The organism is Erythrobacter sp. QSSC1-22B, assembly GCF_001678665.1.
GTDB lineage: Bacteria > Pseudomonadota > Alphaproteobacteria > Sphingomonadales > Sphingomonadaceae > Qipengyuania.
Map to the genome: position 1 here is coordinate 1 of NZ_LZRP01000008.1, position 113,848 is coordinate 113,848.

The 113,848-nt window shown below is 66.1% G+C and carries 100 protein-coding genes and 1 tRNA gene (1 of these 101 cut by a window edge); 46 read left to right on the forward strand and 55 right to left on the reverse strand.

The features are described from left to right. Together A9995_RS12925 and A9995_RS12930 are read right to left on the reverse strand one after the other, a co-directional pair. Positions 1-1,101: N-6 DNA methylase (locus A9995_RS12925; protein WP_145916955.1), on the reverse strand; the 1,101-nt coding region annotated here is incomplete at its 3' end. Positions 1,102-1,801: 700 nt separating this feature from the next. Beyond that, a complete protein-coding gene (locus A9995_RS12930) occupies positions 1,802-3,151 on the reverse strand; it encodes a site-specific integrase (RefSeq protein ID WP_067613688.1) in 1,350 nt (449 codons plus the stop codon). Between the two features lie 326 nt (positions 3,152-3,477). On the opposite strand from A9995_RS12930, the gene A9995_RS12935 reads away from it, so the two are divergent. The 5 genes from A9995_RS12935 (at position 3,478) to A9995_RS12955 (ending at position 9,132) form a co-directional block, all read left to right on the forward strand. Then, positions 3,478-4,029, forward strand: a complete 552-nt coding sequence (locus A9995_RS12935; RefSeq protein ID WP_067613887.1) for a sigma-70 family RNA polymerase sigma factor — start codon at positions 3,478-3,480, stop codon at positions 4,027-4,029. After that, positions 4,022-4,777 (forward strand): anti-sigma factor domain-containing protein, encoded by a 756-nt coding sequence (locus A9995_RS12940; RefSeq protein ID WP_067613691.1) that lies wholly within the window; start codon positions 4,022-4,024, stop codon positions 4,775-4,777. The genes A9995_RS12935 and A9995_RS12940 overlap by 8 nt, the downstream gene beginning before the upstream one ends. A gap of 230 nt (positions 4,778-5,007) precedes the next feature. Next, positions 5,008-6,924, forward strand: coding sequence for a hypothetical protein (locus tag A9995_RS12945; protein ID WP_067613693.1), 1,917 nt, complete (start codon positions 5,008-5,010; stop codon positions 6,922-6,924). 211 nt (positions 6,925-7,135) lie between these two features. After that, positions 7,136-8,236, forward strand: coding sequence for a diacylglycerol kinase family protein (locus A9995_RS12950; protein WP_067613695.1), 1,101 nt, complete (start codon positions 7,136-7,138; stop codon positions 8,234-8,236). Continuing rightward, complete coding sequence (locus tag A9995_RS12955; RefSeq protein WP_369815851.1) at positions 8,233-9,132, forward strand: hypothetical protein; 900 nt, start codon at positions 8,233-8,235, stop codon at positions 9,130-9,132. Before A9995_RS12950 ends, A9995_RS12955 begins: the two co-directional genes overlap by 4 nt. A gap of 24 nt (positions 9,133-9,156) precedes the next feature. Here A9995_RS12955 and A9995_RS12960 read toward each other — a convergent pair whose 3' ends face one another. Continuing rightward, the gene (locus A9995_RS12960) at positions 9,157-9,648 is read right to left on the reverse strand and encodes a DUF2141 domain-containing protein (protein WP_067613699.1); all 492 of its coding nucleotides are present in this window, start codon (positions 9,646-9,648) and stop codon (positions 9,157-9,159) included. Between the two features lie 270 nt (positions 9,649-9,918). Here A9995_RS12960 and rpe point away from each other — a divergent pair, with 270 nt between their 5' ends. From rpe to A9995_RS12995, 7 genes are all read left to right on the forward strand, one after another. Continuing rightward, positions 9,919-10,578, forward strand: coding sequence for a ribulose-phosphate 3-epimerase (rpe, locus tag A9995_RS12965; RefSeq protein WP_067613889.1), 660 nt, complete (start codon positions 9,919-9,921; stop codon positions 10,576-10,578). Continuing rightward, entirely contained in the window at positions 10,578-12,515 is a 1,938-nt protein-coding gene (locus A9995_RS12970) for a heparinase II/III family protein (RefSeq protein ID WP_082992715.1), read from the forward strand. Before rpe ends, A9995_RS12970 begins: the two co-directional genes overlap by 1 nt. Positions 12,516-12,520: 5 nt before the next feature. Next, positions 12,521-14,110, forward strand: coding sequence for a bifunctional phosphoribosylaminoimidazolecarboxamide formyltransferase/IMP cyclohydrolase (gene purH, locus A9995_RS12975; RefSeq protein WP_067613701.1), 1,590 nt, complete (start codon positions 12,521-12,523; stop codon positions 14,108-14,110). A gap of 214 nt (positions 14,111-14,324) precedes the next feature. After that, a complete protein-coding gene (msrA, locus tag A9995_RS12980) occupies positions 14,325-14,999 on the forward strand; it encodes a peptide-methionine (S)-S-oxide reductase MsrA (protein ID WP_082992716.1) in 675 nt (224 codons plus the stop codon). 47 nt (positions 15,000-15,046) lie between these two features. Then, complete coding sequence (locus A9995_RS12985; RefSeq protein ID WP_067613705.1) at positions 15,047-15,514, forward strand: Fur family transcriptional regulator; 468 nt, start codon at positions 15,047-15,049, stop codon at positions 15,512-15,514. A 77-nt stretch (positions 15,515-15,591) separates the two neighbouring features. Continuing rightward, the gene (dxs, locus tag A9995_RS12990; RefSeq protein WP_067613707.1) at positions 15,592-17,514 is read left to right on the forward strand and encodes a 1-deoxy-D-xylulose-5-phosphate synthase; all 1,923 of its coding nucleotides are present in this window, start codon (positions 15,592-15,594) and stop codon (positions 17,512-17,514) included. Between the two features lie 4 nt (positions 17,515-17,518). Beyond that, positions 17,519-18,316 (forward strand): crotonase/enoyl-CoA hydratase family protein, encoded by a 798-nt coding sequence (locus A9995_RS12995; protein WP_067613709.1) that lies wholly within the window; start codon positions 17,519-17,521, stop codon positions 18,314-18,316. Between the two features lie 30 nt (positions 18,317-18,346). Here the strand turns inward: A9995_RS12995 and A9995_RS13000 are convergent, their stop codons facing one another. The 5 genes from A9995_RS13000 to A9995_RS13020 all read right to left on the reverse strand — a co-directional run bounded on the left by A9995_RS13000 (position 18,347) and on the right by A9995_RS13020 (position 24,111). Then, positions 18,347-19,066, reverse strand: a complete 720-nt coding sequence (locus A9995_RS13000) for an NnrU family protein (protein ID WP_067613711.1) — start codon at positions 19,064-19,066, stop codon at positions 18,347-18,349. A 25-nt stretch (positions 19,067-19,091) separates the two neighbouring features. Then, a complete protein-coding gene (locus A9995_RS13005) occupies positions 19,092-19,583 on the reverse strand; it encodes an FKBP-type peptidyl-prolyl cis-trans isomerase (RefSeq protein ID WP_067613713.1) in 492 nt (163 codons plus the stop codon). Positions 19,584-19,596: 13 nt separating this feature from the next. After that, positions 19,597-20,967 carry an amidohydrolase family protein gene (locus A9995_RS13010; protein ID WP_067613715.1) on the reverse strand — a complete coding sequence of 457 codons (1,371 nt, stop codon included), beginning with the start codon at positions 20,965-20,967 and terminating at the stop codon, positions 19,597-19,599. Further along, positions 20,964-22,334 (reverse strand): amidohydrolase, encoded by a 1,371-nt coding sequence (locus tag A9995_RS13015; protein WP_067613717.1) that lies wholly within the window; start codon positions 22,332-22,334, stop codon positions 20,964-20,966. Before A9995_RS13015 ends, A9995_RS13010 begins: the two co-directional genes overlap by 4 nt. An 88-nt stretch (positions 22,335-22,422) precedes the next feature. After that, positions 22,423-24,111 carry a peptide MFS transporter gene (locus A9995_RS13020; RefSeq protein WP_082992717.1) on the reverse strand — a complete coding sequence of 563 codons (1,689 nt, stop codon included), beginning with the start codon at positions 24,109-24,111 and terminating at the stop codon, positions 22,423-22,425. A 199-nt stretch (positions 24,112-24,310) separates the two neighbouring features. Between A9995_RS13020 and A9995_RS13025 the strand changes: the two genes are divergently transcribed. From A9995_RS13025 to A9995_RS13040, 4 genes are all read left to right on the forward strand, one after another. Beyond that, entirely contained in the window at positions 24,311-24,652 is a 342-nt protein-coding gene (locus A9995_RS13025; RefSeq protein WP_067613719.1) for a GntR family transcriptional regulator, read from the forward strand. Positions 24,653-24,823: 171 nt separating this feature from the next. Further along, positions 24,824-25,105: an integration host factor subunit beta gene (locus A9995_RS13030; protein WP_067613721.1), complete on the forward strand. Its 282-nt coding sequence runs from the start codon at positions 24,824-24,826 to the stop codon at positions 25,103-25,105. Positions 25,106-25,181: 76 nt separating this feature from the next. Further along, positions 25,182-25,266 (forward strand) — tRNA-Leu (locus tag A9995_RS13035). Between the two features lie 138 nt (positions 25,267-25,404). Beyond that, positions 25,405-26,040: a PilZ domain-containing protein gene (locus A9995_RS13040; protein WP_067613723.1), complete on the forward strand. Its 636-nt coding sequence runs from the start codon at positions 25,405-25,407 to the stop codon at positions 26,038-26,040. 57 nt (positions 26,041-26,097) lie between these two features. Here A9995_RS13040 and msrB read toward each other — a convergent pair whose 3' ends face one another. The 4 genes from msrB to A9995_RS13060 all read right to left on the reverse strand — a co-directional run bounded on the left by msrB (position 26,098) and on the right by A9995_RS13060 (position 30,365). Further along, positions 26,098-26,610, reverse strand: coding sequence for a peptide-methionine (R)-S-oxide reductase MsrB (gene msrB / locus A9995_RS13045; RefSeq protein ID WP_067613725.1), 513 nt, complete (start codon positions 26,608-26,610; stop codon positions 26,098-26,100). 67 nt (positions 26,611-26,677) lie between these two features. Continuing rightward, the gene (locus A9995_RS13050; protein WP_067613893.1) at positions 26,678-28,000 is read right to left on the reverse strand and encodes a cytochrome P450; all 1,323 of its coding nucleotides are present in this window, start codon (positions 27,998-28,000) and stop codon (positions 26,678-26,680) included. A gap of 113 nt (positions 28,001-28,113) precedes the next feature. Next, a complete protein-coding gene (locus A9995_RS13055) occupies positions 28,114-29,334 on the reverse strand; it encodes an ABC transporter permease (RefSeq protein ID WP_369815852.1) in 1,221 nt (406 codons plus the stop codon). Next, positions 29,331-30,365 (reverse strand): ABC transporter ATP-binding protein, encoded by a 1,035-nt coding sequence (locus tag A9995_RS13060; RefSeq protein ID WP_082992718.1) that lies wholly within the window; start codon positions 30,363-30,365, stop codon positions 29,331-29,333. Before A9995_RS13060 ends, A9995_RS13055 begins: the two co-directional genes overlap by 4 nt. Positions 30,366-30,413: 48 nt before the next feature. On the opposite strand from A9995_RS13060, the gene queG reads away from it, so the two are divergent. Beyond that, a complete protein-coding gene (gene queG / locus A9995_RS13065) occupies positions 30,414-31,472 on the forward strand; it encodes a tRNA epoxyqueuosine(34) reductase QueG (RefSeq protein ID WP_369815854.1) in 1,059 nt (352 codons plus the stop codon). Here the strand turns inward: queG and A9995_RS13070 are convergent. The 10 genes from A9995_RS13070 to A9995_RS13115 all read right to left on the reverse strand — a co-directional run bounded on the left by A9995_RS13070 (position 31,456) and on the right by A9995_RS13115 (position 43,521). After that, the gene (locus A9995_RS13070; RefSeq protein WP_067613729.1) at positions 31,456-32,682 is read right to left on the reverse strand and encodes an NAD(P)/FAD-dependent oxidoreductase; all 1,227 of its coding nucleotides are present in this window, start codon (positions 32,680-32,682) and stop codon (positions 31,456-31,458) included. The two genes, queG and A9995_RS13070, sit on opposite strands and share 17 nt — an antisense overlap. 44 nt (positions 32,683-32,726) lie before the next feature. After that, a complete protein-coding gene (locus A9995_RS13075) occupies positions 32,727-37,430 on the reverse strand; it encodes an NAD-glutamate dehydrogenase domain-containing protein (protein ID WP_067613731.1) in 4,704 nt (1,567 codons plus the stop codon). 194 nt (positions 37,431-37,624) lie between these two features. Further along, positions 37,625-38,608 (reverse strand): LLM class flavin-dependent oxidoreductase, encoded by a 984-nt coding sequence (locus A9995_RS13080; protein WP_067613733.1) that lies wholly within the window; start codon positions 38,606-38,608, stop codon positions 37,625-37,627. Further along, positions 38,605-39,459 carry a tetratricopeptide repeat protein gene (locus A9995_RS13085; RefSeq protein WP_082992719.1) on the reverse strand — a complete coding sequence of 285 codons (855 nt, stop codon included), beginning with the start codon at positions 39,457-39,459 and terminating at the stop codon, positions 38,605-38,607. Before A9995_RS13085 ends, A9995_RS13080 begins: the two co-directional genes overlap by 4 nt. Next, positions 39,456-40,208 carry an alpha/beta fold hydrolase gene (locus A9995_RS13090; protein WP_067613735.1) on the reverse strand — a complete coding sequence of 251 codons (753 nt, stop codon included), beginning with the start codon at positions 40,206-40,208 and terminating at the stop codon, positions 39,456-39,458. The genes A9995_RS13085 and A9995_RS13090 overlap by 4 nt, the downstream gene beginning before the upstream one ends. A gap of 41 nt (positions 40,209-40,249) precedes the next feature. Further along, positions 40,250-41,362, reverse strand: a complete 1,113-nt coding sequence (locus A9995_RS13095) for a M48 family metallopeptidase (protein WP_168157401.1) — start codon at positions 41,360-41,362, stop codon at positions 40,250-40,252. Position 41,363: 1 nt separating this feature from the next. Beyond that, a complete protein-coding gene (locus A9995_RS13100) occupies positions 41,364-42,455 on the reverse strand; it encodes a YjgN family protein (protein ID WP_067613737.1) in 1,092 nt (363 codons plus the stop codon). Between the two features lie 72 nt (positions 42,456-42,527). Then, entirely contained in the window at positions 42,528-42,719 is a 192-nt protein-coding gene (locus A9995_RS13105) for a helix-turn-helix transcriptional regulator (protein ID WP_067613739.1), read from the reverse strand. After that, positions 42,716-43,336, reverse strand: a complete 621-nt coding sequence (locus A9995_RS13110) for a hypothetical protein (protein WP_067613741.1) — start codon at positions 43,334-43,336, stop codon at positions 42,716-42,718. The genes A9995_RS13105 and A9995_RS13110 overlap by 4 nt, the downstream gene beginning before the upstream one ends. Beyond that, a complete protein-coding gene (locus A9995_RS13115; protein WP_067613743.1) occupies positions 43,333-43,521 on the reverse strand; it encodes a hypothetical protein in 189 nt (62 codons plus the stop codon). The genes A9995_RS13110 and A9995_RS13115 overlap by 4 nt, the downstream gene beginning before the upstream one ends. Positions 43,522-43,685: 164 nt before the next feature. Between A9995_RS13115 and A9995_RS13120 the strand changes: the two genes are divergently transcribed. From A9995_RS13120 to A9995_RS13130, 3 genes are all read left to right on the forward strand, one after another. After that, complete coding sequence (locus A9995_RS13120; protein ID WP_067613745.1) at positions 43,686-45,347, forward strand: alkaline phosphatase; 1,662 nt, start codon at positions 43,686-43,688, stop codon at positions 45,345-45,347. A 257-nt stretch (positions 45,348-45,604) separates the two neighbouring features. Next, entirely contained in the window at positions 45,605-47,632 is a 2,028-nt protein-coding gene (gene thrS / locus A9995_RS13125; protein ID WP_067613747.1) for a threonine--tRNA ligase, read from the forward strand. A 15-nt stretch (positions 47,633-47,647) separates the two neighbouring features. After that, complete coding sequence (locus A9995_RS13130) at positions 47,648-48,391, forward strand: sulfite exporter TauE/SafE family protein (protein WP_067613749.1); 744 nt, start codon at positions 47,648-47,650, stop codon at positions 48,389-48,391. Between the two features lie 4 nt (positions 48,392-48,395). Here the strand turns inward: A9995_RS13130 and A9995_RS17545 are convergent, their stop codons facing one another. From A9995_RS17545 to A9995_RS13140, 3 genes are read right to left on the reverse strand one after another with little or no spacing between them, the layout of a single operon-like run. Next, positions 48,396-48,524, reverse strand: coding sequence for a hypothetical protein (locus A9995_RS17545; RefSeq protein ID WP_255360157.1), 129 nt, complete (start codon positions 48,522-48,524; stop codon positions 48,396-48,398). A gap of 44 nt (positions 48,525-48,568) precedes the next feature. Further along, the gene (locus A9995_RS13135; protein ID WP_082992721.1) at positions 48,569-49,570 is read right to left on the reverse strand and encodes an agmatine deiminase family protein; all 1,002 of its coding nucleotides are present in this window, start codon (positions 49,568-49,570) and stop codon (positions 48,569-48,571) included. A 22-nt stretch (positions 49,571-49,592) separates the two neighbouring features. Continuing rightward, the gene (locus tag A9995_RS13140) at positions 49,593-51,311 is read right to left on the reverse strand and encodes a M28 family metallopeptidase (protein ID WP_067613751.1); all 1,719 of its coding nucleotides are present in this window, start codon (positions 51,309-51,311) and stop codon (positions 49,593-49,595) included. Positions 51,312-51,398: 87 nt separating this feature from the next. Here A9995_RS13140 and glnE point away from each other — a divergent pair, with 87 nt between their 5' ends. The 6 genes from glnE to A9995_RS13170 all read left to right on the forward strand — a co-directional run bounded on the left by glnE (position 51,399) and on the right by A9995_RS13170 (position 59,216). Then, positions 51,399-54,086 (forward strand): bifunctional [glutamate--ammonia ligase]-adenylyl-L-tyrosine phosphorylase/[glutamate--ammonia-ligase] adenylyltransferase, encoded by a 2,688-nt coding sequence (gene glnE, locus A9995_RS13145; RefSeq protein ID WP_067613753.1) that lies wholly within the window; start codon positions 51,399-51,401, stop codon positions 54,084-54,086. Further along, a complete protein-coding gene (locus A9995_RS13150; RefSeq protein ID WP_067613754.1) occupies positions 54,083-54,556 on the forward strand; it encodes a peroxiredoxin in 474 nt (157 codons plus the stop codon). Before glnE ends, A9995_RS13150 begins: the two co-directional genes overlap by 4 nt. Beyond that, positions 54,553-55,368: a ferritin-like domain-containing protein gene (locus A9995_RS13155; protein WP_067613756.1), complete on the forward strand. Its 816-nt coding sequence runs from the start codon at positions 54,553-54,555 to the stop codon at positions 55,366-55,368. The genes A9995_RS13150 and A9995_RS13155 overlap by 4 nt, the downstream gene beginning before the upstream one ends. 148 nt (positions 55,369-55,516) lie before the next feature. After that, positions 55,517-56,215, forward strand: coding sequence for a M23 family metallopeptidase (locus A9995_RS13160; RefSeq protein ID WP_067613758.1), 699 nt, complete (start codon positions 55,517-55,519; stop codon positions 56,213-56,215). A gap of 158 nt (positions 56,216-56,373) precedes the next feature. Beyond that, a complete protein-coding gene (locus A9995_RS13165; protein ID WP_067613760.1) occupies positions 56,374-57,912 on the forward strand; it encodes an acyl-CoA synthetase in 1,539 nt (512 codons plus the stop codon). Next, entirely contained in the window at positions 57,909-59,216 is a 1,308-nt protein-coding gene (locus A9995_RS13170) for a cytochrome P450 (protein ID WP_067613762.1), read from the forward strand. Before A9995_RS13165 ends, A9995_RS13170 begins: the two co-directional genes overlap by 4 nt. 174 nt (positions 59,217-59,390) lie before the next feature. On the opposite strand, the gene A9995_RS13175 is transcribed toward A9995_RS13170, so the two are convergent. Beyond that, positions 59,391-60,302, reverse strand: a complete 912-nt coding sequence (locus tag A9995_RS13175) for a UTP--glucose-1-phosphate uridylyltransferase (RefSeq protein WP_067613764.1) — start codon at positions 60,300-60,302, stop codon at positions 59,391-59,393. Positions 60,303-60,427: 125 nt separating this feature from the next. On the opposite strand from A9995_RS13175, the gene murA reads away from it, so the two are divergent. Continuing rightward, positions 60,428-61,711 carry a UDP-N-acetylglucosamine 1-carboxyvinyltransferase gene (murA, locus tag A9995_RS13180; protein WP_067613766.1) on the forward strand — a complete coding sequence of 428 codons (1,284 nt, stop codon included), beginning with the start codon at positions 60,428-60,430 and terminating at the stop codon, positions 61,709-61,711. A gap of 69 nt (positions 61,712-61,780) precedes the next feature. After that, positions 61,781-62,008, forward strand: a complete 228-nt coding sequence (locus A9995_RS13185; protein ID WP_067613768.1) for a hypothetical protein — start codon at positions 61,781-61,783, stop codon at positions 62,006-62,008. Here the strand turns inward: A9995_RS13185 and A9995_RS13190 are convergent. Both A9995_RS13190 and fumC read right to left on the reverse strand, forming a co-directional pair. After that, positions 62,002-62,298 (reverse strand): ribbon-helix-helix domain-containing protein, encoded by a 297-nt coding sequence (locus A9995_RS13190; RefSeq protein ID WP_067613770.1) that lies wholly within the window; start codon positions 62,296-62,298, stop codon positions 62,002-62,004. The two genes, A9995_RS13185 and A9995_RS13190, sit on opposite strands and share 7 nt — an antisense overlap. Positions 62,299-62,311: 13 nt before the next feature. Then, positions 62,312-63,709 (reverse strand): class II fumarate hydratase, encoded by a 1,398-nt coding sequence (gene fumC, locus A9995_RS13195; RefSeq protein ID WP_067613772.1) that lies wholly within the window; start codon positions 63,707-63,709, stop codon positions 62,312-62,314. 155 nt (positions 63,710-63,864) lie between these two features. Between fumC and A9995_RS13200 the strand changes: the two genes are divergently transcribed. Further along, complete coding sequence (locus A9995_RS13200; protein ID WP_067613774.1) at positions 63,865-64,185, forward strand: SMR family transporter; 321 nt, start codon at positions 63,865-63,867, stop codon at positions 64,183-64,185. A 108-nt stretch (positions 64,186-64,293) separates the two neighbouring features. Here the strand turns inward: A9995_RS13200 and A9995_RS16125 are convergent, their stop codons facing one another. The 4 genes from A9995_RS16125 to A9995_RS13215 form a co-directional block, all read right to left on the reverse strand. Next, positions 64,294-64,704, reverse strand: a complete 411-nt coding sequence (locus A9995_RS16125; protein ID WP_082992722.1) for a BLUF domain-containing protein — start codon at positions 64,702-64,704, stop codon at positions 64,294-64,296. A gap of 479 nt (positions 64,705-65,183) precedes the next feature. Beyond that, entirely contained in the window at positions 65,184-65,969 is a 786-nt protein-coding gene (locus A9995_RS13205; RefSeq protein ID WP_067613776.1) for an alpha/beta hydrolase, read from the reverse strand. A 38-nt stretch (positions 65,970-66,007) separates the two neighbouring features. Then, a complete protein-coding gene (phbB, locus tag A9995_RS13210; RefSeq protein WP_067613778.1) occupies positions 66,008-66,730 on the reverse strand; it encodes an acetoacetyl-CoA reductase in 723 nt (240 codons plus the stop codon). 126 nt (positions 66,731-66,856) lie between these two features. Continuing rightward, a complete protein-coding gene (locus tag A9995_RS13215; protein ID WP_067613780.1) occupies positions 66,857-67,618 on the reverse strand; it encodes a hypothetical protein in 762 nt (253 codons plus the stop codon). 368 nt (positions 67,619-67,986) lie between these two features. On the opposite strand from A9995_RS13215, the gene A9995_RS13220 reads away from it, so the two are divergent. The 4 genes from A9995_RS13220 to A9995_RS13235 all read left to right on the forward strand — a co-directional run bounded on the left by A9995_RS13220 (position 67,987) and on the right by A9995_RS13235 (position 72,619). After that, positions 67,987-68,439, forward strand: a complete 453-nt coding sequence (locus A9995_RS13220) for a DUF3576 domain-containing protein (RefSeq protein WP_067613782.1) — start codon at positions 67,987-67,989, stop codon at positions 68,437-68,439. 77 nt (positions 68,440-68,516) lie between these two features. Continuing rightward, a complete protein-coding gene (gene leuS, locus A9995_RS13225; RefSeq protein WP_067613784.1) occupies positions 68,517-71,045 on the forward strand; it encodes a leucine--tRNA ligase in 2,529 nt (842 codons plus the stop codon). After that, a complete protein-coding gene (gene lptE / locus A9995_RS13230; protein ID WP_067613786.1) occupies positions 71,045-71,557 on the forward strand; it encodes an LPS assembly lipoprotein LptE in 513 nt (170 codons plus the stop codon). Before leuS ends, lptE begins: the two co-directional genes overlap by 1 nt. 24 nt (positions 71,558-71,581) lie before the next feature. Continuing rightward, positions 71,582-72,619 (forward strand): DNA polymerase III subunit delta, encoded by a 1,038-nt coding sequence (locus A9995_RS13235; RefSeq protein WP_067613788.1) that lies wholly within the window; start codon positions 71,582-71,584, stop codon positions 72,617-72,619. A gap of 12 nt (positions 72,620-72,631) precedes the next feature. On the opposite strand, the gene A9995_RS13240 is transcribed toward A9995_RS13235, so the two are convergent. Genes A9995_RS13240 through A9995_RS13250 form a run of 3 tightly spaced genes read right to left on the reverse strand, consistent with a single transcriptional unit; the run spans position 72,632 to position 74,492 of the window. Then, entirely contained in the window at positions 72,632-73,186 is a 555-nt protein-coding gene (locus tag A9995_RS13240) for an LptA/OstA family protein (protein ID WP_067613791.1), read from the reverse strand. Further along, positions 73,186-73,863 (reverse strand): LPS export ABC transporter periplasmic protein LptC, encoded by a 678-nt coding sequence (locus A9995_RS13245; protein WP_067613793.1) that lies wholly within the window; start codon positions 73,861-73,863, stop codon positions 73,186-73,188. The genes A9995_RS13240 and A9995_RS13245 overlap by 1 nt, the downstream gene beginning before the upstream one ends. 11 nt (positions 73,864-73,874) lie before the next feature. After that, positions 73,875-74,492, reverse strand: coding sequence for a ribonuclease D (locus A9995_RS13250; protein ID WP_067613795.1), 618 nt, complete (start codon positions 74,490-74,492; stop codon positions 73,875-73,877). Positions 74,493-74,574: 82 nt separating this feature from the next. Here A9995_RS13250 and A9995_RS13255 point away from each other — a divergent pair, with 82 nt between their 5' ends. Then, positions 74,575-75,270, forward strand: coding sequence for a uracil-DNA glycosylase (locus A9995_RS13255; protein WP_067613796.1), 696 nt, complete (start codon positions 74,575-74,577; stop codon positions 75,268-75,270). 1 nt (position 75,271) lies between these two features. On the opposite strand, the gene A9995_RS13260 is transcribed toward A9995_RS13255, so the two are convergent. The 5 genes from A9995_RS13260 to A9995_RS13280 form a co-directional block, all read right to left on the reverse strand. Next, on the reverse strand, positions 75,272-76,525 hold the full coding sequence (locus A9995_RS13260) for a carbohydrate porin (RefSeq protein WP_067613798.1): 1,254 nt from the start codon (positions 76,523-76,525) through the stop codon (positions 75,272-75,274). Positions 76,526-76,651: 126 nt separating this feature from the next. Further along, entirely contained in the window at positions 76,652-78,088 is a 1,437-nt protein-coding gene (locus tag A9995_RS13265) for a glutamate synthase subunit beta (protein ID WP_067613800.1), read from the reverse strand. A gap of 97 nt (positions 78,089-78,185) precedes the next feature. Next, complete coding sequence (gene gltB, locus A9995_RS13270; RefSeq protein ID WP_067613801.1) at positions 78,186-82,841, reverse strand: glutamate synthase large subunit; 4,656 nt, start codon at positions 82,839-82,841, stop codon at positions 78,186-78,188. A 201-nt stretch (positions 82,842-83,042) separates the two neighbouring features. Further along, complete coding sequence (locus A9995_RS13275) at positions 83,043-84,380, reverse strand: hypothetical protein (RefSeq protein ID WP_067613803.1); 1,338 nt, start codon at positions 84,378-84,380, stop codon at positions 83,043-83,045. 37 nt (positions 84,381-84,417) lie between these two features. Then, positions 84,418-85,689 (reverse strand): TIGR04063 family PEP-CTERM/XrtA system glycosyltransferase, encoded by a 1,272-nt coding sequence (locus A9995_RS13280; protein ID WP_067613806.1) that lies wholly within the window; start codon positions 85,687-85,689, stop codon positions 84,418-84,420. A gap of 101 nt (positions 85,690-85,790) precedes the next feature. Here A9995_RS13280 and A9995_RS13285 point away from each other — a divergent pair, with 101 nt between their 5' ends. From A9995_RS13285 to A9995_RS13300, 4 genes are all read left to right on the forward strand, one after another. Next, the gene (locus A9995_RS13285) at positions 85,791-85,985 is read left to right on the forward strand and encodes a hypothetical protein (protein WP_067613808.1); all 195 of its coding nucleotides are present in this window, start codon (positions 85,791-85,793) and stop codon (positions 85,983-85,985) included. After that, entirely contained in the window at positions 85,978-87,372 is a 1,395-nt protein-coding gene (locus A9995_RS13290; RefSeq protein WP_067613810.1) for a putative O-glycosylation ligase, exosortase A system-associated, read from the forward strand. The genes A9995_RS13285 and A9995_RS13290 overlap by 8 nt, the downstream gene beginning before the upstream one ends. Before the next feature lie 103 nt (positions 87,373-87,475). After that, complete coding sequence (locus tag A9995_RS13295; protein WP_067613812.1) at positions 87,476-87,925, forward strand: MaoC family dehydratase; 450 nt, start codon at positions 87,476-87,478, stop codon at positions 87,923-87,925. A gap of 52 nt (positions 87,926-87,977) precedes the next feature. Then, the gene (locus A9995_RS13300; protein ID WP_067613814.1) at positions 87,978-89,156 is read left to right on the forward strand and encodes an acetyl-CoA C-acyltransferase; all 1,179 of its coding nucleotides are present in this window, start codon (positions 87,978-87,980) and stop codon (positions 89,154-89,156) included. A 98-nt stretch (positions 89,157-89,254) separates the two neighbouring features. Here the strand turns inward: A9995_RS13300 and A9995_RS13305 are convergent, their stop codons facing one another. After that, positions 89,255-90,493 carry a polyhydroxyalkanoate depolymerase gene (locus A9995_RS13305; protein WP_067613816.1) on the reverse strand — a complete coding sequence of 413 codons (1,239 nt, stop codon included), beginning with the start codon at positions 90,491-90,493 and terminating at the stop codon, positions 89,255-89,257. Between the two features lie 199 nt (positions 90,494-90,692). On the opposite strand from A9995_RS13305, the gene A9995_RS13310 reads away from it, so the two are divergent. The 4 genes from A9995_RS13310 to A9995_RS13325 all read left to right on the forward strand — a co-directional run bounded on the left by A9995_RS13310 (position 90,693) and on the right by A9995_RS13325 (position 96,135). After that, the gene (locus tag A9995_RS13310) at positions 90,693-92,522 is read left to right on the forward strand and encodes an ABC transporter transmembrane domain-containing protein (RefSeq protein ID WP_369815853.1); all 1,830 of its coding nucleotides are present in this window, start codon (positions 90,693-90,695) and stop codon (positions 92,520-92,522) included. Positions 92,523-92,659: 137 nt separating this feature from the next. Beyond that, positions 92,660-94,810 carry a M13 family metallopeptidase gene (locus A9995_RS13315; RefSeq protein ID WP_067613818.1) on the forward strand — a complete coding sequence of 717 codons (2,151 nt, stop codon included), beginning with the start codon at positions 92,660-92,662 and terminating at the stop codon, positions 94,808-94,810. 104 nt (positions 94,811-94,914) lie between these two features. Continuing rightward, positions 94,915-95,721, forward strand: a complete 807-nt coding sequence (locus tag A9995_RS13320) for an undecaprenyl-diphosphate phosphatase (protein WP_067613820.1) — start codon at positions 94,915-94,917, stop codon at positions 95,719-95,721. A 153-nt stretch (positions 95,722-95,874) separates the two neighbouring features. Beyond that, a complete protein-coding gene (locus tag A9995_RS13325) occupies positions 95,875-96,135 on the forward strand; it encodes a hypothetical protein (RefSeq protein WP_067613822.1) in 261 nt (86 codons plus the stop codon). A gap of 66 nt (positions 96,136-96,201) precedes the next feature. Here the strand turns inward: A9995_RS13325 and phhA are convergent, their stop codons facing one another. From phhA to A9995_RS13355, 6 genes are all read right to left on the reverse strand, one after another. Further along, entirely contained in the window at positions 96,202-97,140 is a 939-nt protein-coding gene (gene phhA, locus A9995_RS13330) for a phenylalanine 4-monooxygenase (RefSeq protein WP_233998215.1), read from the reverse strand. Between the two features lie 62 nt (positions 97,141-97,202). Beyond that, complete coding sequence (locus A9995_RS13335) at positions 97,203-98,426, reverse strand: acetyl-CoA C-acetyltransferase (protein WP_067613824.1); 1,224 nt, start codon at positions 98,424-98,426, stop codon at positions 97,203-97,205. 11 nt (positions 98,427-98,437) lie between these two features. Next, entirely contained in the window at positions 98,438-99,673 is a 1,236-nt protein-coding gene (locus A9995_RS13340) for a CoA transferase (RefSeq protein ID WP_067613826.1), read from the reverse strand. A gap of 2 nt (positions 99,674-99,675) precedes the next feature. After that, complete coding sequence (locus A9995_RS13345; protein WP_233998216.1) at positions 99,676-100,860, reverse strand: acyl-CoA dehydrogenase family protein; 1,185 nt, start codon at positions 100,858-100,860, stop codon at positions 99,676-99,678. Continuing rightward, a complete protein-coding gene (locus A9995_RS13350) occupies positions 100,857-101,111 on the reverse strand; it encodes a hypothetical protein (RefSeq protein ID WP_067613828.1) in 255 nt (84 codons plus the stop codon). Before A9995_RS13350 ends, A9995_RS13345 begins: the two co-directional genes overlap by 4 nt. Before the next feature lie 4 nt (positions 101,112-101,115). Beyond that, positions 101,116-101,433 (reverse strand): hypothetical protein, encoded by a 318-nt coding sequence (locus A9995_RS13355; RefSeq protein WP_233998217.1) that lies wholly within the window; start codon positions 101,431-101,433, stop codon positions 101,116-101,118. Positions 101,434-101,590: 157 nt separating this feature from the next. Between A9995_RS13355 and recQ the strand changes: the two genes are divergently transcribed. Continuing rightward, positions 101,591-103,372, forward strand: coding sequence for a DNA helicase RecQ (recQ, locus tag A9995_RS13360; RefSeq protein WP_067613830.1), 1,782 nt, complete (start codon positions 101,591-101,593; stop codon positions 103,370-103,372). Between the two features lie 53 nt (positions 103,373-103,425). Beyond that, complete coding sequence (locus A9995_RS13365; RefSeq protein WP_067613832.1) at positions 103,426-104,409, forward strand: hypothetical protein; 984 nt, start codon at positions 103,426-103,428, stop codon at positions 104,407-104,409. Between the two features lie 9 nt (positions 104,410-104,418). Here A9995_RS13365 and ribA read toward each other — a convergent pair whose 3' ends face one another. Together ribA and xth are read right to left on the reverse strand one after the other, a co-directional pair. Then, positions 104,419-105,435 (reverse strand): GTP cyclohydrolase II, encoded by a 1,017-nt coding sequence (ribA, locus tag A9995_RS13370; RefSeq protein ID WP_067613834.1) that lies wholly within the window; start codon positions 105,433-105,435, stop codon positions 104,419-104,421. A gap of 71 nt (positions 105,436-105,506) precedes the next feature. Continuing rightward, complete coding sequence (gene xth, locus A9995_RS13375) at positions 105,507-106,304, reverse strand: exodeoxyribonuclease III (RefSeq protein ID WP_067613836.1); 798 nt, start codon at positions 106,302-106,304, stop codon at positions 105,507-105,509. Between the two features lie 102 nt (positions 106,305-106,406). On the opposite strand from xth, the gene A9995_RS13380 reads away from it, so the two are divergent. Continuing rightward, positions 106,407-107,849 (forward strand): alkaline phosphatase, encoded by a 1,443-nt coding sequence (locus A9995_RS13380; protein ID WP_067613838.1) that lies wholly within the window; start codon positions 106,407-106,409, stop codon positions 107,847-107,849. 230 nt (positions 107,850-108,079) lie between these two features. On the opposite strand, the gene A9995_RS13385 is transcribed toward A9995_RS13380, so the two are convergent. From A9995_RS13385 to pabB, 5 genes are all read right to left on the reverse strand, one after another. Beyond that, positions 108,080-108,742, reverse strand: a complete 663-nt coding sequence (locus A9995_RS13385) for an outer membrane lipoprotein carrier protein LolA (protein ID WP_067613840.1) — start codon at positions 108,740-108,742, stop codon at positions 108,080-108,082. Between the two features lie 75 nt (positions 108,743-108,817). Then, positions 108,818-108,985 carry a 50S ribosomal protein L33 gene (gene rpmG / locus A9995_RS13390; protein ID WP_067613842.1) on the reverse strand — a complete coding sequence of 56 codons (168 nt, stop codon included), beginning with the start codon at positions 108,983-108,985 and terminating at the stop codon, positions 108,818-108,820. A 140-nt stretch (positions 108,986-109,125) separates the two neighbouring features. Further along, positions 109,126-109,542: an alternative ribosome rescue aminoacyl-tRNA hydrolase ArfB gene (gene arfB, locus A9995_RS13395; RefSeq protein ID WP_067613844.1), complete on the reverse strand. Its 417-nt coding sequence runs from the start codon at positions 109,540-109,542 to the stop codon at positions 109,126-109,128. Beyond that, a complete protein-coding gene (locus A9995_RS13400) occupies positions 109,535-110,191 on the reverse strand; it encodes an RluA family pseudouridine synthase (RefSeq protein ID WP_067613846.1) in 657 nt (218 codons plus the stop codon). Before A9995_RS13400 ends, arfB begins: the two co-directional genes overlap by 8 nt. Then, positions 110,188-111,999, reverse strand: coding sequence for an aminodeoxychorismate synthase component I (gene pabB / locus A9995_RS13405; RefSeq protein ID WP_067613848.1), 1,812 nt, complete (start codon positions 111,997-111,999; stop codon positions 110,188-110,190). Before pabB ends, A9995_RS13400 begins: the two co-directional genes overlap by 4 nt. Before the next feature lie 105 nt (positions 112,000-112,104). Between pabB and A9995_RS13410 the strand changes: the two genes are divergently transcribed. After that, positions 112,105-113,679 (forward strand): helicase HerA-like domain-containing protein, encoded by a 1,575-nt coding sequence (locus A9995_RS13410; protein WP_067613850.1) that lies wholly within the window; start codon positions 112,105-112,107, stop codon positions 113,677-113,679. Position 113,680: 1 nt separating this feature from the next. Here the strand turns inward: A9995_RS13410 and A9995_RS13415 are convergent, their stop codons facing one another. Next, positions 113,681-113,848, reverse strand: the 3' portion of a protein-coding gene (locus A9995_RS13415) for an ATP-binding protein (RefSeq protein WP_067613852.1). 1,257 nt of this gene lie beyond the right edge of the window; 168 of the gene's 1,425 nt are visible here — the last part of the coding sequence; its start codon lies off the right edge, out of view — the gene reads right to left on this strand; it ends in the stop codon at positions 113,681-113,683.

Here is a 113,848-nt window from a genome sequence, read left to right on the forward strand (position 1 = left end):
TTGCCGCCCAGCCCGTGCTTCTGACAGGGCGATTAGGCGGCGATAAGCTGTGGTAAGAAGGATACCTGAACCACAAGCACCATCGAAAATCGTTTCCGATAGCGGATCCGACGAGTTCACGAAGGCCTGATCGACGGCGAGCATCGCCAAATGACGTGGCGTATAATAGGCGCCGTCCTTGGCTTGCTGCTCGTCAGTAAGAAAGGACTCATACAGTCCAGAAAGCAGCTCAACAGGGATATAGCTGAAGTCGTAGTTCCAGAAGTCACCTTGGCCGGTGTTCATGTCGGTGCGGCGAAGGAACCGATTGATAAGGTCAAAACCGTCATCCGCCAATGCGGTCCAAGGATTGTGGCGATCTTCACCCAGGAAATCGCCGTTAAAGTCTGACCTCAATGAATCAATCAGAGTTCGCAGTCCTTTTCGGGCGCCTGCCTTAACCAAGTCGTGCAATTGCTTCACCTGGCGTCGATCGCGATAAGTGGCTCCCACGATCTCGCGGTGTTCGAGGTAAGAGACGAAAAGCACTTGACCCATGAGCAGCTCAGCCAAATGCCGAAGATCGTGCTCCGTCGAAGATGCGGAAAAGCCATGCTCCGCTAATTTCGAAACTATTGTGGAGAGATTGGCGAGTAATTTGCGGTCAACTCTCGCCCTGACGTCAAACCAATTTGGCACACGCCGGGTAACGTTGGCTGAGGCTATATCAAGAGCGGAAAAAGGCCCATCCGGTCGGGCGTCACTTAATGAAAATCGCTCGCCAGCATTGGGTAGCTTTCGAGCTGGAAGTGCGAGAGCCTCCTCACCTTTCAACTCGATCACAACGGTGGCCAGATTCTGATTCCAGATGCGCTTGCGGGCTTCGTCAAGCGCTTGCGTCGAAAGAGGTTTGCTATCGTCACCGACGAACACAACTGTCGGCACGCCTTCGACGTCGAAAACTGCCTGTGCCCGAATTGCCCCATCCGGCTTAAGGAGAGTCTTGAGTTCGAGAGCGTAAGGATGGGTTTCCGGAACCTCCTGTCCGCGACGGTGCAAGACTGCAGGCTCGGCATTATAGCCAAGCCTTTCCAGCCAGTTATGGACCGACTCCGCGCTCACAGAAACCTCTCTTCTGACGATAACTCATTAGAGAACATATCAAGAACAAAGAGTGCTTGCAAAGGTCTTGTATATTGAATGCGGCCTGACCAACGGTACGCGTTCATACAGACCGCCTCCGGTCCGTTTCGCCTGCTTTGGCAGTGTGGTTAGTTCGGTAAAGATTCGGTAGGGAGAAGAGATCGAACTGTCCTTGTGCTGTTGCGGGGTCGGGCAGTGCAAATCCATCTCGCAGAACATGCAAATGTGGATCTACTTGGATAAGCAGAATGTCACCGGAAGGCAGGGAGCCCCCTGCCTCTATGAGCGTCCAGCCGTCAGGGCTCAGGACAAGCTTCGCGCCCCACAATGATATGAAAGACCGATTGCCCAGATCCCGCCGAAGCTGAGTAAACGACGCTTTATGGGCTTGTAGCTCCAGATTAAAACGTTCGCGCAGCAACACAGCGATCCGTAACACCAGGACCGTTTGCCAACTGAACTTGGCGGGCGAACCCTTCTGCTTGGGCCGCACATCAGCGGATATAAGGTCGCGCCGACTGGTCCACTCTCGAAGCTTTTCCGTCGAAAGGCCTGTCAGTTTCGTTGCAACAGATGTGGTCACGTAGCGCAGCAGAAATCTCCAAAAAAAGGGTAGTGTACCCTATCTGTGATTTAGAACGGGTATCATGCCCTATGTTCTGCGTAAACTCTCTTCGTTTTATGCGCGGTGAAGACGCGCGGTGTGCTGCGAGGTCGGCCTCGATTCAATGAGCATCTGCTCGATCGCGCTCTGCCGGGATTGCCGATCCAGTGTGTAGGTGTTGCGCCTGAACTCTGCACCTTCCAGAAGGGCCTTTACATAACCAGCGACCGTATCTGCAGCCATGATCAGCGTGGAGTCGAGGGTGTGGACATATTTGCTGGTCACCGATCCCTTGGCGTGGCCGATGAGTGCGGCGATCGTGATTTCGGTGAAACCAAGATCGTTGGCCATGCTGGCGAAGCTGTGCCGCAATACGTGGGGCGTCACATCCCAGAGGGGCGTGTCCTTGAAGAGCTTCTTCCAGCTTTGGGGGAAATTACCAACTGCATTGTCGATGTCCTGGCCGGGAAAGACATAGGTTCCCGTCCGGTGCGGGCGTTCCTTCTCCAGATATTCCACGACCGGCAATCCCACGGGGCGAACCGTCGCGCCTTCCTTGCTGTCGGCCAGACGCAGGCAGCTTCCTTCGAGATCGACAGCGCTCCACTTGAGGTTGACAATTTCACCGCGCCGACAGCCTGTCAGCGCGATGAGCCTGAGGATGTCAGCGTGTATCCGGAGTTGGTTGCTTCGGCACCCCTGCCGGAGAATGTCGCCCAGCGTCCGATACTCGGATTCGCTGAGCCGCCGGTCCCGAACCTTGTACTTCGGTTTGCGCAGTCCGTGTGTCGGGTTGTGTTCGATTATGCCCGCCTCGACCGCATAGGAGAAGACGCCGCCCAATAGCCCCATCGTTCGGATCGCAGTGCCCGCGCCGCCACGTACAATCGCCTTGCCGCGGAGCTTTTCGGTTTTCACCGTGACGCGCGTGTTACCAGCGATGATGTCCTTCATGAGATTGTTCATGTCCGGCTTGGCGATGTCTCGCACGCGCCGGGTTCCGAGAAGGGGAACGATATGCCGCCGGAGGCGGCCCACATCGGTCGCGATGGTTGTTTCCTTTTTGGGGCGACCGCCTTTGCCAAGAATGAGTCCGGCTTCCATATCTGCGATGTACTGCTCGCAAAGCTGCTTGATGGTGAGCGCTCTGCGCTCTTCTTCCCGTTCTTCCGCAGGATCACCGCCATGCGCTGCCCGCCCGAGCAGGGCCTTCGCCTCGCGGCGCGCGGTTTCCGGTGTCCACAGGCCATGAAGGCCGATAGTATAGCGGCGGGATCGTCCTCGCGACCGGTACTGGACGATGTAGCTGCGCTTGCCAGAGGGATAGACACGCAGGCCGAAGCCTGGGAATTCATCATCCCAGACAACGTGGCCCTTGCTCTGCGGCGCGACCGCTTCCACAAACCGTTTGGTGAGTTTCGCCATGCTCCTGTTCCCTGCCGAGCCCGGATTTCACGTAAGCACCACGCAAGCACGCGGACGGAAACCAAGGCGTATTCTCGGATAGAGGTTTCGGAGAGACGATCAGAAAAGTCTAGTAATTACAGTCGGATATCGTGCTCTGGCGTACCCTATCGTGCATTTCGGATAGGTCCTTAAACAAGCTCCGAAGGCAGAGGTCACAGGTTCGAATCCTGTCGGGTGCACCAGCTTTTCCTGTCCTGCGCGGTTCTCTTATGTCGTTGGTTTTTCGCGATGTTGCGATTGACACCGCCCCGGCTTCGCTCCAGCCCCTGGGGCAGGGGAGCACGATGTCCGATCGCCGATCGCAACTTGTCGAAGCCATGACCGGGGTCGCTGCGGGCGATCGTGCTGCGCTTCACACCGTCTATGACATGACATCGGCCAAGCTGTTCGCCACCATCGTGCGGATCGTACGCGGCCGCGAGCGCGCCGAGGACCTGCTGCAGGAAGTCTATGTCAAAGCCTGGCGACGCGCAGGCAGGTTCGATCCCGCCAAGGGCAGCCCGATCACCTGGCTGTGCACCATCGCCCGCAACACCGCGCTCAACGATCTGCGCCGCGAAAGCCGCAGCGCCGAGCTGGCGGGCGACGAACTGCCCGAGGTGGCCGACGAGACCGTGCTGCCCGCCGACGACTGGCTGTGTGCGAGCGAAGACAGCGCGGCACTGGCGCGCTGCCTCGAGGAATTGCAGTCCGACCATCGCCGCTCGATCAAGCTCGCCTTCTTCGACGGCTTCAGCCATTCCGAACTCGCGAACCGGCTCGATGTCCCGCTGGGCACGATGAAAAGCTGGATCAGGCGCGGGCTCGCCGGGCTGAAGGGTTGCCTGGGTGGCTGACGCAACCGACCCCGCAGCGACCGATCCCTTCATCCGGGCCGGCGAATATGCGCTCGGCGTGCTCGAGGGCGGCGAACTTGCCTCGGCGCAGCGCGACCTGCTGGCCGATCGCAGCTTTGCCGAGGCGGTCGAATGGTGGGAACACCGCTTCGCCGCGATGGCCGAACAGGCGGGCGAGTATCGGCCTTCCGCCTCGGTCTGGCGCGGCATCGAGGCGCGGCTCGATGCGGAGAGCGCCGCCGCCGACGCCGCCACAGACAATGCGGTGCCCCTTGCGGCCCGCCGCGCGTCGAACTGGAGTTTGGCGGCGCTCGTCGCCGGCGGAGCCATGGCTACCGCTGCGCTGGCGCTGTTCCTGATCACGCCGCGCCCGGCGGATGTCGTCGCCCCCGATATCGCCGCCGCGCCCGCCGAGCAGCTGATCGCCCAATTGCAGGATCCCGAGACCGAGCGCCGGCTGGCGAGCGTCGTCGATGTCGAGAACCGCAGGCTGGCGCTCACCATCGCCGGGCTCGAGGCCGCACCGGGCCAGACTCCCGAACTGTGGGTCATCCCCGCGGGCGGCGCACCCGTATCGCTGGGCGCGATCCCGCAGAGCGGCCGGTTCCAGCGCGATCTCTCGGCGGCGGAAAGCGCCCTGCTGGTCGGAGGCGCTTCGCTTGCGGTCACCTTCGAGGAAGACAGCGGCGTTCGTCACGAGACCCCGACCCTGCCCATCCTGCTGGTCGGAGAGCTCGACCGCGTCTGAGCTTTGAGGCGATAAATACCTCGAACTTTCAGACACCTGCTTTCTAACTGAAACAATTTTTTCGGGTCCTGCATCCACTGCGGCACCTGCGGGGTAGCTGTGCACGCCTTCCGCAAAGGAAGGCAGCCGAGACCCGCGGGGTTTCGCGCAGCATGGTCTGCCGAGGACCCTGCTGGGGAGGGGATGTCCCGCGTCGATCGGCTTTCTGGTCCATAAGGAAAGAAAGCACTATGATCATCACAACCAACGGCCGCCTTGCGGCAACACTGCTGGCGGGTACCGCCATGTTCGCCATCGCCTCTCCCGCGCAGGCCGATCCGACCCCTGAATGCAATGATTCCGCTGTTAACGCGACCGAGTGCGGTACCGATGCAACCGCGACCGCACCGGGCGCGACCGCGGTCGGCAATGGCGCCATCGCCGATGGTGTCGATGCCGTCGCCGTGGGCAGCGACGACGCGGGCGCCGCTCCCGCCACCGCCACCGGCCCCTCGACGACCGCGATTGGCGGCGAAAGCCTCGCCAGCGGCCCCGGTGCCACCGCGCTTGGCTGGCGCGCCGTGGCCGATGCCGAACGCGCAACCGCGCTGGGTCACCTGGCCACCGCGCAGGGCGTCCGCTCCACCGCAGTCGGCGAGAACGCCGATGCACAGACCGATTTCAGCACCGCGATCGGCAATGAATCGATCGCCAACGGCGTCGACGCATTGGCTGTCGGCGATACCGCTGTCGCCATGGGCAATTCGACGACGGCCGTTGGTGGCGAGAGCGTGGCGATGAACCCGGGTTCGAGCGCGTTCGGCTGGCAGGCACTGGCGACCGGCGAACGGTCCACTGCGATCGGCCATCTCGCGCAATCGGGAGGCTTCGCATCAACCTCGATGGGTGAAGCTGCCGCAGCGCTTGGCCGTGGCGGGATTGCCATCGGCGGCAACACCGACGGCGGCGCTTTCGGCGCACTGGCAACCGACGATGCCGGCATCGCGCTCGGCAGCGACTCCGAAGCACGGCAGGTCGGGGCCATTGCCATCGGCAGCGATGCGGATGGTGATGGCGACGGTGCCGTCGCCGACGGCGTCGATGCACTGGCGCTCGGCGCAGATGCCATGGCGATAGGAAACTCGACCACGGCGCTGGGCGGCGAAAGCCTTGCCAACACCCCCGGCTCGACCGCGCTCGGCTGGCAGGCGCGGGCCACCGGCGAAATGGGCACCGCGGTCGGCCACCAGTCCACCGCCTCGGGCGACCAGAGCTTTGCCGGCGGCGAGGATTCTGTCGCCTCGGGTGACAACTCCGTGGCCATCGGCAACACCGCGCAGGCAACCGGCGGCGATTCGATCGCCATCGGCGGCAATCGCGATGGCGCTACCGGCTTCTCGACGGTAGCCAGCGGGCCTTCGACCACGGTGGTCGGCGGCCAGTCTTCGGCAATCGGTGCCGGTGCCACCGCCTACGGCTGGCGTGCCAATGCCACCGCCGAGCGGGCCACCGCGCTTGGGCATCTTGCCACCGCATCGGGCGTCCGCTCGGTTTCGGTCGGCGAAGGCGCCACCGCGAGCGGCGACGGTTCGATTGCCATGGGCAATCTGGCGGTCGCCTCGGGTGTGAACTCGGTGGCGATCGGCAATGGCGCCACCGCGACCAATGACGGCCAGGTCGTGGTCGCCTCGCTGGGCGCCAGCAGCACCTCGCAGATCGGCCCGATCGCGGTTGTCACCGCGGATGCCAACGGCACGCTGGGGGTCAGTTCCTCCGCCGGGCTGAGCAACCTCGCGAGCTTCTCCGCGGTACAGACCAACAGCACCGCGATCATGGGCAATTCGATGATGATCGCGGGCAATTCCGCCGCCATCTTCGACCTCCAGGATCGTCAGAGCGTGCTGTTCGATCTGGCAGCCGAGAACAACACCCAGGCCCGCCGCGCCAATGAAGGCGTGGCGCTCGCCCTGGCGATGGAATCGCCGGTCATCATGCCGGGCAAGACCTTCGGCGTGGCCGGTGGGTTCGGCTATTACAACGACCGCGTTGCCGGCTCGGCATCCTTCGGTCTGCGGGTCAGCGAAAGCACCGCGGTGACCGGTGGTATCGGGGTCGGCTTCGACTCGGGCGAGGTCGGCGCGCGCGCCGGTTTCCAGGCTTCCTGGTAAGCCGCGCACCGGTTCGAGGGAATTCCTGCGGACCAGGAAGGAGGGGGCGGGGCATCATGCCCTGCCCTCTTTTTCGTCGCCCGTCCGGGCGAAGCGGACGATTTCAAAAACCGCTCGTGACGATTCGATTACAAACTGCCTCGCAATGGCCTATGGTGCGCCTATATGGCGAGCCCACAAGCCAGCGGGAAGGTTAAGCGTCGAGGCGCGTATGAACAGCTCGATTTACGAATTCGCCGATCTGCCCACCCCCAAGCCGGGGTTGCGGCCAGGTACGGTGCAGGCTGCGGGGCGTCCGCGGCGTTCGGATTCGCGGCGGCTGACTTCGCGCCGCGCGCGGATCGGGGTGATCTACAACCCGCGCAGCCACCGCAACCAGGGCCAGGACCTGGCGCTGGGCGAGCGCCATCACGTGATGGTGGCGACGCCCGAAAAGCGCAGCCAGATCGCCGCCGCGCTGGCCGATTTCGCCTCGGGCGGGATCGACTATCTGATCATCAACGGCGGCGACGGCACGGTGCGCGATGTGCTGACCTGCGGCTATGCGGTGTTCGGCGACGAGTGGCCGCTGCTGGCGGTCCTGCCCAAGGGCAAGACCAATGCGCTCAACGTCGATCTCGGTGCGCCGGCGGACTGGACGCTGCGCGATGCGATCGATGCGTTTACCGGCGGCACCACCGTTACGAGGCGCCCCCTCGAGGTCGCCGCGCTCGACGGGCGCAGCGCGCCGCTGCGCGGGTTCATCCTCGGTGCGGGCGCTTACACGCTGGGAGTCCGCGCGGGGCAGGACGCGCACAGTTTCGGCTTTTTCGACAGTCTCGCGGTGGGCATGACCACTGCCTGGGGCGTGCTCCAGGTGGTGTTCGGGACCGACCGCAATCCCTGGCGTCGCGGCGTGGGGATGGACCTGCGGCTGCTCCCTGAGGGGCGGAATCTGCCGCATTCGGGGCATGGCGATCCGGCGCGCCGCGAGGTGCTGCTGGCATCGACGCTGCGCCGCCTGCCGCTGGGGATCAAGCCTTTCGGCCCGTCCAGCGATCCGGCGCGCGATCCGGCGCGTGACGGGGTGCCTGCGCGAGACGGGCTCCGCTTCGCGGTCATGGATCGCCCCGGACGCCGCCTGATGGCTTGCCTGCCCGCGATCCTCGCCGGCTGGCAGCCACGCTGGCTGGAGCGGGCCGGGCTGCATCAGGGCGCCGCCGACGCTTTCGAAATGATCGTCGACGACCAGTTCATCCTCGACGGCGAGGCCTTCCCGGCGGGCAGCTACCTCGTCTCGCAGGGGCCGGAACTCACCTTCGTCACCGCGTGAGCGCGACGCTCCCAGCCCGCATCGCCGCCATGGCCGAGACCACGGCGCGCCCCGAGGTGCTCGCCTTTGCGCGAATGCTGGCCGAGGAGGCGGGTGCCAGCGCGGTGCTGTTCTACGGCTCCAACCTGCGCAGGGGTTCGCTCGAGGGGGTGCTCGATTTCTACCTGCTGCTGCCCGGCCCTCAGCGCGAGCGGATCTGGCCGCGGGTAAGCTATCGCGAATGGGCGCACGGCGGCGCGACGTTGCGCGCGAAAATCGCCACCATGTCGCTCGAGCAATTCGCCCGCGCCGCAGCAGGGCGCTCGCACGACACCACGATCTGGGCGCGCTTCGTCCAGCCCTCCGCGCTGGTCTGGTCTGCCGACCAGCCTGCCCGCACGCAGACGCTCGCCGCGCTCGCCGAAGCAGCGCAGACCGCCGCGCGGCTCGCAGCCGCGCTGGGCCCCGCACAGGGCCCCGCGCAGGACTATTGGCGCGCGCTGTTTCGCGCCACCTACCGCGCCGAATTCCGGATCGAGCAGCCGGGTCGCGAGGAGTCGATCCTCTCGGCCAATCCGGCGCATTTCGCAGGGTTGCTTGCTTTGGCGTGGGAGGCGCAGGGGCTCGGGTTCGAGCGCGAGGGCGAACGCCTGCGCCCGCAGCTCTCCGCGTCCGAACGCCGTAGCTTGCTGCGCTGGTGGCGCCTGCGCCGCCGCGCGGGCAAGCCGCTCAACATCCTCCGTCTCGCCAAGGCGACCGCGACCTTCGAGGGCGCGGCGGCCTATGGCGCGTGGAAGCTAGAGCGGCACACCGGGCTGAAGCTGGAAGTCACGCCGTTCCGAGAAAAACACCCGCTGCTGGCGATGCCCGGCGCGGCATGGGAATTGTGGCGCGCTCGGAGCAGCCGACGCGGCTAGGATCGACCCGCAGCCAATTCGCGATCACATGTAGCGCATGTTGATCGTGATCCGCTCGACGCCGCTGCCGACATCGAAGCCGACCTTCTTATAGCTCGGCTTGCCCAGATTGAAGATGTTGATGCTGGGGTTGTTCGACATCGCGCCGCCATCGGTCGACAGATCGGTCTTGCCGTTGTTGTTGACGTCGTGGCGCACCGCGATCCCGTAATGGCCTGATGCGGGCAGCGGGACGCAGACCCGCATCGTGCCGGCGCGCGCCGGCATCTCGATGCGGTTGATCCAGCGGCCCTTGTTCAGCCAGTCGCGGTCGGTCGCGCGATAGCTCTGGATCCGCATGGTGCCGCGGCTCTGCGAGACGCCGTTGATCGTCACCATGACCGAGGGGCCTGCCCCTGCGGCGCATTGCGCCGGGTTGTTTGGAATGGTCTGGCGGTACTGCGCCTGCGCGGTAACCGCGGTCGCGCCAAGCGCGAGGGCAAGCGTTCCGCCAAGGGCGATGAAAGTCCTGTTCATGTCGATTGTCCGAATTGCCGGAGGCGCAGCCTCCCGATTTGCATCTGTTGTGGGCCTTTGGCCCTGAATTGCGGCTGAATTGACACGCGTTGCGGTTGCCGGGCGGGTGCCGGGCGGGTGCCGGGCGGGTGCGGGGCCAGTGCAGGGAGTGTCCCGCAGCGGCACAGGTCTTCCGCGAACCGGGGAAAACACATGGCCACCGCCTTGTTAACCGCACTGTCACCCCGGTAACGCCGCCACGTCGACCCTCGCCACGGTCCCACCATGCCCATGACCACACCTCTGATTGCCCCCTCCATCCTTTCCGCCGATTTCGCCCGGCTGGGCGAAGAGGTGCGCGCGATCGACGCGGCCGGTGCGGACTGGATTCATGTCGATGTGATGGACGGCCATTTCGTCCCCAATATCACCATTGGCCCGCAGGTGATCAAGGCGCTGCGTCCGCACAGTACCAAGCCCTTCGACGTCCATCTGATGATCGCGCCGATCGACAGCTATCTCGAAGCCTTCGCCGAAGCGGGCGCCGATCACATCACCGTCCATCCCGAGGCCGGGCCGCATATCCACCGCACGCTGCAGGCGATCCGCGGGCTTGGCAAGAAGGCGGGCGTGGTGCTCAACCCGGGCACCCCGGTCGAGGTGCTCGACAATCTGATGGACCTGGTCGATCTGGTGCTGGTGATGAGCGTCAACCCCGGCTTCGGCGGGCAGAGCTTCATCTCCTCGCAGCTGGCCAAGGTCGAGGCGATCCGCCGCCGCATCGACGCCACCGGGCGCGCGATTCATCTCGAGGTCGATGGCGGGGTCAATCCCGAGACCGCGCGCCAGTGCGTCGAAGCCGGCGCCGATGTGCTGGTTGCTGGCTCCGCAACCTTCACGGGCGGGCCCGATCGCTACGCGGCGAACATCGCCGCGCTGAAGGGCGCCTGATGGACGACGGCCTGCGCACGCTCAAGCGCTCGCACGAGCACGAGCAGGGCGCCGGGCCGAGCGCGGGCAGTATCTTCCCGCTTGGCACCGATGAAGAACCCACCGCGCTCCCCGCGGATGACGCGACGCTCACCGAAACCCCCCCGCTCGACAATTCGCGCGCGCTGGCGCTGGCCGATTTCGCCCCGGTCGCAACGGGTCCGGTCGATGCGGCGCTGCGCTGGGCCTATCGCATCGGCGTGCCCGGCGCGCTGCTCGCCGCGCCGTTCCGCAAGCCCGCCAGATTGCGCCTGCTCGCCACCGTCGAATCGCCGCTCGCGGGCGACCGCGCCGCGGGTATGGCGCTGCGCTCGGGCCATTTCCTCGTCCATGGCGTTCGCGCGCCGATCGCGCAGATGGATTTCAGCTCGTCCGCGCGGCTGACCCCGCCCTTTGCGCGCGTCGTCCACGGCTTTTCCTGGCTGCGCGACCTGTCGTGCGCGGCCTCGCGCGAACAGGGCGTCCCCGCGGCGGAACGCGTCATTCTCGCCTGGCTCGATGCCAATGCCCCGCCCCGCAGCGGCGGCGCGGTGGCCGATCTGGGCGCGCATTTCGCCCATATCGGTCGCGGTCCGGCCTGGACCGTCGAATGCGCCGGGCAGCGGCTGCTGGCGTGGCTGGTCCATGCCCCGCTGGTGCTGTCGGGCGCGAATGAGCGGCTGCGCCCGCGCGTGCTCGAAGCGATCGCCGCCACCGCGCGCTGGCTCGATCGCCATGTCGAACGCGCCGAGGACGGGCTGGGCGCGCTGACCGGCTGGTGCGCGATTGTTGCCGCCGGGCTGTTGCTCCCCGATGGTCGCCCGCGGCGGTTGTTCGGCGAGGCCGGGCTGTTGCGCGCGCTCGGCGAAGCGGTCAGCGACGATGGCGGGATGCTGTCGCGCAGCCCGCTGGCGCAGATGGATGCGATCGCGCTGCTGATCGATCTGCGCGCCTGCTACGAAGCGGTCAAACGCACCCCGCCGCGCGCGCTCGACACCATGCTGGCGATGCTGTTGCCGCCGCTGCTGGCGCTGCGCCACGGTGATGGCGGGCTGGGCTCGTGGCAGGGCGCGGGCGCGACCTCCGCCGCCACGCTCGCCGCGCTGGTCGGAGCCAGCGGAGTGCGCGCACGCCCCGGCAAGGACATGCGCCAATGGGGCTACCAGCATGTCGCGCACGGCAAATCGGTGCTCCAGTTCGATGCCGCGCCGCCGCCGCGCCGCCGCCATGCGCGGTTCGGCTGCGCCTCGACGCTGGCGTTCGAATTTTCGCAAGGGCAACACCGCATCATCGTCAATTGCGGCGGCGCCGCGCTTGCCGGGGGGCAGGTACCAGCGCGGATCGAGCAGGGGCTGCGCGCCACCGCAGCGCATTCCACACTGGTCCTCGACGATGCCAATTCCACCGCGGTCCTGATCAAGGGCGAGATCGGCAAGGGGGTCGAGGAAGTCGACATCACCCGCGCGGTGATCGAACAGCCCGCCCGTCGCAACGGCCAGCCGGGGCGCAAGGGCACCAGGCTCGAAGCCTGCCACGATGGCTACGCCTCGCGCTTCGCGCTGATCCACCGCCGGATCCTCGTGCTGTCCGAGGATGGCCGCGAATTGCGCGGCGAGGATGTCCTCGATCCGGCGGGCAAGCGCGGCCAGCGCGGCAAGATCGGGTTCGCGATCCGCTTCCACATCGGCCCCGGGATCGAACTGGGGCTGTCCGAAGACCGTCGCGGTGCCGGGCTCGCGCTTCCCGATGGCAGCTATTGGCAGCTGCGGCTGGGCGGCGAGGACAGCGAGCTCGCGATCGAGGAAAGCCTGTGGGTCGATGGGCAGGGTCGCCCGCAACCGATCCAGCAACTGGTCGTCGAGGGCCTTGCATCGCGCAGCGGGGGACATTTCCCCTGGCTGCTCAAACAAATGGGGTAATTGCGTTGAGCGAAGTGAAAATCGAACGGGCGCTGCTGTCGGTGTCCGACAAGAGTGGATTGGTCGAATTGGGCCGCGCGCTGGCGCAGCGCGGGGTCGAGCTGGTCTCGACCGGCGGTACCGCCAAGGCGCTGCGCGAGGCGGGGCTGGAGGTGCGCGACATTTCCGACCTGACCGAATTTCCCGAGATGATGGACGGGAGGGTCAAGACGCTGCACCCCAAGGTCCATGGCGGGCTGCTCGCGGTGCGCGACAATCCCGAACACGCCGCCGCGATGCAGGCTCACGGGATCGGCGCGATCGATCTGGTGGTGGTCAATCTCTACCCCTTCGCCGCCACCGTCGCCAAGGGCGCCGAGCGGCCCGAGATAATCGGGAACATCGATATCGGCGGGCCGAGCATGATCCGCTCGGCAGCGAAGAACCACGCCTTCGTCACCATCGTCACCGATCCTGCCGATTACGACGCGCTGAGCGCCGAACTCGACGCGCGCGATGGCGCCACCGGGCTCGAGTTTCGCCGTCGCATGGCCGCCAGGGCCTATGCCGCCACCGCCGAATATGATTCGATGATCGCCAGCTGGTTCGCGCTCGCCGATCAGGGCGAGATGTTCCCCGAACGGATCACCGTGCCGTTCCGCAAGGGCCAGGCGCTGCGCTATGGCGAGAACCCGCACCAGAAGGCGGCGCTCTACCTGCCTGCCTTCGCGCCCAATGGTTCGCTCGCCGATCATCAGCAGGTGCAGGGCAAGGAGCTGTCGTTCAACAATCTCAACGATGCCGATGCCGCGCTCGAGCTGGTCGCCGAATTCCGTGACGGGCCGCCCACCGTGGTGATCGTCAAGCACGCCAACCCGTGCGGCGTGGCGAGCGGTGATACCCTGATCGAGGCCTATAATGCCGCGCTGCAATGCGACAGCGTCTCGGCCTTCGGCGGGATCATCGCGGTCAACCGCCCGCTTGACGGCCCCACCGCCGAAGCGATCGGCGAGATTTTCACCGAAGTCGTCTGCGCGCCCGCTGCCGACGATGCGGCCAAGGCGGTGTTCGCGAAGAAAAAGAATTTGCGGCTGATCCTCACCGGCGATCTGCCCGACCCGGCGCGCGGCGGGATGATGCTTCGCACCATCGCCGGCGGCGCGCTGCTGCAGTCGCGCGACGACGGTGCGATCACCGCGGCGCAGCTCAAGGTGGTGACGAAGCGCGCACCGACCGAACAGGAACTCGCCGACTGCCTGTTTGCCTGGACTGTGGCCAAGCACGTCAAGTCGAACGCGATCGTCTATGCGAAGGATGGCGCGACCGCGGGCATTGGCGCCGGCCAGATGAACCGCCGCGATTCGGCGCGGATCGCGGCGTTGAAGGCGCGCGAAGCGGCTGAAACCTACGGCTGGGCGCAGCCGCGCACGCAGGGTTCGGCGGTCGCCTCGGACGCGTTCTTCCCATTCGCGGACGGGCTGCTCGCTGCGGTCGAGGCCGGCGCCAGCGCGGTCATCCAGCCGGGCGGCTCGATCCGCGACGACGAGGTCATCGCCGCCGCCGACGCCGCCGGTCTGGCGATGGTCTTCACCGGGATGCGCCACTTCCGCCATTGAATTGCCTGAACGGCGCACGACATGGGCATTAAGCGAACGGCAAAGTCGGGGGCGCTAGGCCGGGATGGAACACACAACAGAAAGACCCCGCCATGACCCTCTCCTCCAGAAATCTCTACGTGAACTTCGCGCTCGGCTTCCTCATCGGCGGCCTCGCAGTGGCGTTGAACAACCCTGAGATGAGCGCAACCCTCACAAGCGCACTCGCGTAATCTTGAAAAAAATACTCCCCGCCGCCGCCCTGATTTTCGCCATTTCGGCGTGTCAGCAACCCGTCGTCGCAGCCGCCAGCGTGGTCGCTGCACCCCAGGCGGCGCGGGTGGCGGAAGAAGGCTCCGGTCTGCAGACCGCAATCTTCGCGGGTGGTTGTTTCTGGACCGTCGAGGCGGTTTTCAGCCATGTAGAGGGCGTCCAGAGCGCGGTGTCCGGCTATCATGGCGGCACCAAACGCCAGGCCTCCTACAATCTCGTATCGAGCGGCATCACCGATCATGTCGAGGCGGTGAAGGTGGTCTACGATCCCAAGGTGATCCGTTACGACCAGCTGCTGCGGGTCTTCTTCTCGGTCATCGCCGATCCGACGCTCAAGGATCGCCAGGGTCCCGATCGCGGCCCGCATTACAACGCGGAGCTGGTGCCGCTGACCGCCGAGCAGCGCCGGGTCGCCACCGCCTATCTCGCGCAGATGAAGCGTAGCGGCAAATGGGACGCTCCGATTGTCACCCCGGTCGCCGCGGCCAAGACTTTCTACCCCGCCGAAGCCACGCATCAGGATTTCGCGCTTCGCAACCCGCGTCATCCCTATGTCGTGCGCTGGGATGTGCCCAAGCTGGCGGCGCTCAAGCGGCTGTATCCGGGCGTCTATCGCTCCGAGTTCAAACCAGGCTGAACCCCCGCCAGCTTGCAAGCGCGCATCACCCGGCTTACCTCGGTGGGATGGCAACCAAGATACACCAGCACGCCGAGCATTCGGGCGAGGATCTCGCCGCCGCCGCGCAGCGCACGCTGACCGAGGCGGGCGAACAATGGACCGGGATGCGTGCCTCGGTGTTCGAAGAGCTCGCGCGCCACGATCGCCCGGCGTCTGCCTACGACATCGCCGACAATCTTTCGGCCTCGCGCGGCAAGCGGGTCGCGCCCAACAGCGTCTATCGCATCCTCGATCTGTTCGTGCGTACCAATCTCGCCAACCGGATCGAAAGCGCGAACGCCTATCTGGTCAACACCCACCCCGGATGCCGCCACGATTGCATCTTCCTGATCTGCGACGATTGCGGGAAAGCCAGCCATCTCGACGATCGCCGCGTGACCGATGCGCTGCGTGCGGCCGGGCAGGATGCCGGTTTCGCCGCAGTGCGCCCGGTAGTCGAGCTGCGGGGCTTGTGCCAAAGCTGCGCCGCCTGAGCGGCAATCGTCTGAATGTTCCCGGCGATATCGCGTTCATCGACAGGCTCGAAAAGCCTGTGTAAGGCTATGGTCCTATGAGTCAGAAACCCCAGACGCCGCTGCTTGATACCGTCGATTTGCCTGTCGACCTTCGCAAACTCGGCAAAGAACAATTGCGCCAGCTGTCCGACGAATTGCGCGACGAGGTGATCGACGCGGTCGGCTCGACCGGGGGTCATCTGGGCTCCGGGCTCGGCGTGGTCGAGCTCACGGTGGCGATCCATTACGTCTTCGACACGCCGAGTGACCGGCTGGTCTGGGATGTCGGCCACCAGTGCTATCCGCACAAGATCCTGACCGGTCGCCGCGACCGGATTCGCACGCTGCGTCAGGGCGGCGGGCTCTCGGGTTTCACCAAGCGCTCCGAAAGTGAATACGATCCCTTCGGTGCGGCGCACAGCTCGACCTCGATCAGCGCGGCGCTGGGTTTCGCCATGGCCAACAAGATGCAGGGCCAGAATGGTCGCGGCATCGCGGTGATCGGCGATGGTGCGATGAGCGCTGGGATGGCCTACGAGGCGATGAACAACGCCGAGCAGGCGGGAAATCGCCTGGTGGTGATCCTCAACGACAACGACATGTCGATCGCGCCCCCGGTTGGCGGATTGTCGGCCTATCTGGCGCGAATGGTCTCGAGCAGCGAATATCTCGGCCTGCGCAGCCTGGCCTCGAAAGTCGCGCGCAAAATGAGCCGCCGGGTTCATTCCAGCCTCGAGAAGGCCGAGGAATTCACCCGCGGCATGGTCACCGGCGGGACATTGTTCGAGGAGCTGGGCTTCTATTACGTCGGCCCGATCGACGGCCACAATCTCGACCATCTGATCCCCGTTCTCGAGAATGTCCGCGATAGCGACCAGGGTCCGGTGCTGGTCCATGTCGTGACCCAGAAGGGCAAGGGCTATGCCCCGGCCGAGAACAGCGCCGACAAATATCACGGCGTACCCAAATTCGATGTCGTCACCGGCGAGAAGGCGAAGTCCGCCAAGGGTCCGCCCGCCTATCAGAACGTCTTCGGCGACACGCTTTCCAGGCTGGCCGAGAGCGATCCGCGGATTTGCGCGATTACCGCCGCCATGCCGGGCGGTACCGGGATCGACCGCTTCGCCGCCGCGCATCCCGACCGCACCTTCGATGTCGGGATTGCCGAGCAGCACGGGGTGACTTTCGCCGCCGGCCTCGCCGCGCAGGGGATGCGCCCCTTTGCCGCGATCTATTCGACCTTCCTTCAGCGCGCCTACGATCAGGTGGTCCACGATGTCGCGATCCAGAACCTGCCGGTGCGCTTCGCGATCGACCGTGCCGGGCTGGTCGGCGCCGACGGTGCCACCCATGCGGGCAGCTTCGATGTCACCTATCTGTGCACGCTGCCCAATTTCGTCGTGATGGCCGCGGCCGACGAGGCCGAACTGGCCCACATGACCTACACCGCCGCCGAGTACGACGACGGCCCGATCGCCTTCCGCTATCCGCGCGGCAATGGCGTGGGCGTCGACCTGCCGGAGACGCTTGAGAAGCTCGCAATCGGCAAGGGCCGGATCGTCCGCGAGGGCACCAAAGTAGCAATTCTCTCGCTTGGAGCGCGGCTTGCGGAAGCGATGAAGGCGGCCGACCAGCTCGATGCCCGCGGTCTGTCCACCACCGTGGCGGACATGCGCTTCGCCAAGCCGCTCGACACCGAACTGATCGACCGGCTGATGCGTAGCCACGATGTGGTGGTCACGGTCGAAGAGGGCGCGGTGGGCGGTCTCGGCGCGCATGTCCTCACCCATGCCAGCGACACCGGGCTGACCGACAGCGGGTTGCGGATTCGCACGATGCGGCTGCCCGATATGTTCCAGGACCAGAACGACCCGACCACGCAATATGACGAAGCCGGGCTCAACGCCCCGCATATCGTCGAAAAGGTCCTGAGCGCGCTGCAGCATAACAGCACCGGCGTCGAAGAAGCGCGAGCCTGAGCCGATGGGTCTGCTCAAGGTCGAGCGCGCGGGCCATGTCGTAACCCTGACGATCGACCGCGCCGAGACGATGAATCCGCTGGGTGCAGCGGGCGATGGCGATGCCTTCGTTGCCGCCTGCGATGCGATCGACCGCGATCTCGATGTCCGTTGCGTTATCCTGACCGGCGCCGGACGGGCATTCTCGGCCGGGGGCGACATCAAGGCGATGAAGGAGCGCAGCGGCTCCTTCGGGGGCACCGCGCCGGGCCTGTCGGACAATTATCGCAACAACATCCACCGCATCCTGCGCGCGCTCTACGGTCTGCGCGTGCCGCTGATCGCGGCGGTCAACGGCCCCGCGATTGGGCTGGGCTGCGATCTCGCCTGCCTTGGCGATATCCGCATCGCCTCGAGCAAGGCGAAGTTCGGGGTGACCTTCCTCAAGCTGGGGATCATCCCCGGCGATGGCGGCACCTGGTTGTTGCCACGCATCATCGGCGAGGCGCGCGCTTCCGAACTGTTCTACACCGGCGAGGTGATCGACGCCGAGACCGCCTGCGCCTGGGGTCTGGTCAGCCGGGTGGTCGAAGCCGAAGCGCTGATGGACGAAGCCGGGACGCTGGCCGGCAAGATCGCCGCGATGCCCCCGCACGCTTTGCGTCACGCCAAGAACCTGATGCGGCAGGGACGCGAGACCAGCTACGACACCGCGCTCGAGATGGCGGCCAACACGCAGGCGCTGATGCATCTGACCGAGGATCACATGGAAGGCGTCGACGCGCTGATCGAAAAGCGCGCGCCGGACTTCAAGGGCCGCTAATCGAGGGGCTGAACTAGCCGATCCAGCGCCCTAGCCGATCCAGCGCCACAAGCCGGCGGGTATCCCCGCCAGCGGCAGGTGCACCCAGGTCAGCAGCGCCCAGAGTACGAGCGCCGCGATCCATATCTTCGCACCCGCCGCGCCCAGCCGGCTCCAGCGCGGCCAATAGCCGGTGTGCGCTTCCCAGGCCTTCCAGTCCTCGCCCATCAGCGTGCGTTTCTTGCGATCCTGCAGATGCGCGCCCAGCAGCGCGAGGGTGAGGATCGCCAGCCCGATGACATTGGTACGCCAGCTCCACCACAGCACGATGTGCGACACCGCCCACAGAGCGAAGCTCCACATCATCGGATGCCGGGTGACGAGGAAGACCCCGGTCGGCGCGGCACGCGCCGCTGCGGCGGCGCCCGGGGTCGGCATCGCCGGATTGCCGGGAGTGAGCGAGCCTGCGAACAGGACCAGCGCGGGCAGGGTGATGAGAGACGAGAGCAGCCAACCGATCTCGCCGCTGCCGCCAAGGTCGCCGGGAGGGGCAGCCTTGAAGGCCGTGACCATCCAGACGAAGGTCGCGAGGCTGACGAGCGAGTAGGCCAGCATAAAGCCGTTCTGCCCGAGCTTCATCAGCCACGGGCGCAGCGGGTGCGACATCGCGAAATGCGTGCCGACGAAGGCGAGGCTGGCAGCGATCAGCTCGATCAGTGCAGGGTCAAGAGCCCCGCCGCCTGCGCCCGACATCCCAAGCTCGCCGCCCATCGCCTTCCCCCTTCGTCTGGTTCGTCTAGCGTCCCTCGATCCCGATCAGTTCGACCTTGAAAAGCAGCGTCGCTCCACCTGGAATCGGTCCCTTGCCGACGGGACCATAACCCAGATCTGCGGGAACCGCGATCTCGATCGTATCGCCCACGCCCATCTCGGGGATCGCAACCTGCCAGCCGGGAATCAGCCGCCCGAGCGGGAAGGTGGCGGGTTCGCCGCGTTCGTAGGAGCTGTCGAACACCGCTCCGTCGATGAAGCGGCCCTCGTAATAGACGGTGACCTTGTCGGCAACGGTCGGGCGCTCGCCGCTCCGGTCGCCATCGAGCAATCGCCAGTGCAAACCGCCTTCCATCCATTGCCAGCCGTCCGCGGCATCGAGCCCGCCAAGATAGGCCTGCTGCGCGCTATGCCAGGCCAGGTCGTTGGAGCGACCGGGCGCTTCGTCTTGCGCGGTTGCGGCATAGAAGCCGACCGCCGCAAAGGCCGCGCCCAGCGCGATAAGTGTGCTCCGCATCTCGTTCAGATCCTTACCAGTCGTAGGCCTTGGGCAGATCGCTTTCGTCGAGATCGCGATAGCGTTCCTTGAGGCGGCTCTGGTGATTGTCGAGCGGCTGCTCGACCCCGTCGATGAACACCCGCACCGGCATCGCGCCAAGCTCGAGCGGATCGCCGTCCCAGATCACCACATCGCCAGCGGCATTGGGCGCGAGCACGCCGGCGCGCCCGCCCATGCCGCTGATCTCGGCGGGGATCGAGCTGATCGCGGCAAATGCTTGGCCCCAGCTCAGTCCGGAGGCGCCGGGCAGTCGCGACAGCGCGACGAGATTGCCGGCATATTGGTTGAGATTGCGCGGGTTCTCCATCGCGGCGGCGTTGATCGCCACCTTGACCCCGGCGGCGACCATGCGACCGATGTTCGACTGCGTGCTGCCGAGCTCTTCGAAGCTCTGCGGCAGATCGTCGAGACCGTCGGCGATCACCGGGACGCCCGAAGCGGCGATCTCGTTCGCGACCAGCCAACCTTCGCTGGCGCCGACGAGCACGAGGTCGAGACCGGGAAACTCGCTGCGCAGCGCGAGCACGCTGCGAATATCCGAAGCCCGTTCGACCGAGACATAGAGCGGCTGTTCGCCGCGTACGACGGGGACCAGCGCGGCCGCGTCGAACCGGGTGAGCAGGACATCGTCGCCGCGAGCCGCGTCATCGCCGGTCATTCGCGGATCGATCGGCAGGTCGTCGCCAGTGCGGACATCGGCGGCGCGCGAGGCGCGACCGGGGATGCTGGCGTCCTCGCCGAACCGGGTTGCCTCGCGCAGCGCATTGCGCAGCAGCGCATGCGTCGCGGTGCGGCTGCCGCCCGCGAGCCGCGCCCCGCTCTCGCCCAGCGCGACGACCTGGAAGGCGCGCGGACGAACCACCGCCTGCGGATCGGCGCCGAGATCGATGATCGCCCCCTGGCCGCCGAAGATCGAGCTCGCCGGCATGGTCACGCTGGCGGCGCGCGTCACGCCTGCGGCGCGATGGACGAGGATGTGTTGCGAACTGGGGTTGATCGCCGGCGCCGCATCGAGCGCAGCGCTGAAGGGCGAACTGCCCGCCTGCGTATCGTTCGACTCGCTGACCGCGCCGACATCCGACAGGCCGAGCGTGGTGACCGTGGCGAAGAGGCCGGGGGTGACCCAGCGGCCTTCGGCGTCGATCGCGGTTCCGCCCGCAGCCGGCGCTCCGGCTCCCACCGACACGACCCTGCCGCCGCGCACGACGACATGGCCGTTCTCGATCGGCTCGCTGCCATCGCCGGTGGCGACCGTAGCGTTGGTGATGGTGAAATCCTGCGCGGCGGCGGGGACGGCGATGGCACAGGCGGCAACCGCGGCAAGAAGGGTGCGCTTGATCATTTGACGTCTCCTTCACCGGGCTGGCCAAGCTCGAAATCGCTCACCGGTCGGCGTTTGCGATCGAGCGCGTCGAACATCAGCGCACCGTCGATCCAGACCTTCTCGGGCCTTGAATAGACCGACAGCGGATCGCCGTTCCACAGCACCACATCCGCCATCTTGCCGGTTTCGAGGCTGCCGGTCTGGTCGGCGATGCCCATCGCCTTGGCGGCGTTGAGGGTGATCCAGCCGATCACGTCGCCATCGGAAATTTCCATCCCCATTCGCCGTCCGGCGGCCTGCGCCTTGCCGGCCTCCTGGTTCAATCGCTGGATCCCATTGGCATCGTCGGAGTGGATGACCACGCAGGCGCCGGCCTGGTTGAGCAGCGCGGCGTTCTCGAGGATGCCATCATAGGCTTCCATCTTGAAGCCGTACCAATCGGCCCAGATCGCGCTGCAGACGTCGTTCTCGCGCAGCAGGTCGCCGATCTTGTAGGCCTCGACCGCGTGGTGGAAGGCCGTGACCTTGTAGCCCATCTCCTCGGCCATATCCATTACCAGCGCCATCTCGTCGGCGCGGTAGCAGTGGTTGTGGACCAGGATGTCGCCGTCGAGCACGCCCTTGAGGGTTTCTTTGCCGAGATCGCGTTTTTCGCCGTCATAAGCCTTGGCATCGAGCCACATCTGCCGGTTTACCGCGAAATTGCCCATGCGGGTGGACGGGATCCTCCCCCTGCTGCCGTAGACCCGCTTGGGGTTCTCGCCGCAGGCCATCTTCATGCCATAGGGCGCGCCGGGGAACTTCATCCCCTGCACGGTCCGCGCCGCGACGTTCTTGAGCGTCACCGTGCGTCCACCGGTCAGGTTGGCCGAGCCGGGCAGGATCTGCAGGCTGGTCACGCCGCCATTGGCAAGCGCGCGCGAAAAGCCGGGATCCTGCGGCCAGACCGAATGTTCGGCCCAGACTTCAGGGGTGGTCGGGCTGGTCGCCTCGTTGCCGTCGGAATGCGCGTCGACGCTGGGGGTGGGATAATTGCCGAGGTGCGAGTGGATGTCGATGACCCCGGGGGTCACGAACTTGCCGTTGGCATCGATCCGGTCGTAGCCCTCGGTCGAGAGCGATGAATCGCCCACCGCGACCACCTTGCCCTCGCGGAACAGCACCGTGCCATTGTCGATCCGGCCGCCCGTGCCGTCGAACACGGTCGCGCCGACCAGCGCCGTCGGGCGCCCGGGATAGGGACGGTAGGTCGAGGCGTAGGGTGTACCGATCTCGGCCGCCGCGCTGGACGATGTCCTGCTGCGGTCGGCACCATCGGTGGTGGCGCAGGCGGCGAGCGCGCTGCTCGCCAGAATGCACGCCGCGAATTTGGCTGGAAGTCTCATATTGCCCCTCGTTTCGTCATCGTGCTGTCGTAGCGGAATTTGAAGAGGCCGGAGCATTTGCGCCCCGGCCTCATGTTTGGCTGCGGTGTCAGCGGTCCTGACCGGGCGCGCGCGGGATCTGCGGCGAGGTGGTCGGGTGGATACCGCCTTCCTGCGGCTCGATACCGGCCTGCGACCGGCCCTCGAGGTCATCGCCGACATTGTCGTCGACCAGAGTATCGAGATGCATCAGCTTCTTGATCAGCGGGCTGACCACCATGACCAGGACACCGATCCCGACCGCGTACCAGCCAACCGTGCTGTAGACATCGAGCACGACCTGCTTGCCCGCTTCCTCACCGACGCCTTCGCCCCCAGTCGCCGAAGCGATCAGGCCGGCGGCGAAATTGCCGGTCGCCGACGCGAAGAACCAGGTGCCCATGATGAGGCTGGCCATATGCGTCGGGCTGAGCCGGTTCATCGCCGACAGACCGACCGGCGAGAGACACAGTTCGCCGGTGGTGTGGAGCAGATAGACCAGGAAGATGAAGATGACCGGAGTTGGCACGTTCAGGCCCGCGGTCTGCGAGCCCCACACCAACACGAGGAAGCCCAGTCCGACCTGAATAACCGCAAGCCCGAACTTCATGGGCGTCGAGGGCTCCTTCCCTTTCTGCGCCAGTTTCTGCCAGCCGAAAGCGAAGATCGGCGCCAGCAGGACAATGTAGATCGCGTTGATTGACTGGAACATCGACGCGTTCACGCCCTGTGTGTCGACGTGCCGGTCGGTGAACAGGTTGAGCGACGAGCCGGCCTGTTCGAACAGGGCCCAGAAAACGATCGAGGTCAGGATCAGGAACATTGCCGCGAAGATGCGATCGCGTTCCTCTGGCGCCAGCTTGGTTACGGCGACGAACAACACATAGAGGACGAGGGCGCCGCCGAATCCGCCAACCACGTAGCCGACCAGAGCCTGATACTGGATTGCGGCCCAGCACAGCAGGACCATCGCCAGACCGGCACCGTAGATGCCCCATTCCTTGAAGCCCTTGATCTTCTCGGGATCCTTGGGCTCTCCGTTGCCGAGCAGCAGCGGCTTGCCGAGCACGAAGAACACCAGACCGATCAGCATGCCGAAACCGGCAAGGCCGAAGCCGTATTGCCAGCCATAGGTCTGACCGAGATAGCCGCAGATGATCGAGGCGGTCGCCGCGCCGACATTAATCCCCATGTAGAAGATCGTGTAGGCCGGATCGCGGCGGACATCGGTGCGGGTATAAAGCTGTCCGACGATGACCGAGATATTCGCCTTGAGGAAGCCCGAGCCCACGATGATCAGTGCCAGCGCGAGCCAGAACACGTTGATCATCGGATCGCCCTGACCGCCGCTGCCCTCGAACGCCATGAAGAAATGACCCAAGGTCAGCAGGACGGCCCCGAAGAGCACCGCCTTGCGCTGCCCGATATACCGATCTGCCAGATACCCGCCGAGGACCGGAGTGATGTAAACCAGCGCCGTGTAGGCACCGTAGATGATCGAGGCCTCGCTGTCCGAGAACAGCCAATGCTGAACGAGATAGAAGATCAGCAGGGCGCGCATGCCGTAGTAGGAGAAACGCTCCCACATTTCGGCCATGAACAGCAGGAACAGCCCCTTGGGGTGGCCGATCACCTCTTCCTGCGGGCGGGTAACAAGCACCATGCCCCCGATGAGGAATGCTGCGAGCGCGATCACCGCGACCCGGAACGCCCACATCTCGAACCCCGAGCCAAATGTGAAGAAGAGTCCCTCGACCATGAAAATCCAACCCTTTGTGTTCCAGCCTGATCTTGCGCGCCAGGCCTCCGAAGCGCGGCAACCTAGCGAGTCGAGCACTCATGTGAAGCATTAGTTTCAGTCGCGACCACCTCGCGATGCAAAAGATCCAGCGCGGCCCTCACCTTGCGCGCCGCGCTGTATTATGGCACTGCAGCAGCATTCTCCCTTAGGAAATGCAATGAGCAATCAGTCCAAACCCGTCTATCTCAAGCTGCGCGATCTGATCGCTGCGGCGATAATCGACGGGCGCTACCCCGAGGGCAAGATGCTCCCATCGGTGCGGGCGCTGGCGGCCGAGCAGGGTGCGAACCCGCTGACTGTGGCCAAGGCGTATCAGCAGTTCCAGTCCGACGGGCTGGTCGCGGTGCAGCGCGGGGTCGGCATGTATGTGGTCGATGGTGCTGCCGAGCGGCTATGCCGCAGCGAACGGCGATTGTTCGTCGAGGAAGAATGGCCGCTCATCCGCGAGCGGATCGAGCGGCTCGGGCTGGATGCCGAGGATCTGCTGGCCCCCGCCTGAAGCGGAAACAGGCTTCGCATCGTTGCGAAATACATTCCTTTGTTAACTTGCCGAGACAGGCCCTTTCTGGCAGGTCGAATCCGAGGTCGGGACGGCAAAAGCGCCGGACGACTGTTGGGTCGCGCCACTGGAATTCAGCTGATTTGCCGAACGGGCGGTCGGGAGAGCAACATGATACGATCCGAACTGCTGGCAGCGCTGGCGAAGGACAATCCCGACCTGCGTGCCGAAGAGGTCGAACAGGTGGCCGATATCTTCTTCGACGAGATCAGCCAGCGGCTGGCGGAGGGGGGCCGGGTCGAGCTGCGCGGCTTCGGTGCATTTTCTACCCGTGAACGCGATGCCCGCAAGGGCCGCAATCCGCGCACCGGCGAGCAGGTCGAAGTGGCCGCCAAGCGGGTACCCTATTTCCGCCCGGGCAAGGAAATGCGTCGGGTCCTCAACGAGGAATGAGGCGATGGTGAGGTCTCGATCGACCTCACTCCCTCTCTTGTCGCTTCGCTCCGGGCTGGCTAACCCGCTCCCGAGCGCGGGTGTGGCGGAATGGTAGACGCCGGGGACTTAAAATCCCCTGACCTTTGGTCGTGCGGGTTCGAGTCCCGCCACCCGCACCAAGCCCCGGATCTATTTGAAATCCGGTATCCTCTGCGGCCAGTTAGGGTGGTTTTAACCCTTTTTCACGTATTTCACCGGATGAAGTGGAGTCGGGCCCATCGGGATGGGCTCTTCTTCGCTTGGAAGGTGGGATCGCAATGGATTTACTGTCGATCGACAGCACAACTGGGCAAGAGGCATCCACCGACGCAGATCAGCGCGCCGCGAAGCGCTACACCTCGCTCATTCGCGCCGCAAAACTGGTCTCCGCACATGGCGAATTCGTCTGCGTGATCCGCGACGTGTCGAGCCTTGGCATCTCGCTGCGCATGTTTCACGACTTGCCGACGGACGAGATTATGGGCCTCGAATTGCAGAACGGCGACAGTTTCGAACTGCGCAAGGTTCGCGTCAACGGGAGGGAGGCAAGCTTTACCTTCGAGGATGAAGTGGAGGTCGACCGCTTGATCCGTGAGACCTGGAACTACCCCAAACGGCAGCTGCGCCTCAATCTCACCATTCCGTTAAGTGTCACGAGCCTGACAGGCAGGGGCGAGGCGATCACGTCCAACCTCTCTCAGCAAGGCGCCTCGATCGAATGCGATGCGCGGTTTGCGCTCGACCAGACCGTCCGCCTCGAAGGCAAGCAAATGCCCGAGCTTCGCGCCAAGATTCGCTGGCGGAAGGAAAATTGCTACGGTGTGGTGTTCGACAACACCTTCACGCTGCGCGAATTCGGCGTGCTGGCCGCGAAAGTGCAATGCCCGGCGCTGGTGCGCGACGAAGGCGCCTGACCTAGCCCAAAGGGCGTAGCGATCGCGCCAGCGACAGGCGTGCTTGGGCTAAACCGATCAGGCGGGGACGAAATCCATCGCCACGCCGTTTATGCAGTGCCGCTTGCCGGTCGGCTTGGGACCATCGTCAAAGATGTGTCCCAGATGGCCACCGCAATCGGCGCAATGGACCTCGGTGCGCGCATAGCCCAGCTTGCGGTCGCGGCTGGTCCCGACCGCTCCGGGAAGCGCCGCCCAGAAACTGGGCCAGCCGGTGCGGCTGTCGAATTTGGTGCGCGAGGCGTAAAGCTTGTTTCCGCAACCGGCGCAGGCGAACAGGCCCTTGCGGTTTTCCTTGTCGAGCGGGCTCGAATAGGGCCGTTCGGTGCCCTCTTGACGCAGCACGTGGAATTCGGCCCGGGTCAGTTTCTCGCGCCATTGCGCTTCGCTCAGTGCGACGGGGAAGCTTCGCGCTTCGGCAACGCCTGCGCCGCATGCTGCAAGCGCGGAGAAGGCGATGCCGGCGCCGAAGGTGCCCAGCGCACGGCGGCGATCCAGACTGACTTTGGGCGAGGGGTGATCATGGTCCATGCAACGATCCATGACAGATCACCGGTGAATAGCAGCGGAACGGCGGTCGGCTATCGTGCCGGCCACTTCAGAATTCGGTGATTTCGACCTCGAGCTTGCGGAAGCCATGGACGAAATTCGCGCGCACCCGCTCGACATCCCCCGCGACATGCACCCGCATACGGCGCTTGTGCATCTCTTCGAGCAGGATCCGCAGCTGCAGTTCCGCCAGCCGAGCGCCGACGCAGCGATGGATGCCGTAACCGAAGGCCAGGTGGCGGCGGGCGTTCTCGCGGGCGATATCGAGCTTGTCGGGGTTCTCGAACACCTGCTCGTCGCGATTGGCCGACAGGTACCACAGCACCACCTTGTCGCCCTTCTTGATCTGCTGGCCGAACTGCTCGGTGTCCTCGGTGCAGGTCCGGCGCATATGCGCGAGCGGGGTCTGGAAACGGATGCATTCCTGGACCGCATTCGGGATCAGGTCGGGGTTCTGCTCGAACAGCTTGCGCTGGTCGGGGAAGGTGTCGAAGCCGTGGATGATCCCGCTCATCGTGTTGCGGGTGGTATCGTTGCCGCCGACGATCAGCAGGATCAGATTGCCCATGAATTCTTCCGGGCTCTGCTGGTTCATCGCCTCGGAATGAATCATCATCGAGATGAGGTCGGGTGCGGGATCCTGCTGCGCGCGCTCGGCCCACAGCATCTGAAAATAGGCGGCCATTTCGTGCAGGAAGCTGCGCCGCAGCTGATCCAGTTCGCGCACGCTGGCGAGCTCGGTGTCGCCGGCCCAGTCCGACCACAGCGTCAGCAACCGGCGATCTTTCCACGGGAAGCCGAACAGCAGCGCCAGCATCCCGGTGGTCAGTTCGATCGAGACCGTGTCGACCCAGTCGAACACTTCGCCGCGCGGCAGCGAATCGAGCAATTCGCCGGTTCGCTGGCGAATATCCGCCTCCATCCGTTTCATTTCGCCCGGGGTGAAGGCGGGGGCGACGGTGCGGCGCTGGCCGGTGTGCTTGGGCCGGTCCATCGCGATGAACATCGGCAGTTCGAGGCGTTCTTCCTCGGGAATGTCCTCGGCGCGTTCCAGAATGGTGATGCCGCCGTGTTCCCAGCTCGACGAGAACAGGTCGGGCAGCGCCTCGATATGCTGGATCGCCTTGTGCTGGACCACCGCCCAATAGGGTCCGAACGGGCTTTCGGGGATGTAATGCAGTGGCCCCGCCTCACGCATTTCGCGGAAGATCGGCTGCCAGCTATCCTCGGCGTAGATATCCGAACGGCTGACATCCCACTTGTGCGAATGGTGCATCCGCTGGTCGGGGTGGGCGTCGAAATGCTCCTTGAGCGACTCGTAGGCGCTTGGTTCTGTACGGAACTGGGGCTTTTCGGCGGCGATGGTGGCCATGGTACTCTCCCGCTTGGGGCGACTCGTTCCGGTCGCCTCCGTCATGCTCCACTATCCCGCGTAACTGACAAGTGTGTCAATAGTGCGTTGCAAATCGGGACCGAACCGCTCCGTTATCGGCGCGTCGGGCGCCACCCGAGGCTGAAGCGACCTTTCGCCTTGGCCGTGGCTGGGCCGGATTTCATCACCCGCCGCCGGAACAGGGAGGCGCCGCCGCGCACGAAGATCGTCACCCACGCCACTTGCCAGGCAAGGGCGACCAGATGCGGGAGCAGGTCCGGCGACTGGGCGGCGCGCCCGACCATCGCGTAGGGCGACGACAGCGGGAAGACCGCCGCAAACAGTTCCACCGGCGAGCCGATATCGGTCATCGCAAAAGTGGCGAGGAAGAACACCGCGAGTTGCAGGATCGTGGCCGGCATCGACAGCGTCTGCACGTCGCGCACGGTGGCCGCCATCGACCCAACGGTGAGGAACACCGAGCCGATCAGCAGATAGGCCAGCGCGAAATAGAGCACGAACAGCGCGGCGAAGAGCGGCCAACCGACCGCCGGGGTCGGCAGCGTGGTACCGTCCAATGGAACCAGTGCCAGAGCGACCAGCGCCAGCCCGCCCCACACCGCGATCCCGACGAAGCTGATTGCCAGCATGGCGAACAGCTTGCCGACGAACACCGCGTCCATCGGGATTGCGGCCGCAAGGATTTCGATGATCTTGTTGGCCTTCTCCTCGACCAGATTGGAGAGGACCATGCCGGCCAGCAGCATGGTGAGCAGGAACAGCAGGGTGATCCCGGCGGTCGCGGTGCCGGTCTGCGCGCTGCGGGTGCTCGCCATGCTCGTCTGGGTCTGCTCGAGCGCAACCGTGGGATAGGTCGCATCGGGCCCCTGCGCGCGCGCCGCCAGCAACGCGACCCGGCCCTGCCAGCGCTCGATCTGTTCCTGAGTGCCGATCAGCCGCGGTTGCGCCAATGTGCCTGTCAGCACCGCACCGAAATTGCGCGTGCGATCCGCAAGCAGGGTGGCGGGTTCGGCTTCGCCGACGGTGACGCGCTCGATCGGGGGAATGGAGATCAGGGCATCGAGTTCGCGATGCGCGCGAGCGAGCGCTTCGGCTTGCGCAGCAGGCAGCATCACCGCGAGACGCGGCGGTTCGCCGCTTTCGGCGGCCTTGGCTCCGAGCATTCCGGCGGCAATGCTGATCGCCCCGAAGAAGATCGGTCCGAGCAGGAACAGCAGGAAGGCCTTGCTGAACAGGATCGCCTGAAAGTCGCGGCGCGCCACCACCCAGGCGGCTTGCCACAGCGACAACCGGCTCTTGTCGGCCATAGTCATGCGCTGGCTCCGGCGGCATTGTCGGCCTCGAGCGCGCGCGCCGCAGCTGCTCCGGCAATCTCGACGAAGGCATCGTGCAGCCCGGCGCGCTCGATCGACAGCGACAGCACGCCGGCATCGCCCTCGATCAATTGCTTGAGCAGCGTTTCGATTCCGCTGTCGGGCACCGGGAAGAACCAGAAATGGCCGCCATTCGCCTTGACGTCGTGCTGCGCATCCTCCGGCAGGGCCGCGCGCCAGCGCCCGTCGCGATTGCGCGTCTCGAGCCGGACCTGCGCGGGGATGCTGTCGCGCGCGGCATCCACCGATCCGGCATAGGGCACGCGGCCCCCGGCGATGATCGCGACATCGTCGCACAGGCGTTCGGCGTGGTGGATCACGTGAGTGGAGAAGATCACCGTCGTACCCTGCCCCGCGAGATCGCGGATCATGACCTCCAGCTTGCCTTGGTTGATCGCGTCGAGACCCGAGAAGGGCTCGTCGAGCACCACCAGCCGCGGCCGGTGCACCAGCGTGCCGAGCAGCTGGACGGTCTGCGCCATGCCCTTGGACAATTGGCGGATCTGCCGATCGATCGCATGACCCAGGCCATGGGCTTCGAGCAGCGCTCGTCCGCGCTTGCGGCCTTCTTCGAGCGTCAGCCCGCGTAGTGCGCCCATGAAGGCAATTGCCTCGTCGCATTTCATGGTGGGGTAGAGCCCGCGCTCCTCGGGAAGATAGCCGATCAGCCGGGCGATATCGTGCGGGCGGTCGTGCCCGAACACCCGGCGCACACCCTCGTCGGGATCGATGATACCGAGCAGCATGCGCAAGGTCGTCGTCTTCCCGGCGCCATTGGGCCCCAGAATGCCGTAGATCGCGCCTTCGGGGACGGAAATGTCCACCCCGTCCACCGCAAGCGTTCCATCGAACCGCTTGACCAGCCCTTTCGCTTCGATCGCCAGCGGGCGCTCCGGCGCCTGCTGTTGCGCCTGCTGTTGCGCAATGGCGGAAGTTTCGCCTCGCGGGGGGGCCTCGGTCTGGTTAAGCATGGCAATGGGTTACCCGCCACCCATCAACAGGAGCAACAGCTAGTTTTGATCGCGCCGCAGCCCATCGCCGCTCTGCAGGAAGATCTGCGAGTCGAGGCGCGGCGACTTGGCTTCGTCGCCTGCGGTTTCACGGCGGCGGCGGGCGAGCCGCTTCGCGCCGAACGGCTCGAGGAATGGCTCGCCGAAGGGCGCCATGGGTCGATGGAATGGATGGAGACGAGAAAAGCGCAGCGCGTCTCGCCGCAGGGCCTGTGGCCCGAGGCGCGCAGCGTGATCGCGCTGGGTATGAGCTACGCGCCGCCCAACGATCCGCTGGCACTGGCCGACGCGCCCGACAAGGCGCGGATCTCGGTCTATGCGCAGGGGCGCGACTATCACGATGTGGTCAAGAAGGCGCTCAAGGCGCTGGCGCGCTGGTTGATCGCGCGCGAACCGGACAGCGCGCTCAAGGTCTTCGTCGATACCGCACCGGTGATGGAAAAGCCGCTCGGACAGGCGGCGGGGATCGGCTGGCAGGGCAAGCACACCAATCTGGTCAGCCGCGAGCATGGCAGCTGGCTGTTCCTGGGCGCGATCTATTCGACGCTGCCCTTCGCGCCCGATGCTCCGCTGGGCGACAGCTGCGGTTCGTGCCGCGCCTGCCAGGACGCCTGCCCGACCGACGCATTCCCCGAACCCTATCGGCTCGATGCGCGGCGGTGCATTTCCTATCTCACCATCGAGCACAAGGGACCGATCCCGGAGGAATTCCGGGCCGCACTGGGCAACCGGATCTACGGCTGCGACGATTGTCTCGCCGTGTGCCCGTGGAACAAGTTTGCGCAAACCGCGCACGCCCATGCCAGGCTCCTGCCGCGCGAGGAACTGGTCGCGCCGGATCTGGCGAAGCTGCTCGAGCTCGACGATCCGTCCTTCCGCCAGCTGTTCTCGGGAAGCCCGATCAAGCGCGTCGGGCGCGACCGTTTCGTGCGCAATTGCCTCTATGCGGCGGGCAACAGCGGGCGGCGCGAGTTGCTGGCGCAGGTCGAGGGTTTGCGCGCCGATCCCGATCCGGTGGTTGCCGAGGCCGCCGACTGGGCTGCCGCGCGGCTCAGAGCAGCTCTTTGAGCGCAACCTCGGTGTCGGCGAGCAGCGCGGGATCGACCACCGCGCGCGCTTCGATCAGCTTGCGGCCCTGCACGTAGTCGCGCGTGGTGTTGACGCAATCGAGCGCGACGACCCGGCCTTCGCGCAGGTAGATCACCGAAAACTTGCGCTCTGCGGGATCGCCGCGGACCACCACCGCATCGTGATCGATCGACAGCCCCACGGTCTGCAACCGCAAATCGTACTGGTTCGACCAGAACCACGGCACTGCATTGTAGGGCTGTTTGTCGCCCATGATCGCCCTGGCCGCGGTGTTGGCCATGTCGTTGGCGTTCTGGACCGATTCAAGCCGGATGACGGCGCTCTCGGCATAGGGATTGGCATGGGCGGCGCAGTCGCCGATGGCATAGACATCGTCGAGCGAGGTGCGGCAGTATTCGTCGACATCGACACCATTGGTCCCCGACGCCCCGGCCGCGATCAGCGGGCCGACCGCGGCGACGATGCCGATGCCGACCACCACGATCTCGCACGCGAAGCTCTCGCCATTGTCGGCCAGCACCGCGGTTACGCGGCCGTCCTCGCCCTCGATTCGCTCAACCCCGGTCGACAGCCGCAGGTCGACACCCTGGCGGCGATGTTCGTCCTGATAGAAGGCGCTGAGCGCTTCGCCCGCGACGCGGCCAAGCACCCGGTCCTGATTTTCCAGCAGAGCGACCGAACAGCCGAGCTTGCGCAGCACCGCAGCCACTTCGAGCCCGATATAGCCGCCACCGACGACTACAGCGCGCCGCGCGCCGTTCTCGATCTGCGCGCGCAGCGTGTCGACATCGGTGCGGCTGCGGATAGCATGGATGCCGGCAAGATCGGCGCCCGGGCACGACAGCCGCCTTGGATCGCCCCCGCCTGCCCAGATGAGCTTGCGGTAGCCGATCCGGCGTCCGTCGCCCAACGCGACTTCATGGCCGACTGGGTCGATCTCGGAAACATTGGCGCCCAGTTCGAGTTCGATGTTGCGCTCGGCCCAGAACTCCGGCTTGCGGATCATGATCCGCTCGAGCGGTTTTTCGCCGGCGAGATATTCCTTCGACAGCGGCGGGCGCTCGTAGGGCGGTGTCCGGTCGCGGCTGATCATCAGGATCGACTGGTCGTGACCGTGCTGGCGCAAGGCGATGGCCGCCTGAGCAGCGCCATGGCCCGAGCCCACGATGACAATATCGGCACTATCCATCGCTTGCGGACTTCGCGGTTATGGCTGCGCCGGTCAAGCCGCGGCTATCGACACAGCAGATTGCGCGCCATGCTGGCGACCTGCGCGAGCACGGCGGGCGCGACCGGTGTCTGCGCCTGAGCCCGCCCGATCATCGTGCGGAACTGACGCACCGCGACCGCATTCTCCGCAGCCCATTTCTCGACCATGGCGGGCATGTCATCCTTGGCGCCCTTGCGGCGCGACAGGCGGCGCAGGAAGTCGAGCCGCATCTGCTGGAAGTCGCGCGCGAGACCGGCGACCAAGAGGCGTTCCCAGACATCGGCAGGGTTCATCATCGCCGAGGTCGCCTGCGCCCAGTCTAGCCCGAGCGAGCCGCCCAAACCGGTGAAGGCCTTGGTCAGGTCCCACGGATCGATCTCGTGTTCGCGGGCAAGCTTGGCCAGACCTACCGCGCCATCCAGCTCGAACAGATGCGCGACCCGTGCGGCGAGTTCCTCGGGTGCACCGGCATCGGACAGCTCGGCGGTCAGCCGGACCGATTGCTGTCTGCTCTCCTCTGCCAGCAGGCTGGCGGTCGCCCCGGACAGCTTGCGCACGCCCGGTCCGAAGGCATCGAGGCTTTCGGCGGGATCGGCGATGCCGACGCCAGCGGTCAAAAGGTCCGCCATCTGCATCCGCATACCCTTGGCGGTGCGGTCGAACAGCAGCAGGCGTGCGCGTTCGGGCATGTCCGCGACATCGATGGCGGCCCACAGCGAATCGAGTTCGAACAATCGCTCGGCGACCACGAACGCGCCCGCGACCTGGTCCAGCGTCACGCCCTCTTCCTCGGCGAGTTCGAAGGGGTGGACCAGACCGATCCGGTTGACGATGCGATTGGCGAGCTTGGTCGCGATCAGTTCGCGGCGCAGGCGATGGGTCAGAATCTGCGGCTTGTAGCGCTCGCGCATCGGCGTCGGGAAAGCCTCGAGCAGCATGGGTTCGAGCGCAGCATTTTCCGACAATGGCCCGGTCTCGATCGCGTCCTGCAGCGCGAGCTTGGTCGAGGACAGCAGCACCGCGAGCTCGGGGCGGGTCAGCCCCAGCCCTTCGCTGGCACGGCGACCAAGAACTTCATGATCGGCCAGTCCTTCGGTCTTGCGGTCGAGCTTGCCGCTTTCTTCGAGTGTCTCGATCAGCCGCAATTGCGCTTCTGCGGAACGGGCGCCGCCGATCTCGGCTACCGAGAGCGCGAGTGCCTGCAGGCGGTTGTCCTCGAGCACCAGCTTGGCGACTTCCTCGGTCATGTCCTCGAGCAGCGCATTGCGCTTGGGTTCGGAAATACGCCCGGCGCGGCGCGCTGCGGCCAGCGCAATCTTGATGTTGACCTCATTGTCCGAACAATCGACCCCGGCCGAATTGTCGATGAAGTCGGTGTTGATCCGGCCGCCCTGGAGCGAGAATTCGATCCGTGCGGCCTGGGTGACGCCCAGGTTTGCGCCTTCGCCGATCACGCGGGCGCGGACCTCGCGGGCATCGACCCGGACGGGATCGTTGGCGGGATCGCCGACCTGGACATTGTTCTCGCTGGCTGACTTGAGATAGGTGCCGATGCCGCCGAACCAGATGAGGTCGACCGGTGCCTTGAGGATCGCCGAGATCAGGGCCTCTGGCTCGATCTCCTTCTGATCGATGCCGATCGCCTTTTGCGCCGCCTTGGAGAGTTTGAGGCTCTTGGCATCGCGCGGGAACACGCCGCCGCCGCGCGAGATGATATCCTTGTCGTAATCTTCCCAGCTCGATCGCGCCAGATCGAACAGGCGCTTGCGTTCGTTCCAGCTGGCTGCCTGATCGGGATCGGGATCGATGAAGATATGCCGGTGGTCGAAGGCGGCGACCAGCTTGATGGTTTTCGACAGCAGCATGCCGTTGCCGAACACGTCGCCCGACATGTCGCCGCAACCGACCACCTCGATCGGATCGGTCTGGACGTCGATGTCCATCTCGCGGAAATGGCGCTGGACCGAGACCCAGGCGCCGCGCGCGGTGATGCCCATCGCCTTGTGATCGTAACCGTTGGAGCCGCCGCTGGCGAAGGCATCGTCGAGCCAGAATCCGCGGCTTTCGGCGATCGCGTTGGCGACGTCGGAGAAGCGTGCGGTGCCCTTGTCGGCGGCGACCACGAAATAGGGATCTTCCCCGTCGAGGATGACCACGTCCTCGGGATGGACGACTTCGTCATCGACGATGTTATCGGTAATCGACAGCAGCGTGCGGATGAGCACTTCGTAGCTGGCCTGTCCCTCGGCTGCCCAGCCGTCGCGGTCGCTGATGGGATCGGGCAGTTGCTTGGGATAGAAACCGCCCTTGGCGCCGGTCGGTACGATCACCGCGTTCTTGACCCGCTGCGCCTTCATGAGGCCGAGAACTTCGGTACGGAAGTCGTCGCGCCGGTCGGACCAGCGCAAACCGCCCCGGGCGATCGCTCCAGCGCGCAGGTGGATGCCCTCGAGACGACGCGAATAAACGAAGATCTCGCGCCATGGAATGGGTCGCGGCAAATTGGGGACCAGCGCCGATTCGATCTTGAAGGCGAGCGCTTCACTGCCCGCCGGGGCGAAGGCGTTGGTCCGCAGGATCGCATCGATCAGCGAGTGGTAAAGCCGCAGCAGGCGATCGTCGTTGATCGCCTTGACCTTGGCGAGCCCGCGCTTGATCGCCTCGCGGGCGTCTTCGATCGCCTGCTCGCGGCCCTTGCCGAAAGCGGGGTCGTGGCGCGCGGTGAACAACGCGACCAGCGCGCGGGTGACATCGGGTGCGCCGCGCAGCGCATCGACCACGGTGTAGATGGTGAAACCCATCCCTGCCTGGCGCAGATAGCGGTAGAAGGCGCGCAGCAGATCCGCCTCGCGCGCAGTCAGCGAGGCTTCAGGGACCAGCCGGTTGAAGGGATCGCTCTCGGCTTCTCCGTTGAGCACGGCCGCCACTGCCTTCTCGATCTCCTCGGCGCGCTCGACCAGTTCCTCGGCTTCGACTGCGGAGGAAAGCGTCAGCGCGAAATCGTGGATCGTGCCGAGCTTGCCCCCATCGAGCACGGTCGGCATTTCGGTGTCGACGTGGAAACCGAAATTTTCCAGCGCAGGCACGGCGTCGGACAGCGGCATGCTGCCCTCGGCCTGATAGAGCTTGAGGCGCAGACACTGCGCATCGCTTTGCTGGCACAGATAGATCCGCGCATCGCGCTGCCATTGCTCGCCGCTTTCGGCATGAACGCCGAGCGCGCGCAGGCGGGTGATGTCGGTCGCGGCTTCGGCGGGGCCGAATTGAGCGCGGAATGCGGTCGGGAAGGCTTCGGCCCAGCGCGAGGCGATGGCCGCGGCGCGGTTCGCATCGCCCATTGTCGCCAGCTCGCTCTCGACCGCTTCGCCCCAGCCGCGCAGCATCGTCTGCAGCCGCTCGTCGAGAGCCTTCTCGTCGGGGGTCTCGCTGCCGTCGCGGATGTCGAGCACGAAGCGCAGCATGGCAAGATTGCCGCCTTCGACCTCGAGGCTCCAGTCGAGCAGTTTCGCTCCCGCGCCGTCTTCGAGGAGCGCCTGAATCTGTAGCCGGACCTGCGTCGCCAGCATGTCGCGCGGCAACCAGACGAAGGCGAACAGGTGCCGCGCCAGCGGCGCCTCGACCATCGCCAGCCGGGGGCGCGGGCGATCGACCAGCGCCATCATCGTGGTGGCGATGCGTTCGACATCGTGATCGGAAAACCCGATCAGCAGATCGTGCGGCAGCGTCGTCAGGGCATGGACGAGCGCCTTGCCGGCGTGGCCGCCGACATCGAAGTCGAGCCGCTCCATGATCGCTTCGACCTGGGCCCGCAACCGCGGGACGGTCCGCGGCGGCGCAGCCAGCGCGGCGCTGGTCCAGACCCCGGCGTGGATCGACAGCGCGATGGTCTTCCCGTTCTTGCGACGCGGTACGATGAACAGGTCGAGCGGGACCCGGCGATGGACGCGGGCCAGCCGGTTGGCCTTGATGATCAGCAGCGCCCGGGCCCGCTCGGGATCATCGAACCAGGCGAAGGCGCGGTCGTAGGAGGTGTCGGCGAGCAGGTCCTGCGCGCTCTTGCGACAGATGCCGAGCGCGGTGCCGACGGTCCCGTCGCGGTGACGCTCGAGATGGCCGAGCTGGGTCAGCATGCCGTTGTTGAGCCATTCGAGCAGCGCGGTGGCTTCCTCGTCCTCGAGCCGCCCGGCGTCGGCGAGCATGGCGTCCTGCAATTGCGCCCAGTCGTTTACCGCGGCCCGGACATCGCCCAGCGTTTCGCGCAAGGTGGCCATCAGTTCCCGGCGCTGGCGGGCGTCGACGCGCGACGTCTCGATGTAGATCATCGATTCGTAGACCGCATCCTCGGGGTCGCTATCCAGAATCGTGGTCAGTTCGCCGTCGGTGTTGCGCTCGACCGGAACCACCGGATGCACGAGCCGATCGATCGCCAACCCGGTCGCAGCGATAGCGTTCGCGGTCGAATCGACCAGAAACGGCATGTCGTCATTGACCAGCGCGATGCGCATGAAGCGCCGTTCTTCGGCGGCCGATTCCAGCACGATCGCGGCGCGCCCTGTCTGGCGCTGGAAGCCGGCCTCGGCGACGAAGCGGGCGGCTTCGACCAGCCGGTCGCGGGCCATGTCGCCGTCGCCGGGGAGGAGCGATTCCTCCATTCGTGCGGCAAGCGATTCTACCAATCCGGCGGGAATGGCGGGCTTCTGCCCTGCGGCAGGTTTAGTCGAACCCATGTATCCTCTCAGCGGGCCCTCTCTCATCGGCCCGGAATGGCTGCAGCGCGGTGTTCGCCGCGCCTGACGTGTCCGCCCCTAGTCCTCTCCTCGCGCCGCGGCAAGCAAGCCTCGCAGGCTCCAGAAGGGGCAACCGCGCGAAGGGGTTGCGGCGTTCGAAGAACGCGACGGAATGCGGTGAGTTGCGATCCCGCTCAGCCCTTGAGCGCATCCATCGCGAGTTCGAGCGAGCGCGTCCGCGCTTCGGGATCAAAAGTTGCACCGGCCAGCATGATCTCGTCGGCGCCGGTGCGATCGACGAAGCGCTGGATTGCGTCACGCACTTGGTTCGGCGTGCCCACGGCGCTGGCCTGGCCGATATGATCGAGCATGGCGCGCGCATTGGCAGGCAACGTGTCGCGATAGCCATCGATCGGCGGCGGCAGCTTGCCCGGCGAGCCGGTGCGCAACCGGACGAAAGCCTGCAGTTGCGAACTGGCGATACGCTCTGCCTCAGCCTCTGTCTCGGCGCAGAAGAGGTTCATGGCCGCCATGACATGCGGGCGATCGAGCGCCGCCGAAGGCTCGAAATTGCGACGATAGAGTTCGAGCGCGGCGTCGAGATGGTCGGGCGCGAAATGGCTGGCGAAGGCATAGGGCAGCCCGAGCCGGGCGGCGAGCTGCGCTCCGAACAGGCTGGAGCCCAGCATCCAAAGTTCGACATCGGCGCCCTGCCCCGGGGTCGCTTGGATCGGCAGGCTGGGATCGCCATCGAGGAAGGCGCGCAGCTCGACGACATCCTGCGGGAACATCTCCGCGGCGCGGTGGAGGTCCTTGCGCAAGGCGCGCTGGAGCTCGGGACCCGCGCCGGGCGCGCGACCCAGCCCGAGATCGACGCGGCCCGGGAACAGCGCGGCCAGCGTACCGAACTGCTCGGCGATCTGGAACGGGGTGTGGTTGGGCAGCATGATGCCACCCGAGCCGATCCGGATGGTCGAGGTGGCATTGCCGATATGCGCAAGCACGACCGAGGTCGCGCCCCCGGCGATCCCCGCCATCGCGTGGTGTTCGGCGACCCAGAAGCGCGTGCAACCGGTTTTCTCCGCGGTGCGCGCGAGATCGACGACGGCGCGAAAGGCCTCCTCGAGCGATCCACCCTCGCGAATGGGGACCAGATCGAGAATCGAGAAATCGGTCATCGCTGGGCAGTTCCTTCATTGGACAATTGCGCGATATAGGCGCGCGCACGGTCAGCCTCGGCGCCATCGGGCGCGACCAGCAGCACCGATTCGAAGCTGCGTCGCGCATCGTCGGGACGATTGGCCAATGCGGCGATCACCCCGGCCTCGAGCCCGACGACCGGATCGCGCGGGGCCAGTGTGGCCGCCTGCTCGATCTGGCGCTGGGCTTCCATCAAGCGCCCGAGCTGCCGCGACAGTTTCGCCGAAAGCAGCCAGGCGCGAGGATCGCCCGGGTTGGCCTGGCGGGCGCGGTCGAGCGCGGCCAGCGCGTCCTCGGGTCGTTCGGCAGCGACGAGCGCGCGCGCGAGGTCGATCTCCAGCCCGGTGGCAATGTCTTCCTGTCCGGCGCTGTTGGCATCGGCGATGGCGCGTTCGAAATGGGGGATGGCCGCCCCCGCCTGGCGTCCGGCCATAGCGGCATTGCCCGCCATGGCGCCGAGCCGCGCGCGATAGGTCGGATTGTCATCGCCAACCTCGCCTCGCGCGACCGCGAAAATGTCGCGCGCTTCCTCGTAACGCTCCATCCGGACCAGTGCGAGCCCCTGGCAATGTGCGGCCTGGGCGCGCTCCGCGTCGCGCGCATTGGCGCGCCAGCTGGATGCGCTGTCATAGGCCGCTTCGGCATCTTCGGCGGTAAGCCGCAGGCATTCGACCAGCCGCGACGTCTGCGCAGCGACCGGACTGGTGGCGGCAGCGGACGCAGTGCGCGCGCGCTGCTCTTCCAGCTCGGGCGGCACCCCGATCGGCGGCGTGGCGGCGGGATTGGGCCCGACCTGCATGGCAAGGAGAAGTGCGGCGGAGATGATCACGAGTGGGTCCCTTCGGCAATCAGGGTTTCGACCTGCCTCAGCAGGAGCGCGATGTCGCTATCGCGGGACAGGCGGTGATCGCCGTCCTTGACGAGGGTGACCTGTACATCGTCCGAACGCAGCGCTTCGGCCAGTCGCAGACTGATCTCCCATGGCACGTCGGCATCCCGCTGGCCGTGCAGCAGACGGACCGGGCAATCGAGCGCAATCTCGCCGCCGAGACGCAGATTGGCCTGCCCATCGGCGAAGAAGCCCGGGTGGAGCGGCGTGGGCTCGGGCCCATTGGGGTTGGGATCGAGCAAAGTCTCGCCCGCTTCGAGCCGGGCCTTGTCCTGCGCAGAGCGGCCCCATTGAGTGAAATCGGGCGCGGCGGCGATGCCGACCATCCCCGCCAGCCGCGCGCCCAGTGCCTCGCCCACCAGCAGCATCAGCCAGCCGCCCATCGAGGAGCCGATCACCACCACCGGGCCCTCGATCAGCGCCTCGATCAGGCCAGCGACCTCATCGCGCCAGCGCGAGAGCGTTCCGTCCGCAAACGAACCCGAACTCTCGCCGCAGCCCGAATAGTCGAGCAGCAGGCAGCTGCGATCCTGCGCCCTGGCCCGGTCGAACAGCGCTGTCGCCTTGCTGCCCGCCATGTCGGACATGTAGCCGGGCAGGAAAACCAGCGCGGGCCCGCTTCCGCGGGTGAGGCGGTAGGCGATCCGGCGGCCATCGGGCAGGGTATGGAATTGCGTGGTGTCGATCATGGACGCGCGCTTCTCGACCCCGCGGGCGGGGATTGCAACCGTCAGAAGAATTCGAACTCCTCGACGTCGGGATCCGCCTCGCACATCCCCTTCAGATCCTCGAATTCGGACGGGGTGAGGATGGGATCGTAATTTGCACCCTCCGTCGCAGCATTGCGATAGGCGCGGGCGCGGGAGCCGGCGGAGGGGTGGCTGGCGATCCAGCCGGTGATGTCGGTCCCGGAACCGTTATCCGCATCGTCATCCGCATCGTCATCCGTACCGGCACCGGATTCTTTCGCCATGCGTTCGAAGAATTCCGCTGCACCCAGCGGCGAGACATTGCTCTGCGCCATCCGCGCGCGCGCGAACTCGTCCGCCTCGCGCTCGGCGTCTCGCGTATAACCCATCGCCGCGAGCCCGAAGACGGTGTCGCCCAATCCCGAATTGGCACCCGAAAGCAGGATCGAAAGGCCGAACTGGCGCAGCAGCGCGGTCATCACGTGCCGTTCGCGAACGTGTCCGACCTCGTGGCCGAGTACCCCGGCCAGTTCCGCGGGGCTTTCCGCCTGTTGCACCAGTCCGTCGAACAGCATGACCTGCCCGCCCGGTAGCGCCACGGCGTTGACCATGTCGATATTGGCGATACCCGCCCGCACCTGCCGGTCGGCGGGGTCGACCGCGTCGAGCAGCTTGGCGAGCGCGGCGTCGCCTTCGGGCGTCGAGCACAGCCGGTTGCCGAAATTGCCGATCATGGCCTCGCCGATGCGGGCTTCGAAAGACTCCGGAACGCGCGGCCCCAGCCATTCGGGCGCGGTCATGAAAAGCGCTACGGCGGCCGCGCTCGCGACGCCGAAGACGACCACCGCCTTGCCCAGCCCGAGACGGTCGATCCAGCCGCCATAGCGGCTCGGGGCGGGGAGATGCCGCTCGAACTCCGGAGGCAGGTCGAGCGGCAGGCGCAAGCGAAAATCGGGCAGGCTTTCGCGGCCATAGACCTGCTCCTGCCGCAAGCTCTCGACGAAACGCAGATCTGTGAATGGCACCGTGTGCTGCGCACCGCCCGTTTCGACCAGCAACAAACGATCGCCGCTCCAGGAGGCCGTGCCTTCGCGCCGCAACGCGGTCACCCCGTCGTACCATACTACTGGTATCAGGAAGCCCTCATCGCTCACGTCAGATCGCGCCCACGTCGAAGGCGTCGAGCAGGCCTTCGCCATGCCGTGCCGTCGCAGTGGTGGACTGGGTCAGCTCGTCGAGCAGGATTTCCCCGCGCGCCTCGAGATGCGTCATGAAGAACTTCCAGTGACGGTAGGACAGGAAGATCAGTCCGATGCCGAGCGTGAACACCACCAGAGCGGCGTCGCCCAGCAGCAATCGAATCCAGTCAGGCGTCGAGGCCTCGAAGGAGAAGCCGATATCGCCCCATTGCGTCGATCCGACCGCTTCGCGGTAGAAAGCAGCAAAGAAGGCCACCGCGATCAAGCCCAGACCGAGATAAAAGAACAGCACCAGCCCCACGATCCCGATCATCCCGCCTATCGCGGCACCCTCCTCTCCGCCTATTCCGAAACCTGCCAGCACGCCGGTGAATGCCAGCGCGATGCCGCCGATGAAAATCACGAAGGGCGCCAGGTAGAACAGCAGGAAGCGCCCGAATATCGGACCGGATTTGGCACCGGCGGCAAATCCATAGGGGCCAAAGCTCATCTTGCCCCACCGCTCGTTCCAAAGATTGGTCATCGACCAGGGTATCAGCAGGCCCGCGGGCAGATAGCCGACGAAGGTCTTCCACAGATAGGAAAGGCCGAAGCGGAAGCCGTTGTCGTCCGAACCGCCCCGGATTCCCCGCCAGCGGGTGCGCGAAAGGCGATAGCGCAACGCGCGAAAGCGGGCGAGGCCCGTCAGATAGAACAGGATCACGAAGGACAGCAGCGTCAGCACCGCCGCGATCTCTTCCTGGCCGCGCAATACGAGCGATTCCGCCAGCAGGCCGATCGAGAAAAAGGGCAGCAAGAACAGCACCAGCACGAGCAGGAAGCCGATGAACAGTTCCATCCCCGTGCCCGCCCATTCCAGTCGCTCGTCGACAAATCGGCTGCGCGACCACAGATAGCGTCGCTCGCGGGTCGTCGCCCAGAAGCGGTAGATGCCCAGCGTCACGATGGTGAGCAGGAGATTGGTGAAGGCGATCGGCGCGAATTCGCGCCAAGTCCCGTCGAAGCCGAATGCGCTTTCGGCTTCCTGTGCGTGCTGTTCGCTTGAGATGTCCCGACCCCCCGGTTTCCGATCCGCCGTCTTGTTGAGGTCCTACCAGGCCAAGTCAACCGCAAGCGAGGTTCAGTCGCGCAGGAAGATCGCCTCGATCGGCATGCCGAAGACATCGGCGATGCGAAAGGCGAGCGGGAGCGAGGGATCGTAGCGCCCGGTTTCGATCGCATTGACGCTCTGACGGCTGACCTCGAGCCTGTCGGCCAGCGCCTGCTGGCTCCAGTCTCGTTCAGCGCGCAGCACCTTGAGGCGGTTCTTCATACCGCGCCCCACGAACCATATTCGATCCGGTTGGACACCGCGCCTGCGAACAGCCCGAGGAACCACGCCACCGCGACCCAGTAGGCGTCGAGATGCGGCACCACATCGGCGGTCTCGAGGAAGCCCCAGACGGTTGCCGCGCTGAGCGCGATCCCGGTGGCGATAAGCGACTGGCGCACGACCAGCATGCGGATGAATTCGTCCTGCTCCTCGATGATGAGCCGGCCGACCGCCCAGAATATCCCGATCACCGCCAGTCCGGGCAGCACCGCCAGCACCGAGCGCAGCGCGAATGCCGGGTCGCCCTCGGTGGTCGCGAAGGTGAGAATGCCGAAGGAGAGCAGATACAGCGCGGTGAACAGCGCCACACGCTTGGTGTAGCGTTTCTGGGCCTCCCCCTTGCCGCACAAGCCCCCTGCGGTGCCATCGCGATGCCGCCCCGCGGCGCGCATCAGCGGGATCGTCTGGATTACCGGGACCAGCATCAGCACCAGCGCGGTGTCCGCGTCGATCGCGCCGCTCAACGCGAGCCCGGCAATGGCGCCCAGAGTTCCCAGCAGCAGCCCCGCCCAGAACCGCGCCGTTCGCCCGGTGGTTTTTTCCTTCGTCCCGGTCATGCCCGGTCACCCCCGACGCAGGCCATGGCGCAGCCACGCGATTTGAACAGCGAGGCCGCGGCGAGCACGGGCAGGATGATGATCAAGGTCTGGGCCGAATCCGCCGGAATGAGCTGGACGCGGCCCGTGATGGCCACCGCGATGATGGCGGCGGCCCAGCAGAATGCTTTCGTGGTGGTCGACATTGGTCAAGCTCCCTTGTAAATTGGTAAAGCAAGCTTGCCATTTCGGCCCGCGCTTGTCAAGCGAGCTTTCCATTGCGTATTGGCGAAGCATCCACGATACCGTTCCTGTCACGATGCAGTCACAGCGGGCGGTCACTGCGCCGTGACCCTGGAGGAGAATTGCCGTGTTCAAGACCGAACCCCCCGCCGCCGCCGCGCTTGCTCCGCTCGATCGGCGCAGCCTGCTCAAATCGGGCGTCCTCGGCGCCGGGCTGATCGCCGCGCCGCTCTCGGCGCAGTTCGGCGGGTCGGGGTTCACGCATGGCGTCGCCAGCGGCGAGCCGGGGCGCGACCGGGTGCTGTTGTGGACGCGTTTCGCCGCCGGTGCGGAAACGAAGCTCGAGTGGGAAGTCAGCCCTGCTGCCGATTTCTCGCGCGTCGTCGCATCGGGCGAGGTGATGGTCAGCCCCGCAAACGACAGCTGCTGCAAGACCTTCGCGGAAGGTCTCGAACCCGGCCGCTGGTATTTCTATCGCTTCGTCGCCCCCAATGGCGCGGTCTCCGACGTCGGTCGCACCAAGACCCTCCCCGAGGGCCCGACCGAGCGCTTCCGCATGGCGGTGTTCAGCTGTTCCAACATGGGCTTCGGCTGGTTCAACGCCTATGCGCATGCCGCCGAGGCGAACGAGTTCGACTGCGCGCTGCATCTGGGCGATTATTTCTACGAATACGGGCCGGACAATTATCCCTCGCCCGAGCAGGCGGTCGGCGGGCGCGTGGTCGCGCCGCTGAGCGAGATCGTGGCGCTGGCCGATTACCGGCTGCGCTTCACCAGCTATCGCAGCGATCGCGATCTGCGCCGTCTGCACCAGGTCTATCCGATGATCGCCGGCTGGGACGATCACGAGAGCACCAACGACAGCTGGCATGGCGGGGCGCAGAACCACCAGCCCGAGACCGAGGGCGAGTGGAGCGTGCGCAAGGCGGCAGCGATGCGCGCCTATCGCGAATGGATGCCGGTCTCGGACGAACCCTGGGCGGCCTATGACATCGGCGATCTGGCGACGCTGTTCCGGCTCGAGACGCGGCTGACCGCACGCGCCGAGCAGTTCAGCTTCGCGGAATTGATGCAGGGGCAGGCAAGCCCCGAAGCGGCGCTGCGCGCATTGACCGCATTCCGCCAGGGCGATTACCTCGACCCGTCTCGCGAAATGCTGGGCGCCCAGCAGCAGGCCTGGCTCGCCGAGGGGCTCAAGCGCTCTACCGGGGGCGGCAAGCGCTGGCAGGTGCTGGTCCAGCAGGTGCTGATGGGCAAGCTCGCCACCGCGCCGAATCTCGTCGAATCGCTCCCCGCCGGCGTGCCCGAATATGTCCGCAGCCGGATCGTGGCAGGCGCTCTGGCAAGCCGCGCCGAGCTGCCGTTCAACATGGATGCCTGGGACGGTTATCCGGCGGCGCGTGCGCGGGTTTTCGAGGCGGCGTTGGCTGCCGATGCCAATCTGATCTCGCTCGCCGGCGACACACACAACGCCTGGTCCTTCGATCTCGATCATGCGGGGCAGCGGGTCGGGGTCGAATTCGGGGTGCAATCGGTCACGTCGCCGGGCTTCGAAGGCTACATCCCCCAGCTCGCACCGGCCGATCTCCAGCGTGCCACCGTGGAGTTCAATCCGGAGCTGGTCTGGATGGACGGCTCGCGCCGTGGTTATATGGCCGTGGAACTCACGCCTGAACGGGCGACCAGCGAGTACCGCTTCCTGGGGAGCATCCGCGAGCGCGGGTCGGGAGTGGTCGCGACGCAGCGCGTTTCGACCGCGCTGGGCAACCGCAAGCTGGAACTGGGCTGAGAGGGCCGGCACACCAAAGCGGTTGAAGGACGCGCTGCGCAAGACTAGATTGCGCAGCATGCCGCAATTGCGCTCCACGACCAGCACTACCACCACTCCGGGCTTCCGGGGGCGGGTGCGCGCGGTCTGATCCGCAGCCCTGCCGCCCGGTGTCGGGTGGCGCGGCGTTCCATCCGGTATTTCCTTCGCGAACAACGCCGCACTTCAAGCGCGCCCGTGGTTGTGCCATTGGCGTCGCAAAGGATACGGATGAACCGATGACCGAACTGCTCCAGATCAGCCTGCCCGATGGCTCCACGCGCGAAATGGCGCGCGGCAGCACCCCTGCCGATGTCGCCGCGGCGATCGGCCCCGGCCTTGCCAAGGCGGCGCTTGCCGCGCGGGTGAATGGCGAATTGCGCGACCTCTGCCGCCCCTTCGAAGGCGATGCCGAGCTTGCGCTGGTCACCGCCCGCGACGAGGACGAGGCGCTCGAGCTGGTGCGCCACGATTACGCGCATATCCTCGCCGAAGCGGTGCAGGCGCTGTGGCCGGGCACGCAGATTACCTTCGGCCCGGCCACCGACGACGGGTTCTATTACGATGTTAAGGCACCCGACACGCGCGACCCGTTCTCGATGGACGATCTGCCCGCGATCGAGGACAAGATGCGCGCCATCATCGCCGCCGACAAGCCGCTGCGGCGCGAGGTATGGACCCGCGCGCAGCTGATCGAAAAATGGCAGGCCGAGGGCGAGAGTTTCAAGGCCGAATGGGCGCAGGAACTGCCCGAGGACGAGGAGCTGACGGTCTATTGGTCGGGCGAACCCGATGGCGAGGGTTCCTGGCTCGACATGTGCCGCGGCCCGCACCTGCCCTCGACCGGCAAGCTCGACCCCCACGCCTTCAAGCTGATGCGCGTGGCCGGGGCTTACTGGCGCGGCGACCAGAAGAACGCGCAGCTGACGCGCATCTATGGCACCGGCTGGCTCAACAAGAAGCAGCTCAACGCGCATCTCATGCGGCTCGAGGAAGCGGGCAAGCGCGATCACCGCAAGCTGGGCCGCGAGATGGATCTGTTCCACCTCCAGGAAGAGGCGCATGGCTCGGTGTTCTGGCACCCGCAGGGCTATCGTATCTGGCGTGCGCTCGAGAGCTATATGCGCCGCCGGATGGATGGCGCAGGCTATGAGGAGATCAAGACCCCGCAGCTGATGGATGTCCGCCAGTGGGAGCGCTCGGGCCATTGGGGCAAATATGCCGAGAACATGTTCGCGGTGCCCGACAGCGTCCCCGATCCCGAAGCGGCGGAACAGTCCGGCGGCGCACTGGTCGCCAGCGACAGCGACATGATGGCGCTGAAGCCAATGAACTGCCCGGCGCATGTGCTGGTCTTCAAGCAGGGCATCACCAGCTATCGCGACCTGCCAATCCGGCTGGGCGAGATGGGCTGTTGCCACCGCAACGAACCGCATGGCGCGCTGCACGGCATATTGCGCGTGCGCCAGTTCACGCAGGACGACGGCCATATCTTCTGCACCGAGGACCAGGTGGTGGACGAGGTGCGCGCCTTCTGCCGGCTGGTCGACAGCGTCTACGGCCATTTCGGCTTCACCTACCAGATCAAGCTCGCGCTGCGCCCCGACAAGCGCTTCGGCAGCGAGGAGATGTGGGACAAGGCCGAGAACGAATTGCGCGCGGCCGTCCACGAAGCGGGGATGGCGACCGAGGAATATGGCTGGGAAGAACTGCCCGGCGAAGGCGCCTTCTACGCCCCCAAGCTGGAATGGCATCTCACCGATGCGATCGGGCGGACCTGGCAGGTCGGCACGATCCAGTCCGACCGCGTTCTGCCCGAGCGGCTGGATGCGACCTATATCGGCGAGGATGGCGAGAAGCACCGCCCGGTGATGCTGCACCGCGCGATCTTCGGGACCTTCGAGCGCTTCATCGGCGTGCTGATCGAGCATTTCGCCGGTCGCCTGCCGGTCTGGCTGGCGCCGACGCAGGCGGTGGTCGCGACGATCGTCTCGGATGCCGACGACTATGCGAACGAGGTGACGGCAAAGCTCGAAGCCGCCGGGATCCGGGTGACGAGCGATCTGCGCAACCAGAAGATCAACTACAAGGTGCGCGAACACAGCCTTGCAAAGGTCCCGCATCTGCTGGTGGTGGGCAAGCGCGAGGCCGATGAAGGCACCGTTGCGATCCGCACGCTCGGCGAGAAGGATCAGACGGTGATGACGCTCGACGAGGCGATCGCGATGCTGAAAGACGCCGCGACCCCGCCCGATCTGCGCCCCTGATCCTCATCTGGGAAAATGTCGCCGCTCGAGGCCTATGATTCGCTTGAAATAGCGACGGCGCTTCTTGCGGCGTTCGGGTCCGCCTTCGTGCGTGGATTGACCGGCTTCGGGATGGCGATCCTGCTGGTCCCTATTCTGGCGCTGGCGCTGTCGCCGCTGGAAGCGGTCATCCTGGCCAATTGCCTCTCGTTTGCCATCGGCGTGCTGGAGATCCGAAGACTGGTCCGGGATTGCGAGGGGTCGGCCTGGTGGATTTCGGGGCTGGTCGTGGCAACGACACCATTGGGACTGATCGGACTGGCGGCAACCAGCCCGGGGGTGGCCCGCGTCGCAATCGCGTTGATCGGCCTCTCGGCCTTCGTCGCCATCATCCTGCCGCACGGGTCCGGTGCGAAACCAGGTGGATTGGCAACCGGCGGTGTGGGGGTGATGAGCGGGCTGATGACCGGCTATGCAGGCATGCCCGGACCGCCGGTGGTCCCCTATTACGTTCGTCGTTCCATCGACCGGGAGACTGCAAAGGCATCGATGATGCTGATCTTCACGATCGCTGCCGCAACAGGCCTTGTATCGGGCGCGGCAATCGGCGCGCTCGACCTGCGGCTACCGCTCCTTGCGGCGATGCTGTTCCCTGCGGTGTTGGTCGGCAATGCGCTCGGCAGCCGGTTTTCGGGGCGCATCGCCGACCGGGTGTGGCGCGCGCTGGTTGCGATCGTGCTTGGAGGAGCTGCGCTGGCAGCGATTCTGCGGCTGATCTAACCGATCAGAACGGCACGACAGGCCCGGCCAGGACCAGCGCGAGGGCGCAACCGGTCACGATAATCGCGCGCATCACGTCTGTCAGGCGGGACGAGGCCAGATGCGGGCGGAAGGGAGCCGTGGCTTGAAGCATGGTCCCGTTGTCCACCAAAATCCCTAACGAGGGGTTACGAGGGGCTAGGCCTTCGCTCCGGGCGCGTCTGGGGCCGAGGGCATCTGCTGGCTGGCGCAATGGAAACCGCCGCCGCCTGCCAGTACCGCATCGCCGGGCAGGCCGATCGTGGCGCGATCCGGGAAAAGGTCGCGGATTGCGGCCACGCCGGCGGCATCGTGAATCGAACCGAAGGTCGGCACCACCACCAGATGGCTGGTCACCGCGAAATTGGCGTAGCTCGCGGGCTCGATACGGTCCCCCGAGGTGACAAGCCCGGGCGAGGGAATGCGGACCAGCTCCAACCCGGCCTCTCCGATGCGCCGCGCCGCGTCGTCGTAGATCGCGGCGTTGGGATCGTCGGGTCCGGTCGCTTCGGGGAGCGCGACACGGCCCGGTGCGACGAAGCGCGCCAGATTGTCGACATGGCCATCGGTGTGATCGTTGATCAGCCCATCGCCCAGCCAGACAATGCGCTCGAAGCCGAGATCGCTTTTCAGCCGCGCGGCGATCTCGTCGCGCGACAGCTGCGGGTTGCGATTGGGGTTGAGCAGGCATTGCTCGGTGGTGATGGCGAGCCCGGTGCCATCGCCGTCCACCGCGCCGCCCTCGAGGATCCAGTCGCTCGCCTGCAGCGCCAGTTCGGCATCGCGCGCCAGTTCGGCGCCGATGGTCTGGTCGCCGGGCATGAGATATTTGCCGCCCCAGCCGTTGAAGCCGAACCGCCGCGCCATGCGCCCTTGCTCGCCGAGCACCACCAGCGGTCCGGTGTCGCGCAGCCAGATGTCGCCGTACGCGCGGCGTTCCAGCGTGACCGCCGGGCTCACCAGTTCTCTCGCCCGTGCTTCGTTGGCGGCGTCGCGGACCAGCAGCCTGACTTCCTGCCCGCTCTCGGCGACCGCATTGGCAAAGCCTGCGATCTGCTCCTGCGCGCGCGACAGCACACCCGGCCATTCCTCCGCATCATGGGGGAATCCGATCCACAGCCAGTCCTGCGGCGCCCATTCGGGCGGCATCGTCACGGCCATCGGGAGACCTCGTCTGGCGGCCTCAGCAGCCCGTGGCGCTCGCGGCACAATCGGCATCGCGGATGGCACGGAATTCGTCGCCTGCGTTCCAATTGGGCCAGCTCTCGCTGGTCGCGAGCGATCGGCCGATGCGGTAGTAAAGCTGCAGATCGCCCATCACGCCCGACCAGTCCCAGTTTTCGTCGAACTCGTCCTTGGGCCCGTGGTACCGGTTCTCGGTATATTCCGCGGCGACTGCTGCGCCTGCGGCACGGCCACCATCGACCAGATCCTCGCCGCCATCGATGTAGAGCATCGGCACTCCGCGTTTGGCGAAGGCGAAATGGTCCGAGCGGTAGTAATAGCCCGCTTCGGGCTTGGGATTGGGCGTGGCAACGCGCCCATCCGAAATCAGCGCGGCCTCGAGATAGGCGTCGAGCTGCGACTTGCCGGGGCCGACCACGGTCACATCGCGCGAGGGGCCAGCGACCTGGAAGGCGTCCATATTGATCCCGCCCACCGTCTGCGCCAGCGGGAACACGGGGTTCTCGGCGTAATAATGCGCGCCCAGGAGGCCGGATTCCTCGGCGGTCACCGCCAGGAAGACGAGGCTGCGGGCGGGTGCACCGGCCTTGGCGTGCGCTTCGGCCAGCGCGACCAGCGCCGCAGTGCCGGTCGCATTGTCGACCGCGCCGTTGCAGATGTCGTCGCCATCCGGGGCGGGCTTGCAGCGGCCGAGGTGATCCCAATGCGCGGTATGGATGACGTATTCGTCGGGGCGCTCGCTACCCGGCAGCACGCCGATGACGTTTTGCGACTGAAAGGTCCGGATGTCGTTGGCGAAGCTGGTCGAGGCGGTCAGCCCCAGTGGCACCGGCCTGAAGCCCTGAGCCTGCGCCCTGGCGGTCAGATCGTCCAGATCCTGCCCGGCGGCAGCGAGGATTTGCGCTGCGACATCCTTCTGGACCCAACCGTTCATCACGGTCAGCGGCGGTGCGTTCTCGCCGCGCTGAGCATAGGCCTGCGCGCCGGACCAGCTGCTCTCGACCACGTTCCAGCCGTAAGAGGCCGGTGCGGTGTCGTGGATGATGATCGCACCTGCGGCGCCCTGGCGGGCGGCTTCCTCGTATTTGTAGGTCCAGCGTCCGTAGAAGGTCATGGCCTTGCCATTGAAGGGGCCTTCCAGATCGGGGCTGTTGTAATCGGGGTCGTTGACGAGGATGACCGCGGTCTTGCCGCGCATGTCGATGCCTTCGTAGTCGTTCCAGTCGCGCTCGGGCGCGTTCACGCCATAGCCGACGAACACCAGCTCGCTGTCGGTCAGCGCGGTGTTCGCTTCCTCGCGATAGGTCACCCCGACCCATTCGCTGCCGAAATCGAACGCCATGGTCTCGCCATTGCCGCTCACCGTCAGCGGGGCGTAATCCTTGCCGGTGATCTCGACCAGCGGCACCTGCTGCACCCACGACCCGTTGTTGCCCGGCGTCAGGCCGGCCGCGGCGAAGCGTTCGGTCAGCAGCGCGACGGTTTTTTCTTCGCCGATCGTCCCCGGCATCCGACCCTCGAATTCGTCGGAAGAAAGGGTGCGGGTCACATCGACCATGGTCTCCTGAGAGATATCGCGGCTGGCGACATCGGGAATGTCGAGCGCGGCATTGGCATCGGCCACCGCGGTGTCGGCGGTCGTGGCAGCACAGGCCGAAAGCGCGAGGCTCGCGGCGAGAGCAGCTGCGGTGTGGCGGAAACGGGGGGTGAGCGTCATGGTCTTGTCCCGAAATGAAATTTGGATGCCGGAGCCTCTTGCACCTCGCACCTTGCAGGGCAAGCCGTAGCGCGGCAGGAGCGGCGCATGGATGGCAGTTGGAAGTCAGCTCTGCAGCGAGCCAAGGAGCATTCGCCCTTTCTCGCCCGTTCGCTGGAACGGTTGCCCCATTTCGAAGCGCTGCTGGCCGCGGGCGATGGTGAAACCGCGCTGCTCGAGGCGAAACAGGCCGGTCGCGGGATCGAAGACGCCGGGCTGGCGCTGCGGCGCGAGCGGCTGGCGCTGGCGCTGGTGCTGGCCATCGGCGATCTGGCCGGCGCTTTCCCGCTCGAAAAAATCATGCGCGAGCTGTCCGCCTTCGCCGACCGCGCCTTGCATCGCGCGATCGAGGCGGCGATCCTGCGCCGGGTCCCCGATGCCGAACCGACCGGCTTCATCGGGCTGGCGCTGGGCAAGCATGGCTCGGGCGAACTCAACTACAGCTCCGACATCGACCCGATCCTGCTCTACGATTCCGAAGCGCTCCCACGGCGGGAGCGCGACGAACCGCCCGAAGCGGCGCAGCGCTATGCCCGCGACATCGTCCGGCTGTTGTCCGACGTCACCGCGGAAGGATACGTCTTTCGTGTCGACCTGCGGCTGCGCCCGGCCTCCGAGGTCAGCCCGCTGGCGATCTCGCTCGAGGCGGCAACCAGCCATTACGAAAGCTCCGCGCTCACCTGGGAGCGCGCCGCCTTCATTCGTGCGCGCGCTGCTTCGGGCGATATCGGACGCGGCGAGGCCTTCCTCGATGCAATTCGCTCCTTCGTCTGGCGCCGCAGCCTCGATTTCGGGGCGATCGACGAGATCAGGGGTCTGAGCGCGCGAATCCGGACGCGCTATTCGGGCCCTCGCGAACCGCGGCCGGGCTTCGATCTCAAGCAGGGGCGCGGCGGGATCCGCGAGATCGAGTTCTTCGCCCAGACCCACCAGCTGATCCATGGCGGGCGCGATCCTGCGCTGCGGGTGCGGGGCACGCGGGCCGCGCTCGATGCGCTGGCCGCGGCGGGACATATCGGCGGGGATACGGCGCGGACGCTGGGCGAGGCCTACGATACCCTGCGCACCATCGAACACCGGCTGCAGATGGTGAACGATCGCCAGACCCATGTGCTGCCAGATGGCGATGCGCTCGATGGCGTCGCCCGGCTGCATGGTCTGGAGGATGCGCCGGAGCTGCTGGCGCTGCTCGACGAGACCTGCGGCCCGGTAGCCCGGCATTTCGGCGAATTGATCGCGGAAGACACGCCGGATGGACCTGTGCTGCAGGCAATTCCGGATCAGCGCGACAGCTTCGGCTTCGCCGATCCCGATGTCGCCGCGCAGCGGATCGCCGGATGGAGCGACGGTCGGTTTCGCGCATTGCGCAGCGAGGCAGCCAAGTCCGCCTTCGATGCGATTCGCCCGCAATTGTTCGAGGCGCTCGGACAGGGACCAGATCCCGACCACGCGCTGGCGCGCTTCGAGACCCTGCTCGAGAAACTGCCCAGCGCCATCAACCTGTTCCGCCTGCTCGAGGCGCGCCCCGGCCTGCTCCAGCAATTGGTCGATTGTCTGACACTGGCCGCGCCGCTGGCAGACGAGCTGGCACGGCGCCCCGAACTGCTCGACACGCTGATCGATCGCACCGCCTTCGACCTGCCCGGTTCGGTCGAGGATCTGGCGCGGATGATGCGGCGCACCGAACGCGGCGACGAATACGAACAGGCGCTCGACCGCATCCGCATCGTCACCAGCGAGCAGCGCTTCACGCTGGGCGTGCAATTGATCGAGGCGGCGCAGGATCCGCTCGATGTCGCCGAGGCGCTGTCGCGGGTCGCGGAAGCCGCGGTGCAGGTTGCCTGCGAGGCGGCGCAGGACGAGTTCGCCGAAAGGCACGGGCGCTTCGCCGATGGCGAATTGCTGGTGCTGGGTCTGGGGCGGCTGGGCGGCGGAGCGCTGACCCATGCCTCCGATCTCGACATGATCTATCTGTTCACCGATGGCGAAACCACGGAGTCGGATGGAGCCCGACCGCTGGGCCGGACGCTCTATTTCAACCGTCTGGCGCAGCGCGTCGGTGTGGCCCTGAGCGTTCCCACCGCGCAGGGCGCGCTCTACGAGGTCGACACCCGGTTGCGACCGCAGGGCAATCAGGGCCCGCTCGCGGTCGGTCTGGCCTCCTTCGAGCGCTACCAGCGCGAGAACGCCTGGACCTGGGAGCACATGGCGCTCAACCGTGCGCGGGTCCTGGTCGGATCACTCGATGCGCGACAACAGGTCGAGGCAATCGTCGACGCGATACTCCACCGGCATCGCGATGCCATCGAGTTGCAAGCCGATGTGTTGAAGATGAGAAGCGACATGGCGGCGCACAAGCCGGCGCGCGGCCCGCTCGACGTCAAGCTGCTGCGCGGCGGTCTGGTCGACCTCGAGTTCCTGATCCACTTCCTGCAATTGCGCGATCGCATCGCGCTGAGGCCAGACCTCTCCGCCGCGATTGCCGACCTGGCGGAGCAGGGTCTCGTCGCGGCCGACCTGCGCGCGCATCATCGCCTGCTCACTCGGGTGCTGGTCGGCTCACGGCTGCTGGCGCCGGATCTTGGTGCCCCCGGCCCGGCGGCACGAGCGGTGCTGTCGCGCCTGGCGCGACAGGAGGATTACGCTTCGCTCTTGCAGGCACTGGACCGGGCGCGCCATGGGGTGGCGGCACAATGGGCTGAGACATTCGGCGAGAAACTGGAGATGGATCGATGAGCGACTTCCCCGCACAAGGCGATGCGATGCCCGACATCACGATGGAAACACCCGAGGGTGGGTCGGTGCGCGCTGCCGATTTCAAAGGCCGCAAGGCGGTGTTGTTCTTCTATCCCAAGGACAACACTCCGGGCTGCACCACCGAAGCCAAGGATTTCTCGGCGCTCAAGGTGGAATTCGACAAGGCCGGTGTCGCGCTGCTCGGCATCAGCAAGGATTCACCGCAGAAGCACCGCAATTTCATCGCCAAGCACGCGCTGACCGTCGATCTAGCCACCGATGCCGAGGAGGGCGGGCTGTCCGATGCGCTCGGCATCTGGACCGAGAAGTCGATGTACGGAAAGACCTATCGGGGCATGGTCCGCACGACCTATCTCATTGGCGCAGACGGGCGGATCGAGCGGGTCTGGAACAGGGTCAAGGTAAAGGGGCACGCCGAGGATGTGCTCGCCGCTGCGCGCGAGGCGTGAGACGGACGCTTCCTCCTCTCGGTGCTGCCATTCGCGCTGCGCTGCTGACCGGCGATCCCACCGGCAAGGTGTTCGCGGCGCGTAAGGTCGCACGCGATTGGCGGCTGGGGAGGCTGGCATTCGATCTTGCCGGACCCGATGCGGCCGAGATGCCCGAACGACCGGGATGGCCCGACAACCTCCAGCTACTGGCCCCGGCGCAGATGCCCCGGCGTGGCAAGGGTGGCTCGGACCGCGGGCGAATCGCGCTGTGGCACGCGCTGGCGCACATCGAATTCGTCGCGATCGATCTGGCGCTCGACATGGCTGGCCGTTTCGGCGGCACACGCGGCGAAGAGTTCGTCTCCGATTTCCTGAGTGTCGCTGCGGACGAGGCGATGCATTTTGCGCTGCTCGACCGCAAGCTTGGCAAGCTGGGATCGCATTATGGCGCTCTCCCCGCGCATGACGGGCTGTGGCAGGCAGCGCAGGATACTGCGCATGACCCTGCAGCGCGGCTGGCAATCGTGCCGATGGTGCTGGAGGCGCGCGGTCTCGATGTCACCCCGGCCACGCTCGATCGTGTGAAGGCGCAAGGCGATTCGGACGGCGCGCGAATTCTGGAGCGAATCCTTAACGACGAGATCCGTCACGTCGCCGTGGGAACCAGACACTTTCTGAAAATTTGTGAGGAAGGGAACACACCGCCGCAAGAAACGTGGCAAAACCTCGTCCGGACGCAATTTTCAGGTCGATTGAAGCCGCCGTTCAACGACTCAGCGCGTCATGCAGCCGGTCTGTCGCTAGAGTTCTACGCCGCGCTTGCTTCGTAAACCCTTCCGACCTTAACCCATGAATGCACGACACGGCGGGGGGTTCCAGCCGTAGCGTCAAAAGATCGGCAGGCTCAGGGGAATGGGTCGTTGGTCGGGATCGCAAGGCACCGAGATGGGTGTCGCAAGCATTGGACGGGTCTGATTTATGAACGATTTTTTCATCTCCGCGGGTCGCATTCTGCTGGGTACTTTTGGCGCCGCCGCAATGATGGCCGCCGCGCCGGCCCAGGCCGAAACCTCCGATACCGTTGAGATGGTCGCCAAGACCGATCTGCCCACCAATGGTTCGATGGGCGCCGCGCTGGGTTCGGGCGAAGCGCATGACGAACAGTTCCGCCAGCTCTTTGCGAGCTGGGACAGGATAGACCGGGTGCAGTCCGGCGGCCTGACCACCACGGTTTCGGTTCCGTCGCGTATGCCGCTCCAGAACGCCCGCCTGTCGAGCGATTACGGCAGCCGCATCCATCCGGTGCTCGGCCGTCGCGCCGGACACAAGGGTGTCGATCTGGCCGCGCCGACCGGCACGCCGATCTACGCGACCGCCGACGGCAAGGTGAGCCGCGCCAACTGGTTCTCCAGCTACGGCAAATATATCGCGATCGAGCATGGTGCCGATCTGCAGACCCGCTTCGCGCATCTTTCCGAGATCGTCGTTTCGGCCGGCGATTCGGTGAAGAAGGGTGATCTGATTGGTTATGTGGGCTCGACCGGCCGCTCCACCGGTCCGCATCTCCACTACGAAGTGCGCGTCAACGGTGCCGCAGTCGATCCGTCGCCCTACATGCTCGAGACCGCAGCCGCGCGCACCTTCGCGCTGGCCGGCGGCGAGCAAGCGGCCCAGTAAGGGCCGAGTAAGCGGTCAGGCCGCAGAGGTACTCCCTGGACGGGACCTGAAAAGGCGGCGGGGCAACCTGCCGCCTTTTTGCTTGTGCGCGAGTGCACATGCGTTAGGTTTCGAACCGCAACCGGCTGGCCCGCCAAGAGGCCCCGAGGGAGAGAGACATGCATCCGATAGTTCACGCGCAGACGCGCCCCGATCATCCTGCCATCATCATGGCGGGCAGCGGCGAGACGGTCACTTATGGCGAGATGGACGCCACCGCCAATCGCTTCGCTCGCCTGCTGAACGCGCGCGGGCTGGGGCAGGGCGGCCATTTCGGGATGCTGATGGAGAACAACGCGCTGTTCCTCCAGCTGGTCTGGGGCTCACAGCGCTCGGGCGCGATGATGGTGCCGGTATCCACCCGGCTGACCGCGCCCGAAATCGCCTACATCATGCAGGACAGCGACGCTCGGCTGATGATCACATCGATCCATTTTGCCGATGTGATCGAGGAATTGCGCGAACAGTGCCCGCAGTGCGAGTTCCTGATTCTGGGCGACGGGGGGGAGGAGGATCTCGAGGCGGCGATCGCGGCGCAGTCCGCCGAGCCGCTTTCCGATCCGGCGCCCGGGCAGTATATGCTCTATTCGAGCGGGACCACCGGTCGGCCCAAGGGGGTCCGCCCCCGCCCGCCTGAGACCGCCGACATTCAGGAGATGTCGCCGCTGGTCGGACTGGCGGTCATGGGGGCCGGCATGCCCGCCGACGGATCGATGGTCTATCTCTCGCCCGCGCCGCTTTATCACGCCGCGCCGCTGGGCTGGTGCAGCACCGCGCATCGGCTGGGTGGTACGATCGTGGTGATGGAGCGTTTCGATCCCGAGCATGCGCTGGCGACGATCGAGAAATACCGCGTCACCGACAGCCAGTGGGTCCCCACCCACTTCGTCCGGATGCTCAAGCTCGATCCGGCGCAGCGCGAGAAATACGACCTCTCGAGCCACCAGCGCGCGCTCCACGCCGCCGCGCCCTGCCCGGTCCCGGTCAAGCAGGCGATGATCGAATGGTGGGGGCCGATCGTGAACGAATATTACGCCGGCTCCGAGGGAATCGGGATGACGCTGGTCAAGTCCGAGGACTGGCTCACCCATCCCGGCACGGTGGGCAAGGCGATCCACGGCACCTTGCATGTCTGCGGACCCGATGGCGAGGAAGTCCCGGCGGGGCAGGACGGTCTGATCTATTTCGAGAACGCGATCCTGCCGACCTACCACAACGATCCCGAAAAGACCGCCGAGGCGATGCATCCCAAAGGCTGGATGACGCTGGGCGATATCGGCCATGTCGACGAGGAGGGCTTTCTTTATCTGACGGACCGGATGAGCCACATGATCATCTCGGGCGGGGTCAATATCTATCCCCAGGAGGTCGAGAACCTGCTGATCAGTCACGACAAGGTGATGGATGCGGCGGTGATCGGCGCGCCCGATCCCGATTTCGGCGAGAAGGTGGTCGCGGTGGTGCAACCGGTCGACATGGCCGAAGCGGGCGCGGCTCTGGAAGAGGAACTGCGCGCCTACCTTGCTCCCAAGCTGGCGCGGATCAAACTGCCCAAGCTGTTCGATTTCCGGCCTGAGTTGCCGCGCGAGGCCAATGGCAAATTGTACAAGCGCGAGCTGCGCGACGAATATGCGGCGAAGGCCGAGGTTCCCGCGTGAGCGCCCAAGGCTCGGCCGCCGCGCCCGTGCTCTCCCCCGAGCAGGGCCGCGCGGTGATCGATCCGGCGAGCTATGCGCAATGGGACGGGCTGCTCGACCTGTTCGATACGCTCCGAGAGGAGGCGCCGGTCGCCCGCGTCGAATCGCCCGATGGCATCCACCCGCCATTCTGGCTGGTCTCGCGCTACGACGACGTGATGCGGATCTCAAAGGACAACGCCACCTTCCTCAACAATCCGCAGACGGTGGTGTTCTCGCTCACCGAGGGGATCGAATTCGCCAAATCGCTCACGGGCGGCAGCCCGCATCTGGTTGCCAGCCTCGTCACCTTCGACGCGCCGATCCACATGAAATACCGCAGACTGACGCAGGAATGGTTCATGCCCAAGAACCTGCGCGGGGTCGAAGACGAAATCCGCACTCTCGCGCAGGCGACGGTGCAGCGGCTGGTCGAGGCGGGGCCGGAGGCGGATTTCGTCAAGCTCGTCTCGGCGCCCTATCCGCTGCATGTGGTGATGCAGATCCTCGGTGTGCCCGAGGAGGACGAGGCGCGGATGCTGATGCTCACCCAGCAGATGTTCGGCGGGCAGGACGAGGAGCTCAGCGGCTCTGGCATGGCGGCGATGACCCCCGACCAGATCACCCAGCTGGTCGCGGGCGCGGTCAAGGATTTCGAAGCCTATTTCGCCCGCCTCACCGCCGAGAAGCGCGCCGATCCCACCGGCGATGTCGCGAGCATCATCGCCAATGCCACCATCGACGGCGAACCGCTCAACGACCGCGACATGATGGGCTATTACATCATCCTCGCCGCCGCGGGGCACGACACCACCAGCGCGAGCACCGCAGGGGCGATGCTGGCGCTGGCGCGCGACCCCGAGCAGTTCGCGCGGGTCAGGGCCGACCGCTCGCTGCTTCCCGGTATCGTCGAGGAAGCGATCCGCTGGACCAGCCCGGTCCAGCATTTCATGCGCACCGCCGCCGAGGGCACCGAGGTGGGCGGGCAGGCCATCGCCAAGGGCGACTGGCTGATGATCAACTACGTCGCCGCCAATCATGACCCCGCGCAGTTCGAGGACCCGCGCCGCTTCGACGCCGCGCGCAGCCCCAACCGCCACCTCGCCTTCGGCGCGGGCGCGCACCAGTGCCTGGGACTGCATCTGGCGCGGCTCGAGATGCGGATCCTGTTCGAGGCGCTGCTCGACCGGATCGACAGCGTCGAACTCGCCGGAGAACCGGCGCGCGCCAAATCGACCTTCGTCGGCGGGCTCAAGACGCTCCCGCTGCGCTTCGCGGCGCGCTGATTCGCAAGCGCTTCGTTCATCCCCTCTGCGGCATGGGGGGAATGAGGCGGGTTTGATTGAGGCAACCCATTCCCCTTTCGCCGGTTCAGGGGCGGCGGGAGGCTGCCTTGCGATTTTTGGACCGTGAAAGCGCCGATGCCCCGTATTTGATCCGGGGCGGTGCTTCGCTTGCCGCTATCCCAGCAAACGCTCCGCCATCGCGCGCACTTCGGCGCCCATGTCGTCGCGTTCCAGCGCCAGCGCCAGCGTCGCCTCGACGAAGCCCAGCTTGCTGCCGCAGTCGAAGCGCCGGCCCGCGAAGGTGACCGCGTGGAACGGCTGGCTGCCGATCATCCGCGCCATCGCGTCGGTGAGTTGGATCTCGCCGCCCGCGCCCTTGCCCTGCGTCTCGAGCACCCGCATCACCTCGGGCTGGAGGATGTAGCGGCCCGAGAGGATCTTGTTCGAGGGCGCGTCGCCGACCGCGGGCTTTTCGACCAGTCCGCGAACTTCGGTCAGATTGCCCCCGAAACCCGCAAGCGCCTCGCCCGGGTCGATCACGCCGTAGCTCGAGACCTGCTCGTGCGGCACCTCGAGCACCGAGATCAGATTGCCGCCGACCTCCTCATATGCCGCGACCATCTGCGCCATGCAGCCGGTGCCGCCGCCCGCTTGCGGCACCATCAGCTCGTCTGGGAGGAACACCGCGAAGGGTTCGTCACCCACCACCGCGCGCGCGCACCAGATCGCGTGGCCGAGCCCCAGCGGGACCTGCTGGCGCACCGCGATGATGTCGCCGGGCGTGGCGCTGGAGCAATCGAGAACGGACATGTCCTTGTCCCGCTCGCGCATGGTCGTCTCGAGTTCGAAAGCGGTGTCGAAATGATCGATGATCGCGGTCTTGCCGCGCCCGGTGACGAAGATCATCTGCTCGATCCCCGCCTCGCGGGCCTCGTCGACCGCATACTGGATCAGCGGGCGGTCGACGATCGGCAGCAATTCCTTGGGCACCGCCTTGGTCGCAGGCAGGAAGCGCGTGCCCAGCCCGGCGACGGGGAAGACGGCCTTCGTGATCCTTTGGGGGCGGATGGGGCTGTAGCTGCTCATGGCGGCAAGGGTTACGGCGCGCCGCGCGAGCCCGTCAAGCCGCTTGGCTAGCTGGCTGGAGCGGACCCGCGCCGCTCGCCCCGGATGACATTTGCGTGAAGGCGCAAAATGGCTATGCGGGGGCCATGGACAAACTCATCATTACCGGCGGCAACCGCCTCGAAGGCACGCTGCCGATCTCCGGCGCCAAGAATTCCGCGCTCACGCTGCTGCCCTGCGCGCTGCTGACCGACGAGCCGGTGACGCTGCGCAATCTGCCGCGGCTGGCGGATATCGACGGTTTCCAGCATCTGATGACGCAGTTCGGGGTCTCGCATTCGATCGCCGGCAAGCGGCCCGAGGATTTCGGCCGCGTGGTCACGCTCGAGGCGACGCGGATCACCTCGACCGTCGCGCCCTACGATCTGGTGCGCAAGATGCGCGCCTCGGTGTTGGTGCTGGGGCCGCTGCTGGCGCGCGCGGGAGAGGCGACGGTGTCGCTGCCCGGCGGCTGCGCGATCGGCAACCGCCCGATCAACCTCCATCTCGATGCGCTGGAAGCGCTGGGAGCCGAGATCGAGGTGGCGCAGGGCTATGTGAAGGCCAATGCGCCCGACGGCGGGCTGCCCGGCGGCGATTTCGACTTCCCGATCGTATCCGTCGGCGCGACCGAGAACGCGCTGATGACCGCAGTGCTGTGCAATGGCACCAGCCGGATCGGCAACGCCGCGCGCGAGCCCGAAATCGTCGACCTGTGCAATCTGCTGGTGGCGATGGGCGCCGAGATCGAGGGGATCGGCTCGTCCGACCTCACGATCCACGGGGTCAAGCGGCTCAACGGCGCGACCTACAAGGTGATGCCCGACCGGATCGAAGCGGGCTCCTATGCCTGCGCGGCGGCGATCACCGGGGGCAATGTGTTCCTCGATGGCGCGAAGGCGGAAGACATGCTCGCCACCAGCCATGCGCTGCGCAACATCGGGGTGGCGGTGACCGAGGAGAAGGGTGGCCTGCGGATCTGCGCCGATGGGCCGCTCAAGCCGACCAATCTCTCGACCGCGCCCTTCCCGGGGCTCGCCACCGATATGCAGGCGCAATTGATGAGCCTGCTGTGCAAGGCCAAAGGCACCAGCGTGCTGACCGAGACGATCTTCGAGAACCGCTACATGCATGTACCCGAACTCAAGCGGATGGGCGCGGATATCGAGGTCTCGGGGCGGACCGCGATCGTTCGCGGGGTCGAGCGGCTGACCGGCGCCGAGGTAATGGCGACCGACCTGCGCGCCTCTATGAGCCTGGTGATCGCCGCGCTCGCCGCCGAGGGCGAGACGCAGGTGCGCCGGATCTACCATCTCGACCGCGGTTACGAGCGGCTCGAGGAGAAGCTGTCGCTGGTCGGCGCGCAAATCGAACGGGTCGGCGACGAATAGGGCTGGGGCTGCGGACCTTTTGCCGTTTTACCGCGTTGATCGTGGTAAGAACAGCAAAGGACGAAACCCATGTTACTCAAGCTCGCAGCACTCGGAGCCGTCGGTTACGCCGGCTACAAATATTACGAAAAGAACCGCCTCGACGAGAACGGCGTCGCCTTCGCCAAGGGCCAGCCCGATGGCCGGGTCCGCAATGCGGGCCCCAAGGCGACCACGACCGACGAGAAGAGCTGGTCGAAGACCGACGAGGAACTCGACGAATCCTTCCCCGCGAGCGATCCGCCCGCGAATTACTGATCCGTCACAGCGACACCGGAGAGGGCGTCGGGAGCGATCCCGGCGCCATTTTCATGCGCGCCCTGCAATTGCGCCACCAGCCAGATGCGGATTGCACTCGCCAGCCCCGGCGGGGTTTCGGCGCGGATCCGCTCGGCATCGATCTGCGCGACCAGCGTACTCAGCGGCAGTCCAGCCTCTTCGGCGGCGGCGTGGAGCAGCTCCCAGAACAGCGGTTCGAGGCTGATCGAGGTGCGATGCCCGAGGATGCTGAGCGAGTGTTTGACCGGTGGGTGATAGGGGGCGGCCATCGGCTGCGGACTCTCAGTCGCGGTCCGGGCCGAGCATGGCTTCGGGCCGCACGATCCGGTCGTAATCCTCGGCCGAGACATCGCCGCTGGCAATCGCCGCCTCGCGCAGGGTGAGGCCCTGCTGGTGCGCGGTCTTGGCGATGGCGGAGGCGTTGTCGTAGCCGATCGTCGGCGCCAGCGCGGTCACCAGCATTAGCGAATTGGCGACCCCGCGCGCGATATTGTCCTCGCGCGGTTCGAGCCCGTCGAGCAGATTGGCGGTGAAGCTGCGCGCGCCATCGGCCAGCAGCCGAACCGATTGCAGAAAGGCATAACCCATCACCGGGCGGTAGGTGTTGAGCTCGAACTGGCCCTGGCTGTCGGCGAAGGTCAGCGTGGTGTGGTTGCCGAACACCTGCGCGCATACTTGCGTCAGCGCCTCGCATTGGGTCGGGTTGACCTTGCCGGGCATGATCGAGGAACCCGGCTCGTTCTCGGGCAGCGCCAGTTCGCCCAGCCCCGAGCGCGGACCCGAGCCGAGCAGGCGAATGTCGTTGGCGATCTTGTAGAGGCCCGCCGCCAGCGTGTTGAGCGCGCCGTGCGCGAACAACAGCCCGTCCTGCGCCGCCAGCGCCTCGAACTTGTTGGGCGCGGTCGCGAAGGGCAGCCCGGTCGCCTGAGCGATTGCGGCGGCGATGGCCTTGCCGAACCCCTCGGGTGCGTTGAGCCCGGTGCCGACGGCGGTGCCGCCCTGCGCCAGCTCGTAAAGCCCGGGCAGTGTCGCCTCGATCCGCTCGATCCCCACCGCGACCTGCCGCGCATAGCCCGAAAACTCGTCGCCCAGCGTCAGCGGGGTGGCGTCCTGCGTGTGCGTGCGGCCGATCTTGACGATGCCTGACCAGCTTTCCGCCTTCGCCTCGAGCCTATCGCGCAAGCTCACCAGCGCGGGCAGCAGCGCCCCCGTGACCTCGCTGGCCGCGGCGATGTGGATCGCGCTGGGCACGGTGTCGTTGGACGACTGGCTCATGTTGACATGGTCGTTGGGATGGACCGGCTTTTTCGCCCCCAGCACGCCGCCCAGCGCCAGATTGGCGCGGTTGGCGATCACCTCGTTGGCGTTCATATTGCTCTGCGTGCCCGAGCCGGTCTGCCACACCACCAGCGGGAAATGCTCGTCGAGCTCGCCGCGCGCGACCTCCCCGGCGGCGCTGGCGATGGCATCGGCTAGCCTGCCGTCGAGCAGCCCCTGCGCGGCGTTGACCCGCGCCGCCGCAGCCTTGATCGTCCCCAGCGCGTGGACCATCGGCAGCGGGATGCGCTCGTCGCCGATGCGGAAGTTCTGCAGGCTGCGCTGCGTCTGCGCGCCCCACAGCTTGTCGGCAGGAACGGCGATGGCGCCAAAGGCGTCGGTTTCGGTTCGGGCATCGGTCATGGGGTAACCATAGCCGGGCGAGGGAGGATGGGGCAATCGCCTGCGGCGTCGCAGCGCGCACGGGTCGGACCTATCTTGTCCGCGCGAGGTCACGTCCTCCTCCGGTATAGGGCGGGTCAGTGACGGCCCCGGCTGCTCGTCCAGGGAGGCCGCGCATGGCCTGGCTTGCACTCGTCATCGCCGCACTGTTCGGAGTGGTCTGGGTGTTCTCGATGAAACAGTCGGCGGGCTTCACCCGGCTGTGGCCCTCGGTAGTGACCGTGGCCGCGAAGATCGACAGCTTCGCGCTGCTGTCATGGTCGATGGTGGTGCTGCCGCTGGGCACCGCCTACACGATCTGGACCGGGATCGGCGCGGTCGGCGCGTTCATTCCGGGCATCATGGCCCTGGGCGAATCGGCCAACCCGCTGCGAATAGCCGCCGCGCTGATGATCGTCGGCGGGCTGGTGCTGATGAAGCTGTCGAGCCCGGCGTGACGTGCCAAGCAACCGTCCGCTTTCGAGAGGAAGCCGATTAGAAGGCATCGTCCATTTTTGGGGTGGATAGCTGCCGACCGCTTTTGGCTGACAAACCGGGAAAAGGGATCATGGACGGCAAAATTCACGCATCATATTAATCACACGCTGCTTATCACGATTCCAAGACTCAGATGGCGACACGTCGATGAGGGGGGAGATCTGTCGATTAATATATCCGGCATTGCCAAAATAGGCCAACCTCCAGTCTCGGCAGTTCCTTTGCTCTATTGCACGGTCTTCTAAGATTTTTATATCCTCATGCCTTGTATCTTTGGCGATGGCAGCGATAATGCTATCAACTCCAGCGATTGGGCCTTGAAGAATCTGACTGAAATAACGATCCGTCGCAATCAGAGCGCCGGAAACATTTGCCGCCCCGTTTTTGCGTTTGGAAGCATTAACTATATCGGCCAGTTCTTCTTCTAATAATTCATGTTCTAGCTGGTGGGCGCTCACATATAAGATTGATTTTATCATAGCGCCCTTCAATGGCAAAAAGTCTTCGTATCGATAACATTCCGATTGCGGCCCCTTTGGTGAGCAATCAGTCTAGAACTACTGCTATACAGCGGTCAAAATAAAATATTTGGATCATCGCCAGTCAGGCCATCTTTCAAGGGTAATCGACGACATTACGGACGGGCAGGCAGGCTTGACGCCAAAAGCCTAAGTGAAGGAACGCGAGGTTTCTGAAAAATTGGAACGCTCGGTTCCACGGCCGCTAATGGGTCGTTTGCTGACTGTCCGTTTTTGGCAATGAATCGCGACAAGCGGTCGGCCTCTGTATGGCGAACACCTCGTCATTGCGAGGAGCGGAAGCGACGCGGCAATCCATTGTGTGACTGCGGACAGTCGCAGCCGCCGGGTCGGGCGCAAAGCGTCTGCCATGGATGGCCACGCCGCCTGCGGTGGCTCGCAAAGACGAGGGTACCGTTTTCTCCCTGAAGCAGGCCAAATCATGGCTTGATCGCTGCGCCCTCGAGTGTCGCCCACAGGCTCCAAAGCTTCGCAGCGATGCTCTCCAGCGCGGCGAAATGCGCCCCGCCGACGAGGTTGATCCGGGTCACATTGGCGCCGCCCGCTGCTTCCAGCCTGATCGCCGCCTCCGGATCCACGACCTCGTCCTTCGAGCCGTGCAGCACCACCACCGGCTCGGTGACGCTGGCGATGGCCGCGAGGTTGTCATAGCGGTCGGGCAGGAGTGGGCGCAGCACGGCCGGAACCTGATCGGCAAGCCGCGTGAAGGCGCCGAGCGTTGCGACGCCCGTCACCTCATGCCGCGCCGCGAGTTCGAGCGCGACCGCGGCGCCCAGCGAGAAGCCGAACAGATAGGTCCGTCCTGCGAGATTGAGTTCGCGGGCCTTTGCGAGCCAGGCTTCGCCATCGCTGAAGAGCCCTTCTTCGGACGGCTGGCCGGGATTGTCGCCATATCCACGGTAGGAGGCGATCAGCACGCCGTGGCCGCCTTGCCGCAAGGCTTCCGCCCGGCGAGCCATGACCAGCTGGTTGTAGTCGCGGCCGTGAAAGACAACGACCAGCCGGTCATTGCCCGTTTCGGGTGCCCAATAATACCCTGCGAGCACAAGCCCGTCGGCGGTGACGGCCTGCAGCGGCAAGGGCGGCTCGCCTTCGAATTCGACCTCGGTGTCCGCGAGCGAAACGGGCGAATAGATCCGGTCGCGGATGACATCGGCCTGCGCCGGAGCCGCCAGCAGCACGAGCAGGGCAATCGCGAGCCTCATCCAATCGATCCTTCAGAACGGCGCGACATTCGCCACCCTCAATACATATGCTGCCCGCCGTTGATGCTCATCGTCGAGCCGGTGACGAAGCCGGCGTCCTCGCTGCACAGGAAGCTCACCCCGCGGGCGATCTCGCTCGCCTGGCCCAGCCGGCCGACCGGGATCTTGGCGACGATCTTCTCCAGCACCGGTTCGGGCACCGCGGCGACCATGTCGGTGTCGATATAGCCCGGTGCGATCGCGTTGACGGTGATGTTGTAGCGCGCGCCTTCCTGCGCCAGCGCCTTGGTGAAGCCGTGGATCCCGCTCTTGGCGGCGGCGTAATTGACCTGGCCGTACTGCCCCGCCTGGCCGTTGATCGAGCCGATGTTGACGATCCGCCCCCAGCCGCGCTCCTTCATCCCCGGGAAGCAGGCCTTGGCCATGGTGAAACAGCCGCCCAGATTGACGCGCATCACGTCGTTCCAGTCGTCGTAGCTCATTTTGAGCAGAGTGCCGTCACGCGTGATCCCGGCGTTGTTGACCACCACCTCGATCGCGCCGATCTCCTCGGCGATCTGCGCGCAGCCAGCAGTGGCGGCCTCGTGATCGCCGACATCGAAGCGATAGACGGGAATCCCGGTTTGGTCGCTGAAGGCGCGCGCCGCTTCGGCATTGCCCGCGTAATTGGCGACCACGCGAAAGCCGTCGGCCTGCAACATTTCGCACACCGCGCGTCCGATCCCCCGGGTTCCCCCGGTTACAACTGCCACTCTTGCCATGATTATCCTCTCTCTCCATTCCCCAGCGTCAAGTTCTAGGTGAAAGCGGAACCGGGACAAGAAAAACCCCGCCGGAGCGGAGCTTTCGGAGTGGATTGTGCAACGGGTGAACCCGAATGGCGTGGATCAGAAGCGGAACTGGGTTCCGACATAGACCGCCTGATTGTCCTCGATCCCGTCGGTGAGCGGTGCGAGGCGATCGCGTTCCTGCGACAGCCGCACGCCGGCGGTGACATCGAGATTGCGCGTCACGCGGTAGGAGCCGCCGACATCGACGCTCTGTTCATCCAGCGATTCGAGCGGGCGCGAGGCGCTGACCGGCAGATCGTCCCGTTCGGATGCGATCCGCGGCTGGAACCGGCTGGGCTTGCCCTGCGGCTGCGAGGGGCGGAATTCCGCGAGATCGGGCATGGCGATATCGCGCACGCCCGACAGGCCGGCAATCGGTTTGGGCGCGGGCTGGGTGAAGCCCTGATAGCCGCGCGCGATGCCGAGATCGTAGCGCGTTGGCGCCAGCGCCAGCAGCGGCGAACCGCGGCCCGCCTCGGTGGCGCCGTCGATGGTGTTGCGAACCGAAATCGCCCGCGCGGTTGCCTGATCGACGCGGACCGCGACGGTCAGCGTGCGATCCTTGCGCCCGGGCCGCGCCGCGGGGGTGAAGCGCAAGGCATCGAGCCCGACCGAAGAGGCCAGTTCGCTCATCAGCGAGGCATCCATCCCAGCGGGGGTGAAGGGCATGAATTCGAGATCGGCGCCCGATTCGCTCGCGGTGGTGGGAGCACCCACGACTGCAGCGCCGGTGGAGGGAAGCGTGAGCGCAAGACCGGCGCCGACGAGCAAGGCGGCCGTAAGCCGCACCTTTCCGCCATTACCTGTGCTGCGTTTCATGATCTTCGTGCCCCGTGAAACCTGTTGTGACGAAAATTTCGTCTGTATCTCGACCCGCATTAGACCACTCAGGCCGTTAACGGTTCCTGAAGTTGCCATCTTGCGAGTCTTTCTCGATGCGATTGTTAGGAAGATGACAAAAGGAGAGCCAGCTTTTCCACAGCCCGGAGGCAACAAATCTGCCGACTGTTGCCGGCTCTCCACACCGGGCGGTCCCGGGAACGCAACGCAGGCACTTGCCGGCAAAGCGGAATTCAGCGGCTATTCAGCGCCCGGGCTCCTAATTCGAGCGCCGGGGAAGGTGCACGATCCCTTGCCCGTCGCGCCTGGGCGTCTATAGGACGCCATAAGACAGACCAAGGACCAGCATGACCCTTTATCCCGCAAACCGCCGCTCCGCTCTCCGCATCGCCACCGCCTTCGCCGCGGTGGCCACGCTGGCGGGTTGCGCCGGGAACGAGCGTCCACGGGCCGATCTCGCCGCGGCGCAGGTCAACACCATCGGCGTCAATTCCTACCTCTGGCGCGCTTCGCTCGACGCGGTGAGCTTCGCGCCGCTGCTTCAGGCCGATAGCGCCGGCGGGGTGATCGTCACCGACTGGTACTCCAATCCGGCCAATCCGGGCGAGCGGGTCAAGCTCACGGTTTCGGTGCTCGACACCGATCTGCGCGCCGATGCGCTGCGCGTCGCCGCCAGCCGCCAGGTCGCGCAGGGCGGTGGCTGGATCGAGGCGCCGGTTCAGGCCGCCACGGTGCAGAAGCTGGAAGACATCATCCTCACCAAGGCACGCGAATTGCGCCGCCAGGCGATCGCCAGCTGATCGCGAACGCGCGACACTAAGGCCGAGACACCAACCGGCGCAAACAGCCGCAGCAAGACAGAACGACAGGGGCGCCCATGGCCGAGAGCAGTTTCGATCCGTCGCAGGCCGACGGACGCTGGCAGCGGGCATGGGACGAGGCGCAGACCTTCCGAGCCGACAGCGGCTCGAGCAAACCCAAGAGCTACGTCCTGGAGATGTTCCCCTATCCCTCGGGGCGCATCCACATTGGCCATGTCCGAAATTACACCATGGGCGACGTGCTTGCGCGCTACAAACGGATGCGCGGGCACGAGGTGCTGCATCCGATGGGCTGGGACGCCTTCGGGATGCCCGCCGAGAACGCCGCGATGGAAAAGGGCGTCCACCCCGGCCAGTGGACCCGCGCCAATATCGAGCACATGAAGGCGCAGTTGCAGCGCCTCGGTTTCGCGCTCGACTGGAGCCGCGAGCTGGCGACCTGCGAACCCGAATATTATGGCCACGAACAGGCACTGTTCCTCGATCTGTATGAGGCGGGGCTGGTCTATCGCAAGGAGAGCGAGGTCAATTGGGACCCGGTCGACCAGACCGTGCTTGCCAATGAGCAGGTGATCGATGGCAAGGGCTGGCGCTCGGGCGCCGAGGTCGAGAAGCGCAAGCTGTCGCAATGGTTCCTCAAGATCACCGATTTCGCCGAGGAACTGCTCGAGGGGCTGGGCGCGCTCGAGCGCTGGCCCGACAAGGTCCGGCTGATGCAGGAGAACTGGATCGGCCGCTCGCAGGGGTTGCAGTTCTCCTTCACGCTCTCGACCGGCGAGCCGCTGGCAGTCTACACCACGCGGCCCGATACCATTTTCGGGGCAAGCTTCGTCGCGGTGGCGGCGGATCACCCGGTGGCGCGCGCTGCGGCGCAGGGCAATCCGAGCGCGGAAGAGTTCATCGCGCTGTGCAAGCGCGGTGGGACCACCGCCGCCGAGCTGGAAACCGCCGAGAAGCTTGGTTTCGACACCGGAGTGACCGCGCGCCATCCCTTCACCGGCGAGGCGCTGCCGGTCTATATCGCCAATTTCGTGCTGATGGATTACGGCACCGGGGCGATCATGGCGGTGCCGGGGCACGACCAGCGCGATTTCGAATTCGCGACCAAATACGGCTTGGCGATCCCGCGTGTCGTCGCCGACAGCGTGGCTCAGGCAAGCGATCCGTTTGGTGTGGGTGCCGAATCGGGCGAGGGCGTGCTGGTCAATTCGCGCTTCCTCGACGGGATGGGCGTGGACGAGGCCAAGGCCGAGGTCATCCGCCGCGCCGAAAGCGAAAGCTGGGGCGAGGGCAAGACCGTCTGGCGGCTGCGCGACTGGGGCGTCAGCCGCCAGCGCTATTGGGGCACGCCGATCCCGTTCATCCATTGCGCGACCTGCGGGGTGGTTCCGGCCCCCAAGGAGAGCCTGCCGATCACGCTGCCCGAGGATGTCGATTTCCAAACCCCGGGCAATCCGCTCCAGCGCCACGAGGTGTGGAAGCGCGTCGAGTGTCCGCAATGCGGCGCCGAGGCCACGCGCGAGACCGACACGCTCGACACTTTCGTCAATTCGAGCTGGTACTTCCTGCGTTTCGCCAGCCAGCCCGCCGATCGGCCCTTCGACCCGGAAGAGGTCGCCAAATGGCTGCCGGTCGAGCAATATATCGGCGGTGTCGAGCATGCGATCCTGCACCTGCTCTACGCGCGCTTCTGGACCCGTGCGCTCAGGCGCATGGGGCGGCTCGAGGTCGCCGAACCCTTCGCCTCGCTGTTCACGCAAGGCATGGTGACGCACGAGACCTACGCGCGCCGCGGTGCCGACGACGGGCGGCAGAGCTTCTTCAGCCCCGAGGAGGTCGAGCGCAGCTCCGACCGCGCGGTGCTCAAGGCAGACGGCTTTCCGGTCGAGATCGGCCGGGTGGTCAAGATGTCGAAGTCGAAGAAGAACGTCGTCGACCCCGACACCATCGTCGAGCGCCACGGCGCCGATGCGGTGCGCTGGTTCATGCTGTCGGACAGCCCGCCCGAACGCGACCTGCCATGGTCGGACGCCGGGATGGAGGGCTGCGCGCGCTTCGTCCATCGGCTGTGGCGCCTGTTTGGGCAGTATGATGCCGGAGCAGAAGGAACCGAGGACAAACCGCTCGAGCGCAAGACCCACCAGACTATCGCCGCGGTCGCCACCGATATCGAGGCGCTCGGCTTCAACAAGGCGGTGGCGCGGATCTACGAACTGACCGCAGCGGTCGAGAAGGCGGCGCCTGCGGCCAGCCGCTCGCGCGCAATTCTCACGCTGGTCCAGCTGGTCGCGCCGATGATGCCGCATCTGGCGGAAGAGGCCTGGCAAAAGCTCGCGCAGCCCGGGCTGGTGGCCGATGCACCCTGGCCCGAGGTCGACCCCGCGCTGCTGGTCGAGGACGAGGTCACCATCGCGATCCAGCATATGGGCAAATTGCGCGATACGCTGAGCGCCCCCAAGGGCGCGTCGAAGGCGGATCTCGAAGCGCTCGCGCTGGCCAGCGAGAAGGTCCAGCGCTCGATCGATGGCGCGGCGATCCGCAAAGTGATTGTCGTGCCCGACCGTTTGGTCAATATCGTCACCTGATGCGCCGGATCGCCACCCTTCTCCCCCTGCTCGCTATCGCGCTGGCGCTGCCCGGCTGCGGGCTGCAGCCGATGTATGCCGGCGGCGGCAGCGGCGTGGTGGCGCAGGGGCTCGCTGCGGTCGAGGTCCCGGCGATCTCGGGGCGCGCCGGCTGGCTGATGCGCAACGCGCTGGTCGACCGGCTGGGTGCCGCAGGCGAGGCGGCGCCGCGCTACCGGCTCGATGTCCGGCTCGACGACCGGCTCGAGGGGCTGGGCGTGCTGGGCGACGACACGATCGGGCGCGAACGGCGGACGCTGCGCGCGCGCTACCAGCTGATCGACAGCGAAACCGGCTCGATCCTGCTCGATGCCACCGCCGGTTCGGACGCCGGGATCGACGTCGTCTCGAGCGAATACGCCACCATCGCCGCCGAGCAGACGGCGCTGGAGAACTTGGCGCGCGAGGTCGCCGACCGGATGGTGACGCGGATCGCGATCACCCTGCGCAATCGGGATCAGGCGTCGCAGTGAGGGCGCCCAAGTGAAGGCGCCCCGATGAAAGCGACGCAGCGCGATTTCGCGGCCAAGGCGCGCGGTGCGCTCGGCACGGTCTCGATCTTCTTCTTCTGCGGTCCCGACGAGGCCGGTGCCTCGGCGGCGGCGCGCGATCTGGTGAGCCTGCTTCCCGACCCCGGCGAGCGGGTCGAGCTGGCGGGCGGCGAGCTGCGCTCGGACCCTGCAAGGCTCGGCGACGAGGCGCGTTCCACCTCGCTGTTCGGTGACAGCCGCCATATCCTGGTGCGCGCCAATGGCGACGAGGCGCATGACGCGCTGCGCACGCTGGTGGAGACCAGCGACATGGGCGCAGGGAAGGCGTGCCCGGTGCTGGTGGTCGCCACCGCGGCGACCGACAAGTCGCGCACCGCCAAACTGCTGGAAAAGCGCAAGGATGCGCTGGTCACGATGTTCTACCCGCCCGATCTCGGCTCGGTGACCCATGCGGTGCGGGCGATGGGCGACGGCGCCGGGGTGCAGTTCAGCGGGGGGCTGGCCGAGCGGATCGCGCGCGCCGCCAATCTCGATGTCCGGCTGGCGCAGTCGGAGATCGACAAGCTGGCGCTTTATCTCGACGCCACCCCGCAATCGCCCAAGCAGGTCGATGCCGCCGCGCTCGATGCGATCGGTGCGGTGAGCGACGAGGATGGCTTCATGTCGCTGGTCAATGCGGTGCTGTCGGGCGACCAGCCCAAGCTTGCCGCCGAGATGGTGCGGATGCGCGAGATGGGGTTGAACCCGGTCGGGCTGCTGCTCGCCTTCGAGCGCCGCGCGGCGCAACTGGCGCGGATCGCGGCGCGGATCGGCCCGCGCGGGTCGTTCGAGGATCTCGGCAAGGGCGAGAAGGCGCAGCTGGGGATCTTCTTTCGCGAGGAACGCGAGATCCGGAACCAGCATGCCTATTGGCGTGGGCCGCGGCTCGACCGGCTGACCACCCGGCTGGTGGAACTGCACCGCGAATTGCTCGCCAACAGCCAGGCGGCGCATCTGCTGCTGGCGCAGGCGCTGACCGGGATGGCGCGGCGGCCGCGTCGCTGAATTGGCGCGCCGCTAGTTTTCGGGGACCGAGAAGCTCCCGCTGACCCGTCCGCCATCTCCGGTGGTGGTTTCGCCCGCGACACCCGAGGAGCCGCTGGCGCTGCCATCGACGCTCGATACGCCGCTGACCAGATCGATCACCAGCCGTCCGCCGTTGAGCGTGTCGCTGCCGCGCCGCAGCCGGACATTCCCCGACAGCGTGATGATCCGGCGGTTGAAATCATAGACTGCATTGTTGCCCGAGGCGGTCTCGTTGCCGCGCCGCACATTGACCCCGCCGGTCGCCATGATCCGCTGAATCCTGAGGCTCCCGGCATCGGTGTAATTGACCAGCGTGCGCGCTGCGGTCAGCTGCAGCCCGGCCTGGTCGATCACCACATTGCCCGACAGCACGACGCGGTTCTGCCGGTCCTGCAGCTCGATCCGGTCGGCGGCGTAATTCACCGGAGCGTTGGAATTGTGCCCGGCGATCGCCTGGGCGTTGAGCTGGATTCCCGCCATCAACGCCAGCGTGGCGGCAAAACCGCCGATCAGCCAGCGGCGCGAGGTGGCAAGCAGGTTCGTCATCACGGCATCCTCAACAGGCCCGGCACCATGCGCAGGCGGGCATTGCCGACCAGCGCGACGGTCCGCGCCCCGAGGTCGACTTCCAGACGGTTGGCGGAAAAGGTCCCCGCCGGGATCGCGCCCGAGACGCCATCGCTTCCGACGACGCGCTGGGTGTCGAGATTGATCTGCACATCGCGTAGCAGCATGCGATAGCCATCGGCCGCAGTCATCCGCATCGCACCGGGCACGATCATGGTCTCGGCATCGATGTCGTAGGCGCCCCCGCTCGCATCGATGATCGCCGGCCCCTCGGGCAGCAGCAGCCGCGCCGCCATATCCTCCATCCGGACGATGCCCTCGATGCTCGAGCGCTGGACGGCTTCGCCCGCGGTCAGCGAGAAGGGGCGGCTGCGCTCATCCTGTCCGCGATACATCGCGTTGTCGACGCGCAACCGCTCGTCGATCACCGCGACCTTGTTGCGGTCGAGCAGGAAGCTGACCTCGCCCCGCGGGCTGAGCGGGGTGATCACCATCAGCGCCGCGACCACGCCGACGCCCAGCGGCAGCGCGCGGGCGAGGAAGCCGACCAGCCGGTCGTGCGATCCGCCCGGCGCCGCGAAATGCTGGCGCTTGCTGCGCAGCGCGGCGGCCCGCCTGGTTTCTCTGCGCTCTTCGGGCCGTGGGGTGGAGACCATGCGCTGCGACCTCAGGCGTGGCTGAAGATGTCGTGCTCGGGCCAGCCGGCGATATCGAGCCGCGCGCGGGTGGGCAGGAAGTCGAAACAGGCCTGCGCCATCTCGGCGCGCCCTTCGCGCTCGAGCCGCTTCTCCAGTTCCTCGCGCAGGCGATGGAGATAGCGCACGTCCGAAGCGGCGTAGTCGCGCTGCGCCTCGCTCAGCACCGGGCCGCCCCAGTCGGAGCTCTGCTGGTGCTTGGAGAGGTTCTCGCCGAGCAGTTCCTCGACCAGGTTCTTCAGGCCGTGGCGATCCGTGTAGGTCCGCACCAGCTTGCTGGCGATCTTGGTGCAGAACACCGGCGCGGCCATCACCTCGAGGTAATATTCGATCGCGGCGAGATCGAAACGCGCGAAATGATAGAGTTTCACGCGGTTGGGATCGGCGAGAATCGCCTTGAGATTGGGCGCGTCGTAGGTGCTCTCGGGCCCGAAGCGGACCAGATGCTCGTCCTTGCCGCCATCGCTGATCTGGACCAGGCACAGCCGGTCGCGCGGCGTGATCAGGCCCATGGTTTCGGTGTCGATGGCGATCGCGCCGTCGCCGAGCACGCCTTCGGGGAGGTCTTCTTCGTGGAAATGTACAGTCATATGGCGAAGGGCCTTAGGCGCATTGGGGATTGGTGGAAAGGCCTGCTGGCGAGCGGCGTTCCGACCGCCTAGCGTGGCGCGCATGAACGACGGCAAGCTCCCCGAAAGTTGGCGCGATGTGCTCGAACCGTTGCTGGCGAGCGAGGAGGCGCGGCGGCTGGGTGGCTGGCTGCGCGCCGAGGAAGCGGCGGGCAGGGCGGTCTATCCGCCACGCGGCAGCCGCTTGCGCGCGCTCGAACTGACCGAGCGCGAGGCGGTCAAGGTCGTGATCCTCGGGCAGGACCCGTATCACGGGCCCGGCCAGGCGATGGGGCTGAGCTTCTCGGTGCCGCGGGGCGTGCGGGTGCCGCCGAGCCTGGCGAACATCTACAAGGAATTGCACGCCGATCTGGGGCTGGAAATCCCGGCGCATGGCGATCTGACGCCCTGGGCGAAGCGCGGTGTGCTGCTGCTCAACACCACGCTTACGGTCGAGAGTGGGCAGGCGGGCAGCCATGCCGGTCGCGGCTGGGATGCGGTGACCGACGGGGTGGTCGCGGCGGTGGCGGGAAGCGATCGGCCGACCGTATTCGTGTTGTGGGGTGCGCATGCGCAGAAGAAGGCCGCGCGGCTGCCGGGGCTCGCGGATGGCCGCCATCTGGTGCTGCGCAGCCCGCACCCCAGCCCGCTGTCGGCGCATCGCGGGTTCTTCGGGTCGAAGCCTTTCAGCAAGGCCAATGATTTTTTCGAGGCAGCGGGGCGCAAAGCGATCGACTGGAGCCTGCCAGCCGAAGGCTGAACTAGAACGCGGTCACCAGCCGCAGCCCGGCCAGCAGCGCCGTATCGCGCGGGGCGATGGCGCTGTCGATCAATTGGAGGTTGGCGGTGAGCCGGAAAGTCTCGTTGAGGCCGAGCGTGTAAAATGCCTCAACGCCCTCCTCGTCCTCCAGCGGGACGCGCGCGGCGAGCGCATCGACCAGACCGTCGGTCAGCGAATAGCGGAACCAGCCCAGCCCGAAGCGGTCCTGCGGGCGACCGGGCGGATTGCCCGCGATCCCGGCCTGCGCGCTGACATCGAGAAAGGTCGGATCGCCCGCCGAGAGATAGACTTGGCCGAACACCCCGATCCCGCCCCCCGGATCGCGCGGTCCCCCGGCGAGATACTGGCTGGCTGCGAGAATGGCGGCGAATTCGCCCCGGCTCTCGCCGAAACCCGATCCGGGCGCAGGGATCAGCACGGGCGGCAGCGCGCGGCTGCTGATACCGCGCCGGGTGCTGGCGGCGAGTTTGAGCGCGTAATAGCCCTGTTTTCCGCCGATCTTTGCAGGCACTGTGACCGAGGCGAGCATGCCCACCCCATCCTCGAACAGCGTCGGAATGCCGCTGCGACGCGAGGCGAGATTGGGGTCGAACACCCACAACCGGAACAGCGCCTTGCTGGTGGGTACATTGAGCAGCGCGCCGACCAGCGATCCCGGCACGATGGCGCTGGGCGGAAGCGCGAAGGAGAGGTTCTGGAACCCCTCGATCCCGCCGCCGCCGGTGATCGGCAATTGCGCCGCAAGATCGAAAACATTGACCTTGCCCACGGTCAGCGAGGTGCCGCTGCGCCAGGTCTTGGTGAGATTGGCCGAAAGGTCGAACTGTTCGCCCTCGCTGGCGGGATAGAACAGCGCGCTGTTGGTCGGCAGCAGCCCGATCTCGCCATTGCTCGATTCGCCCAGCCGCATCTCGGGATGGATGTGGAGCGAGAACGTATCGTCGAGCCCGAACAGGCTGCCCTTGAGGTCGATATAGGCATCGAGCTTGAGGCCGTATTCGACATCACCGGGCGAATCACCCGACAATGGCATGTCGAGGAACTGCGCCGCGACCAGCCTGATGCTGACGGGATCGGCGCGCGCTGGCGGGTCAAGGGGCTGCGGTGAAACGGTCGCGGTTTCAACGACGGGATCGGAGAGAGGATCGGCGACTGCCTGATCCTGCGTCGCCGCGTGTGCGTTGTCCGGCAACGAACCGCCAAGCACCAGGCCGCCAGCGGCCAGCGCGCCCATCCAGTGTCGCATTGCGTCCCCCCCACAAGACCGGCCGGAGCAGTGATTGCCCGCATTCCGTCGCTGCGAAACTAGCCGACCCCCACCGGTTGGCAAGGCATCGGGATCATATCGGAGCCATTGCCCTCAGCGCGGCAGTTCGCTTGCCCCCATCAGCGCCTCGTCCACCGCACGCGCGCACTGGCGGCCCTCGCGGATCGCCCAGACCACCAGGCTCTGCCCGCGCCGCATGTCGCCGCAGGAATAGACCCCCGGCTCGCTGGTCACGTAGCTGTCGGTATCGGCGGCAACCGCGCCGCGATCGTTGAGCGCCACCCCCGCCCGGTCGAGCAGCCCGCGCCGCTTGGGACCGGTAAAGCCCATCGCCAGCAGGATGAGGTCGGCAGGAAGGGTGAAGGTGCTATCCGGCACTTCCTCGAATTTCCCGCCATTCCATTGGATACGGACGCATTCGAGCCCCGAGATGCTGCCGTTTTCGGCGACTACGCGCTTGGTGAGCACGCCCCAGTCGCGCTCCGCGCCTTCCTCGTGGCTCGAGGATGTGCGCATTTTGAGCGGCCAGTCCGGCCAGGTCAGCGCCTTGTCCTCGTGCTCGGGTGGCTGGGGCATGATCTCGAGCTGGGTAACGCTCTTGGCGCCCTGGCGGTTGGAGGTGCCGACGCAGTCCGATCCGGTGTCGCCGCCGCCGATGACGATAACGTGCTTGTCCGTGGCCGACAGCGTCCCGCGCGGCGCGGCACGCAGCTCGTCGTCGCCGGCGTTGCGCTTGTTCTGCTGGGTGAGGAATTCCATCGCCAGTCGCACGCCCGGCATTTCGGCGCCGGGGATCTGCAACTGGCGCGGTTCTTCCGCACCGCCGGCCAGCACCACCGCGTCGAAATTGTCTTGCAGCGCCTTGAAGCTGATCTCGACCCCGACTTCGGCACCGATGCGGAAATGGACGCCCTCGGCCTCCATCTGTACCGCGCGGCGATTGATGTGCTGCTTGCCCATCTTGAAGTCGGGAATTCCGTAGCGCAGCAACCCGCCGATCCGGTCGCTCTTCTCGAACACCGTCACCGCATGGCCCGCGCGCGCCAATTGCTGCGCGCAGGCGAGCCCGGCGGGGCCGCTGCCGATCACCGCCACCGATTTGCCCGTCTGCCGCTCGGGGAGCTGCGGCTGGATCCAGCCTTCCTGCCATCCGCGATCGACGATGGCGCATTCGATCGATTTGATCGTAACCGGGGCGTCGACGATGTTGAGCGTGCAGGCCGCCTCGCAGGGCGCGGGGCAGACGCGGCCGGTGAATTCGGGGAAATTGTTGGTCGAATGGAGCAGATCGAGCGCGTTGCGCCAGTCGTCCTCGTAGACGAGGTTGTTCCAGTCGGGGATGATGTTGTTGACCGGGCAGCCGGTATGACAAAACGGAATCCCGCAATCCATGCAGCGCGCGGCCTGATCGCGCAGTTCCGCTTTTCCCATCGGCACGGCGAATTCGTCGTAATTCTTCACCCGCTCGGCGGGTTCGAGATAGTCGCGGTCGCGCCGCGCGTATTCGAGGAAGCCGGTCTGCTTGCCCATCAGATGCTCCCGGATGGATTGGATTGGTTGGCCGATGGCCGCTTTCGGCCCGCTTCGCTCGCAATGACGATGCCTGGGTGGGATATGATCGAGAGCATCATTCCGCCGCCTCCATCGCCGCTTCCTCGCGCTCGGCCTCCAGCGCCTGCAGCGCGGTCTCGTAATCGAGCGGCATCACCTTCTTGAACTGCCGCAGCGCAGAGTCCCAATCGGCCAGCAAGGCATCCGCCCGCGCCGAGCCGGTGTGCAGCAGGTGTCGCTCGACCAGCACGCGCAACCGTGCGGCATCGTGATAGAGCGGGTCGCCCATGCCTGTGTCCTCGACCGAGCGGGCGCGCTGCTGTGGCTCGCCCCAGCTGTTCTGCGCACCCTGACCTTCGCCCGGCTCGATGGGACGGATATCGACCTGCGCGCGGTTGCACAGCGCGGTGAAGCTGTCGTCGGGGTCGTAGACATAAGCCACGCCGCCGCTCATCCCCGCGGCGAAATTGCGCCCCGTCGGGCCGAGCACGCAGACCACGCCGCCGGTCATATATTCGCAGGCGTGGTCGCCGGTCCCCTCGACCACCGCGACGGCGCCCGAATTGCGCACCGCGAAGCGTTCGCCCGCGACCCCGGCGAAGAAGGCCTCGCCGGCGATCGCGCCGTAGAGCACGGTATTGCCGACGATGATGTTGTCGCTCGCCTCGCGGGTCACGTGCTGCGGCGGCCTGACCACGATGCGCCCGCCCGAGAGCCCCTTGCCGACATAGTCGTTGGCATCGCCGGTCAGTTCGAGCGTGACGCCATGCGCCAGCCAGGCGCCGAAGCTCTGCCCGGCGACCCCGGTAAGGGAGATGCGGATGGCGTCGGGCGCGAGCCCGCGATGGCCATGCGCCTCGGCGATCCGGCCCGACAGCATCGCCCCGACGCTGCGGTTGACGTTGCGGACCGTGCGTTCGAGGACCACCGGCTTGCCGTCCACAATCGCGGGCTGGCAGGCCGCGATCAGTTCGCGGTCCATCGCCGCGCCGAGCCCGTGGTCCTGCGTTCCGGTCTGGCGCAGCGGCGCATCGGGTACGCGCTCGACCGAGGCAAGCAGCCGCGACAGATCGACACCCTTGGCCTTCCAGTGCCGCGCGACCCGGTGGGTGTCGATCAGATCGACCCGGCCGATCATGTCCTCGACGCGGCGGAAGCCCATCTCGGCCATGATTTGGCGCAGTTCCTCGGCTACGAAGAAGAAGTAGTTGATGACGTGTTCGGGGGTGCCGGTGAAGCGCTTGCGCAGCACCGGATCCTGCGTCGCCACGCCCACCGGGCAGGTGTTGAGATGGCATTTGCGCATCATGATGCAGCCCGCGGCGATCAGCGGCGCGGTGGCGAAGCCGAATTCGTCTGCGCCCAGCAGCGCGCCGATCGCGACATCGCGCCCGGTGCGCAGGCCGCCATCGACCTGCACCGCGATGCGGCTGCGCAGATCGTTGAGCAACAGCGTCTGCTGGGTTTCGGCGAGGCCGATTTCCCACGGGCTGCCGGCATGCGTCAGGCTGGTCAGCGGGCTAGCGCCGGTGCCACCCTCGTAGCCCGAGATGGTGACATGGTCGGCCTTGCACTTCGAGACCCCCGCCGCGACCGTGCCGACCCCGACCTCGCTCACCAGCTTGACCGAAATCCGCGCTTCGGGCTGGACGTTCTTGAGGTCGTGGATCAGCTGCGCGAGATCCTCGATCGAATAGATGTCGTGATGCGGCGGCGGCGAGATGAGGCCCACCCCCGGGGTCGAATGGCGCACCTTGCCGATGGTCTTGTCGACCTTGTGGCCGGGCAATTGTCCGCCCTCGCCGGGCTTGGCACCCTGCGCCATCTTGATCTGGATATCGTCGGAATTCACGAGATATTCGGTGGTTACTCCGAAGCGGCCGCTGGCGACCTGCTTGATCCGGCTGCGCATCGAATCGCCATTGGCCATGGGGACGAAGCGGTCGGGTTCTTCGCCGCCTTCGCCGGTGTTCGAACGCGCGCCGATGCGGTTCATCGCGATCGCCAGCGTGGTGTGCGCCTCGCGGCTGATCGAGCCATAGCTCATCGCCCCGGTGCTGAAGCGCTTGACGATCTCGGCGGCGGGTTCGACCTCGTGGAGCGGAATCGGCTGGTCGAGCGTGTGCAATTCCATCAGCCCGCGGATCGTCAGCAGCCGTTCGGACTGCTCGTTGATGGCCTTCGCGAAAGCGGCGTAATTGTCGGGCTTTTCGCCGCGCACCGCGTGCTGGAGATTGGCGATCGTCTCGGGGGTCCAGGCGTGGTCTTCGCCGCGCAGACGGTATTGGTAGATGCCGCCGGGATCGAGCATGGTGCGGTAGATCGGCGCATCGCCATAGGCCATCGCGTGGCGCCGCACCGCTTCCTCGGCGACCTGTTCGAGCCCGGCGCCTTCGATGGTGGTCGAGGTGCCGGTGAAATAGGCATCGATGAAACTGCTCGACAGCCCGACCGCGTCGAAGATCTGCGCTCCGCAATAGGATTGGTAGGTCGAGATGCCCATCTTGGACATGACCTTGAGAATGCCCTTGCCCACCGCCTTGACGTAATTGTCGCGGACCTTTTCGGGCGCGAGTTCGGGCAGCCGGTCGGCGCGCAGGCTCTCGAGCGTCTCGAGGGCGAGATAGGGGTTGATAGCTTCGGCGCCGTAGCCGGCCAGCACGCAGAAATGGTGGACCTCGCGCGCTTCGCCGGTCTCGACCACCAGCCCGGTCTGCATCCGCAGACCTTGGCGGGTGAGCTGGTGATGGACCGCGGCGGTGGCCAGCGCGGCAGGCATGGGGATGCGGTCAGGGCCCTGCAGTCGGTCCGACAGGATCAGGATGTTGTGATCCTGCAGCACTGCCTCGGTCGCGGCCCAGCACATCTCCTTGATCGCCATCGCCAGACCCCCGGCGCCAGATGCGGCGTCCCAGGTACAGTCGATCGTCGCAGTGCGGAACGCCCCGTCGAGCGCCGCTTCGACCGAACGGATCTTCCCAAGATCCTCATTGGTGAGGATCGGCTGGCTGACCTCGAGCCGCTTGTGCAGCCCGGCGTCGCGGCCCAGCAAATTGGGGCGCGGGCCGATCATCGACAGCAGGCTCATCACCAGCTCTTCGCGGATCGGATCGATCGGCGGGTTGGTGACTTGCGCGAAGTTCTGCTTGAAATAGTCGTAGAGCAGCCGCGGACGGTCGCTCAGCACAGCGATCGGCGTGTCGGTTCCCATCGAACCGATCGGATCCTGACCCGATTCCGCCATCGGCTCGAGGAAGCGCGTCAGGTCCTCCTGCGTATAGCCGAAGGCCTGCTGGCGATCGAGCAGCGTGGTGGTGGCCGTCGGGAACTCCGACAGCTCGGGCGCGATATGCTCGATGTCCTCGAGCTTGAACTGCGCCTGTTCGAGCCATTTCTCGTAAGGATGCGCCGCCGCCAGCTCGGCCTTGAGCTCGGCATCCTCGATGATGCGGCCTTCGTCGAGATCGATCAGCAGCATCTTGCCCGGCTGCAACCGCCATTTGCGTACGATGTCCGCTTCGTCGATCGGCAGCACGCCGCTCTCGCTGGCGAGGATGACGTGGTCGTCCTTGGTTACGCAATAGCGCGCCGGGCGCAGGCCGTTGCGATCGAGCGTGGCGCCGATCTGGCGCCCGTCGGTGAAGCACACCGCCGCCGGCCCGTCCCAGGGCTCCATCAGCGCGGCGTGGTATTCGTAGAAGGCGCGCCGCGCGGGATCCATCAGCGCATTGCCCGCCCAGGCTTCGGGCATCAGCATCATCATCGCATGGGCGAGGCTGTAGCCCCCGACCAGCAGCAGCTCGAGCGCGTTGTCGAGACAGGCGGTGTCCGACTGGCCATGCGGGATCAGCGGCCACATCTTGTCGAGATCGACCCCGAGCAGCTCGCTTTCCATCGTCCGGCGACGCGCGTTCATCCAGTTGACGTTGCCGCGAACCGTGTTGATCTCGCCGTTGTGCGCGGTGAAGCGATAGGGGTGCGCGAGCCGCCAGCTGGGGAAGGTGTTGGTGCTGAAGCGCTGATGGACGAGGCCGAGCGCCGAGACGCAGTCGGGATCGCGCAGATCGTTGTAGAAGCTTTCGACCTGATGCGCGAGCAGCAGGCCCTTATAAACGATGGTGCGGCTCGAGAAGCTCGGGATATAGGCCTGCGTCAGGCCGGGGATGCCGTGCTTTTCCGCCAGCCGGGCGAGCGGGTTTAGGGTCTGCTTGCGGATCACGACCAGCTTGCGTTCGAAGGCATCCTGGTCGGCGCAGTCGGGGCCGCGCCCGACGATGCACTGGCGCATGATCGGCATCGAATCGATCACCGCCTGGCCCAGGCCCTCGTGCGTGGTGGGCACATCGCGCCAGCCGAGCACGCGCTGGCCTTCCTTGACGACGAACTTCTCGAGCTGGTCGACCACGAATGTGGCCGCCTCGCCCTCGCGCGGCAGGAAGCATTGCGCGACGCCGTAATCGCCGGGTGAGGGGAGGTCGATGCCTTCGCTTTGCGCCCATTTGCGGAACAGCGGGTCGGGAACCTGCAACAGGATACCCGCGCCGTCGCCGAGCAGCGGATCGGCGCCGACCGCGCCGCGATGATCGAGGTTGCCGAGGATTTCCAGCGCGCGGGTGACGATCGAATGGCTTTTGTCGCCACGGATATGCGCGACCATGCCGACGCCGCAGGCGTCGTGCTCGTTGCGCGGATCGTAGAGCCCGCCGGCGGGCGGGGGGGCCGATAGAGTCATTCGCTTCCTTCACACCGTCCGGCCCGTCGGAAGCGCGGGGCTTCCGGGGGACCTGACTGCTGGCGCGCCGGTCGCAGCGCTGCCGGATTGTCGTGAGGCACCGTCATGACAATGCGAATGCGATTTTGCAACCGCGAGGGGCGAAGGAAAGTTTCGTGTCCGGCAAGTTTTGCGTAACAGCCTTGCCGAACTGTGCGCTGCTCAGGACTTGCGGCTGACCCTGTCGAGCTTGTCGAGCGCGTTGCGCAGCCCGGCACGAGGGTCGTCGGCTTGCTCGTTGCGCGGTTCACCGGGCGCACCACGATCGCGGTCCGCTTCGCGGCGCAGGAAGGCGATCACCGGATCGCCGGACTGTTCTGTGGGGCCGGATGCAGGCTGCGGGTCCGCGGGGGCTGCAAGGTCCGAAGCCGATCGCGAGCGCTGCGCGGCCAGCGCGGCATCGAAACGGGCGACCAGTTCGGAGAGCGAAGCCGCCGCAAGATCGCGCGGCGGCGATTGCAGGGTTTCCGGCGCTTCGGCGGGGTCTGCCGAGCGCGGATCCTCGTCGAACCGGGGCTCGGGTTCGGCGGGAATATCTTCGTATTCGGCTTCCTCGATCAGTTCGGGCCCGTCGCGCTCAGGTCCTTCGCGATCAGGCCCGCCGAAATCGGGCTCATCGAAATCGGGACCTTCCCGATCGGTATCCCGCGGTTCGGTGCCAATGTGCTCGTGCTCGGGCTCCGGCCAGGCTTCGAGATTGGGTTCCAGTTCGTGCTCTTCGGCAACCGGTTCGGCGCGGGACCAGTCCTCGAGCGGATCCTCGTCGAAATTGCGGCGCTGGACGCGGGGGAGCCCGGCGACCAGCCGATCGGCGGCGAAGCGGTCCAGATCGTCATCCCCGTCGGCCGAAGGTGCTTCGGTTTCTTCCGCGGCGACGGTTTCCGCTTCGGCTGCGTCTTCAAGGCGGATTTCGCTTGCCTGCAGGATGCGCTCGACCGGGTCCTCGGCGAGCCCTTCTTCGGCAGCCTGCTCCTCGGTGATCTGCTCCTCGGGAAGCGGCTCTTCGCGTTCGCTCAGGCTGTGGCGTCGGGCCAGCCGCGCCGGGACCGCGCCCACGGTCTCGCCGGTGCCCTCGCCTGTCGCCGAATCGTCGCGACCGGCCATGTCCGTGGATGCCTCTTCGGCCACTTCTTGCATCGTCGTTTCGTCGTCATCGGCGAGCCAGGGAGAATCCTGTGCCGGTTCGGCCGCTTCGCTCTGGGTCTGCGCTGTGGTCTGCCCTGCGGCCTGCACCCGGCGGACACGCGCCGCGATTGCCAAGCCCAGCAGCGCACCGAGCAACGCGGCGACAGCGCTGATGGCCAGACGCGCGGTGTCGCCCAGCGGCGGTGCGGCAGCGGGCACCAGATTGGCGAGCCCGGTTCCCACCACCAGCCCTTCGAAATTCGCGGGCGGCACGACGAAGGTGCCCAGCCCGAGCAGGGCGGCGAACCACAGCGCCACGATCACCGGAAAGGCCGGATGCGCGGTAAACGGTTTGGTGGTGCGGCTGGCGCCCATAGTCGCGTCGTTCTCTTTGTTATGCCTCAGGATACCGCTATCGGGCGGTACGCGAGAGGTTCTTGTCCGATTTGCGCCCTAGCAGGCTTAGGTAAACGGCCTGATAACGATGAAGATTATGCGCCCAGTCGTGATGCGCTGCAACCTGCGCTCGGGCCCTTTCACGCATCGCGTCCCATTCGCTGCGGGAATCGAGCAGATCGGCGAGCGCATCGGCGCAACCTTGCGGATCGTCGGGCGGGAACAATATCCCGGTGCGGCCATCCTCGATCAGCTCGCGATGCCCGCCGACATCGGATGCCGCGACGATGCGCTGCTGCGCCATCGCCTCGAGCGGCTTCAACGGCGTGACCAGATCGGTCAAACGGCTGCGCTTGCGCGGATAGGCGAGCACGTCGATCAGCGAATAATAGCGCTCCACCTCGGAATGCGGGACCCTGCCGGTAAAGACGATGCCATCGGCGGCGGGGCTGGCGGCGGCGCGCGCGCGCAAGGCCTCGTCCATTGGTCCGCCGCCGACCAGCAGCAGCCGCGCCCGCGGATGGCGTGCCCGCAGCAATGGCAGCGCAGCGATCAGATCGTCGAGGCCCTCGTAATCGTAGAAACTGCCGACGAAGCCGATCACCGGGCCGCCATCCAGCCCCAGCTCGTCGGCCAGCGCATCGTCGCGCACTGGCGGATCGCCGAACAGCGCCAGATCGACGCCATTGGGCGACAGCCCGATCTTGCCTCCATCGTGGTCGCGCGCGACCAGATCGTCGCGCAGGCCTTCGCAAATGGTGAACACCGCATCCGCCCCCGCGACTACGCGGTTTTCCAGCGCGCGGGTCAGCCGGTATTTGAGCGATCCGGGCCGGCCGGTGCCGTTGCCGACCGCGGCATCTTCCCAGAAGGCACGGATTTCATAGATGAAGGGCAGGTTGAGCCGGTGCGCGGCGCGCAGGCCCGCCATGCCGGTAAGCGCGGGCGAATGCGCATGGATGATATCGGGCCGCCAGCTGTGCGCTGCCTGTTCGATGGCCCGGCGCAAGCCCTCGATCTCGTTCCATTCGCGAACACCGGGCCATTCGCGAAAGCCCGGCGGGCCCGAGGGCAGCGTCGGCGCGCGGAAGAAGGTCAGCCCCTCGGCCTCTTCCATGCTTACGCCCTCGGAAGGCATCGCGGAGGCATCGCCGCCCTGCCGCGGCCCTGTGAGCCCGCGCACCTCCATCCCCGCAGCGATCTGGCTTTTCATGATCGCGCGCGTACGAAAGGTGTAGCCGGAATGCAGCGGCAGCGAGTGGTCGAGGATATGCAGAACTCTGGTCATCGGGCTATGCTGTTGCACAACAGGCTTAACGCCCCGTCAACCGCGATGGCCTAGGGCGGGGCCGACCGCGCGCACACCGCGCCTTGCAAGAGACGCAGTATTTGATCGACTATTTCGCCCTTGCCCTGACCCACGGCCTGCTGCTGATCGCGCTGTTGCGGCTGATCGGGCGCGAGGACGTCGATATCGATCCCCCGGTCTCCGACGAAGAACCGGAGCCCGTCGCACCTGCACAACCGCCCGTGAGCGGCGCCGCGGCGCGACGCGCGGCGCGAAAGCGGCGGCGCAATGCTTGATCTGGCGCTCTTCGCATTCGTCCTGGCGTTTCTGGCGCTTGGGATCGCGCGCCCTTTTCTGTGGGTGCTTGCCTATATCTATATCGACATCCTCGCGCCGCAGAAGATCGGCTGGACGCTCTCGCCCGCGCTCCCGATCTCGCTGATTGCATTCTGCGCTGCCTTTGCCGGCTGGCTGCTGACCGATTCGAAGAAGGAGACGAGGATACACTACCGCCAGGGGCTGATGGTGGCGCTGCTGCTCTATTGCGCCTTTACCACCACGCTATCCGCCTTTCCGGTCGAGGCGGCGCACAAATGGAGCTGGGTGTGGAAAGCGCTGGTGTTTGCGATCTTCCTGCCATTCACGCTCACCACCAGAACGCGGATGGAAGCGCTGCTGGTGACCGTCGTGCTGACGTTGGGTGCGATCGTCATTGCCACCGGGATGAAGACCGTGCTCGGCGGGGGCGGCTACGAAAGCCTCTATTTCTTCGTCAACGACAATTCGGGCATCTACGAAAGCTCGACCCTGGCCACGGTTTCGATCGGCTCGATCCCGCTGGTCCTGTGGTTGATGAAGCACGGCACTATCTTCCTTCCCGACTGGCGGGTGAAACTGTTCGGCTATGGGGTGATCTTTTCCTGCCTGCTGATCCCGGTGGGGACCGAGGCGCGCACCGGGCTGGTGTGTATCGCGGTGCTGGGCGTGCTGATGCTGCGCGATGTGAAGAACCGCATCCTCTATCTGCTCGGCGCCGGCGTGCTCGCTATCGCGGCGCTGCCATTCCTGCCGCAAAGCTATTACGAACGCATGGCCACCATCGGCAGTCACGATGGCGATGCCTCGGCGTCGACCCGGGTCGCGGTGTGGAACTGGACGCTGGACTATGTCGCCGAGCACCCGCTCGGGGGCGGGTTCGATGCCTACCGCGCCAACAGCTTCACCTATATGATGCCGGTGCGGACCCAGCAGGGCAATTCGATCGCGGTCGATTATGTCGAGGTCACCGACAAGGGCCGCGCGTTCCATTCGGCCTATTTCGAGCTGCTCGGCGAACAGGGCTATCCCGGCTTTCTGATCTGGATCGCGCTGCAGATAACCGGCCTGATTCAGATGGAGAAACTTCGCCGCCGCTATCGCAAGCGCGACGGGCCACGCGCCGCATGGAAGGCCGATCTCGCCAGCGCGCTGCAGGCGGCGCAGATCGTCTATCTGGTCGGCGCAACCTTCCAGGGAATCGCCTATCAGCCGGTAATCTATCTGTTCCTTGGGCTGCAGATCGCATTGTGGACCTATTGCGCGCGGCGCGAATCGGCGCAGCCGCAGGAATCCGACAGCGGTCGCGAGGCCAAGCGTGCGCGGCGCCGGCGTGACCCGCCGCAACGCGACCCCGCCTTGCCGTAAGGGCAGCATTCGCGCGGTTGCGCGCGCCTTTGCCATCCGCCATGACGATCCGCGACCGCGTGGGGCTTCCCGCGCGCAATTTGCGTATTCAGAGGAGAGGCATATGACCCCGCAGGACATGGCAACCAAGGCCGGCGAACATCTCGGCACCAGCGAATGGGCCGAGATGAGCCAGGAGCGCATCAACCAGTTCGCCGAGGCGACCGGCGATCACCAGTTCATCCATATCGACGAGGAAAAGGCCAAGCTGACCCCGTTCGGCGGGACCATCGCCCACGGCTTCCTGACCCTGTCGATGATCCCCTATCTGTCCGCCAATTCCGACCTGCCCAAGGTCGATGGCGTGAAAATGGGCGTCAATTACGGTGGCAACAAGACGCGCTTCATCAGCCCGGTGAAATCGGGCAAGCGCATCCGTGGCCACTGGAAGCTGGTCGATCTGACCGAGAAGCGCCCCGGCCAGTGGCAGCAGACCAGCGAGATCACCATCGAGATCGAAGGCGAGGACAAGCCCGCCCTGATCACCGAATGGATCATGCAGTTCTTCGTCTGATCGCGCCCCTTCCCGGCGACATCATCACGACTCAATTTTGAAAGGATTTCCCATGCGCGACGCAGTCATCGTATCCACCGCCCGCACCGCCATCGGCCGCGCCTACAAGGGCGGCTTCAACGACACCACCGGCCCGACTCTGGGCTCCTACTCGCTCAAGGCCGCGATCGAGCGCGCCGGTGTCGAATCCGACCTTATCGACGATGTGGTGTGGGGCGCCGCGCTCCAGCAGGGCACGCAGGCGGGCAATCTCGCGCGTCAGGTCGCGCTGCGCGCCGGCTGCCCGATCGGCACCAGCGGCATGACGATCGATCGCCAGTGTTCCTCGGGCCTGATGGCCATCGCCACCGCGTCGAAGCAGGTCACGCTCGACCGCATGGACGTGGTCGCCGCCGGCGGGCAGGAATCGGTCAGCCTGGTGCAGACCAAGGAAATGCGGGTCATGCCCGATCCCGAGCTGATCGCGATGCACGGCGCGATCTACATGCCGATGCTGCAGACCGCCGAAACCGTTGCCCAGCGTTATGGCATCAGCCGCGAGGCGCAGGATGAATACGCGCTCCAGTCGCAGCAGCGCACCGCCGCGGCGCAGGAAGCGGGCCGCTTCGACGCCGAAATCGTGTCCGTCAGCACCACCCACAAGGTCAAGGACAAGGAGACCGGCGAGGTTTCGGACCACGAGATCACCATTGCCAAGGACGAAGGCAACCGTCCGCAGACCAACCTCGAAGGCCTGTCCTCGCTGCAGCCGGTCATGGGGCCTGGCACCAGCATCACCGCGGGCAATGCCTCGCAACTGTCCGACGGTTCGTCGGCCAGCGTGATCATGGAAGCCAAGCTGGCCGAGCAGAAGGGCTTGCAGCCGCTGGGCCGCTATATCGGCATGGCGGTTGCGGGCACCGAGCCCGACGAAATGGGCATCGGTCCGATCTTCGCCATTCCCAAGCTGCTCAAGCGCTTCGACCTCAAGGTCGAGGATATCGGGCTGTGGGAACTGAACGAGGCGTTCGCGGTGCAGGTGATCTATTGCCGCGACAAGCTGGGGATCGACAACGACAAGCTCAACGTCAACGGCGGCTCGATCTCGATCGGTCACCCCTATGGCATGACCGGCGCGCGCTGCGTCGGCCACACGCTGATCGAGGGCAAGCGTCGCGGCGCGAAATACGGCGTCGTCACCATGTGCGTCGGTGGCGGCATGGGCGCAGCGGGCCTGTTCGAGATCTTCTGATGGATTGAGGCTGGGTGGGGGTTCGGCGCTTCAATTGACGCGCCGAACCCCCACCCTGACCCCTCCCCGTTGGGGAGGGAAGCTTCGCACCTAAGAATTCAGCCGTGCGCGGCGATGAATTCCTCGACCACCGGAGCGATCTTGTCGCGCCAGCGGCTGCCGTTGAAGATGCCGTAATGGCCCGCGCCTTCGGCCATGAAATAGCGCTTCTTCGAGGCGTCGAGATTGGGGGTCAGCTCGAGCGCCGCACGGGTTTGACCCAGCCCCGAAATGTCGTCGCGTTCGCCCTCGATCGCCAGCAACGCGGTCTTGGTGAGCGCGCCCAGATCGACCAGCCGGTCGCGATGGGTGAAGGTGTTGTTGGGGATCGAGTGCTCCTGGAACACCTCAACCACCGTCTGGAGGTAGAATTCCGCGGTCATGTCGCAGACCGAGCGGTATTCCTCGTAGAAATCCTTGGTCGCCTGCGCGCTCTCGTCGTCGCCCGCGTTGATGTGTTTGAACATCTCGTAATGGCTTTTCATATGGCTGCCGAGGTTCATGCTCATGAAGCTCGCGAGCTGGAGGAAGCCCGGATAGACCCGCCGCCCGGCGCCGCGATGCTGCATCGGCACGGTTACGATCACCGTCTGGCGGAACCACTCGATCGGGCGATCCATCGCCATGTCGTTGACCGAGGTCGGCGAGCAGCGGGTGTCGATCGGCCCGCCCATCATGGTCAGCGTGGCGGGTGCACAGGGGTGGGAATCCCGGTTCATGATCGCGGTCGCGGCAAAGACCGGCACCGACGGCTGGCACACCGCCATCACATGCGCGTTTTCGCCAATATGCTCGAGAAACTCGATCACATAGTCGATATAATCGTCGAGATCGAAGCTCCCCTCGTGAAGGGGGACGGTCTTGGCATCGGCCCAGTCGGTGACATAGACCTCGTAATTCTCGATCATCCGCTCGACCGTGCCGCGCAGCAGCGTGGCGTAATGCCCGCTCATCGGGGCCACGATCAGCAGCCGGGGCGCGTCCTCGGGGAGGCTCTCGCGGCGGAATCGCTTGAGATCGCCGAACGGCTTGTTGAGTACCGTCGCTTCGACCACGCGGTCGTCCTTGCCGTCGATTGCCACGGTCTCGATGCCCCAGGCGGGTTTGCCGCGCGGGGCCGAGGCGTGGGCGAAGACCTCGAGCGCGGAGGACGCGATCGGTCCCAGCCCGAGATAACCGGACGGGCCGGTATAATTTGCCGGATTGGCCGGGTTGGTCATCATCTCGGCGCCGATGGCGGCCCAGGCGCTGGCACTCGAAAGCCAGCTGCGTTGCAATTCATAAGCGTGGTAAAGCATTGGTTTCCCCTGCAAACGCCTTGTCCTGACGTCCAGACATTGTGGCAAGGTGGCGCTTTGGCGCCCATTGTGCAATGCACAATCGCCCGCGTCCTCCCATGCGCGCCGTCGCGGAAACCCTCGGGCAAGCCATCTAAACCCGGCGAACAAACTCCGGGAGTGGATGGATTTCGGCGACGCGGGAGCCTAGGTGAGTTCCATGGACGGTGCACAGATGAACGAAAGCGTTCCCCGCGAAGAATTCCAGCGTGCCAGCCGTGAAGGCGAGCCGCCCAAGGCGCGTTCGATCAGGCCGCTGTTCATGGTCTGGCGCGCCGCGCTGGCCTATCCGGGCTATCTCGCGCTGGCGTCGCTGGCGCTGCTGATCACCGCCGCTGCGACCCTGGCGATCCCCGCCGGGTTCAAGCTCATCATCGATCAGGGCTTTGCCGCAGGCGCCGATCCCGATGCGATCGGACGCTGGTTTCGCTACCTGCTGCTGATCGTGCTGGTGCTGGCGGGCGGCACGGCGATGCGGTTCTATTTCGTCAGCTGGCTGGGCGAACGGGTGGTCGCGGATATCCGCCTCAGCACCCATCGCAACCTGATGCGTCTGGCGCCCGATTTCTACGAGGAGAACTCGCCCAAGGAAATCTCCAGCCGGATGACCAGCGATACCACGCTGATCGAACAGGTCGTGGGCACCACCGTCTCGGTGGCCTTGCGCAACCTGCTGATGGCGATCGGCGGGACGACCTACATGTTCTATCTGGTCCCGCAGCTGACGCTGGGGCTGATCCTGATCATTCCGGCCATCGTCGTGCCGCTCACCTATTTCGGGCGGCGGTTGCGCACGGTCAGCCGCACCAGCCAGGACCGGGTGGCGGATATCGGCGCGATGGTCACCGAAGTGCTCTCGGCGATGAAGATCGTCCAGGGTTTCAACCAGCAGGAGCGCGAAAGCGAACGGTTCGGCGGCGCGGTGGAGCAGACCTTCACCGTAGCCCGCCGCAGGATCCTGATCCGCGCGGCGATGACCTCGATCATCATCCTGTTCGTCTTTGGCGGGATTACCATCCTGATCTGGCGCGGCGCCACTGCGGTGGCCGAGGGCACGATCACGGGCGGGACCATCGCGGCATTCGTCCTGACCGCAGGGCTGGTCGCGGGCGCCTTCGGCTCGCTCACCGAAGTCTATGGCGACCTGCTGCGCGGGGCCGGCGCGGCGAGCCGGATCGCCGAGCTGCGGCACGAGCGCCCCACCGTCGCCGCGCCCGAACGGCCGCAGGCGTTGCCGGTACCGCCGCGCGGCAGCCTGTCGTTCCGCAACGTCACCTTCCGTTACCCGACCCGCCCGGAAATCGCGGCGCTTGCCGATTTCACTCTCGAGGTCGAACCGGGCGAGACGGTGGCCATCGTCGGCCCCTCGGGAGCGGGCAAATCGACCATCTTCCAGCTCGCCGAGCGGTTCTACGACCCGCAGGCGGGCACAATCCGCCTCGATGGCGTGCCACTGACCAGCGCCGATCCGTATGCGGTGCGCGAACGGATCGCGATGGTGCCGCAGGATGGCGTGCTGTTCAGCGCCAGCGCGCGCGACAACATCCGCTACGGTGCCTGGGATGCGACCGAGGAAGATCTGTGGGAGGCCGCACGGGCGGCCAATGCGGCGCAATTCCTCGAAGCCCTGCCCGATGGGCTCGACACCTATCTTGGCGAGAACGGCACGCGGCTGTCCGGCGGGCAGCAGCAGCGGCTCGCCATCGCCCGCGCGGTGTTGCGCAATGCGCCGATCCTGCTGCTCGACGAGGCAACCAGCGCGCTCGATGCCGAAAGCGAGCGGCTGGTGCAGGATGCGCTCGATCATCTGATGCGCGACCGCACCACTTTGGTCATCGCCCACCGGCTCGCCACCATCCGCGCCGCCGACCGCATCGTGGTGATGGAAGACGGCCGCATCGTCGAGCAGGGCACCCACGCCCAGCTTTCGGCCGGGGGTGGGCTCTATGCCCGTCTCGCGACGCTCCAGTTCGGGCTCGAAAGCGCCTGAACCAGCCAAGCGCTCGACGGGTGACTGAGCCTGCCCGACCAACAGATTTTGCGTTCGGACAGCCAACGGCTAGGCTCGGCGACACGGTCCGCGGCGCTGCATGCGCGCGGGCGGTCGCACTTTCTGGAGACTAACAGATGATCCGTACCCTTCTCGCTGGTGGCGCCAGTGCCATCGCGCTTGCCGTGGCCGCACCGGCATTCGCCCAGACGCAGGACGAAACTGGCAGCGCCGCCGCCGCTGCCGAACCCGCCACTCCGACGATGAGCTTCGGCGATTGGGGTTTCGATCCGGAATATCTCTCTGAAGATATCGATCCGGGCGACGACTTCTTCGGCTTCGCCAACCAGACCTGGCTCGACGCCAACCCGCTGCCGCCCGAATTCGGACGCTTCGGCGCGTTCAACCTGTTGCGCGAAAAGTCGACCGTGGATGTGAAGGCGCTGGTCGACGAGCTGGTGGCCAAGGACTCCGCCACGTTGTCCGGCGACGAGCGCCGCATCGTCCAGGCCTATCAAACCTATATGGACACCGCCGCGATCGAGGCCGCCGGTCTCGCCCAGGCGCAGAGCTATCTCGACACCATCAAGGGCGCCGAGACTCTGGCCAGCCTGGTGACGGTGTGGAGCTCGCCGGGCTACGCCACTCCGCTGGGCGGCTATGTGACCGTCGATGCCAAGGAGCCGGATCGCTATTCGGCCCATATCGGTGCGGGCGGGCTCGGACTGCCCGATCGTGACTATTATCTCGACGAGACCGAGAAGGGCGTCGAAATCCAGCAGAAGTACCGCGACTATCTCGCCTTCCTGCTGGGCGAAGCGAGCTACGCCGAGCCCGCCGCGATGGCGCAGGCGGTCTATGATTTCGAGGACCGGATCGCGCGCACTGTTTCCTGGGACCGGGCGGTGCGCCGCAATCGCGACCTGACCTACAATGCCGTCACCCCTGCGGAATTGGGCGAGATGGCGGGCGGCTTCCCCGTCGCCGCAATGCTCGAAACCACCGGTTTCGCCGCAACCGACCGCTTCGTCATCGGCGATCTGCCGCCGACCCCTGAGGAGGCGGAACGGCTCGGCCTGACCGAGGAGGTGCTCGCCAAGATCGGCGGCGGCACGCCCGCGATGATGCGCTTGCTGGTCGATACGCCGGTGGAAGTGCTGCAGGCCTGGACGGTCAAGGAGTTCCTCGAGAACAACGCCGCGATCCTGCCAAGCCGCTTCGACGAGGCTGATTTCGCCTTCTTCGGCCAGACCCTGCAGGGAACGCCCGAGCAGCGCGCCCGCTGGAAGCGCGCCATCGGCGAGACCGAAGGGCTGATGGGCGAACTGCTCGGCAAGAGCTATGTCGCGCGCTATTTCCCGCCCGAGAACAAGGCGGCGATGGACGAGCTCGTCGCCAATCTCCGGATCGCGGTCGCGCAGTCGATCGACGATATCGAGTGGATGGGTGACGAGACCAAGGTGCAGGCGCTCGCCAAGCTCGACAGCTTCGATCCCAAGATCGGCTATCGCGAGAATCTGGAAACCTACGAGGGCCTCGAGATTACCCTGGGCGATCCGCTCGCCAACCGCATGGCGGCGGCCAAGTGGCAGTGGCAGGACAATCTGGCCAAGCTGGGCGGTCCGATCGACCGGACCGAGTGGTTCATGCTGCCGCAGACGGTCAACGCCTATTACAATGCGACCAAGAACGAGATCGTCTTCCCCGCTGCCATCCTGCAGCTGCCCTTCTTCGCATTGAGCGCGGATCCGGCGGTGAATTACGGCGCGATCGGCGGGGTGATCGGTCACGAGATCGGCCACGGCTTCGACGATCAGGGTTCGAAATATGACAGCACCGGAATGCTGCGCGATTGGTGGACCGATGCCGATCGCGCTGCCTTCGACGAGCGCGGCACCGCGCTGGTCGAGCAGTATGACGCCTTCTGTCCGCTCGATGAGGGCGAGACCTGCGTCAATGGACGGCTGACGCTGGGTGAGAATATCGGCGATCTGGGTGGCCTCAGCCTCGCCTATCGCGCCTACAAGATCGCGACCGAGGGCAAGGACGTGCCGGTGATCGACGGGCTGACCGGCGATCAGCGCTTCTTCCTCGCCTGGGCGCAGGTATGGCGCTCGGCGCAGCGCGAGGAGACCGCGCGCCAGCGGCTGCGCACCGACAGCCACAGCCCGGAAGAGTTCCGCACCAACGGCGTCGTGCGCAATATGGATGCCTGGTACGAGGCCTTCGGCGTGACCCCGCAGGACGAACTCTACCTGCCGCCGGAAGAACGCATCACCATCTGGTAAGCGCGCGCGGCGACGAGCGGATCGCGCGGTGCGCGATCCTGAAAGCAAAAAAGGGGGTGCCGGTCGCTTGACTTGGCACCCCCTTTCTTCATGGCGCCACAACCATGGACAACACACTCACCGCCATCCTGCTCGGCATCCTCGAAGGCCTGACCGAGTTCCTTCCGGTCAGCTCGACCGGACATCTGATTCTCGCGCAGGCATGGTTCGGTTATGACCCCGACCAGTGGCAGCAGTTCAACATCGTGATCCAGCTCGGCGCGATCCTGGCGGTGGTGGTCAGCTATCGGGAGCTGTTCTGGAAGATGGGTACCGGCCTGCTGCGGCGGGATACCGAATCGGTGCGCTTCACCCGCAACATCTTCCTCGGGTTCCTCCCCGCCGCGTTCATCGGGCTGCTGGCCAAGGATGCGATCGACGTGATGCTCGGCGCGCCGCTGGTGGTCGCGGTGGCGCTGGTGGTCGGAGGCGTGCTGATCCTCGTCCTGGAACGGATTATTCCGGAGCGCGAGGACAAGGGCGTCGCGGCGCTTTCGGCCAAGACCGCGCTGACGATCGGGCTGGTTCAGTGTCTCGCGATGATCCCCGGCACCAGTCGCTCGGCATCGTCGATCCTGGGGGCGCTGGCGATGGGCGTGGGCCGCAAGACCGCGGCCGAATTCTCCTTCTTCCTCGCGGTGCCGACCATGCTCGGCGCCGCGACGGTCAAGATCCTCGACGACCCCGCGCTGCTCGCGGGCGAGGCGACGATCGGCTGGAGCGAGATCGCGCTTGGCTTCACCGCCGCCTTCCTGGTGGCGCTGGTGATCATCCGCGCCTTCGTCGCCTTCGTCAGCAAGCACGGTTTCTCGCCGTTTGCCTGGTACCGGATCGTGATCGGCAGCGCCTTCATCTACTGGCTGATGGCCTGACAGGCGCCAGCGCGGACCGAGCATTTCGCGAACGGTTCGTCGCAATCATGGCCGAATCAAGGCCATAAGGCTTGCAACGCGGTGTCATCTGTCGCAGTGGAGGGCACGAGCCGAATCCGCGTTGCGGACCGCTCAAAATCAAGGGGAAATATCATGAAGAGCATTTTCAAGACCTCGATGGTCGTTTCGGTCGCCGCCCTCAGCCTGGGCCTCGCCGGTTGCGACAGCGCCGCCGAAGACCAGATGGAAGCTGAAGCCGACGTTGTCGACGCTCAGGCCGACGTGATCGAAGAAGAAGCCGATCTCGCCGCCGAGCAGGGCATGGAAGGCGAAGAAGAAATGCTGGATCAGGAAGCCGACGCGGTCGAAGACCAGGCTGACATGATCGACGATCAGGCCGGCGAAGTCGAATAATCCTGGTTTAATCTAGGTTAGGAAAACCGGCTCCGGATCGCTTCGGAGCCGGTTTTTTCTTGCCCGTCAGACCGGTGCGGCGCCGCTCCCGCGCCCGCCGCGCAGGAGATATTCCTGCGTGCCACGGTTGAGCACATTGTCGACATCGATCACCGCCGAATTGGCGTAGGTGAAGGCGGGCGGCAGGTTGCGATAGAGACGGTCGAAATCGCGCTCCACCGTCTGGCGGTAGAGATCCTCGAAGCTCTCGATCACGAAATAGGTCGGCTGCAGATCGCTGATCACGTAATCGGTGCGCATCACCCGGTCGACGTTGAGCATGATGCGGTTGGGGCTCTTCGCCTGGGTGGCATAGACGACCTCGGTCGGGCCCGAGAGGATCCCCGCGCCATAGGCCTTGATGCCATCGGCTTCCTCGATCAGCCCGAACTCCACCGTATACCAGTAGAGCGCACCGAGCGCTTTCAAGCGGTTGTAGCGCATCGCCTTCCACCCGGCCTTGCCGTATTCCTGCATATAGTCGGCAAAGGTTGGATCGGTGAGCATCGGCACATGCCCGAAGACATCGTGGAAGACATCGGGCTCCTGGATATAGTCGAAGGTCTCGCGCGTGCGGATGAAATTGCCCGCCGGGAAACGGCGGTTGGCGAGGTGCCAGAAGAACACGTGATCGGGGATCAGCATGGGTACGGGTACGACGCTCCAGCCCGTGAGCTTGCCCAGATCCGCGCTCATCGCCGCGAAATCAGGGACTCCGCCCTTGCCCAGATCGAGCTTGTCGAGCCCCGCCATAAAGGCGCTCGCAGCGCGGCCGGGGAGGACCTCCATCTGGCGGGAGAAGAGATCGTCCCAGATCGCATCGTCTTGCGACGTGTAATCGGTCTGCTTGGGCTCGAGCCAGTCCTCACCGAGATGTTCGGGTCGCCGCAGCGGTGCGGTGAAGACCTCCTCAGGCATCTCGGGAAGGCGGCTGAAATCCTGTTCTTTGATCGCGGTTGTGGCCATGCGCCCTATCTAGCGATTACCGGGGCCGCTTACAAATCAGGCGGCCAAATCAGGTGGCCAAATCAAGCGGCGCGTTCGAACACTGCCGCCATGCCCTGCCCACCGCCGATGCACATCGTCTCCAGGCCGTAGCGGACCTCGCGGCGCTGCATCTCATGCGCCATATCGGCAAGAATGCGCAGCCCGGTCGCGCCGATGGGGTGGCCGAGCGAGATGCCCGAGCCGTTGACGTTGAGGATGTCGCGGCGGGAATCGTCCTCGCTCCAGCCCCAGCCCTTGAGCACCGCGAGCACTTGCGGCGCGAAGGCTTCGTTCAGTTCGACCAGCCCGATATCTTCCCAGCCCATCCCGGTGCGCGCGAACAGCCGCTCGACCGCGGGGACCGGGCCGATCCCCATCCGGCTCGGGTCGCAACCCGCCGCGCTCCAGCTGTGGAACCACAGGATCGGCTCGAGCCCGAGTTCCTCCACCTTGTCCTCGGCCACTACCAGGCAGGCGGCGGCAGCGTCGTTCTGCTGGCTGGCGTTGCCCGCAGTGACGATCGCTGCGGGATCGCGCTTGCCATCGATGGCGCGCAAGGCCCCCAGAGATTCTAGATCCGCATCGGCGCGAAAGCCTTCGTCCTGCGCGAACACCAGCGGATCGCCGCGGCGCTGCGGGATTTCGACCGGCACCAGTTGCTCGTCGAACCGGCCTGCTTCCCATGCGGCGGCCGCGTTGCGGTGCGAGCGGACCGCAAATTCATCTGCCGCCTCGCGCGAGATATCGTAATCCTTCGCGAGGTTCTCGGCGGTCTCGATCATCCCGCTGATCACCCCGAAGCGCTCGATCGGCTGGCTCATCAGCCGTCCGCGCGTCAGGCGGTCCCACAACTGGAGATCGCCCATTCGAGCGCCATGGCGCGCCGCCGTGGTGTAGTGTTCGACATTCGACATGCTCTCGACCCCGCCGGCGAGCACGCAATCCGCGACGCCGGTCTGGACCATCATCGCCGCGGTCGCGACCGCTTGCAGCCCTGAGCCGCAACGCCGGTCGAGCTGGAAACCGGGCACCTCGATCGGCATGCCTGCAGCGAGCCAGCTCCAGCGCCCGATCGCGGGGGCCTCGCCGCTGCCATAGCCCTGGCTGAAGACGACATCGTCGACGCGGGCGGGATCGACGCCGCTGCGCTCGACCAGCGCCTTGATGATGATCGCGCCCAGCGCACCCGCCTCGAGCGGGGCGAGCGTGCCGAGGAACTTGCCCACCGGGGTGCGGAGCGGCTTGCAGATGGCGACTTTTCTCATGGGATTACCTTTTATCGATCCGAAAGGCGGGCGATGTCGCGATCGACCAGATCGCCGATCGCGCCCGAGGACAGGCCGAGCCGTTCGGCCAGCACCTGCTCGGTGTGTTCGCCCAGAAAGGGAGCGGCGGCGGGTTCGCCCGCTTCCTCGCCCGGCAGGTTGGCGAAGCTGCGCGGCGCGGGATAGGCGAAGCCGCTGGGGTTTGCACTGGTCTGTGCGAACAGCGGATTGTCCGCGACCAGCACCGGGTCGTTCGCGGCTTCATAGGCGGTACGATAGCGTTCGAAAGTTGTGCCTTCGGCGGCCATCCGGGTTTCGAGCTCGGCGTAATCCATGCCATCGGCGACCGACTGGAATAGCTCGAACAGCGCCTGTCGGTGTTCGAAGCGCGGGCGGTCGCCATCGGCGAAGCGGACCCCGAGCCGCTGTTCGAGTTCGGCGATCGGCGCCTCGATGGCGAAGGCGCGGATGAGACCGTCCCATTGCTTGGCGGTCAGCGCCGCGACCATGAAGCGCACCCCGTCGCGGCTGCGGAAATCGCGGCCGAAGGCGCCCCAGATGGCGTTGCCGAGCCGCTCGCGGTCGCCGCCGCGATAGAGCATTTCCGCCATCGCGCCCGAATTGGCCAGCGTACCGATCGCGACATCGCCCAAGGGCACGCGCAGCTCGTTGCCCTGCCCGGTCGCATCGCGGTGGCGCAGCGCCGCGAGCAGCGCAAAGGCGCAATAGGCCCCGGTGATGAAATCCCACGCAGGCAACACCTGATTGACCGGCGGAGCGGTGGCCTGATCCCAGTCATCCGGACCGCACATGAGCGGATACCCGCTCGCGGCGTTGACGGTGAAATCCATCGCCTGGCGCCCATCGTGCCAGCCCATGATCCGTACGCTGACCAGCTCGGGCGCGCCCTCGGGCCGCCCCGCGCTCATCGCCGCATGGCTGAGGAAGCTCTGCTCGGGCAGGTTGGTGATGACATTGCCGGTCGTCCCCGCGAGCGTCACCAGCAGCTCGCGCCCTTCCGCGCTGCGCAGATCGAGCGCGACCGATTTCTTCGCCCGGTTGAGGTTCTCCCAGCTGAGCGAGCGGCCTTCCTTGGTCAGCATGTAGCGGTCGTAATCGAGCCCGCCCGCCTTGTGATCGACGCGGATCACCTCTGCGCCCATTTGCGCGCAATAGAGCCCGGCGGTGGGCGAGGCGACGAAGCTCGAGGCTTCGACGATCGAGAGTCCCTTGAGGAGTCCGTACACGCCTAGCGCTCGATCCCGGCGGCGAAATCGCGCAACATGTGCTTGGCGATCTGGAGCTGGAGGATCTGCGTGGTGCCTTCGTAGATGCGATAGATCCGGGCATCGCGGAAGAACCGCTCGGCATCGTATTCGGCGAGATAGCCCGCGCCGCCGTAGATCTGGACCACCCGGTCGACCACCCGGCCGCACATCTCGCTGGCGAAGACCTTGAAGGCTGCGGCCTTGCGGATGACGTTCTCGCCGCGGTCGGCGCGCGCGGTGACATCGGTCATCATGCATTCGGCGGCGTAGATCTCGGTCTCGCTCTCGGCGAGCATCTGCTGGATCAGCTGGAAATTGGCGATGGGTTCGCCGAAAGCCTTGCGCTCGGTGGCGTATTTGAGCGCCGAATCGAGCGCGCGGCGGGCGTAGCCGGTCGAGGCGGCGCCCACTGAAATGCGCCCGTTGTCAAGGCTCATCATCGCGAAGCGGAAACCCTGGCCGGTCTCTTCGCCGAGCAGCGCATCGCCGGGCACATGGACATCGTCGAGCATGATATCGGCGATATGGCTGCCAGCCTGTCCCATCTTCTTGTCGGGGCTGCCGACCGACATTCCCGGCGTGTCCATCGGCACGATGAAGGCGCTGACATGCGCGTTCTTGGGCATCGCGTCCTTCTCGGTGCGCGCCATGATCAGCGCGACATCGGCATGCGGGGCGTTGGTGATGTAGCGCTTGGAGCCGTTGATGATCCAGCCATTGCCGTCCGGATCGGGCCGTGCGGTGGTCTGCATGGCAGCACTGTCGCTACCCGATCCCGGCTCGGTCAGCCCGAAACAGGCGATCTTGCCCTCGGCGAGCTGGGGCCACCATTCGGCCTGCTGCGCCGGCGTGCCGCCGTTCTTGAGCGCCGAATTGAACATTCCGATGTTGATCGAGAAGATCGAGCGATAGGCGGGAGCCGCATAGCTCATCGCCTTGACCGTCCGCGCGTATTGCGTGGTGTTGAGCCCCGCGCCGCCATGGTCCTCGGGGATCGAGAGCCCGAACAGCCCCATGTCCTTCATCTCGGTGAGGATATCCTCGGGGATGCGATCGTTCTCGATCATCTCGCGCTCGGCGGGGATCAACCGTTCGCGGACATAGCGTTCGAGCTGGTCGTGGAACTGTTCGAAGGTATCCGGATCCATTCCGGGATTCATGGTCATTCGTCTTCCCCCTCGGGTGCGGGTGCGGGTGCGGGTACGGGTTCGGCGGCGGGTTCGGTCGCGGCGGGTGCCGGCTCCTCTGCGAGCACCTCGGCCGGGGTCTGGCGCTCGTCGATCATCGCGGCGGCTTCGTCGAGCGCGCGCGCCTCGCCCACGGTCACCCCGCCCGGGCCCGGATCATTGTCCGATGGGCCGCAGGCAGCAAGCGCCGGCATCAGCGCCAGCACGGGAACCAGGAAAGGCGCGCGCATAGGCTTATTCTTCGATCATCGCATCGGCGGCAGCGGCGGCGTTGGCAGCAGCGTTTTCGCTCGCTTCCTCGATTTCCTGTTCCTGCGCGACGGCGGCGGGTGCGGTGGTGCGCACGGGCTCGCTCTCGACCGTATTGGCCTGCGGATCCATGACCGGTGCTTCGTCGAGGCCTTCGAGCGCTTCGTTGGCGGGCATTTCGACCGTGTCGGCTTCGGCTTCCATCGAAGCGTCGTCGGTGTCGCCGCAGGCGGCGAGGGTCAGCGTGGCGAGGGCGGCGGCGCCCACGAGGGCGAGGCGAGTGTTCATGGGGCGGGTCTTCATGGCATGTCTCCAGTCGATCGGGCGCAGCGGGATGCCGCACCGTAGCTGTGTGGCGGTGTTAATCGGTCCGGGGGGGCAGGGCCAAGGGGAAAATCTTTCCCGCTGTTGCGTCCTGGGGTCTTTCCCTTTGGCCCCCGCCTCTGGCACAGGCCTGCCGATGCAGACCAGCGCCCCCACCATCGATGCCGCGCGCGGCCAATTGCGCGAGACTTTCGGCTTCGACCAGTTTCGCGGGCGCCAGGGCGAGGTGGTCGAGCGGGTGCTGGCGGGGCAGAGCACGCTGGCGGTGATGCCGACCGGCGCGGGCAAGTCGCTGACCTATCAATTGCCCGCGGTGATGCTGGAGGGGACCTGCCTTGTCATCAGCCCGCTGATCGCGCTGATGCACGACCAGCTGCGCTCGGCGCGCGCCAACGGCATCCGCGCGGCCACGCTGACCAGCGCCGATTCCGACTGGCGCGAGACCATCGATGCGTTTCGCGCCGGTTCGCTCGACCTGCTTTATGTCGCACCCGAGCGCGCGAGCCAGCCGCAATTCCGCGACATGCTCCACGCCGCCCCGCTGACGCTGTTCGCGATCGACGAGGCGCATTGCGTCAGCGAATGGGGCCATGATTTCCGCCCCGACTACCGCCAGTTGCGCCCGCTGATGGATGCCTTCCCGCAGGTTCCGCGGCTTGCGCTGACGGCGACCGCCGACCGCCAGACGCGCGACGATGTGCTCGCCCAGCTCGGGATTCCGGTCGAGGGGTTGGTGCTGGCGGGGTTCGACCGGCCCAATATCCGCTACACGATCGGGCATCGCGACAATCCGGTGCGGCAGTTGACGCAGGTGATGGCCGATAATCCGGGGCCGGGGATCGTATACGTGCCCACGCGGCGCAAGACCGAGGAACTGGCGGACAAGCTGGCCGCGGCGACCGGGCGCCCGGTGCGGCCCTATCACGCGGGTCTCGAGCCCGAGCGCCGCGCCGCCAACCAGGCGGCTTTCGTGGGCAGCGAGGACATGGTCATCGTCGCCACGGTCGCTTTCGGGATGGGGATCGACAAGCCGGATGTCCGCTTCGTCGCGCATGTCGGCATCCCCAAATCGATCGAGGGCTATTACCAGGAGACCGGCCGCGCCGGGCGCGACGGCGACCCCGCGCTGGCGACGATGCTCTGGGGCGCGGGCGATTTCGCGACCGCGCGCGCGCGCCTCGAGGAAGTGCCTGCCGACCGCCGGAACGCCGAGCGGGCGCGGCTCGATGGATTGGCCGCGCTGGTCGAAACGCCGGGGTGCCGGCGCGCGCTGCTGCTGCGGCATTTCGGCGAGGACCCGCCCGCGCGCTGCGGCAATTGCGACAATTGCCTCTCGCCGCCGAAAGTGACCGATGTCACCGAACTGGCGCGCAAGCTGCTCAGCGCGGCCTATCGCACCGGGCAGAGCTTCGGCTTCGGCCATCTGCAGAAGGTGCTGACCGGCTCGGCGGACGACCGGGTCCGCCAGCGCGGGCATGATTCGCTCTCGGTGTTCGGGATCGTCGGGTCTGACGAGGCGGCGCTGCTGCAGCCGCTGTCGCGGGCGCTGCAGGCGCGCGGGGCGCTGGTCTCGACCGAGCATGGCGGGCTGGCGCTGGGCGGCGATGCTACGGCGATCCTCAAGGGCGAGCAGCCGGTGGCGATCGTGGTCACTCCCAAGAGCGCGCGGAAACGGCGCGGCGATGCCACCCCCAATCCGGTCGGCGATCCGCTGTTCGAGGCGCTGCGGGCGCTGCGCAAGGAGCTGGCGGAAGAAGCACAGGTCCCGCCCTATGTCGTGTTCCACGACGCGACCTTGCGCGAGATGGCGCAGGCGCGCCCGGGCAGCCTGGCGGCGCTCTCGCGCATCCCCGGGGTGGGTGCGAAGAAGCTTGAAGCCTATGGCGCCCGCTTCCTGCAAGTAATCGGCGAGAACTAATCCGCAACACGAGCGTTATCGACGCAGTAACTATTGTTGGATACCTTCGAACCATGATCCTACGCCGCGCCTCCCAATGCTCGCGACCCTCGCTCTGGGCGGTGGGTGTGCTTGCGGCGCTCGCGGTGGCGGCCATTCCGGTGGCGGCTTTGCTGGCCCAGCCGGGTGCAGCACCCTTCACCATCGCCGAGAACGGCCAGGGCTTTGCCGAGTTGCAGGATGCGGTCGATGCGATCGGTGACGGCAGCGGCACGATCCTGTTCGCGCCGGGCACCTACAACCAGTGCGCAGTGCAGGAAGCTGGCCAGATCACCTATCGCGCCCGTGAATTCGGAACCGCCACGCTGGCCGGCGAGGCCTGTCAGGGCAAGGCGGCGCTGGTGCTCGATGGCGACGCGGCGACCGTGATCGGGCTGGTGTTTGCGGATATTTCCGTACCCGACCGCAACGGCGCGGGCATCCGCCTGCAGCGGGGCGCGCTCGAAGTGACGCAGAGCTGGTTCCGCGACAGCGAGCAGGGCATCCTGACCCATGCCGGCGACGATATCCGCCTGCGGATCGACAAATCCACCTTCACCCGGCTCGGCACCTGCGAAGGCGATGGTGGCTGTGCGCATTCGATCTACACCGGCGCGATCGCCGAAACCGCGGTGACCCGCAGCCGGTTCGAGCAGGGCACCGGCGGCCATTATCTCAAGTCGCGCGCGGCGCGCACCGTGGTCGAGGATTCCAGCTTCGACGATGCCGGCGGGCGCGAGACCAATTACATGATCGATCTGCCCAATGGCGGGACCGGGAACATCGCGGGCAATTGGTTCGTCCAGGGGCGCGACAAGGAAAACTGGTCGGCCTTCGTCGCCGTGGGTGCGGAAGGCGCGGAGTTTTCTTCCGACGGACTGACGATCGCTGGCAACGACGCGCGGCTGGTTCCGGGCTTGCGCCGCAACACGGCTTTCGTGGCGGACTGGACCGGCGACCGGCTGCAGATCCAGGACAACACGCTGGGTGCCGGCCTGCGGGAATTCGAGCGCCGCTAGAGACGCCGCTTAGGGCAGCAGATGCCCCGCCCGGTCGCGCTTGGTGGCGAGATAGCGGGTGTTGTGCGGATTGTCGGGCAGCGCATGCGGGACGCGCTCGGTCACCGTGATGCCATGGGCCTCGAGCGCGGCCACCTTGGCCGGGTTGTTGGTCATCAGCCGCACGCTGTCGATCCCCAGCAGTTCCAGCATCCGCACCGCAGTGGGAAAATCGCGCGCCTCGTCGGGCAGGCCCAGCCTGGTGTTGGCATCGACCGTGTCGAACCCCTGATCCTGCAGCCGGTAGGCGCGCAGCTTGTTGATCAGCCCGATCCCGCGCCCTTCCTGGCGCATGTAGAGCAGCACGCCCCAGCCGCCCTGCGCCGCTTCGTCGGCCATCGCGGCCAGCGCACCGTCGAGCTGCGGCCCGCAATCGCATTTGCGGCTGGCGAGCACATCGCCGGTGAGGCACTCGGAATGCAGCCGGACCAGCGGCACGCGCCCGCCATCGCGGCGCCCGATTACCAGCGCAACATGTTCGCGCATGTCGGCGACGTTGCGAAAGGCGATGATCTGCGCATCTTCGCTCGCTGCCACCGGCAGGCTGGCGCGGGTGACGATGCGCAGCCGCGACGGATCGCTGAACGCCGCCAGATCGTCGATACCGACGCTCACCGCCTCGCCCGCGCCCTCGGGGTCGACCAGGAAGGCGGGCAGAATGCCTGCGATCCGCGCCAGCTCCAGAGCGGCGCGCGCGGCGTCCTCCCAATCGAGCGCGAGCGCCTTGAACGGCCCCTTCATCGGCGTGGCGAGATCGAGCGCCGGATCGCCCACCGCCAGTGCGGCGGGCAGGTCGAAGGGTTCGGCGCCGCGTAGCAGCACCGGCTCGCCGGGCACCGCGGCCTCGCGCTGGTTGGCGAGCTTGAGCGTGGCGGCGCGGCTGGCGGAAATCAGCATCGCGGTGCCGCGCAGCTCTTCGCCATAGGCGGTCTCGACCGGTTGCAGCAGCGGCGCCTGCCCGATCCGCACCGGCCAGCCGTGGCGCAACGCATCGACCGCCTGCGCGGCACGGCGCGCCGGGGATGGGCCGGGGAATGGGCCGGAAGAGGGCGCCGTGCTCAGAGAGCGAACTTTGTCATCAGCGGGACATGGTCGCTGGGCTTCTCCCAGCCACGCGCGTCCTCGTGCACCGAATGCGCGATGGCCTGCTTCGCCAGTTCGGGGCTTGCCCACATGTGGTCGAGCCGGCGGCCGCGATCATTGGCTTGCCAGTCCTTCGCGCGATAGCTCCACCAGCTGTAATAGCGCTCGGGCGCGGCGATATGCTGGCGGCCGATATCGGCCCAGCCATGCGCATCGATGAATCGCTGTAGAGTCTCGACCTCGAGCGGGGTGTGGCTGACGACTTTCAGCAATTGCTTGTGGTTCCAGACATCGCTTTCAAGCGGGGCGACGTTGAAATCGCCGACGATCAGCGTCGGTCGGTCCACCGCATCAGCCCAGCGGGTCATGCGCTCGAAGAAATCGAGCTTCTGGCCGAATTTGACGTTCTGCTCGCGGTCGGGGATATCGCCGCCCGCGGGGACATAGACGTTCTCGACGATCATGCCCTGATGTGCGGGACCGGTCAGTTCCACCCCGACATGGCGGGCCTCGCCATTGTCCTGCCAGTCGTGGCGCGAAAAATCGCGGAACGGGATTTTCCCGACCGTCGCGACACCGTGATAGCCTTTTTGCCCGTGGACCGCGAAATGCTCGTAACCCAGCGCGCGGAAGGCGTCGTAGGGGAACTGATGTTCCTGGCATTTGATTTCCTGCAGGCACAATATGTCGGGCGCGTGCTCCTTGAGAAAGCGTCCGACGATCGGCATCCGCAGGCGGACCGAATTGATGTTCCATGTAACGATCGAGACCATGGCGGTCGCTTAGGCTGAGCCAGCGGGCGCGGCAAGTTTCACCGTTTCGTCGCATGGATGCTTCACGTAAGGGCGATGACGAACCCCCACAGGAGAATTGCGATGCCCTTCACCCGAGCCCTCGGCCTAACCACCGGCGTACTGGCGCTTTCGCTCGGTGGCTGCAGCGTTACGATGAACGACTACGGCGTCGCTTCCGCCACACCCTCCTCGCCCGCCTCGCCCGCCACTGCGGCAGCCGAACCGCAGCGGTCCAAGAATGTCATCCTGTTCATCGGCGACGGCATGGGCATTTCCACCATTACCGCGGCACGGATCTACGCCGGACAGAAGCTTGGCAAGCAGGGCGAAGAGCATGTGCTGCCGTTCGAGAATTTCGATAACGTCGCGCTGGTGAAGACCTACAACACCAATGCGCAGGTCCCCGACAGCGCCGGGACCGCGACCGCGATGCATTCGGGTCGAAAGACGCGGATCGGTATGCTCGGGATCGGCCCGGAGGCGAACAATGGCGATTGTCTCGCCGGAGAGCAGCATCACCTGCCGCTGCTGGGCGAGGAAGTGAAGGAGCGCGGGCTCGCGCTCGGCATCGTCAGCACGACGCGCCTGACGCACGCCACCCCGGCGTCGGTCTATGCCCGCAGCACCGATCGCAATTGGGAGGACGACACCGGCATTCCGGAGGATCAGCGAGGATTCGGCTGTCGCGACATCGCACTTCAGTTGGCCGAGGCCGATTTCGACGTTGCGCTGGGCGGCGGCCGGTCGAGCTTCTTTGGCGATGCCAGAGGGGGGCGGCGCGGACAGACCGATGCCAACCTTCCGGCGGACTGGGCCGCACGCACCGGCGGGACCTATGTCGAGGATGCCGCTTCGCTCGCTACGGCGCCCGGCGACCGGCCGGTCCTCGGCCTGTTTTCGGGCAGTCACATGACCTATATGGTCGATCGCCCGGCCGAGACCGCAGAGCCGACATTGACCGATCTGACCGCAGCCGCGATTGCCCGTCTCGTCAGCGATCCCGAGGGCTATTACCTGATGGTCGAGGGCGGTCGGATCGATCACGCCCACCATAGCGGTCAGGCGGGCTACGCGCTTGAGGAAACGGTCGAATTTGCCCGCGCGATTCAATACGCGATCGACAACACCGACCCCGCCGAAACGATGATCCTCGTCACCGCCGATCACAGCCATGTCTTCACGATTGCCGGCTACCCGCAGCGCGGCAACCCGATCTTGGGCCACGTGGTGCCCCCCAATGCGACGAACGAGGTCGGCGGCGAACCGACGCTCGCCGCGGATGGCAAACCCTATTCCACGCTGGGCTACGCCAACGGTCCGGGCGCAGTGACGGGTGAGCGCGCGGTCCCCGAAACGGACATCGCCGCTCGCCAGCAGGCCACCATTCCATTGGGCTCGGAAACTCATGCGGGAGAAGATGTTGCGCTCTACGCGAACGGGCCGGGGGCCCAACGAGTGCGGGGAGTGATCGAGCAGAACCTGATCTACGACATCATCCGCGCCGCCTATGGCTGGGCGGACTGAGCGGGGCAGTAACGCACAAAGGAAAACCCTCGCGCCGGGGGCATTGGCACGAGGGTTCCTTTGTGCGTTCGTCACGCTAGTAAAGAGCGGCTAGTCGAAGGTCGGGCAACAGGGGGGAAACCCGTCTTCAACCGCTCCCTGTGATTAGAAATAGACCGAATCGGATTGACCGAAAATGAACGGCGAGCCGCGTTTGGTCGCACCCAGCGCGCAATCCGCCCTCGACCCGTTCAGCCCGGACGACGGGACGATTTGCGGGGGTCCGAAAAGCGGAATGCGCTGTCCGCGACCGTCGCGCCGTAGCGGTGGTTGCGCAGCCGCACGACCGTGCGGTGGTTCTGCGCATCGAGCGCGACCCAATGGGTCAGTTTCAACCCGCCGGGCGACGCCGCATCGCGATTGAAGATCAGGGTGATCACGCCGAATTCGGGGCGCTTGGGATCGCGCACTTCGACGCTCACCACATCGGGGTGATTGGTGGGCACGAGTTTGCCGAACCGCTTTACGTCGCGGTTGGGATCGAGCAGCGCGCCGAGCGGCGAATTGGCGATCGGCCAGCGCTGGACCTGATCGACTTCGTAATCGACCAGATAGAGCGAGCTGCCGTTGGAAACGACCAGCATCTGGGCGCTCTTTTCGTACTGGAAACGGATCTTGCCGGGACGCTTGAGCGTCAGCTCGCCGCCGATGGAGCGGCCCTGGCGGTCGGTCTGGGTAAAATCGGCCTTGAGCGTGGAGATACCGCGCAACGCGGCGACCGCCTTGTCGAGATCGCCCGCGGCGGCCTCGGCCGGAACGGGAGCAACCACCGCTGCCAGCGGCAGAGCCGCTGCGAGCGCAAGCGCCGAAACGACGCGAATCGGGGAGGCGAAAATCGAGGACATGGTTATCATGCTCCGGTTATTGAGGGCGGAGCATTGAACCGTCACTGAACCCGGTGCGTTCCCGCCGTTCAGCAAGTCACAGGATTACTTGATCTTGGCTTCCTTGAACTCGACATGCTTGCGCACGACGGGATCGTACTTGCGGAAGGACATCTTTTCGGTCGTGTTCCGCGGATTCTTGCGGGTCACATAGAAGAAACCCGTATCGGCGGTCGAGACGAGCTTGATCTTGACGGTTGCGGGCTTCGCCATGACGCGGTCCTAATCTGTGTCGAGAGGGGCCGGGCCCCGAAAACATGGGTTTGAAAATCGGTTTGAAAAGCAGGAGGCGACGCATCGCGCCGCCCGTCAAGCTGGGGCCATTGCGCGAATCGCCCCTCAAAGTCAAGCGATCACCAGTCGGTCCCCTTGCGCACCGCGCCGCGTTTGGCCTTGACCGCGCCGCGTTCCTTCTTGGTCTTGAGCCGCTGGGTCTTGCCGATCCGGTTGAGCCGCGACTTGCGGCGTTTCTTGGGCGGGGTGAGCGCCTCGTCGAGCAGCGCGACCAGCCGGACGCGCGCCGCCTCGCGGTTGCGCTCCTGCGTACGGTGCTCGTTGGCGGTGAGCAGGATCTCGCCATCCTGCGTCAGCCGGCTCCCGGCGAGAATTTTCAGGCGCTCGAAGGCTTCGGGGGGCAGGCCGATCTGGAACACGTCGACGCGCAATTGCACCGCGGTCGCGACCTTGTTGACGTTCTGCCCGCCGGGGCCCGAGGAAGCGATGAACTTCTCCTCGGCGATCTCCAGCGCGCGATCGACGATTTTACCCATCCGAAAACCCGAGCGCGGCAAAATCGGCAGGCAGCGGGGCGACCGCCGAAACCGGAGGCTTGTCGCCGGGGCGCGGTACGGAGAGCGCGGCAGCGTGGAGCATGGTCCGCGCGACGCCATCCTTCACGCCATAGACGGGATCGCCCAGCAGCGGGATGCCGAGACCAGCGGCGGCGTGGATCCGGATCTGGTGGGTGCGCCCGGTTTCGGGGCGGAACTCGATCAGCGATTGGCCGTCGCGGCTGTCGAGCAGCCGCCAATGGGTGACCGCCTGCTTGCCCTGCGGGTCCGGGATCATCCGCCAGCCCTTTTCCTCGCTGCTGATCTTGGTGAGCGCGAGTTCGATCACCCCTTCGGTTTGATCAGGAACGCCAGCGAGGATGCCGAGATAGCGCTTCTCGACCAGCCGTTCCTCGAAGGCGCGCGAAAAGACCTTGAGCGACTTGGGATTGCGCGCCAGCAGCAGGCAGCCGCTGGTGTCCGAATCCAGCCGATGGACGGGTATCGGCGGCCGCTGAAAGCCCAGCTTGAGCGCCTCGAAATGGTCTTCGAGCGCCAGCCCGCCCCGACGCGGTCGCTCGACCGGCAGCCCGCCGGGCTTGTCGATCACCAGCGCTTCGCCGTCTTCGAACAGAATAGTGGGGGTCATGTCAGGAGCCTTGCAGGGTGCATTCCGCGCAGCGCATTGCCGAGCAGGAAGCCGTGTTCGAGATCGTCGAGAGTGAGGTCCGCTTCGCGCGCTTTGCCTGCCTCGAGCAGCGATTGGCGCAGCACGCCGGGTAGCAGGCCGAGCGCGGCAGCCGGGGTGAGCAGCATGCCGTCGCGCTCGACGAAGACGGTGCCGATGGAGCCTTCGGTCACCAGCCCGTCGTCGCGCAGGAACAGCGCTTCGCCCGCGCCCGCCAATGCGGCGGCATCGCGCGCGTCGTCGTAGAAGCCGCGATCGCTGGTCTTGTGGCGCAGCCGCCAGTCGCCGGGATCGACCGGGATCGGCAGCACGATGCAGTCGATCGGTGCGTCGGATGGCGCGGGCGGATGGCGTGCTTCGAGCGCGATCGCCCCGCTGCGCGCGATTCGCAGCCGGATGGCGTGCGGCGCGGCGAGATCGAAGCACAGCGCCTGGATCTGGTTGCGCGCCTCGTGGCGGTCGAAGGCGAAGCCCAATTGCTGGGCGCTGTCCTTGGCGCGCTTGAGATGCAGTTCGAGCAGCGCGATCCCGCTGTCGGGTTCGAACCGCATCGTTTCGATCAGCTCGCAGCCGGGCGCGGTAAGGTCGGGGGCGCTGGCCCGCGCGAACCCGGCCTTCAACTGTGCCTCGCGCCATTCGACCCGCGGATCGCTATCGGCGACGATCGCGCCGCCCACGCCGAGCACCGCCTTGCCGCGCGCGTTCTCGATCTCGGTCAGCCGCAGCGTGCGGATCGCGACGTTGAAGGCGGCATCGCCATCGGCATCGATCCGCCCGATCGCCCCGCAATAGGGCCCGCGCGCATCGCGTTCGACGGCATCGATCAGTTCCATCGCGCGGATCTTGGGTGCGCCGGTGATCGAACCGCAGGGAAAAAGCGCGCGCAGCAAATCTTGCGCGCCATGCCCCTCGGCGAGCCGCGCACGGACGGTGCTGACCATCTGGTGGACGGTGGGATAGCTCTCGATCGCGAAGGGGGCGTCGACACCAACGCTGCCCGGCTGCGCGACCCGGCTGAGATCGTTGCGCAACAGGTCGACGATCATCAAATTCTCGGCCTTGTCCTTGACCGACCCGGCCAGTTCTTCGGCCAGCGCAAGGTCCTCCGCCTCGTTCGCGCCGCGCGGGCGGGTGCCCTTCATTGGCTTGGCCTTGGCCTCGCCATCCTTGAGCGACACGAACAGTTCGGGTGAGAGGCTGATCAGCCAGTGATTGCCGTCGAACACCAGCCCGCCATAGCCCGCCTGCGCCGCGGGGCGCAGCGCGGCGTAGAGCGCCAGCGGATCGCCGGTGAAGCCCCCTGCGAGCGGGAGCGTGAGGTTGGCCTGATAGATATCGCCCGCGCGAATCGCGTCCTGCAATTGCGCGAAGGCTGCGTTATAGGCGCCTTGCGAGATCTGCGGATCGAGCGGGCCAAGGCTGGCCTTTCCTTTGGAGCGTTCAGCCAGCCAAGCGGGCATATCGGCGGCGGGGATGCGTTCGGGCTCGTCGAACAGCCCGAGCCAGACCAGCGGGCCCATGGCGCCCGAGCGCGCATCGGCGAGCGGGGCCAGCCGCGGCTCCAGCGCCAGGCCTGCCTCATAGGCAATGTAGCCCGCCAGCGGCTTGCCGCACTCGCGCCGCGCCGCATCGGCGCCGGCGAGCGCCGGGGCGACCTCGTCCGGGCGGCGGGCGACAAAAGTCGCAAGCGGTGCGGCGAACGCCAGCGCGGCCGCCGCGCCCTCGCCGCGCGCGTCGTCGAGCAGGACCATGGGCGTGCGCTCACTCATCGTCCGCCTCCTTTAGTCGCTGCTGCTCTCCTGTCGAGACGCTTGACCCGCGCGGCCCGCCTGCGCACATCCGCGCCAAGGACTTTAGTAATCGGGGCGGATGCGATGGACGGAATATTCCTGGGGCTCGGAGCCAATGGCGAACGGCAATATCTCCGGCTCGACCAGGCCAATCGCCACGGCCTGATCGCGGGCGCTACCGGGACCGGCAAGACCGTGACGCTGCAGGGGCTGGCCGAGAGTTTTTCGGCGCGGGGCGTCCCGGTGTTCGTCGCCGATGTGAAGGGCGATCTGGCGGGAGTCGCCATGGCTGGCAGCCCGCAGTTCAAGAACGCCGACAAGCTCGAGGCGCGCGCGGCGCAGCTGGACATGGCCGACTATGCCTATGCCGACAATGCGGCGGTGTTCTGGGACTTGTACGGCGAACAGGGCTTCCCGATCCGCACCACGGTCAGCGAGATGGGACCGCTGCTGCTCGCCCGCCTGCTCGATCTCAACGCAACCCAGGAAGGCGTGCTGCAGATCGTGTTTCGCCACGCCGACGAGAACGGGCTGCTGCTGCTCGATCTGGGCGATCTGCAATCGATGCTCGCCTGGGCCTATGACAATTCCGGCGCGCTGTCGGGGACCTATGGCAATGTCTCGAAGCCCAGCGTCGGCGCGATCCAGCGGCAATTGCTCAGCTTCGAAAGCCAGGGCGCGGACATGTTCTTCGGTGAGCCCGCGCTCGAGATCGACGATCTCATCGCCACCGACGAGCGCGGCCGCGGGGTGATCAACGTGCTCGCCGCCGACCGGCTGATGCGCAGTCCCAAGCTCTACGCGACCTTCCTGTTCTGGCTGCTCGCCGAATTGTTCGAGAGCCTTCCCGAGGTCGGCGACCCCGAGAAGCCGCGGCTGGTGTTCTTCTTCGACGAGGCGCATCTGCTGTTCGACGGGGCTCCCGCGGTGCTCGAGGACACGATCGAGCAGGTCGTCCGACTGATCCGCTCCAAGGGCGTCGGGGTCTATTTCGTCACCCAGAACCCGATCGACATCCCGGAAAAGATCGCCGGCCAGCTGGGCAACCGCATCCAGCATGCGCTGCGCGCCTTCACCCCGCGCGACCAGCGCGCGGTCAAGGCGGCGGCTGAGACCTTTCGGGTCAACGACGCGCTCGATGTCGAGAGTGCGATCACCGAACTCAAGGTCGGCGAGGCGCTGGTTTCGACGCTGGACGAAGATGGCGCGCCCTCGGTGGTGCAACGCACTCTGATCGCACCGCCGCATTCGCGGCTTGGCCCGGTCACCGCGGACGAACGCCGGATCGTCAATTCGGTGAGCTTGGTGGAGGGCAAATACGACCTCACGGTCGATCGCGAAAGCGCGACCGAAGTGCTTGCCGCCAAGGCGCTGGATGCCGCGGCTACGGCTGAGGAGGTCGAGCAGACGGGGAAGGTCGAGGTCGGCCGGCGCAGCCGCAAGACCACGACACTGTGGGAACGCGCGGGCAAGGCCGCCGCGGGGGCAGCGGCGAGTTCGACCGCGAGCGTGCTGGCGGCGCGGATATTGGGCAAGACCAGCCGCGCCGATCCGGTGCGCACTGCCACCACCGCGGCGGCGGGAACCATCGCCAGCAGTTTCGGTGGCGCGATCGCGGGGCGGTTCGTGCGTAATCTCGTCGGCGGGCTGATGCGCTAGCTCAGCCGGTCGGCAGCCGGAATTCGGCCCGCAGGCCACCCTGAGGCCGGTTGGCGAGCACCAGCGTGCCGCCGTGCTGCTCGGCCACCGCGCGCGCCAGCGCCAGCCCCAGACCGGCGCCCCCGGTGTCTCGGTTGCGGCTGGCTTCGCCGCGGGTGAAGGGCTCGAG

What these genes read in the sequence shown, in the direction of transcription:
- A9995_RS13355 (WP_233998217.1), bottom strand. Translation starts at nt 101,433, where the DNA reads ATGAAGACCCGCCCCATGAACACTCGCCTCGCCCTCGTGGGCGCCGCC.
- glnE (WP_067613753.1), top strand. Translation starts at nt 51,399, where the DNA reads ATGGATGGCAGTTGGAAGTCAGCTCTGCAGCGAGCCAAGGAGCATTCG.
- arfB (WP_067613844.1), bottom strand. Translation starts at nt 109,542, where the DNA reads ATGGGTAAAATCGTCGATCGCGCGCTGGAGATCGCCGAGGAGAAGTTC.
- pabB (WP_067613848.1), bottom strand. Translation starts at nt 111,999, where the DNA reads ATGAGTGAGCGCACGCCCATGGTCCTGCTCGACGACGCGCGCGGCGAG.
- A9995_RS13140 (WP_067613751.1), bottom strand. Translation starts at nt 51,311, where the DNA reads ATGACGCTCACCCCCCGTTTCCGCCACACCGCAGCTGCTCTCGCCGCG.
- A9995_RS13245 (WP_067613793.1), bottom strand. Translation starts at nt 73,863, where the DNA reads ATGGTCTCCACCCCACGGCCCGAAGAGCGCAGAGAAACCAGGCGGGCC.
- A9995_RS13135 (WP_082992721.1), bottom strand. Translation starts at nt 49,570, where the DNA reads ATGGCCGTGACGATGCCGCCCGAATGGGCGCCGCAGGACTGGCTGTGG.
- A9995_RS13175 (WP_067613764.1), bottom strand. Translation starts at nt 60,302, where the DNA reads ATGAGCAGCTACAGCCCCATCCGCCCCCAAAGGATCACGAAGGCCGTC.
- phbB (WP_067613778.1), bottom strand. Translation starts at nt 66,730, where the DNA reads ATGGCAAGAGTGGCAGTTGTAACCGGGGGAACCCGGGGGATCGGACGC.
- A9995_RS13185 (WP_067613768.1), top strand. Translation starts at nt 61,781, where the DNA reads ATGTTACTCAAGCTCGCAGCACTCGGAGCCGTCGGTTACGCCGGCTAC.
- A9995_RS13305 (WP_067613816.1), bottom strand. Translation starts at nt 90,493, where the DNA reads ATGCTTTACCACGCTTATGAATTGCAACGCAGCTGGCTTTCGAGTGCC.
- A9995_RS13295 (WP_067613812.1), top strand. Translation starts at nt 87,476, where the DNA reads ATGACCCCGCAGGACATGGCAACCAAGGCCGGCGAACATCTCGGCACC.
- A9995_RS13050 (WP_067613893.1), bottom strand. Translation starts at nt 28,000, where the DNA reads ATGGCCACCATCGCCGCCGAAAAGCCCCAGTTCCGTACAGAACCAAGC.
- A9995_RS13020 (WP_082992717.1), bottom strand. Translation starts at nt 24,111, where the DNA reads ATGGTCGAGGGACTCTTCTTCACATTTGGCTCGGGGTTCGAGATGTGG.
- thrS (WP_067613747.1), top strand. Translation starts at nt 45,605, where the DNA reads ATGACCGAACTGCTCCAGATCAGCCTGCCCGATGGCTCCACGCGCGAA.
- A9995_RS13250 (WP_067613795.1), bottom strand. Translation starts at nt 74,492, where the DNA reads ATGACTGTACATTTCCACGAAGAAGACCTCCCCGAAGGCGTGCTCGGC.
- A9995_RS13315 (WP_067613818.1), top strand. Translation starts at nt 92,660, where the DNA reads ATGATCCGTACCCTTCTCGCTGGTGGCGCCAGTGCCATCGCGCTTGCC.
- fumC (WP_067613772.1), bottom strand. Translation starts at nt 63,709, where the DNA reads ATGACCGATGCCCGAACCGAAACCGACGCCTTTGGCGCCATCGCCGTT.
- lptE (WP_067613786.1), top strand. Translation starts at nt 71,045, where the DNA reads ATGCGCCGGATCGCCACCCTTCTCCCCCTGCTCGCTATCGCGCTGGCG.
- A9995_RS13410 (WP_067613850.1), top strand. Translation starts at nt 112,105, where the DNA reads ATGGACGGAATATTCCTGGGGCTCGGAGCCAATGGCGAACGGCAATAT.
- rpmG (WP_067613842.1), bottom strand. Translation starts at nt 108,985, where the DNA reads ATGGCGAAGCCCGCAACCGTCAAGATCAAGCTCGTCTCGACCGCCGAT.
- A9995_RS13310 (WP_369815853.1), top strand. Translation starts at nt 90,693, where the DNA reads ATGGACGGTGCACAGATGAACGAAAGCGTTCCCCGCGAAGAATTCCAG.
- A9995_RS13400 (WP_067613846.1), bottom strand. Translation starts at nt 110,191, where the DNA reads ATGACCCCCACTATTCTGTTCGAAGACGGCGAAGCGCTGGTGATCGAC.
- A9995_RS13280 (WP_067613806.1), bottom strand. Translation starts at nt 85,689, where the DNA reads ATGACCAGAGTTCTGCATATCCTCGACCACTCGCTGCCGCTGCATTCC.
- A9995_RS16125 (WP_082992722.1), bottom strand. Translation starts at nt 64,704, where the DNA reads ATGATAAAATCAATCTTATATGTGAGCGCCCACCAGCTAGAACATGAA.
- A9995_RS13345 (WP_233998216.1), bottom strand. Translation starts at nt 100,860, where the DNA reads ATGACCATGAATCCCGGAATGGATCCGGATACCTTCGAACAGTTCCAC.
- A9995_RS13215 (WP_067613780.1), bottom strand. Translation starts at nt 67,618, where the DNA reads ATGAAACGCAGCACAGGTAATGGCGGAAAGGTGCGGCTTACGGCCGCC.
- dxs (WP_067613707.1), top strand. Translation starts at nt 15,592, where the DNA reads ATGAGTCAGAAACCCCAGACGCCGCTGCTTGATACCGTCGATTTGCCT.
- A9995_RS13025 (WP_067613719.1), top strand. Translation starts at nt 24,311, where the DNA reads ATGAGCAATCAGTCCAAACCCGTCTATCTCAAGCTGCGCGATCTGATC.
- A9995_RS13080 (WP_067613733.1), bottom strand. Translation starts at nt 38,608, where the DNA reads ATGACCGATTTCTCGATTCTCGATCTGGTCCCCATTCGCGAGGGTGGA.
- A9995_RS13325 (WP_067613822.1), top strand. Translation starts at nt 95,875, where the DNA reads ATGAAGAGCATTTTCAAGACCTCGATGGTCGTTTCGGTCGCCGCCCTC.
- A9995_RS13380 (WP_067613838.1), top strand. Translation starts at nt 106,407, where the DNA reads ATGCCCTTCACCCGAGCCCTCGGCCTAACCACCGGCGTACTGGCGCTT.
- A9995_RS12935 (WP_067613887.1), top strand. Translation starts at nt 3,478, where the DNA reads ATGTCCGATCGCCGATCGCAACTTGTCGAAGCCATGACCGGGGTCGCT.
- gltB (WP_067613801.1), bottom strand. Translation starts at nt 82,841, where the DNA reads ATGACTCTATCGGCCCCCCCGCCCGCCGGCGGGCTCTACGATCCGCGC.
- A9995_RS13005 (WP_067613713.1), bottom strand. Translation starts at nt 19,583, where the DNA reads ATGCGGAGCACACTTATCGCGCTGGGCGCGGCCTTTGCGGCGGTCGGC.
- A9995_RS13260 (WP_067613798.1), bottom strand. Translation starts at nt 76,525, where the DNA reads ATGGGCGCGCTGGCCGCTGGCGGCCTGGTGCTTGGCGGTTCGTTGCCG.
- phhA (WP_233998215.1), bottom strand. Translation starts at nt 97,140, where the DNA reads ATGGCCACAACCGCGATCAAAGAACAGGATTTCAGCCGCCTTCCCGAG.
- A9995_RS13255 (WP_067613796.1), top strand. Translation starts at nt 74,575, where the DNA reads ATGAACGACGGCAAGCTCCCCGAAAGTTGGCGCGATGTGCTCGAACCG.
- A9995_RS13130 (WP_067613749.1), top strand. Translation starts at nt 47,648, where the DNA reads ATGTCGCCGCTCGAGGCCTATGATTCGCTTGAAATAGCGACGGCGCTT.
- A9995_RS13075 (WP_067613731.1), bottom strand. Translation starts at nt 37,430, where the DNA reads ATGGGTTCGACTAAACCTGCCGCAGGGCAGAAGCCCGCCATTCCCGCC.
- A9995_RS12930 (WP_067613688.1), bottom strand. Translation starts at nt 3,151, where the DNA reads ATGGCGAAACTCACCAAACGGTTTGTGGAAGCGGTCGCGCCGCAGAGC.
- A9995_RS13300 (WP_067613814.1), top strand. Translation starts at nt 87,978, where the DNA reads ATGCGCGACGCAGTCATCGTATCCACCGCCCGCACCGCCATCGGCCGC.
- A9995_RS13365 (WP_067613832.1), top strand. Translation starts at nt 103,426, where the DNA reads ATGATCCTACGCCGCGCCTCCCAATGCTCGCGACCCTCGCTCTGGGCG.
- A9995_RS13015 (WP_067613717.1), bottom strand. Translation starts at nt 22,334, where the DNA reads ATGAGACTTCCAGCCAAATTCGCGGCGTGCATTCTGGCGAGCAGCGCG.
- A9995_RS13265 (WP_067613800.1), bottom strand. Translation starts at nt 78,088, where the DNA reads ATGGGCAAGCAGACCGGCTTCCTCGAATACGCGCGGCGCGACCGCGAC.
- recQ (WP_067613830.1), top strand. Translation starts at nt 101,591, where the DNA reads ATGCAGACCAGCGCCCCCACCATCGATGCCGCGCGCGGCCAATTGCGC.
- A9995_RS13275 (WP_067613803.1), bottom strand. Translation starts at nt 84,380, where the DNA reads ATGGGCGCCAGCCGCACCACCAAACCGTTTACCGCGCATCCGGCCTTT.
- A9995_RS12960 (WP_067613699.1), bottom strand. Translation starts at nt 9,648, where the DNA reads ATGAACAGGACTTTCATCGCCCTTGGCGGAACGCTTGCCCTCGCGCTT.
- A9995_RS13060 (WP_082992718.1), bottom strand. Translation starts at nt 30,365, where the DNA reads ATGCTTAACCAGACCGAGGCCCCCCCGCGAGGCGAAACTTCCGCCATT.
- A9995_RS13350 (WP_067613828.1), bottom strand. Translation starts at nt 101,111, where the DNA reads ATGCGCGCGCCTTTCCTGGTTCCCGTGCTGGCGCTGATGCCGGCGCTT.
- A9995_RS12970 (WP_082992715.1), top strand. Translation starts at nt 10,578, where the DNA reads ATGGACGACGGCCTGCGCACGCTCAAGCGCTCGCACGAGCACGAGCAG.
- leuS (WP_067613784.1), top strand. Translation starts at nt 68,517, where the DNA reads ATGGCCGAGAGCAGTTTCGATCCGTCGCAGGCCGACGGACGCTGGCAG.
- A9995_RS13290 (WP_067613810.1), top strand. Translation starts at nt 85,978, where the DNA reads ATGCTTGATCTGGCGCTCTTCGCATTCGTCCTGGCGTTTCTGGCGCTT.
- msrB (WP_067613725.1), bottom strand. Translation starts at nt 26,610, where the DNA reads ATGGACCATGATCACCCCTCGCCCAAAGTCAGTCTGGATCGCCGCCGT.
- A9995_RS13010 (WP_067613715.1), bottom strand. Translation starts at nt 20,967, where the DNA reads ATGATCAAGCGCACCCTTCTTGCCGCGGTTGCCGCCTGTGCCATCGCC.
- murA (WP_067613766.1), top strand. Translation starts at nt 60,428, where the DNA reads ATGGACAAACTCATCATTACCGGCGGCAACCGCCTCGAAGGCACGCTG.
- A9995_RS13030 (WP_067613721.1), top strand. Translation starts at nt 24,824, where the DNA reads ATGATACGATCCGAACTGCTGGCAGCGCTGGCGAAGGACAATCCCGAC.
- A9995_RS13040 (WP_067613723.1), top strand. Translation starts at nt 25,405, where the DNA reads ATGGATTTACTGTCGATCGACAGCACAACTGGGCAAGAGGCATCCACC.
- A9995_RS13385 (WP_067613840.1), bottom strand. Translation starts at nt 108,742, where the DNA reads ATGATAACCATGTCCTCGATTTTCGCCTCCCCGATTCGCGTCGTTTCG.
- A9995_RS13070 (WP_067613729.1), bottom strand. Translation starts at nt 32,682, where the DNA reads ATGGATAGTGCCGATATTGTCATCGTGGGCTCGGGCCATGGCGCTGCT.
- A9995_RS13000 (WP_067613711.1), bottom strand. Translation starts at nt 19,066, where the DNA reads ATGGGCGGCGAGCTTGGGATGTCGGGCGCAGGCGGCGGGGCTCTTGAC.
- rpe (WP_067613889.1), top strand. Translation starts at nt 9,919, where the DNA reads ATGACCACACCTCTGATTGCCCCCTCCATCCTTTCCGCCGATTTCGCC.
- A9995_RS12945 (WP_067613693.1), top strand. Translation starts at nt 5,008, where the DNA reads ATGATCATCACAACCAACGGCCGCCTTGCGGCAACACTGCTGGCGGGT.
- A9995_RS12995 (WP_067613709.1), top strand. Translation starts at nt 17,519, where the DNA reads ATGGGTCTGCTCAAGGTCGAGCGCGCGGGCCATGTCGTAACCCTGACG.
- A9995_RS13110 (WP_067613741.1), bottom strand. Translation starts at nt 43,336, where the DNA reads ATGACCGGGACGAAGGAAAAAACCACCGGGCGAACGGCGCGGTTCTGG.
- A9995_RS13115 (WP_067613743.1), bottom strand. Translation starts at nt 43,521, where the DNA reads ATGTCGACCACCACGAAAGCATTCTGCTGGGCCGCCGCCATCATCGCG.
- A9995_RS13160 (WP_067613758.1), top strand. Translation starts at nt 55,517, where the DNA reads ATGAACGATTTTTTCATCTCCGCGGGTCGCATTCTGCTGGGTACTTTT.
- A9995_RS13105 (WP_067613739.1), bottom strand. Translation starts at nt 42,719, where the DNA reads ATGAAGAACCGCCTCAAGGTGCTGCGCGCTGAACGAGACTGGAGCCAG.
- A9995_RS13190 (WP_067613770.1), bottom strand. Translation starts at nt 62,298, where the DNA reads ATGGCCGCCCCCTATCACCCACCGGTCAAACACTCGCTCAGCATCCTC.
- A9995_RS13320 (WP_067613820.1), top strand. Translation starts at nt 94,915, where the DNA reads ATGGACAACACACTCACCGCCATCCTGCTCGGCATCCTCGAAGGCCTG.
- xth (WP_067613836.1), bottom strand. Translation starts at nt 106,304, where the DNA reads ATGGTCTCGATCGTTACATGGAACATCAATTCGGTCCGCCTGCGGATG.
- A9995_RS13240 (WP_067613791.1), bottom strand. Translation starts at nt 73,186, where the DNA reads ATGACGAACCTGCTTGCCACCTCGCGCCGCTGGCTGATCGGCGGTTTT.
- A9995_RS13165 (WP_067613760.1), top strand. Translation starts at nt 56,374, where the DNA reads ATGCATCCGATAGTTCACGCGCAGACGCGCCCCGATCATCCTGCCATC.
- A9995_RS13220 (WP_067613782.1), top strand. Translation starts at nt 67,987, where the DNA reads ATGACCCTTTATCCCGCAAACCGCCGCTCCGCTCTCCGCATCGCCACC.
- A9995_RS12985 (WP_067613705.1), top strand. Translation starts at nt 15,047, where the DNA reads ATGGCAACCAAGATACACCAGCACGCCGAGCATTCGGGCGAGGATCTC.
- A9995_RS13090 (WP_067613735.1), bottom strand. Translation starts at nt 40,208, where the DNA reads ATGATCGACACCACGCAATTCCATACCCTGCCCGATGGCCGCCGGATC.
- A9995_RS13055 (WP_369815852.1), bottom strand. Translation starts at nt 29,334, where the DNA reads ATGACTATGGCCGACAAGAGCCGGTTGTCGCTGTGGCAAGCCGCCTGG.
- A9995_RS13335 (WP_067613824.1), bottom strand. Translation starts at nt 98,426, where the DNA reads ATGAGAAAAGTCGCCATCTGCAAGCCGCTCCGCACCCCGGTGGGCAAG.
- A9995_RS13200 (WP_067613774.1), top strand. Translation starts at nt 63,865, where the DNA reads ATGGCCTGGCTTGCACTCGTCATCGCCGCACTGTTCGGAGTGGTCTGG.
- A9995_RS13205 (WP_067613776.1), bottom strand. Translation starts at nt 65,969, where the DNA reads ATGAGGCTCGCGATTGCCCTGCTCGTGCTGCTGGCGGCTCCGGCGCAG.
- A9995_RS12950 (WP_067613695.1), top strand. Translation starts at nt 7,136, where the DNA reads ATGAACAGCTCGATTTACGAATTCGCCGATCTGCCCACCCCCAAGCCG.
- A9995_RS13150 (WP_067613754.1), top strand. Translation starts at nt 54,083, where the DNA reads ATGAGCGACTTCCCCGCACAAGGCGATGCGATGCCCGACATCACGATG.
- A9995_RS13235 (WP_067613788.1), top strand. Translation starts at nt 71,582, where the DNA reads ATGAAAGCGACGCAGCGCGATTTCGCGGCCAAGGCGCGCGGTGCGCTC.
- A9995_RS17545 (WP_255360157.1), bottom strand. Translation starts at nt 48,524, where the DNA reads ATGCTTCAAGCCACGGCTCCCTTCCGCCCGCATCTGGCCTCGTCCCGC.